Genomic DNA, 107,920 nt, shown 5'->3' with positions numbered 1-107,920 from the left:
CCAGAGCCAGGCGCGTCTGATAGAAATGCGCGATGTCTTCCGGCTTGTGCAGGGTCAATGGCGCCCGGAACGGCGACTGCCGCGACCAGAAGGCGGGCATCGTCTCGCAGCCATGGCCAACCACAGGCACGCCGCGCGTCTCCAGCACTTCCAGCGTCTTTTCGATGTCGAGGATCGCTTTGGCGCCGGCCGAGACGACGATGACCGGCGTGCGCGCCAGTTCATCGAGGTCGGCCGAGATGTCGAAACTCTTTTCCGCGCCCTTGTGCACGCCGCCGATGCCGCCGGTGGCGAATACTTTTATCCCGACCATGTCAGCCGCGATCATGGTCGCTGCGACCGTGGTGCCCCCGGTGCGGCCTTGCGCGACGGCGAAGCCGAGATCGGCGCGCGACAGCTTCATGGCGTCACCCGTCATCGCCAGCGATTCGCGCTCGCCGTCGGAGAGGCCGATCTTGATGCGGCCGCCAATCACGGCGATCGTCGCCGGCACCGCGCCGCCGTCACTGATGATCTTCTCGACATTGGCCGCCATGGCGCCATTGTCGGGATAGGGCATGCCATGGGTGATGATGGTGCTTTCGAGCGCCACCACCGGACGCCCGGCGGCCAGGGCTTGCGCTACCGGTGCGTGGATATCGATGAAAGGGCGGGCGGTTTCTGGCGTCATCTCTGATCTCCAATCCGGAGTGCGGCGCATCCACTGCGCTCTATGAATTTGCCGGTCTCATGCCACTTCCCTGGCATCCGGCACAAGGGCCAGCGCCTCCGCGAAACTCGCCGCGGTGAATTCGGGCACCGCATTGGCGCTTTCGATGGTCAACGTTGCCGCCGCGACGCCTTCGCGCAGGGCCTGGCGCAATGGCAGGCCGCGCAGCAGTGCCGCGACCGTCGCGCCCGCCAGTGCGTCGCCGGCGCCGGTGACATCGGCAACTTTTCTCGGAGCAGGCGGCAGGATCGAAAAGGCGCCCGTGCCGTCGAAACCCAGCACAGGGCCACTCCCTGCCGTGACCACGCCGCTGGCAAGGCCGCTGCACCGCAATCCGTCGATCATTTCCTGCTCGCCGACACTTGCATTGACGCCGGCCAGCACAGCGGCCTCCCGTCGGTTCATGAAGAGTTGGGCCAGCCCGCCGAGCACCGGTATCAGCCGCGTCACCTTGGCCGGCGAAATCGCGATGGCGAAAACCGGTTTGCCGGCGGCGAGCGACAGCAACCCCTCCAGTGCGGCCGACGGCAGGTTGGCGTCGCACAGGATGGCATCCGCGGCGGCCACTTCCTGGCGTATCTTGGAACGTCTGATCTGCTTGGGAAAAGCCAGGTCGTACAGCGCCATGTCGGCAAAGCCGACGATCAATTCGCCCTCGCGATCGATCAGCGCTGTGTAGCTCGGCGTGGCACGATCGAGGAACACCGCCGAAAGATCGGCGATGCCTGCCTCGGCGATGGCCCGTGAAACCGTGTCGGCTGACGCATCGCCACCGCGCACCGAAAGCAGCGATGCGCAGAGGCCGCGCCGCACCATGCTGCGCAACGCATTGAAGACGCCACCGCCGACATCCTCGCGCATCGTGCCGGGATTGGAGGCGGCCGGCACATAGGGGCCGGACACCTGGCCACGCCGGTCGATATGGGCACCGCCCACGGCCAGTACCTTCAAGGAATCCACCATGGCGGCGATATGACCTTTGTTGTTGGGACCGCACAAGCGCTAGAGTGCGCGACAGAGCTTCGCATGCAGGACGGCGATTCGGCCGGGCGATACGATCGAGCCGTCTGGCCCAATGCGCGGCCTGTTCCTGCCCGGGCGGAGCCTGTTCCTGCCCGGGTTTGCGAGACAAAAAAAGAACAAATCAGGATATCGCTTGTTTTTCAATTGGTTGTCACTCCTTGCCAAATGAGAACAAAAAAGGTACAAATTGACAAGGATTACGGATTGTCCGGCCTTCATTGACGACCAAAGGGTGATGTATCATGGCTCAGAATTCTTTGCGGCTGGTAGAGGATAAGGCAGTGGACAAATCAAAGGCTCTGGATGCGGCGCTGTCGCAAATCGAGCGGGCTTTCGGCAAGGGCTCGATCATGCGGCTCGGCGCCAACGAGCAGGTCGTCGAGATCGAAACGGTGCCGACCGGGTCGCTCGGCCTCGACATCGCGCTCGGCGTCGGCGGTCTGCCGCGCGGCCGTATCATCGAGATCTACGGGCCGGAAAGCTCGGGCAAGACGACGCTGGCCCTGCATACCGTGGCCGAAGCCCAGAAGAAGGGCGGCATCTGCGCCTTCGTCGATGCCGAGCACGCGCTCGATCCGGTTTACGCCCGCAAACTCGGCGTCGATCTTGAAAACCTGCTGATCTCGCAGCCCGACACCGGCGAGCAGGCGCTGGAGATTTGCGATACGCTGGTGCGTTCCGGCGCCATCGACGTGCTGGTGGTCGATTCGGTGGCGGCGCTGACGCCGCGCGCCGAAATCGAGGGCGAGATGGGCGATTCCTTGCCGGGCCTGCAAGCCCGCCTGATGAGCCAGGCGCTGCGCAAGCTGACCGCCTCGATCTCGCGCTCCAACACCATGGTCATCTTCATCAACCAGATCCGCATGAAGATCGGCGTCATGTTCGGTTCGCCCGAGACGACGACCGGCGGCAACGCGCTGAAATTCTACGCCTCGGTGCGTCTCGACATCCGCCGCATTGGCTCGGTCAAGGATCGCGACGAGGTGGTGGGCAACCAGACCCGCGTCAAGGTGGTCAAGAACAAGCTGGCGCCGCCCTTCAAGGTGGTCGAGTTCGACATCATGTATGGCGAGGGTGTCTCCAAGACCGGCGAACTGGTCGATCTTGGCGTCAAGGCCGGTGTGGTCGAGAAGTCGGGCGCCTGGTTCTCCTATAATTCGCAGCGTCTCGGCCAGGGCCGCGAGAACGCCAAACTGTTCCTGCGCGACAATCCCGACACCGCGCGCGAGATCGAACTGGCGCTTAGGCAGAATGCCGGGTTGATCGCCGAAAAGTTCCTCGAAAACGGTGGCTCAGAGGGCAATGGCGATGATGGTTTTGAGGACGAAGCCGGCGCGATGTAGGGCAACGCCAGAGTTTGGCCATAAATCCAGCCTATTATCTGATGCTTAAGTAACAGAGTTCTGTAGTACCGTGTTCCAAACCGCCGGCCTTCGCGCCGGCGGTTTTCGTTTGCGTGCCTGCGTAAGTGCCGGTGCAAAGCGCGAATTGGCCCAATTCCGTGTTTCTGGACAGGGTCAAGAGCTACGGCTAAAAGGCCAACTCCATCTTCTAGAAAACACAGAGCCATCTCCCGCCGGTCCGGCCGGCGGCTCTCTTGAAAAGGCAGTATCCATGAGTGGCGTGAACGAGATCCGGTCGACATTTCTCGACTATTTCCGCAAGGAGGGCCACGAGGTCGTGGCCTCGAGCCCGCTCGTGCCGCGCAACGATCCGACATTGATGTTCACCAATGCCGGCATGGTGCAGTTCAAGAACGTCTTCACCGGTTTGGAGAAGCGGCCCTATTCGCGTGCCACCACCGCCCAGAAAAGCGTTCGCGCCGGCGGCAAGCACAACGATCTCGACAATGTCGGCTATACCGCGCGCCACCTGACCTTTTTCGAGATGCTCGGCAATTTCTCCTTCGGCGATTATTTCAAGGAGCGCGCCATCGAGCTTGCCTGGAACCTCATCACCAGGGAGTTCGGGCTGAAGAAGGACAAGCTGCTGGTCACCGTCTACCACACGGACGACGAGGCGGCCGGCTTCTGGAAGAAGATCGCCGGTTTCTCCGACGATCGCATCATCCGCATCCCGACCTCGGACAATTTCTGGGCGATGGGCGACACCGGTCCTTGCGGACCATGCTCGGAAATCTTCATCGATCGTGGCGAGCACATCTGGGGTGGACCTCCCGGCAGTCCCGAGGAAGACGGCGATCGCTTCCTCGAATTCTGGAACCTGGTGTTCATGCAGTATGAGCAGGTGACGAAAGAGGAGCGCGTCGACCTGCCGCGCCCGTCGATCGACACCGGCATGGGCCTGGAGCGCATGGCATCCATCCTGCAGGGGGTGGAGAGCATCTTCGAGACCGACCTGTTCCGTCATTTGATCGATGCTGCGTCCTCCGCGCTTGGGCGCGCACCCGATGCGGAAACGGTTTCCTCCTACCGCGTCATTGCCGATCACCTGCGCTCGTCCTCCTTCTTGGTCGCCGACGGCGTGCTGCCGTCGAATGAAGGCCGCGGCTATGTGCTGCGTCGCATCATGCGCCGCGCCATGCGCCATGCGCAGCTGCTCGGCGCCCGCGATCCATTGATGTGGAAGCTGGTGCCGGCGCTGGTGCGCGAGATGGGCCAGGCCTATCCGGAACTGGTGCGCGGCGAAACGATGATTACCGAGACCTTGAAACTCGAGGAGACACGGTTCCGCAAGACGCTGGTGCGTGGCCTTGGGCTGCTCTCCGAGGCGACGGAGAAGCTCGGCGCCGGCGACATGCTGGATGGCGAGACGGCATTCAAGCTCTACGACACCTATGGCTTTCCGCTCGACCTGACACAGGACGCGCTGCGCCAGCGCAGCATTTCGGTCGATCTTGCCGGATTCACCAATGCGATGGAGCAGCAGAAGGCGGAGGCGCGTAAGCACTGGGCCGGGTCCGGCGAGGCCGCCACCGAAACGGTTTGGTTCTCCGTGCGCGAAAAAACCGGCGCCACCGAATTCCTCGGCTACGAAACCGAGCAGGCGGAAGGCCTCATCGAGGCGCTGGTCAAGGATGGCAAGACCGTCGACAGCGCCGGCAAGGGCGATGCGGTCGCCGTGGTCGTCAACCAGACGCCGTTCTACGGCGAGTCCGGCGGCCAGATGGGTGACACCGGCGTAATCTCGGGTGAGGGGTTCTCGATCGAGATTTCCGATACGCAGAAGAAGGCCGATGGTCTGTTTGTGCATCTCGGCAAGGTGATCGCAGGCACGGTCAAGACGGGTGCCGCGGTCGAACTGAAGGTCGATCACGCCAGGCGCTCCAGACTGCGCGCCAACCACTCCGCGACGCACCTGATCCACGAGGCGTTGCGCGAGGTGCTGGGCACCCATGTCGCTCAAAAAGGCTCGCTGGTCGCGCCCGAGCGCCTGCGTTTCGATATCTCGCACAACAAGCCGATCTCTCCGCAGGAGCTCGAAGAGGTCGAGCGCATGGCCAACGAGATCGTCGTGCAGAACGGCCCGGTGACCACGCGCCTGATGACGGTCGACGACGCCATTGCTGAGGGCGCGATGGCGCTGTTCGGCGAGAAGTATGGTGACGAGGTGCGCGTCGTCTCGATGGGCACGGGCGTTCATGGCGCTAAGGCCAACCGGCCTTATTCGGTCGAGCTTTGTGGCGGCACGCATGTCAGGGCGACCGGCGATATCGGCTTGGTGCGCATCGTTTCGGACGGCGCGGTCGCCGCAGGCGTGCGCCGCATCGAGGCGCTGACAGGCGAAGCCGCGCGAAAACATCTCGACGAGCAGGACAGGCGGCTGAAGGCGGCCGCTGCCACGCTGAAGATCTCGCCGGCGGATGTGCCAGCGCGCGTCGAAGCGCTGCTCGAAGAGCGCAAGAAGCTCGAGAAGGACCTGGCCGAAGCGCGCAAGAAGCTGGCGCTGGGCGGCGGGTCGCCTGCCGATGCCCCGGCCGCCAACGAGATCGTCGCTGGCGTCGGCTTCCTCGGCAAGGCGGTTTCCGGCGTCTCGCCGAAGGATTTGAAGCCGCTGGCCGACGCCGGCAAGACTTCGTTGGGCTCTGGCGTCGTCGTGTTCGTTGGCGCTGGCGAGGACAACAAGGCGAGCGTCGTGGTCGCCGTCACCGATGATCTCGTCAACCGCTTCAGCGCCGTCGACTTGGTGCGCGTCGCCTCCGCCGCATTGGGCGGGCAGGGCGGCGGCGGCCGTCCCGACATGGCCCAGGCCGGCGGACCGGACGCGTCGAAGGCCGATGATGCGATCGCGGCAGTGAGGGCGGCGCTCGAGGCAGCGTAAGCGTCGGATTGGACTTATTACGACGGTTGGGAGGGGCGCCGCCCCGAAGCCATCTCAATCCTTGTCAACTAACCGTGTCGGTGCGCGCAAAGCTTGCACGCACCGAGACACGCGCATGCCAGTCCCGGATACCCGCAAACCGCGCCAGCAAGTCGCGTCCTTCGGCAACCCTGACGAAATAGCCGATCATCGGCGCCGCATGCAGGTCGGCCAACGTCAGCTGGTCGCCAAGCAGCCATGGCCCTTGTGCCTTCAGCGAGGTCAGCACCCTGAGCACTGTTTCGGCTTGCCGCTGCCCGTCGGCGATCAGCGCCTCGTCGGGAGCTTCTTTTTCCAGCCGCTCGACAGCGACGTCCCAGACCATCGCCCGATAGGCATAGGCGTCGAGCATGCCGACGATCTGGCCCATCCTGGCGCGGCCGCGCGCATCGGCAGGCTGCAGCGCCGGCCCATCGAAGGCCTCGTCGACATAGCGAGCGATCGCGCTGGTCTCGAAGAGGCGGAACCCGTCGTGCTCGAGGGCCGGAATGCGGCCGAACGGATGGTGTTCGAGATACCAAGCCGGGACCCCCTCGGAGGCGAAGATGTCGAGCGGCACCAGCTCGCAGTCGATGCCTTTCTCCGCCAGCGCCATCCGCGCGATGCGCACATACACACTGTAGTCCGCGCCATAGAGGATTGGCTTGGTCACGCTGTCAGCCCTTTGCTTTCGCCGGCCCCAAAAAACCGAACGCTCCTTTCGGAGCCTTCGGCATTTGGAACTGCGGGTGCCTACGCCATCGCCTTCTGCAAATTCTCGTCGATCTTGTCGAGGAAGCCGGTGGTCGACAACCAAGGCTGGTCGGGGCCAATCAAAAGCGACAGGTCCTTGGTCATAAAACCGCTCTCGACGGTCTGGATGCAGACCTTTTCCAGGGTCTCGGAAAAACGCTTCAGTTCGGCGTTGTCGTCGAGCTTGGCGCGGTGCGCCAGGCCCCGTGTCCAGGCGAAGATCGAGGCGATCGAATTGGTCGAGGTTTCCTCGCCCTTCTGATGCTGGCGATAGTGGCGGGTGACAGTGCCGTGCGCGGCTTCGGCTTCGACGGTCTTGCCATCCGGCGTCATCAGCACCGAGGTCATCAGGCCGAGCGACCCAAAACCCTGCGCAACGGTGTCGGACTGAACGTCGCCGTCATAGTTCTTGCAGGCCCAGACATAGCCGCCCGACCATTTCAGGCTCGACGCCACCATGTCGTCGATCAGGCGGTGCTCGTACCAAAGTTTCTTTGACTTGAACTCGGCCTCGAATTCAGCCTCGTAGACCTCCTGGAATATGTCCTTGAAGCGGCCGTCATAGGCCTTGAGGATGGTGTTCTTGGTCGACAGGTAGACCGGATAGTTGCGCAGCAGGCCGTAGTTCAGCGACGCCCGGGCAAATTCGCGGATCGACTCGTCTAGATTGTACATGGCCATGGCGACACCGGCGCCGGGCGCATCGTACACGTCATGCTCGATCACCTGGCCATCCTCGCCGACGAATTTGATCGTCAGCTTGCCCTTGCCGGGGAAGCGGAAATCGGTGGCGCGATACTGGTCGCCGAAGGCGTGACGGCCGACGATGATCGGCTTGGTCCAGCCGGGCACCAGGCGCGGCACGTTCTTCATGATGATCGGCTCGCGGAAGATGGTGCCGCCCAAAATATTGCGGATGGTGCCATTGGGCGATTTCCACATCTTCTTCAGCTTGAATTCCTCGACGCGCTGCTCGTCGGGGGTAATGGTCGCGCATTTCACGCCGACGCCGTATTTCTTGATGGCGTTGGCCGAATCGATCGTCACCTGGTCGTTGGTGGCGTCGCGGTGCTCGATGCCGAGGTCGTAATATTCAAGCTTGAGGTCGAGATAAGGGTGGATCAGCTTGTCCTTGATGAACTGCCAGATGATGCGGGTCATCTCGTCGCCGTCGAGTTCGACGACCGGGTTCGCCACCTTGATCTTCGCCATGGAAAGAATGCCTCGTTGCTGGGAATGGGACGGCCTTGCCCGCGTGGCGTTGGCCGGGGATGCCGCCCGTATATCAAAGCGCTTTTGGCCACGCAAACGGCGATCGGTCACGAATGCGAGGCCGTGACCGCTGCCATTTGCGAATGCTTCATTTTCCCGGTCGAATATGGCAGGGGACGCTGAAATGCCGCAAACAGCAGTTCATTGACAATCATGCCCATTACCAAAGATTCCGCTAACCCCGCAGCCGCCTGCCCGGCGATCATTCTGGTCGAGCCGCAGCTTGGCGAGAACATCGGCATGATCGCCCGCGCCATGGCCAATTTCGGACTTTCGGAGCTGCGCCTAGTCAACCCGCGCGACGGCTGGCCGAGCGAGAAGGCGCGCGCCGCCGCCAGCCGTGCCGACCATGTCATTGATGCCGTCAAGGTTTTTGACGACCTGGCCACGGCGCTCGCCGACCTGAACTTCGTCTTCGCCACCACCGCCAGGCAGCGCGACGGCTTCAAATCCGTGCGCGGCCCGGTGGAAGCAGGCAGGATGCTGCGTGCCCGATACGAAATGGGACAACGCACCGGCATCCTGTTCGGACGCGAACGCTTCGGTCTCTACAATGACGAGGTTGGCCTCGCCGACGAGATCGTCACTTTCCCGGTCGATCCCGACTTCTCCTCGCTCAACATCGCCCAGGCGGCCTTGCTGATGTCCTATGAGTGGATGAAGTCGGGCCTGGAGGACGAGACCAGGACAAACTTTGCGGGGCCGGAGATGAAGCCTGCAAGCAAGGAAGAATTGCACGGCCTGTTCGCCTATCTGGAAGGCGCATTGGAGGCGCGCGGCTATTTCCGACCGGCGCCGAAGAAGCCGAAAATGGTCGACAATCTGCGCGCCGTGCTGACGCGCGCCGGCTTTGCCGAACCGGAGCTCAAGGTGTTGCGCGGCATCATCTCGTCACTAGACCGGTTCTCACCGGCGATGCCGCGCGGCGATGGGTCGCCGGGCGATGATCCGAGGCGTTTGCCCGCGGCCGCCGCGCGCGCCCGCAAGGCGGAGGCTGCTGGCCGGGTGGTGCCGGACGCTAATGGCGACGACGCGGACACGCCGCCGTTCGGCGGCAAGGGAACCGACAATGACTGACCAGCCGATCCTGATGTTCGATTCCGGCGTCGGCGGGCTCACCGTGGTGCGCGAGGCGCGCGTGCTGATGCCCGACCGTCGCTTCATCTATGTCGCCGACGATGCCGCCTTTCCCTTTGGCGCCTGGGAAGAGCCGGCGCTGCGGGCCCATATACTGGAGCTGTTCGCCAGACTGCTCGACCGGTTTGCGCCGGCCCTTTCGGTCATTGCCTGCAACACCGCCTCGACGCTGGTGATCGATGCGCTGCGCGATACCTTTCCCGGCCATCCCTTCGTCGGCACGGTGCCGGCGGTCAAGCCGGCGGCCGAGCGCACGCGCTCGGGCCTGGTCTCGGTGTTGGCGACCCCGGGCACGGTAAAGCGCCAGTACACGCGCGACCTGATCGCCAAATGGGCGCAGAAATGCCATGTCCGCCTGGTCGGCAGCGACCGGCTGGCGGGTCTGTCCGAAGCCTACATGCGCGAGGGCTTCGTCGACGAGGAGGCCGTGCGCGCCGAGATCGCGCCGTGCTTCATCGAGCGCGACGGCATGCGCACCGATATCGTTGTGCTGGCCTGCACGCACTATCCCTTTCTGGTCAACCGCATGCGCAAGACGGCGCCCTGGCCGGTCGACTGGATCGATCCGGCCGAGGCGATCGCACGGCGCGTCCTTTCGCTGCTGCCGCCCATCGATGGGGCGCTGCCGCAAGGCGAGCCCGATATCGCGGTCTTCACCTCGGGCAAGGCGGATTTCGCCGTCAGCCGCCTTATGCAGGGCTTTGGGCTGACCGTGCACTTAGACAGTGGCGGACCTGCCCGCCATTCAAACAGGTTCGAAGACGATGCTGCGTTGATCCGGATCGGCCAGGACCAGCCTTAGCGTCAGACCGTCGCCCTGTCTGAGGCCGGAGGCCTTTACGGTGGCGACGACAGGCATGTCGGCAAGCTGAACACGCACGCCATGGTCGACGAAGTCGGTGACGACGGCTTTGAAAATCTCCCCCTCGCGTCCCCTGAGCATTATTGCCTCGGCAAGGTCGATGGCTGCATGGTTGATCTGCGAAGCGCGGCTATCCGCACGCCCCATAGCCTTCGGCAATCTGGCGAACGCGTCGGTGACAGCCTGGGGCACGGGCTGGCCGTTGGCGATGGCTAGCGCGCAGCGCACGACATAGCGATCGGCAAGCCGTCGGAGTGGTGCCGTTGCATGGGCATAGGTCGCAGCCATGGCCTCATGCCATGGGACAACGCCGTCGTGATAGGCTTGATAAGACGCGCCGGGGCTTGCATGGCGGATTTCCAGCATCAGTGCTGCTTGTCGCGGATCGGTCGGATCGAGGGTTCGCTGATAGTCTCGCAAACCGGTGGAGGCCGGCCAGGACAGTCCGAGAGCCTGTGCCGCGTTGCGCAATCTTTGAACCTTGAAAGCATCCGGCCCCGACATCACCCGGAACAAGCCGGTGTGGTGCGCAAGCATGGCATCGGCAATCGCCATGTTGGCGGCCAGCGAAAGTGCTGCGTTGTCCTGCTCGGATTGCAGCAGCGGTCTGAACGAAAGCCGGTATGTGCCATCGGCAAGCCTTTCCACCTCCTGCTCGGGTGGGTCGACGCGGGAAGCCCCGCGACGCTGTTCGTTCTTTGCCATGCGCAACGCCATTTCGGCAAAGCCGGCCGGAACGTCGGAAGCCTTCACGCTGTCGTAGGCGAGCTTGGCGCGGCTTTGAATGATTGCCCGCTCCGCACCGTCCAACTTCGTTGCACCGTCCTGCGCAATCCGGACCGTGAAGATAACAGCTGGACGGGGTCCATCCGGCAACAGGCTTGCCGCACCCTCGGCAATCACCGGCGGGTAGAGTCCGGCCTTGCCGTCCGGCAAGTAAAGTGTCTCGCCCCGCGTCCAGGCTTCGAGATCCACCGCGTCGCCGTCCTCGACGAACCAGGCCACGTCGGCAATGGCATAATGCAGCAGAAGATCACCACCGCTCGCCTCGATCGAGAACGCCTGATCGAGATCGGTGGAGGCAGCCGGATCGAGCGTGACGAAGGGCATCGCCCTTCGATCGGCATGCTGGTCGGGCACGCGTTTGGCCGCCGCCTCCGCCGCGGCAACTACATCAGCCGGAAATCCATCCGGTACGTGTAATTCGGTGCGGATTTTCGCCAGGCCGGTGGAGAGAGCCTGTGAGGGATCGGTCAGGGATTTCATTCAGCCGTCCTACACTGGGGTTCCGGACACGGGAAGGTACCAACGAAAATCGCCAAGGCCGGCCACCGGCTGGCACCGAGCGGACCGGAATGGGCCACTGGCGCTGGAACCGCCGCCGAAGCGCGGCGTTTCTCCTGACAGCAAAGGAGAACCGCCATGCCAGCCACCTCGAAAGCCCAGCAGAAGGCCGCCGGCGCCGCACTCTCCGCCAAACGTGGCGAGACCAAGAAAAGCGAGCTCAAAGGCGCTTCCAAGGGCATGTATGAATCGATGAATGAAAAGCAGCTCGAGGAATTCGCCGAGACGAAGCGCAAGGGACTACCGGAGAAAAAATCCTAGGATTGAGCGCTTCGAGCCAGACTATCTTGGAAATGAAAACGGGCCAGCGACGTTTGCTGGCCCTTTGGGATTGTTGCTTGAACAGCCTACCAGCGGTGGCAGCGCCGTACCCTCTCGACGATCACCCTGCGATGACCATGCCGCCACACCACTCTCTTTTTGACGATGACCCGGCAGACCTGTTTGTGGCCGTGCCAATGGCGCGCCATGGCCGGTTCCGGCGCCACCGCCATCGAGCCTGCAAGCACCGCCGCGCCTGCCAGGGTAAGGAAGAACTTCTTCATGTAGTTGGGCTCCTCTAGCTCCAGTCCCTTCCTGTGCCGCTGGCGCAAAACCTCCCGCCAAATCCGGCATCGCATCTACGTCGCAAACGCTACATGGTTGTGGTTGGCCACGCTACTCACAAGCTTGACATCGGTTAAATCTCGGTTTAACCAGCCGCCAATGCCGGGCAGCGATGTCCGGTGTTTCTTTTATATACGCAAAGTCAGTCACCCTATTTGTTCTGGCCTTGTTTGAACTGACGTGTCCCGTGGGTTTTCCGCCGCGTTGCGTGGGAAAACCCTGTCAGGTCTCGAAAACAGAGGCCAGAGGAGGGCGCGTTTCCTTCACCCGGACCATGAGGTGCCGGGTGTGTTGTTTTGAAAAGGGAATGCGATGAGCAAGCGCGAATCCGCGAAATACAAGATCGACCGCCGTCTCGGCGAAAATATCTGGGGCCGCCCGAAGTCCCCGGTCAACAAGCGTGAATACGGCCCCGGCCAGCATGGCCAGCGCCGCAAGGGCAAGCTTTCCGATTTCGGCCTGCAGCTGCGCGCCAAGCAGAAGCTGAAGGGTCACTATGGCGACGTTTCGGAAAAGCAGTTCCGCAAGGTCTATGAAGAGGCCGACCGCCGCAAGGGCGACACCTCGGAGAACCTGATCGGCCTGCTCGAATCGCGTCTCGACGCGGTCGTCTACCGCTCCAAGTTCGTGCCGACCATCTTCGCCGCCCGTCAGTTCGTCAACCACGGCCACGTCAACGTCAACGGCAAGCGCGTCAACATTGGCTCGTACCGCTGCAAGCCGGGCGATGTCATCGAAGTGCGCGAAAAGTCGAAGCAGCTGGTCATCGTTCTGGAGTCGGTCGGGCTCGCCGAGCGCGACGTGCCGGACTACATCGAAGCCGATCACAACAAGATGGTCGCGACCTTCTCGCGCATCCCGGGCCTCGCCGACGTTCCATTCGCCGTGCAGATGGAACCGAACCTGGTCGTCGAATTCTACTCGCGCTAAGCGAACGCTTTTCTGCGATATCGGAAAAGGCCGCCTTCGAGGCGGCCTTTTTTTGTTTTCGGGCATCCGCTTTGCCGTTTCGATTTTCCGGCCGATGCGTTAATCCGGGCGGAAGTCACATTTCCGGGGCCGTCGCGCCATGAACATGCTGCCAGACATCGAAACGCTTGAACCGCTCGCCGACGGTGGTTTCCATCCGCTGTTCGCTGATGTGCCGTCCTCGGTCGAGTTCAACAAATTGCGCAAGCGGCTGCTGCGGCTGACCCGCCAGGCGATCGAGGATTTTTCGATGGTGAAGCCCGGCGAGCGCTGGCTGGTCGCGCTCTCGGGCGGCAAGGATTCCTACGGTCTGCTTGCCATGCTGCTTGATCTCAAATGGCGCGGGATGCTGCCGATCGAGTTGCTGGCCTGCAACCTCGACCAGGGTCAGCCGAATTTCCCCAAGCACATCCTGCCCGACTATCTCGACGCCAACGGCATAGCCCACCGGATCGAATACCGGGACACCTACTCGGTCGTCACCGACAAGCTCCCGGAGGGCAGCACCTATTGCTCGCTCTGCTCGCGGCTGCGGCGCGGCCATCTCTACAGGATCGCCCGCGAGGAGGGCTGCTCGGCCCTGGTCCTCGGCCATCATCGCGAGGATATCCTCGAAACCTTCTTCATGAACCTGTTCCATGGCGGCCGGCTTGCCGCCATGCCGCCAAAACTGCTCAACGACGACGGCGACGTCATGGTGTTGCGGCCGCTGAGCTACTGCGCCGAGGTTGACCTGGAGAAATTCGCTGCCGCGATGCGGTTCCCGATCATCCCTTGCGATCTCTGCGGCAGCCAGGAAGGGCTGCAGCGCAACGCCATGAAGGCGATGCTCGAGGACATTGAAAAGCGCATGCCTGGCCGCAAGGACACGATGATCCGCGCTCTGTCCAACACCAGGCCGTCGCATTTGCTCGACCGAAAACTGTTCGATTTCGCCGCCCTCAATGAAACCCTCGCGACCAGGCAAGACATTTCCGATGACATTTGACGATACCGCGATCGACTGGCTGGCCGGCATTCTGGCCGAGGCAGCCAAGCCGAAATCATGCCGCGCTTTCGCCGATTGGGCGATGGCGATATCCGCCAGAAGACTTCGGCAGCTGACCTGGTGACGGAGGCGGATGTCAACGCCGAGCGGCTGATCACCGCCAGGCTGCGCGAGCGCTATCCCTCGGCCATGATGGTGGGCGAGGAGGCCTGTTCCGAAAATCCGGCGCTGCTCGATGGCTTGGGTGATGCCGAACTGGCATTCACCATCGATCCGGTGGACGGCACCTTCAATTTCGCATCCGGCGTACCGCTGTTCGGCGTCATGCTGGCGGTCGTGGTCAGGGGCGAGACGGTCGCGGGCATCATCCATGATCCGGTGGGCAAGGACTGGCTCATTGCCGCCAGGGGCGCCGGCAGCCATATCAGGCATGCCCATGGCAGCCTGGAGAAAGTGCATGTGGCGGCACCCGTGCCGATCTCGCAGATGACCGGCGCGGTCTCCTGGCAATATCTCGACGAACCGGAGCGCTCACGCCTTGCACGCAACCAGACCAAGGCACTGTCGCAGTTCGCCTATCGCTGCGCTGCGCACGAATATCGCCTGCTGGCGAGCGGGCACGCGCATTTTGTCGTCTACAACAAGCTGATGCCCTGGGATCACCTGCCCGGCGTGCTGATCCATCAGGAAGCCGGCGGCCATGCCGCGCGCATCGATGGCAGCGCCTATCTGCCCTCGCATGTCGACGGCGGCCTGCTTGTCGCGCCGGACCAGGACAGCTGGCAGGAGCTGCGCCGCGAGCTGTGGGCGCAATAGGTTAAGTTCCACGCGGCGTCTGCGGCAGATCTAGTGCAGGTCGGTGACGTGCCCTGAGACGGGTGCGTTCTGCGGCTGGAACATCTTGCCGCGCTCGGCAATCAGGATCATCAGCAGTGCGGCAACCGAGACGCTGCAGAACCCGGCGGCCAGTGGCGTCACCGTGCCGTTGAAAGCCTGGCCGATCAGCGTGCCGAGAATGCCGCCGAGAAACGTCTGCATGAAACCCAGGATGGATGACGCCGTGCCGGCCAGTTGGCCAAGCGGCTCCATGGCCAACGCGTTGAAATTGGCGCCGAGGCAGCCAAACGGCAGCATGGCGCTGGCAAAGAAGGTGATGAACAGCCAGAGCGGCATCTTCGTTTCCAACGAAACCACCAGCCAGGCCAGGCTGATCACCAGAAACAGCAGCAGCGCGCTTTGCGACAGGCGGCGCATGCCGACGCGGCCGACGAGGCGCGAGTTGAGATAATTGGAGAAGGCGAGCACGCCCGCGACACCGGCGAAGATGACGGGAAACATCTCGCCGACGTTGAAGACGTTGACATAGATCTGCTGCGCCGAGGCGATGAAGCCGAACATGGCACCGAAGATGAACGTGCTGGCGAAGGCATAGCAGAGCGCGATGCGGTTGGTGAGCACGATGCGGAAGCCGCCGACAATGGAGGAGACCGTCAGTGCCCGGCGATATTCGGGATGCAGCGTCTCGGGCAGGCGCAGCAGCGACCATGCCGACACGATCAAGGCGCCGACGGCCATGGTGACGAATATCCAATGCCAGGTCGCGAACAGCATGACGAACTGCCCGATGCCCGGCGCCACGACCGGAATGGCCATGAACACCATGAAGATCAGCGACATGACTTCGGCCATACGCCGGCCATCGAATGTATCGCGCACGATCGAGACCGCGATGACGCGCGTGGCGGCCGCGCCGATGCCTTGCACGACACGACATAGCAAAAGTGTTTGAAAGCTGGGCGCGATGGCGGCCGCGGCGGCCGCGGCCACATAGATGATCAGGCCGGCGACGAGCGGCGAACGGCGTCCGAACCGGTCCGAGATCGGCCCGAAGAACAGTTGGCCACCGCCGAAACCCAGTATGTAGGCGGTGATCACATATTGCCGGTGGTTTTCATTCTCGACGCCGAGCGAGGCGCCAATCTGCTGCAGCGCGGGCAGCATGATGTCGATGGCCAGCGAATTGAGCGCCATCAGCGCCGCGCAGAGCGCGATGAACTCCCAGCGCGGAATGGGCAATTTGCTCACTCCGGGCAAGGCGCTTGCCCCCTGCGGCGCTGATTTCTGCTGGTCCACGGCAAGTCCGATCTCTCAAACGAAAACGCGCCGGCGGGCCGGCGCATTGCCTCGTCCTAGTCCCGGGAGCCGGGATGTAAAATTGCCGAGGTGGGCTGCCCCGGTGCCCAAGGCATGTCGGTGTCGACATGCCTTGGCTGAATTAGGCGGCGCCTTTGACGCTGACGCCCTTCTCGACCAGGAAGGTCTGCAACTCGCCGGCCTGGAACATTTCGCGAATGATATCGCAGCCGCCGACGAATTCGCCCTTGACATAGAGCTGCGGGATCGTCGGCCAGTTGGAATAATCCTTGATGCCCTGGCGCAGTTCGGCGGAGTCCAGGACGTTCACGCCTTTGTAGTCGGCGCCGATATAGTCGAGGATCTGGACGACCTGGCCGGAAAACCCGCATTGCGGAAAGCCGGGCGTGCCCTTCATGAAAAGGACGACGTCGTTGCCCTTCACTTCGTTGTCGATGTAGTCGTTGATACCGCTCATGGAATATCCTTTCACGCCTGTGGGAGTCAGGCTCGAAGCATGTCTTTCAAATAAACCCATAGGTTGCCCGAAACAAGACTTTAGCCATGCCATCACCCGAATGGCGCAAAGAATGGGCTGTTTTGGGCCAAGCTTGTCGGGTGGAAATGCCTCAGTCGGGAACGCTGGTCTGCAGCGCCAGCGCGTGCAGCACGCCGCCCATATTGCCCTTCAGCGCGTCATAGACCATCTGGTGCTGCTGAACGCGGCTCTTTCCCCGAAAGCTCTCGGCCACGACTTCGGCCGCGTAGTGGTCGCCATCGCCGGCGAGATCGCGGATCGTCACGCGGGCGTCCGGTATGCCGTCCTTGATCAGTTTTTCGATATCGTGGGCGTCCATTGCCATTGCAGAAATTCCTGTTCCGGGAGGGCGGCGGCGCGGCGGCCCATGCGATGAGAGTCGGGCGAGCCTAAAGCCTTTCCAATCCGGATTGAAGCGGTTCCGTCCGGAGTTCGTTCTGTTGGTGTTCAGGAGATGGTTTCACCCGGCCCCTGCGCCGGCTCGTCCTCGCGCATCGAGAAGGCGCGGCCCAGACTGAAAACCAGCACGTAGAGCGGAGTGTTGACCGCCAGGTTGGCGATCGGCAGATAGCTGGTCACCCGCCAGGCGGGCGAGAAGAACGGCTGGCCGTAGCCATCGCAGACAAGCGAAGAGCCATACTCCCACAAGGCTCCCAAAACAGCCGAGATGGCGAAAAGCTTGATGCAGGTGATGATATGCCTAGCTCGCGTTGGTTCCGGCAGGAGCCAGTTCCAAAGCACCAGACAGACAACCGGAACCGCATAGATGAGGTTCTGCAGGACCAGCATCGGAAGCGTATCGTTGGCCGCGGCGAGAAACTCGGCGCGTGTTTCCAGCCTGGGGCAAACCTCGCTCGAGGTCGTCGACAGCAGGAAGAAGACGAACGGCCCGAGGCACCAGAAAAAGAACAGCGACGGCCAGAAGACGACCGCAAGCAGCGCCCGTAGGGCCAGTTTCTTATGATTGAGCAGGATCTCTGGACAAAACGGCTTTCCGTTTGTCCGAGAAAACCGGTTTTCACTTTTCGGGATCATGCTCTCGTCAGCTGGTCTGGTCCATGAAGCGCGGGAACCAGCCTTCATGGGCGGCGGTCAGATCGCTGACCGGGATTGCCCTGGCATCGCCGAGCTTCAGCGCGTTGCCGCCCGTCGAGCCGATCCACGGCGCGAAGATGCCGAGTTCGCCCTGCTGCTTGCGAATAGCGTCCCATTCATCGCCATGGGGATCGATCGACAGCGTCAGGAGATAGCGGCCCTGGTCTTCGCCAAACCAGACCGGGATCGGATCGGTACCGACCAGTCCGGGAACGGTCGCGCCGATGCCGGACGCCATCGCCATTTCGGCCAGCGCCACCGCGATGCCGCCGTCGGAGACGTCATGCGCCGCCGTGACGACGCCGGACGCGATCAACGAGCGCACATGGTCGCCGACGCGCTTCTCGTGCTCGAGATCGACCGGCGGAGGCGGGCCATCGTTGCGGCCGTGGATATCGCGCATATACGCCGACTGGCCAAGATGCGTTCCCCAGGAAGCCGGCGCGCCCACCAGCAGGATCATCTGGCCTTCCGCGGCGAAACCGATCCGCGCCATCTTCGACCAGTCCGATATCAGGCCGACGCCGCCGATGGTCGGTGTCGGCAGGATGCCCTGGCCGTTGGTCTCGTTGTAGAGCGAGACGTTGCCCGACACGATCGGGAAACCCAGCGCCCGGCAGGCATCGCCAATGCCTTTCACCGCGCCGACCAGCTGGCCCATGATTTCTGGCCGTTCGGGATTGCCGAAATTGAGATTGTCGGTGGCGGCGAGCGGCAGCGCGCCCGTGGCGGTCAGGTTGCGCCAGCATTCGGCGACGGCCTGCTTGCCGCCCTCATAGGGATCGGCTTCGCAGTAGCGTGGCGTCACGTCGGAGGAGAAGGCCAGCGCCTTGGTCGGATGTCCCTCGACGCGCACCACGCCGGCATCGCCGCCCGGAAGCTGCAGCGAATTGCCCTGGATGAGCGTGTCGTATTGTTCCCACACCCAGCGACGCGAAGACAGGTCCGGTCCGCCAAGCAGCTTCAGCAGCGCATCGGCGAGGTCGGCTTGCGGGATATCGTTGGCGGCAAGCGGCGCAGGCTTCTTCGGCTCGACCCACGGGCGATCGTATTCCGGTGCCTTGTCGCCAAGGTCCTTGATCGGCAGGTTGGCGACCTCGTCGCCCTGGTGCCGCACGCGGAAGCGCAGATCGTCCGTGGTCTTGCCGACGATGGCAAAGTCGAGGCCCCATTTGTGGAAGATCGCCTCGGCTTCCTTTTCCTTTTCGGGGCGCAGCACCATCAGCATGCGCTCCTGGCTTTCCGACAGCATCATCTCGTAGGCGCTCATGCGCTCTTCGCGCACCGGCACCTTGTCGAGGTCGAGCTCGATCCCGAGGTCGCCCTTGGCGCCCATCTCGACCGCCGAACAGGTAAGGCCGGCCGCACCCATGTCCTGGATGGCGATGACCGCGCCCGAGGCCATCAGTTCGAGAGAGGCCTCGAGCAGGCATTTTTCGGTGAAGGGATCGCCGACCTGCACGGTCGGGCGCTTCTCGTCGATCTTGTCGTCGAACTCGGCCGAGGCCATGGTGGCGCCGCCGACACCGTCGCGGCCGGTCTTGGCACCGAGATAGACGACCGGCAGGCCGACCCCCTTTGCCTCTGACAGGAAGATGGCGTCCGTCTTGGCAAGGCCCGCGGCAAAGGCATTGACCAGGATGTTGCCGTTGTAGCGAGCGTCGAAATTGACCTCGCCGCCGACCGTCGGCACGCCGAAGGCATTGCCGTAGCCGCCGACACCGGAAACCACTCCGGCGACGAGATGCCTGGTCTTGGGATGGTCGGGAGCACCGAAGCGCAGCGCGTTCATGGCCGCGATCGGCCGCGCGCCCATGGTGAAGACGTCGCGCAAGATGCCGCCGACGCCGGTCGCCGCACCCTGATAAGGCTCGATGAAGGAGGGGTGGTTGTGGCTTTCCATCTTGAAGACGACGCAGTCGCCATCACCGATGTCGACCACGCCGGCATTCTCGCCCGGGCCCTGGATGACCTGCGGACCGGTGGTCGGCAAGGTGCGCAGCCATTTCTTCGAGGATTTGTAGGAGCAGTGCTCGTTCCACATTGCCGAGAAGATCCCGAGTTCGGTAAAGCTCGGTTCGCGTCCGACGAGGTCGAGGATGCGCTGATACTCATCGGGTTTCAGCCCATGCGCGGCGATGAGCTCTGATGTGATCGGCACGGAATTGGAAATGGTCATGGGCGGCGATTTATGTCCATGGAGCAGGGATTTTGAGTCTCCTCTTATCGCAAGCTTTGCGGTCGATACACCCGTCGGCTGAGGAAAAAGGCAGAAAGCAACAGGGTGATGACCACGATGGATCGCGGCAGGCTCTCTCGTGAGCAATGAGAGGCGCCAGGCCAGCGATTGAAGCTCCCACAAAGCCAAATGGGGAACGCCATGGTGTCCCAGCCGTTAGATTCCTATCACTCAGGAGACAGCACGATGGCTACCAAGCAAGGCAAGAACAACAATCGCCTCTCGGACAAGGAGGCTCTCCACATCGCGGAGACCACCGACGTTTCACCCCGGCAAGCCAAGGAATTGGCTGAAAAGCACGGCAAGGACAAGGCCGAGAAGGAAGCCAAGAACTTCAAGGCCGAAGGCTGATCCGATCCGGTTCTGACAAGTCTCGGTTTCGCGAAGGCGGCGTCTCGAGGCTAGCAGGGCGGGTGGCCGCGAATGGCTCAGGAAAAACTGTCGTAGCCTGCGCGGCCCTCGTCCAGCAGCCGCCTGATCACCGTGACGCCGCCGGCAATATCCTCGCGCCGCTTCGGCTGCGAGACGCCGAACCGCACCCCATGAAAAACCCGCTCCGAGCGCCCCGCCTTGAACTCATCCTCATCGTCGATCAGCACGCCATGCTCCAGGCAGGCATTCTTGAACGTGCCGGAAAGCCAGGGATCGGGCAGGGTGAGCCAGACGAACGGCACTTTGTCGTGCGATTTGAATGAGAAGCCTGTCAAGCGTTCGCGCACTATGGCCATGCGGGCGCTGATCTCCGCGATGCTGCGTCTGCGGATTTCGCTGGCCTGACCGGAAAGCACCAGCCGGGAATTCACCTCCGCCAACAGGAATGGCATGCCGCCGGTCATCATCTTGTGGGCGACCCGGATGCGGTGGCGATAGGCAGGCGGGCAGGAGAGCCAGCCGCCACGCAGGCCGGCCGCGACCGATTTCGACAGGCCACCGGCAATGATGGTGCGTTCAGGCGCAAATTCGGCAAGCAGTGGTGTCGGGTCGTCGGTCAGATGGCCGTAGAGGTCATCCTCGATCAGGATGACATTGTATTCACGGGCGACACGCGCGATCGCCTCACGGCGCGCCGACGACAAGGTCACCAAGGTCGGATTCTGCGCCGTTGGCATCAGAAATATCATCTTGGGATGCTTTTGCGCGCAGACACGTTCGAAATCCGCTGGATCAAGGCCTTCATCATCCGATGCCACCAGCGCGGTGCGCCGGCCTATCAGGCCGGCGCTGCGGGAAATCTGCGAGTAGGTGAGGTGCTCGAAGGCGACATAGTCGCCGGGCGTGGTGAGGGCCGCGATCGCGGCCATCACCGCGGCATGAGTGCCGAGAGTGGGGACGATTGTGTCGACCGCTGGCCGGAAGGCGTTCCGTGACAGCCACCGGGCGCCGGCTTCGTACCAGCGATCCGGGAAATCGCGCGTGTAGCTCGAAATCTCATGCGGATGGTCCTGCGCGGCGCGCGAGAGGACGTCGGCAACAATGGCGCCCTGGCCCATGTCAGGGGCCGCCGTGCTGTCGAAACGCAGCTTGCCCTTGGGGGCATCGGCATAACGCGTGCCTTCGACACTGGTGTCGGGCTCCTCTGGCTCTGTAACGCCAACGTTCTCTCCCAGCACATAGGTCCCCCGTCCGACCTCGCCACTGACAAGACCGCGCTCACGCAGCAATTGGTAGGCCCGGCCGACCGTGCCGACCGTGGCGCCGATGTCGTAGGCGAGGTCGCGCTGTGGTGGCAGCTTTGCCCCGGCCCCGATCACACCCCGGTCGATATCCGCTTCAATGGCGTCTGCGAGGCGCTGATACAGCGGACCTGAACCCGTGAGATCTGGAACCCAATTTGTCATGGTGACAATTTTCTATATTGCACCGTTTCGGGAGTCAATACATATCAATAGCGCGCTAAAAAGGGTGCAATTGATATTTGGCAGAAAGAAAATGGATACAATCGGAACATTCCGCCACTCCAGAACCGAATTGCTCGGCCAGCCTGCACGCCCGTCCGGGCAGCGCCGCTTCGCCGGCCGACTGGTGCAAGTGATCAGGTCGCTGGCGAAATGGATCGACCATCTGCTGGAGCGCCGGCGCGGCCGGCTGGCACTGCTGGAGATGACCGACGATCAACTCAAGGATATCGGCATCTCGCGCTGCGACGCTCACCGCGAAGGCATCAAGCCGCTCTGGGAATAGGGACCGGTCTATCGGATGCCTTTGCTCCTGAGGCGTCCGACGCCGTGATCGACGAAAATGGCGACGACGCATATCGCCACGAACAGCGCGGTGATGGCGAGCGCCGCTATAGTGACGCTCTCAACGCCATTCCTGGCGATATCGAGGAAGGGGTAGGGCACCTCGCCCGCCAGCGGCGCCCGCGCCAGTGCATAGGCCAGATAGGCGATGGGATAGACAACCCACCAGGAAATATCGCTCCATCTCGTTTTGCCGTCGGCGCCTGACGTCAGCCACCACAGCACGAACAGCACCGGCGTCACGTAGTGCAGCAGGACGTCGCAAAGCAGGAACAGGCCCTGTGGCTGCCAGAGCCGCGCCAGCAGGGTGGCATAGACAATGAAGACCAGGGTGATCGAAACCGCGACGCCCGCGCGCATCCGTGGTCCGGCAAAGGCCGGCAGCCACGCATGGCCGTTGGATGACAACAGCGAGGTGTGAACCAGCACGGCGCCAATGTTGGTCAGGATGGTGAAGAAGCTAAAATAGAACACGATCGAGCCAAACAGGCCGCGGCCCGCTTCCATCGACGCTGGAATGGTGATCGAGAACTGCAGGGCAAGCGCTATCAGGCCAACTGCCAACCCTGCGGTCTGCAGGAACCGGCCCATGGCTGTCTCAGGCGGTGGCTGCGCAGGCCGGATTGCCCGCCTGCCAGCGCGCGACATCCGAGCTGATGCGCGCGCCAAGCGGGTCGTTCATCAACGGTCCGAAGACGTCGACATGGCTTGAATTCCCCTGCGCCTGCACGACCAGCAGCGGTTTGCCGCCATAGTGCTTGGCCGGCACCAGAAGGAAGCGCGGCTGGCCGCTGAACGAGTTCAACTCATTGGCCATCTGATACTGCTTGAAAGCCGGGTCCTTGCTGGCGATCCAGCATTTGTGGGCCGATATCGCCACTTGTTCCATCGCCAGCAGCGCGGCACTTTTGCCCGACGGCAAAGGCGTGCTCTTGGGGCTCGACTGGCACGATGCCAACGCAAACCCCGCCGCGGCGACGATGGCAATCGTCCTCGTCTTGATCAAGCGGCACCCATTTCAAGTTCGGATAGAGACATCTTGAGGCCGTCGATCATCTCGCCCCACACCCTGGACAATGCGGGGTGCTGCGAGGCGATCTGCTCATAGGCATCGAATTTGGGATAGGCGTCGAGCAAGTCGTGGCGGCCTGTCATGGCGCGGAAATTGTTGAGGATGAACCGCGTCGGCGTCAGCCAGGCATCGGCGAAACTGATGTCGCTACCGAGCGCGAAGGGGCCTTGCGCCATGCGTGCCTCGATGGCCGCCAGCCCATGGTGGAGACGGGCGAATTGGGCGTCGATCTCGGCAGTGTTGCGCTTCGGCACGAAATGCAGCTCGAAAAGCTTCATCGTCGGCGTCAGCACATCGAGATCTGTGATGCGGGCGAACATGCGCACCAGCGCGCGGTCCTTCGAATCGGGCGGCAACAGCGCCGGTTCGGGAAACCGCTCCTCAAGATATTCGGCGATGACCACCGATTCGACGATCGTTTCGCCCGAGCCGGTGATCAGAACCGGAATCCGGTTCATCGGCGAGATGGCGCGAAACTCTTCGGGGATCGGAAAACCCGGGGGCGGCGCGATGATCTTGAGCGGCACGTCCTTGATATAGGCCAGTGCCCGCACAATCGAATAGTAGGGCGACAACGGCCGCGAATAGAGTTTCATGACCGTCTCTCCCTCACGCCATGATTTTGAATTACCGCAATTCTTAAGGTTGCGGTTGCAAACTTCAAGCGGCAATGCCCAGGGCGCCTTCGAACAGCGCCCTACCGTCATTGCCGCCATGCGCTGCTTCTATCAGGTTCTCGGGATGCGGCATCAGGCCAAGCACGTTGCCTTGTTCATTGACGATGCCGGCAATGTCGTTGATCGAGCCGTTCGGATTGGTGCCTTCGGCATAGCGGAACACCACCTGGCCTTCGCCTTCGAGACGGGCAAGCGTGTCGGCGTCGGCAAAGTAATTGCCGTCATGATGCGCAACCGGCGAGCGGATGATCTGGCCCGGCTGGTAGCGGCGGGTGAACATGGTGTTGGCGTTGGCGATCTCGAGCTTGACTTGCCGGCAGACGAATTTCAGCGAGGTGTTGCGCATCAGCGCACCGGGCAGCAGTCCCGCCTCGACCAGGATCTGGAAACCGTTGCAGACGCCGATGACCATGACGCCCTTGGCAGCCTTTTCGGCGACCGCCCGCATCACCGGCATGCGTGCCGCGATGGCGCCGCAGCGCAGATAGTCGCCGAAGGAGAAACCGCCCGGAATGGCGATCAGGTCGACATCGGGGATTTCTGTGTCGGTCTGCCAGACGGTTGCCGGCGCCTGTCCGGAAATCTTGGTCAGCGCCGCAATCATGTCGCGGTCGCGATTGAGGCCAGGCAGGAGGACGACAGCTGATTTCATTTTGGTTCGTAAGGCCTCTGAGCTTCGGCAAGTTCGCGCGGGTCGAGACGGCGTTCTATGCGTTCAAATCGATCATCCTGGCGGGCGAAAATGCCATAGATGTTACTTTGCGTTGCCACCACATGACCCCGCATAACACTCAATTCCCGTTTCGTCTCGGAACATCCTGACGAAGTTCACCAATTTCGTGATGCACGCATTTCAGCAGCTCGAACATCAACTCATTCACTTCCGGCATATTGCCTCCGACACAACCTCAGGTAAGCGTCACACTATAATTCTCGATCACCGTATTCGCCAGCAGCTTGTCGCACATGGCCTTGAGGTCGGCTTCGGCCTTGGCCTTGTCGCTTTCCGCCAGTTCGACGTCGAACACCTTGCCTTGCCGCACCGCGCCGACGCCATCGAAGCCCAGCCCTGACAGTGCGTGTTCGATTGCCTTGCCTTGCGGGTCCAGAACGCCGTTCTTGAGGGTGACGGTAATGCGGGCCTTGATCACGCTGGACATGCTCCTGTTCTGAATGTTGGGGCGCAAGCCGCTATCAGTGCGGCTTGCCTTTGAGGCCGTCGGTCGAGGCGACAAGCACCGGGCCGGTCGGACGCGGCGGCTCGTTCTCGTTCATGATGCCGAGGCGGCGGGCGACTTCCTGATAGGCCTCCACGAGGCCGCCCATGTCGCGGCGGAAACGGTCCTTGTCGAGCTTGTCCTGCGTTGCCACGTCCCACAGGCGGCAGGAGTCCGGCGAAATCTCGTCGGCCACGACGATGCGCATCATGTCGCCCTCGAACAGGCGGCCGCACTCGATCTTGAAGTCGACCAGCTGGATGCCGACGCCCATGAACAGGCCGGAGAGGAAATCGTTGACGCGGATGGCGAGCGCCATGACGTCGTCGATTTCCTGTGGGCTTGCCCAGCCGAACGCCGTGATGTGCTCTTCCGAAACCATCGGATCGTCGAGCGCGTCGGCCTTGTAGTAGAATTCGATGATCGAGCGCGGCAAAACGGTGCCTTCCTCGATGCCGAGGCGCTTGGACAGCGAACCGGCGGCGACATTGCGCACCACCACTTCGAGCGGGATGATCTCGACTTCCTTGATCAGCTGCTCGCGCATGTTGAGCCGGCGGATGAAGTGGGTCGGAATGCCCATGCGGTTCAAATGATTGAATATGTATTCGGAAATGCGGTTGTTGAGCACGCCCTTGCCGTCGATGACCTCGTGTTTCTTCTTGTTGAACGCGGTTGCGTCGTCCTTGAAGAACTGGATCAGCGTGCCCGGCTCGGGTCCCTCATAGAGGATCTTGGCCTTGCCTTCATAAATGCGGCGGCGATTTTTCATTTGAATTTTTCTCTGGATTTGCGGGCAGGCGGCAAGCGACCACTTCCTGTCCGTCCGCCTGAATTAATGCGGCGACGGTGACGTTCAATGCCGGGTCTATCCCAATCACACCGTTTGCTCAATCGGCAAATCCTTCCAATCAACCGCTTTCGGGACTGAAATGCCGCAGCGCAGCATATGACGAAGCATATTGACCGGCCCGCGACCTTTTGGTTTGTGCTTCGGCAACACATATTCACCTGCCAACGAATCGGATTTGACCCGGAGGGACTCCATGAGCAGCATGAAAGACCGCGAAGAGGGCTTCGAGCGCAAATTTGCATTCGACGAGGAGCTTCGGTTCAAGGCTTCGGCGCGGCGCAACAAGGCGCTTGGTCTGTGGGCCGCCGAAAAGCTCGGAAAATCCGGTGCCGACGCCGACGCCTACGCCAAGGAAGTGGTTGTTTCCGATATCGAGGAAGCCGGCGACCATGACGTATTCCGCAAGATCCGCAAGGATTTCGACGCCGCCGGCGTCGAGCAGTCCGATCACCAGATCCGCCGCACCATGGATGAACTGATGGCGCAGGCGATCGAGCAGATCAGGAACACCTGATCCGGCCTCTTACTGGACCAATCGACCGCCCGGCCGATCCGGGCGGTTTTTCTTTGCCTTTGCGGCGGTTTCCGGCTGAAACTGCCGACGCTAACAAGGAAAGAGATTAGATGTCGCTGAAGTCCCGTCTTGCCGCCGATGAAACGCTGGTCACCGCCTGGTCCGGCGTGCCGGACGCGTTGACCGTGGAGATCGTCGCCAGGCAGGACTTCGATGCCGTCACGCTCGACATGCAGCATGGCGGTCACCACGAGGACAGCGTGCTGCGCGGTCTCGCCCCGGTGCTCGCCACCGGCAAGCCGGCGCTGGTGCGCATTCCCGTCGGCCGCTTCGACATGGCAAGCCGGGCGCTTGATTTCGGCGCCGAAGCGGTCATTGCGCCGATGGTCAATTCGGTGGCCGACGCAAAAATGTTTGCCGCCGCCATGAAATACCCGCCGCTCGGCGAGCGCTCGTGGGGGCCGACCTACGCCTTTCCTCGTCACGGCAAGGGCGACCAAGCCGATTGGCTGCGCGGTGCCAACCAGCGCACCATGGCCTTCGCCATGGTCGAAACGCGTGCCGCGCTCGACGCGCTCGACGGCATTCTCGATACGCCGGGTATCGACGGCATTTTCCTCGGCCCATCGGATTTCTCGATCGCCTGGTCGAACGGCACGACCGTCAATTCGACGCTCGAAAGCATGATGGAAACCGTGGCTTCGATCGCCGAACGCACCCGCAAGGCCGGCAAACACGCCGCGATCTACGTCATCGAACCGGCCATTGCCGGCCGCGTCGTGTCGATGGGCTACCGCCTGCTGGCCACCGGATCCGAACACGCGCTGATTTCATTGGGAGCAAGGACCTTGCTCAAGGGCATCAAGGATTCGATTGACGCCTGACGGGCCCGCGACCGCGGAGGCTAAACCTTCAGATCCGTCAAGAACTTGGCAAAGGTCATCGAACCTTCTGGCCATGGGCCGAAGCCTGAATCCTCGCTGAGATGACCGGTCTCGCCGGCGTCGATGAACAGTGAGCCCCAGGCGCCGGCGATGTCCTCGGCGACATCGAAGGGACAAAAGGGATCGTTGCGGCTGGCGATCAAGATGGAGGGAAACGGCAGCGGCTCGCGCGGATAAGGGCCGAAGGTCATCAGATGCCTTGGCTTGATCTTGGGATTGGCGACGTCGGGCGGTGCCACGAAGAAGGCGCCGGCGACCGGCTTCTGAAATTGCGGAATGGCTTGTACGGCCGCGGCCACTCCCAGTGAGTGAGCGACGAGAACGACAGGTCTCTGCGCCTCGTTGACCGCTTTGGCCACGCTCGCCGTCCAGTCCTCGCGCACCGGCTTAGACCACTCCGCCTGTTCCACGCGCCGCGCCGTCGACAGCTTCGATTGCCAGCGGGTCTGCCAATGCTCGGGCCCGGAATTGGTGTATCCGGGAATGATCAGAATATCTGCGTCCTTGACTTTCATGGCGCTGAGATAGCGAGCGCGATTGTCTGATGCAACCGTTGATGGATGCGCTCACGCTCGCAATGATGAACACCATGTTCGCTTTTCGCGGTCTTGTGTGAACGATGGCGATCGACGATCTCTGTCGGGAAAGAAACAGCCGTGGAGGGACCGGGATTTTGGCGCTGACACGACGAACAATGATCGGCGGCGCCGGGGTCCTGGCTTTGGGAACTTCGCGAAACGTCGCCGCAACGGAGACAATGATGAGCGAACTGCCATTTGCCGCCACCACGCCGGTGAGCGTCGCCCGGGTCGGGCTGAAGGCGCGTGATGCCGAAAGCCTCGCGGCCTATTATCGCCGGGTTGTCGGCCTGCAGGAACTGAGCCGTGCCGATGGTGCGATCACCCTGGGCGCAGCCGACCGTCCGCTGCTGGTCCTTGAACCGGACGTGTCCGCCAAGCCGGACGATCCGCGCAGCGCCGGCCTCTTCCATACGGCATTCCTGCTGCCTAGCCGCGTCGATCTCGGCCGCTGGATCAAGCATGCCATCGCAGACAAGATCGCCATCGAGGGCGCTTCGGACCATCTGGTCAGCGAAGCGCTGTACCTGACCGATCCCGAGGGCAACGGCATCGAGATCTATGCCGACCGCCGCCCGCAGGACTGGAAATGGAACGGCGACAGGATCGCCATGGCGACCGAGCGGATGAACATTCCTTCTGTCGTTGCCGAAGTGCCGGCCGGCGATGCCGGTTGGCAGGGCGCGCCGGAAAACAGCATTGTCGGCCATGTCCACCTGCGCGTCGGCAGGCCGGAAGAGGCCGAAGCCTGGTGGAACCAGGAATTCGGTTTCGACACGGTGGCCAAATATGGCGGCCAGGCGGTGTTCCTGTCGTCAGGCCATTACCACCACCACATCGGCGCCAATGCCTGGCAGAGCGCCGGCGCCGGCCGCCGCGACCCGGCCCGTTCGGGCCTCGCCTGGGTAGAGATGCGTTCGGATAATGTGAGCAGCGAAACGACCCGCGAGGACCCCTGGGGCACGGTGATCAGGACTGTTCCCGGCAAGGCTTGATTGGCGAAAGCGTCGGCGCGAGCGTCTTCTCCCCATCTATACGGGGAGAAAGACCCGGCAGGGCAATGAGGGCAAGTCTTGAGATTGTCGAAGCCGACGAGGGTTCATCGCCGAAGTCGGTGCCGCCCCGCCTGCCGGCACCTTCTCCCGGTATGGCGAGAAAGAAGCTGTACTCACGCCTCTCCGAACACCCGCTTGAAAATCGTGTCGACGTGCTTGGTGTGGTAGCCCAGGTCGAATTTTTCGCGGATTTGCGCCTCCGGCAGCGCGGCTGTCACTTCCTTGTCGGCAAGGAGTTCCTCAAGGAAATCAGCGCCTTGTTCCCATACTTTCATGGCGTTGCGTTGCACCAGCCGGTAGGAGTCCTCGCGCGACAGGCCGGCCTGCGTCAGCGCCAGCATCACGCGCTGGGAATGCACCAGGCCGCGGAACTTGTTCATGTTGTTCAGCATGTTCTCGGGATAGACGACCAGCTTGTCGACGACGCTGGTCAGGCGTGACAGCGCGAAATCGAGCGTCACCGTGGCGTCCGGGCCGATCATGCGCTCGACCGAGGAATGCGAGATGTCGCGTTCGTGCCAGAGCGCCACGTTCTCCATCGCCGGCAACGCCATGGAACGCACCATGCGGGCAAGGCCGGTGAGGTTTTCGGTCAGCACCGGGTTGCGCTTGTGCGGCATCGCCGACGAGCCTTTTTGGCCCGGCGAAAAATACTCTTCCGCTTCCAGCACTTCGGTGCGTTGCAAATGCCGGACCTCGATCGCCAGCCGCTCGATCGACGAGGCGATGACGCCGAGCGTGGCGAAGAACATGGCGTGGCGATCGCGCGGAATCACTTGCGTCGACACCGGTTCCGGCTTCAGTCCCAGTTTTTGGGCCACATGTTCCTCGACATAGGGCTCGATGTTGGCGAAGGTGCCGACCGCCCCTGAAATTGCACAGGTGGCAATGTCTTCGCGCGCGTGCACCAGCCGCTCGCGGCAGCGCGAGAATTCGGCGTAGGCCTGCGCCAGCTTGATGCCGAAGGTGGTCGGCTCGGCATGGATGCCGTGGCTGCGTCCAATGGTGACAGTGTCCTTGTGCTCGAAGGCGCGGCGCTTGAGCGCTGCGAGCAACGTGTCGATGTCGGCGAGCAGGATGTCGCTGGCACGGGTGAGTTGCACCGCAAAGCAGGTGTCGAGCACGTCCGAGGACGTCATGCCCTGATGGACGAAGCGCGCGTCGGGCCCGACGAATTCGGCAAGATGGGTGAGGAAGGCGATGACATCATGCTTGGTGATGCGCTCGATCGCATCGATCTTGTCGACGTCGAATTCCGCCGCGCTTCCCTTTTCCCAAATGGTCTTAGCCGCTTCCTTGGGGATGACGCCCAGTTCGGCCAGCGCGTCGCAGGCATGGGCCTCGATTTCGAACCAGATGCGAAACCGGGTTTCGGGCGACCAGATGGCGACCATTTCTGGCCGGGAGTAGCGAGGGATCATATGGATCGATTTCCAGCTTCGCGTTGCGTTGGTCGCGTCCTAACAGAGGCGGGCAAAATGCTCAACGTTGCTGCTGCGCAAACCAGAGGCCGGTCAAGCGGAAATAGAGCCGGATTCCACAGGCGAGTGAAGGCGGGCGCATGGACCTTAGAGGAGATTGGACGCGGTTGATTGCCCAATCAAAACGTCGTGCGGGCCAAAGCCGATGCATCCAATCCGCTCGTCATTTGTTATTCTCGGCAATCCCAATGGCAACCACCCCAATGGAGAACCTGACATGACCGACACCAGCAAAATTCGTGAGCACATGGAAGTCGTCGGCGCCGATGGCGTGCATATCGGCACCGTCGACAAGGTCGAGGGCCAGCGCATCAAGCTGACCAGGGCCGACAGCGGCGAGGGCGCTCACAAGGGCCATCACCATTATATTTCCCTGGCCTTGGTTGCCGAGGTCGATGGCAAGAAGGTGTGGTTGTCCGCGAATTCGGATGTCGCGGTGACGTTCGAGGAAGAAAAATCCGATCCGGTTTGATCGAAGGCTTTAGCCCAGGCGTGACGACCAGACGGGAAACAGATCGTTGCCCGCTGGCGTCGCGGCAAACACACCACGGCTGATGGCCCGCGCCATGGTGGCGCCGGCCGCGGCATAGAGATCGACCGCTGCGTCGGCGGTCAGTTCGACCCCGCTCCTGCCGGTGGCCAGCGCGAACACCAGGTCGCCGTCGGCCGGCGTGTGCGTTGGCCAGATGGCGCGCACGAAGCCGTCGTGCGCCGAAATCGCCAGGCGTTTCGCGGCGGCCTTGGTGAGGACCGCGTCTGTCGCGATGATGGCGATGGTCGTGTTGCCGCCGCTTTCCATCTGCCGCCCGTGATCCTTGTCGCGGTATTTCAGCAAGATCCGCTTTGCGTCGTCGGGCATGGGCGAGGGATAACCGAGCCCGCCGAATTCATCGCCGATTTCGAAGGGCGCCGCCCAGAAATAGCGGGTGCGGCCGACGGTGACCGATCCGGTTGGGTTGACGGCCGCCAGCGCGCCGATGGTGACGCCATTGTCCAGCAACGTCGAGGCGGAACCCAGGCCACCCTTCAGCCCCGACGTCAGTGCACCGGTACCGGCGCCGGCCGTGCCAAGTTGGAAATCGACGGCGGCTGCCTGTACCGACTCGTAGCCGAGGTCGCGATAGGGCGGATAGCGGCCCCAGTCCTTGTCGCCGCCATTGCGCAGGTCGAACAGGATCGCCGCCGGAACGATCGGCACCCGGAAGCCTCCCACCTCGAAGCCGATGCCGCGTTCGCGTAGCGCGGCCTGCACGCCGGACGCAGCATCGAGGCCGAAGGCCGAACCGCCCGACAGCACAACCGCATGGATTGTCTCCACGGAATTGTGCGGTTCCAGCAGATCCGTCTCGCGGGTTCCAGGCGCGCCGCCAAGGATTTGCACACCCGCCACCGCCGGCTCGTCGCAAAGGACGGTCGTCACGCCGGAGTTAAGCCTGGCATCGGAAGCATTGCCGACGCGCAGGCCGGCAACGTCTGATATGAGATTGCGCGGACCGGTGCGGAACATCAGTTGTTTTCCAAGGGCACGAACCGGGTGCCGTCGAAGCGGAAGACACGGTAGGGGCTCTGGTTGAGGTCGCCCTTGGCGTCGAAGCGGACGGGCCCGATCGCCGTGGTGAAATCATGCCCGGTGAGCGCATCGGTCAGTGGTTTGCCGGAGCCAGCAGCGTCCGCCGTCGCCGCCTTGGCGATCTCGACCGCCGCATAGGCCGGCAAGGTGTAGCCATCCGGCACGATCTTTTGCGCGGAGAAGCTCTCCAGCACTTTAGGGTCCGCGACATCGGCCCATTCGGGCGGCGCGATCATCAGGGTGCCCGTTGCATAAGGCACGTCGCCGGGCGGCGTGCGCAGGTTTTCGCCGCCGGCGAGGACGATGCCCGTCTGGAGCTGGGCGGCATCGCGCCCCATGATGGCGATGTCGTCGCCGTCGCCGCCGGCAAAAACATGCGTGGCGCCGGCCTTTTTCAGCCGCCCCACCAGGCCGATCTGGTTGTCGAGCTGCGGCCGGAACGTGTCGACGAAGACCGGTTTCAGCGCTGCCTGCTCGGCCGCCGCGCGAAATGTCTCGGCGATCTCGCGGCCATAGATGGTGCCGTCATCGATGATGGCGAACAGTTCGTCACGCCACAGCCGGGTGAGGTTAGAGGCGACAGCGTTGCGCTCATCGTCGCCGCGTGGTCCCAAGCGATATACCGGCCAGCCGGTCTTGGCGCGGCGGTCGGTCAGGCTTTCGGTTCGCACGCCGATGGTGATGACCGGGATGTTGGCGTCCTTCAGGACAGGCATCGCCGCTTCGATAGCCTCCGTGCAGAGGAAGCCGATCACGACATTGACCTTGGCTGCCACGAACTCGCTGGCCGCCAAGGCGCCGCCGTTGCCGGTGCAGGCGTCATCCACGGTCTTGAACTGGATGCCGTTCGCCTCTGCCGCCAGCCGGGCGCCGGCCTCGATCTGCTTGCCGAGGATGGCCGATGGTCCCGACAGGGGCGCGGCGACGCCGATCGTGAGCGTCTGGGCGCCGGCGGCACCGGTCAGCAACAGCCAGGCCAGTGCGATGGATATCGTTCCCCCGGATCGCATCCTGTCGAACCGTCCCTCCAAGCCCGCGCGCGGGCGCCAATTCCCGCCAAGACCTAAAGGCTGTCCGGCCTTGGTGCAACACGCGAATTCCGGATATGGGCCAAGCACTTCGCTTGTGGCATGTGATGTCTGGCCATATATAACAGTTCAGGTTTTGGCTGTGGAAATCTCCAGTGCTGAAGATAAACGATATTGGACCGCAGGCCTATCGCGACGCGATGAGCCATTTTGCCGGTCACGTTCATGTGGTGACCACCGACGGACCCGCCGGCAAGCGTGGCGCGACGGTGATCGCGGCTTGTTCCGTGTCGGACACGCCGCCGACCATCCTGGTCTGCCTCAACCGTGAAAACCCCAAAAACGAGCCGTTCGTGAAGAACGGCAGGTTTGCTTTGAACACGCTGGCTTCGCACCAGGAGCCGCTGTCGATTGGATTCTCCGGTATGACTGGGTTGCCGGTCGAAGAGCGTTTCGCGCTTGGCGAGTGGGACGTGATTTCCACCGGCGCGCCGACGCTGAAGGGCGCGCTCGCCGTTTTCGATTGCGAGTTGATCGACACCAAGGACCTGGCCACCCATCGTGTGCTTTTTGGCAAGGTGACAGGCCTTCGCATGGGCGATAATTTGCGGCCGCTGATCTACCACGCGCGCGGCTACCACGTCCTGGAAAGTGGGGCGGCCGCACCCACGGAGAAAGAATGAGCGACTTGAAACCGCGCCCCGTGCCGCGGACGATCGATGAGACGCTCGATCTCCTGACCGGCGCGGACTATGTCGCGGACCGGTCGCTGGCAACGGTACTTTTCCTGTCGCTGCGCATGAAACGGCCGCTTTTCCTCGAGGGGGAGGCCGGCGTCGGCAAGACCGAGATCGCCAAGGTGTTGGCCGAGGCGCTTGGCCGCCGGCTGATCCGCCTGCAATGCTATGAGGGGCTCGATGTCTCCTCGGCCGTCTATGAGTGGAATTACGCCGCGCAGATGATAGAAATCCGCATGGAGGAGGCTGCCGGCAAGGTCGAGCGCTCCGCCATGGAGCGCAACGTCTTCTCGGAAAAATACCTGATCCGCCGGCCGGTGCTCGATGCGCTGACCGGCAAGACGGGCGCGGCCCCGGTCTTCCTGATCGACGAGCTCGACCGCACCGACGAAGCGTTCGAGGCCTTCCTGCTCGAGATCCTCTCCGACTTCCAGGTGACGGTGCCTGAACTCGGCACGATCAAGGCGGAAGAGCCGCCGATCGTCATCATCACCACCAACCGCACGCGTGAGATCCACGACGCGCTGAAGCGGCGCTGCCTCTATCACTGGGTCGACTATCCCAATACGGAACGCGAGCTGGAGATCGTGCGCCGCAAGGTGCCTCGGGCCAACCAGCGGCTTTCGGCCGAAGTGGTCTCCTTCATCCAGAAGCTGCGCCAGCTCGAGCTGTTCAAGGTACCTGGCGTCGCCGAAACCATAGACTGGGCCGGTGCACTGACTGAACTCGACAAGGTGGCGCTCGATCCGGAGACCGTGTCCGACACGATCGGCGTGCTGCTGAAATACCAGGACGACATTGCCCGCATCGGTGCGGGTGAGGGCCGGCGCATCCTCGACGAGGTCAAGGCCGAGCTCGCGGCGGCGGAGTAGGGGAATGAAGGCGTCGCGTCCCGACCCCAGAGAGGCGACCGAGGACGGGCGGATCGCCGACAATATCGTCTATTTCGCCCGCACCTTGCGCAAGGCCGGCATGCGGGTCGGGCCGGCCTCGGTCAAGGACGCGATCGAGGCGGTGCTCGTCGCCGGCATCGGCTCGCGCGATGATTTTTACTGGACGCTGCACGCCGTGCTGGTCTCGCGGCATGAGGATCACGCCACCTTCGACGAAGCCTTCAGGCTGTTCTGGAAATCGCGCGAACTGATCGAAAAGCTGCTGGCGATGTTTTCGCCGATGGCCCCCGACGTCAGGCAGAAGCAGAAGCCGCGCGCGGCTGAAAACCGCGTCAGCCAGGCGATGTTCGAAGGCCACCAGAAAAAGCAACCACCGCAGGAAGTCCCTGAGATCGAAGTCGACGCCCGCTTCACCTTTTCCGGCAACGAGGTGTTGCGGGGCAAGGATTTCGCGCAGATGAACGCAGCCGAGATGGCCGATGCCAGGAAAGCTATCGCCGAGCTGCGATTGCCTTTCGACATGGTGCGGACCCGCCGCTTCAAGGCCGATGCGCACGGCCGCCGCATCGATCCACGCGCCATGATGCGCTCGGCGGCGCGCACCGGCGGTGAATTGATCCTGCCGAAATTCCGCTCGGTCCGCGAAACCCACCCGCCGCTGGTGGTACTGGCCGACATTTCCGGTTCGATGAGCCAGTACACGCGCATCTTCCTGCATTTCCTGCATGCGCTGACGGAAAAGCGCCGGCGCGTGCACACTTTCGTCTTCGGCACGCGGCTGACCAATTTGACCCGGCAGATGCGCCACCGCGATCCCGATGCCGCTCTTGCCGACTGCTCGGCGGCGGTCAAGGACTGGTCGGGCGGCACGCGCATCGGCGATACGCTGGCAGAGTTCAACCTTGTATGGTCGCGGCGCGTGCTGGGACAGGGCGCGGTGGTTCTTTTGATCACCGACGGGCTGGAGCGCGACGACGTCATGGGCTTGTCGGAAGAGATGGAGCGGCTGCACAAATCCTGCCGGCGGCTGATATGGCTGAATCCGTTGTTGCGCTTCGATGGTTTTCAGGCGCGCGCCCGAGGCGTCAAGGCGATGCTGCCGCATGTCGACGAATTCCGCTCGGTGCACAATCTCGAAGCGCTCGCCGATCTCTGCGCCTCGCTCGACAAGAAATCGGCGCTTTCGGTCGATCCTCGGCGGTGGATGGGTGCTGGCGCGAGGCACGCCGCATAGCCATATGTTTCCTGGTTCCCTGGAAAAGCAGACCCTGAGAGAAGCAATGATGAGCGACAGCATTTATCTCGATGAGGCCCGCGACCCGTTGATCATCGCGGAAACCTGGATGAAGGACGGCAAGGATGTGGCTATCGCGACCGTGGTCGAGACCTGGGGTTCGGCGCCACGCCCGGTCGGCAGCCACCTTGTCATCGATGCCGATGGCAATTTCCACGGGTCCGTTTCGGGTGGGTGCGTCGAGGGCGCCGTCGTGACCGAGGCGGTCGACGTCATCGGCTCCGGCAAGGCCAAGATGCTGGAGTTCGGTGTCGCCGATGAGACGGCCTGGCAGGTGGGCCTGTCCTGTGGCGGCCGTATCAAGGTTTATGTTGAGCGATTGGGCTGACCTCAGATGGATCCCTACGCTCTGAAGACGCTCAATGCCGAACGACGCGCCCGCCGCGCGGCGATCCTCGTCACCGATCTCGGTGACGGTCGCGATCGTATCGTGCGGGAGGGCGATCAGGTCGCCGGCGATCTCGGAGCGGCGATCGCCAAGGCGTTTCGCTCCGGCGATTCCGGCTCCGTCGAGGCGGAAGGTCGGACATTTTTTCTCAATGCGCATCTGCCGCAGCCGCGCCTGGTGGTGATCGGCGCCGTCCATATCAGCCAGGCGCTCGCGCCGATGGCCCGGATCGCCGGCTATCCCCTGGAGATCATCGATCCGCGGACCGCCTTCGCCACATCGGACCGGTTTCCCGACGTCGCCTTGCATGCCGACTGGCCGCAGGATGTGCTGGAGCGCCAGCCGCTCGACAGTTACACCGCGCTCGCCGCTGTCACCCATGACCCGAAGATCGATGATTTCGCGCTGAAGGCGGCACTCGACGCCAACTGCTTCTATGTCGGGGCACTTGGCAGCCGCAAGACGCATGCCAAGCGCGTCGAGCGCCTGCTGGCGCTGGGCGCGAGTGCCGACCAGATCGCGCGTATCCACGCGCCGATCGGGCTGGACATCGGGGCGGCAAGCCCCGCCGAGATCGCCGTCGCCATTCTCGCGCAGACCATCCTTGCCTTCCGCTCGCGCGGTCTCGATGTGAAGGGCGCGGCGGCGTGAAATTTGGTCCGATACCAATCGAGGCCGCCGAGGGGGCGGTGCTGGCGCATGCCACCACGGCGGGCGAAAAGCGGTTTCGCAAGGCGCACAGGCTGAGCGCCGAAGATGTCTCCATACTCAAAGGGGCGGGTATCCTGCAGGTCGTCGCGGCCGTGCTGACCCCTGACGATCTCGGCGAGGACGCCGCGGCGCAAAGAATTGCGCAGAGCATGACCTTTGGCGGCATCGAGGCGAAGCCTGCCGCCACCGGTCGGGTCAATCTCCACGCCAAGACGGCTGGTATCTTCACGGTCAACGCCGCTGTCATCGACGCCATCAATGCCGTCGATCCCGCCATCACCATCGCCACGCTGGCCCGGCACGCGCCGGTCGAAAAGGGCCAGATGGTCGCGACGGTGAAGATCATTCCCTTCGCGGTCTCTTCCGCGTTGGTCGACGCCGTGGTGAAAATCTGCGCCGGCGTCGAAATTTTTGCCGTCAACGCCTATCAGCCCGTGCGTGTAGGTGTCATTCAGACGGTGCTGCCGGGGATCAAACCAACTGTGCTCGACAAGACGTTGCGCGTCACCGAAGCCCGGCTGGCGCGCTCGGGCGGCAGGCTGACGGCGGAGCGCCGCACGCCGCATGAGATCGGCCCTGTCGCCGAGGCCGCCATCGCGCTTGCGCGCGACAACGACATGGTGGTGATCTTCGGGGCTTCAGCCATGAGCGATTTCGCCGACGTCATTCCGGCGGCGATCGAGAGGGCGGGCGGTACCGTCATCCGCGCGGGCATGCCTGTCGATCCCGGCAATCTGCTGGTGCTCGGCACACTCGGCGGCAAGCGCGTCATCGGCGCGCCTGGCTGCGCCCGCAGCCCCAAGGAAAACGGCTTCGACTGGGTGCTCGACCGGTTGATTGCAGGCCTCGATGTCACCGCGCGCGACATCGCCGGCATGGGTGTCGGCGGCCTGCTGATGGAGATACCGACGCGGCCGCAGCCGCGCGAGCCGCTGCCGGCCAAAAACCGGCTCAAGGTCGGGATCGTGCTTCTGGCAGCGGGCCGGTCGAGCCGCATGGGCGGACCGAACAAGCTGATGGCGCTGTTCGACGGTCAACCGCTGGTGCGCCGCACCACCGAACGCGCGCTCGCCTCGAAGGCTTCAGGCACGATTGTCGTCACCGGCCATCAGCGCGAGCGGGTCCGCGCGGCATTGTCGGGCCTCGACGTCACCTTCGCCGACAATCCCGATTTTGCCGATGGCCTGTCAACCTCGCTGAAGGCCGGTACCGCCTATCTCCCCGAGGACATCGCTGGTGCGATGATCGTTCTGGGAGACATGCCGGGTGTCGCGTCCGACGACCTTGACAGGCTCATCGATGCCTTCCGCCGGGCCGGCGGCAACTCAGTGGTCCGCGCCTCGCATGAAGGCAAACGCGGCAATCCGGTGCTCCTGCCGCGTTCGCTGTTCGCGGCCCTGGCCCATCTCGAAGGCGACACCGGCGCACGCCATCTGGTCGAGGCCGAGGGGCTCGATGTCATCGATGTCGAGATCGGCGAGGGCGCATCCGTCGACGTCGACACCCGAGAGGCGCTGGAAAGCGCAGGCGGCGTGCTGCAGGATTGACAAACCCGGCCTGTATTCCGCATGCCTTTCTGTATGGCATTCCCCATCTTGCTTCGCCGCCGCTTATCTCGCGCTTTCCTGGCCTTTCTGGCTGCAATCATATTTCCGATCGCTGCTCACGCTGATGCTCTCACGCTAAAACCGTTCAAGGACGATGTCTTCGCCTATCCGGCGACGCTCTCATCCGACAGCAACGGCGCCTACACGGTCCTCGACTACCGTGAGATGCGCGACATCAACCAGCGCGACGAGGTGCCGGAAAAGCGCGTGCATGCCCAGTACACCGACACCGGCGTGCGCAAGGTACAGCAGGATCTGCTGCTGAAGACGGACGCCGGCGATGTCAGGCATGTCGCCGTCGGCAAGACGCAAAGGGCCGCCGTCATCGTGCTCTATCTGCACGGGCAGGGCGGCAGCCGTAAGCAAGGCGTCGACGACTTCACCTTCGGCGGCAATTTCAATCGCCTCAAAAACCTGATGGCCGGCAATGGCGGGCTCTACATCTCTCCGGATTTTCCTGATTTCGGCGACAAGGGCGCAGCACAGGTCGCGGCCCTGATCGATCACTATGCCGAACAGTCCCCGGGCGCGAAAATCTTCGTCGCCTGCGGCTCGATGGGTGGAGCGCTGTGCTGGAAGCTTGCCGCACGCAAGGATACTGGCGGCCGCGTGAATGGACTGCTGCTGCTCGGATCGCTGTGGGACGAGGGCTTTCTCGCAAGTCCCGCCTTTAAGCGTCGCGTGCCAGTGTTCTTCGGCCAGGGCAGCCATGACGTGGTCTTTCCCGTGGCCAGCCAGGAAGCGTTCTTCCGCTCCATCCTTGCGAAATCAAAAACCTATCCGACCCGCTTCGTCCGCTTCGAAACCGGTACCCACGGCACGCCGATCCGCATGGTCGACTGGCGCGGCACGCTCAACTGGATGCTGTCGAAGGCGCCGTAAAGGCCAATGTGTGGACCGCTCTAAGGCGCGGTGTTGTAGTCGACAATGGTCTGCGGATTCTCCTTGCCGTCATAGGACGCGTCGACGTCATACTGAACCAGCGAAAAATCGCCGTTGCGGAACAGATACGTCCCGGCATCCGAAGCATCGCCGACGCCGCGCCATTTGTTGAACGTGGTGATCGTGTGGGCGTCCTGGTCATAGTCGGAATTGACCGCCCATCCTGTGGTCTGGAAGCCGATTACCGTTACACTCAACAGCTTGCCTTCGCTGTCATTATTCTCGTAGCGTATATCGGTCTGAGGTTCGGCGAACTGCAATTGCCTGACACCGTCCACCTCGTCGGTCATGTAATAGACCGAGCTTTCATTGTAGGCGGCGGCCGAGCAGGAGAAGTGGAACAGGCGGGTTTCCTTGTCCGGGTCGCCCGGCTGAGCATTCTTGTCCTTGTATTTGATCGAAAAGACCTCCGGCTCATTGGCCAAAAGATCCTTGTCGCACTGGTCGCCATAGGTCGCGAGGAAGGCCTTCTTGGTCTGTTCCAGCGCGGTATCCTTCTTCGGCGGCGGCGGACCGTCGCCGCAGCTTGGCGGCAACGCCTCGTCGAGATCGGCGGTGGAGGGCTTCAGCGCGCCCTTGTCGATGAAGATCGGCTGGAAGGGTGGCGCCTGGATCTGGGCATTGACCTGGCGCAGCGTGTAGCAGCCGGCGAAAACCTTCGCTTCGCCCTTCTTGTCGGTTGCCTGGATGGCGACCGGGACGTTGTAATAGATGCTGCCCGCCGCGCCCTCGTCCGAAATCGGACCAGTCCTGACCTCCACCCTGTCGGTGCCGTCATAGCCCTTGACGAATGTATCGAAATCCTTCGCCGGCTTTGTATCGCCGTAGTAGCCCCAGGCGCGCGCGAATTCATGCCGGTTGATGGCGCTGTAGAGAGAGCGGACGACCGCATCCGCGCTCGACCGATCATCGACGTAGGGCGCTTCGGGTGTATCGCTGGCGGCCAATGCCGTCTGGCCTGTCGTGGCAAGGGAGAGAAGGGCAGTCGCTGCGAGAAGGGCGCGTCTCATCGGGAATCTCCGCTCGATAACGAAGATTCTACCATGGCGATTGCGGCGACGTGGTGACGCCGTGCGGCTTCCGCTTGAAGAATCGCGGTTAAGGGCGCTACGTCCTTCCGCCGGTGTTCCTGCCGGACAGGAGATCTGACGTGACGATATCGATGTATGAGGCATCCGTGCCCGTGTTTTCAGCCAGGCTGAAGGCACTTTCCAGTGTGCTGGCGGCAGCCGAACAGAATGCGCTTGATCGCAAGATCGACCCGCAGGTGTTTTTGACGGCGCGGCTTGCGCCCGACATGTTCGCGCTGACCCGGCAGGTGCAGATCGCAACCGACCATGCCAAGGGCGCGCCGTCACGGCTGGCCGGCCGCGAAGTGCCGAAATACGAGGACAATGAAGCAAGCTTTGCCGAACTCGAAGCGAGGATCGCCAAGACGGTCGCCTATCTGGCGACTTTTTCGGCCGCCGATATCGACGGGTCGGATGACAGGATGATCGAGTTGAAGCTGGCGGGCCGGGAAACGACATTGCGCGGCATGCAGTATCTGCTGCATGTGGCCATGCCCAACTTCTATTTCCACCTCACCACCGCCTACGACATCCTTCGCCACAATGGCGTGCCGCTTGGCAAGGCGACGTTCCTGGGATCGCGTTGAGGAATCGAGATGTCCTGGATCGATCCGGGGCATCTCGCACCTGCTTAGCGGATGGACATTTCGCGGGCGATGCTCGGGAAATCGGCGGGCTTGACGCCGATGTCGGCACGCTCGGCATTGCTCATCGAATGAAGCAACGCGAGCGCCGCGCGATACCTCTGATGTTCCTGCGGGCGCGGCCGGGCGAACATTTCCGTGAAGAAACCCATGATTCAGGCTCCTGATTGGTCCTCCACGCCAGACAGTATAGGTGAATCGTGAAGATTGTGCATTGCAGCATTTGCATGCCTGCCATGCCCGGATGATTTTTTACAATTTTATTTCGGCCCCGATGAGACTTCTGCGCCGCGCCAGTCGTAGGCTTCGAAGCTGGCACATGGCCAGTTTTTCCTCGCCGTCCGGCCTGCATGAAGGTGCAGTCCGGCTTTTGTTTGGGGAGCATTGATCCTCGATAGCAATCCTCGCAACGGCTAAATTCGTTAAGACCGGTGGCATGTATTTTTAACGAGCCGGTTCTATGCTCGGTAATCCAGACAGTCAGGCAAGGGGAGGCTGACATCGCTACCAGCGCCAAGCGTGATTTCGCTTCGTTGCTCGACGACCTCTTCGTTGCCTCCGAAAAAGGCGATGGCAGCGAGGGCGAGGAGACCGGCGCGCGCCCATCCATCCCGTTCGACTATCTCTCGGTCGCCGATGAACTCCATTCCGGCCGCATCAAGGTATCCGCCGCGGAATATCGCGAGGCTGGTGTCGATCTGGCCAGCGAATTTGCCGCCTTGCTTGAACAGGCCAGGCTCGCCTTGGCTGGCGAAGAGCCGAAGCCGGAAGAAAAATTACCGCCAATCGATCCTGAATCGATTGCGGTCGAACTGGGATTGGATCAGCCCAAAGGCGTTGCCGATTTCGGTCGCATGCGCCGCAGCTTTGCTTTCGCCAATCATCCCGACCGCGTTGCCCCGCATTTGCGCCAGCGCGCCATGATCCGCATGCAGATCGCCAATATGCTGATCGACGAGGCCAAGCGCCGCGCCGTGGCCGCCGCACGCCGCTAACCGCCTCTGCTCACGCAAAAGTCGGCCCGGCGAGGCTTGGAGAGCGCCTCCGCTTTTCCTATAAGATGCGAATTCCTCTCCGCGCAGCCGCGCATACATTCCCTCCGGAGCAGAATTCCATGCACAAACGCCGTCTCGGTCGGACCGATCTTCTTGTTACCCAGATTTGCCTCGGTTCGATGACCTGGGGCCAGCAAAACACCGAGGCCGAGGGCCATGCCCAGATGGACCTGGCCTTCTCGCATGGCGTCAATTTCATCGATACCGCCGAACTCTATCCGATCCCGCCCAAGGCGGAGACGCAAGGGCGGACCGAGAAGATCATTGGCAGCTGGATGAAGGCCAAGGGCAATCGCGACAAGGTGATCCTTGCCTCAAAGGTTGTCGGTCGCACGGCCAATGCCTGGTTTCGCGGCGACCGGCCCTCGCAATTGGTGCGGGCCGATATCTTTGATGCCATCGACAAGTCGCTGGCCAAGCTCGGCACGGACTATCTCGACCTTTATCAAATCCATTGGCCGGAACGAGACATCCCCTGGGGTGCCAACCCAACGCGCATCGGGGCGGTGGCGCGGCGTGCCGATTCTGTCGGCGCACCAGTCGGCGAAACGCCGATCGCGGAGACGCTCGCGGTGTTCGAGGAACTGGTGAAGGCAGGAAAAATCCGCCATTTCGGCCTTTCGAACGAGAGTTCCTGGGGCGTGATGCGCTTCCTCGCAGAGGCCGGCAAAGAGATCGGTCCGCGCGTCGCCTCGATCCAGAACGCCTACAACCTCGTCAACCGCACCTTCGAGGTGAACCTCGCCGAGATTTGCGAGCGCGAAGGGGTGTCGCTGCTTGCCTATTCGCCGCTTGCACAGGGTTATCTGACCGGCAAATACGATCACGGCGCCCGCCCGCAGGGCTCGCGCTCGCAACTGTTCAATCGCGGTCAGCGTTATGAGACGCCCAATGCCGCCGAAGCGCAACTCGAATACAATGAACTGGCGCGCTCTTTCGGCCTGGAGCCGGCGCTGTTTGCCAACGCCTATGTTTCGAGCCGGCCCTTCGTGACCTCCAACATCATCGGCGCGACAACCATTTCCCAACTGGAAATGGCGCTGTCCTCGGTGGATGTCGTCTGGACCGAAGAAATGCAGAAGGCGGTGGACACAGTTCACCAGAGGGTCGGCAATCCCTGTCCGTGACCGATCCCGGGCGCGGAATTGTCGAGTAACAGCAAAGGCATGGAGACAATGGTGGATTTCCCGATCGAGGCCGTGCGTGGAAAATTTCCCGCTCTCTCGCTGACCGACAAGGGTCGTCGCCGCATCTATCTCGACAATCCTGCCGGCACGCAGGTGCCGCAGGCTGTGGCCGACGCGGTGTCGCGCTGCCTGCTCACGACCAACGCCAATCTCGGCGGCCATTTTGAAACGACGATCGCGGCGCAGCAGGTCGTTGACGAGGCGCATCAGGCGATGGCCGATTTCCTCGGTGCGGCGAGCCCGCAGGAAATCATCATCGGCGCCAACATGACGACGCTGACCTATCATATGTCGCGAACGCTCGGCCGCACGATGAAGCCCGGTGACGAAATCATCCTCACCCGCATGGACCATGAGGGCAATGTGTCGCCCTGGCTGCAACTGGCCGAGGACCTTGGCCTCGTCGTGCACTGGCTGCCGTTCGACGAAAAGACCTGGCAGGTCGAGGAGGCGATGCTGGCAAGTCTGTTGTCCGGGAAGACTCGGCTGGTAGCGTTGAACTACGCCAGCAATCTCACAGGCTCGATCAACAGGGTCAAATCCTTGACCCAACTTGCAAAAAACGCCGGAGCGCTGGTCTATGTCGATGCCGTGCAATTCGCGCCGCATGGCCTGATCGACGTGCAGGAGCTCGGCTGCGATTTTCTGATCTGCTCGGCCTACAAATTCTTCGGTCCGCATATGGGCATATTGTGGGGCCGGCGCGACGTTATCGATGGTCTGAAAGCCTATAAATGCCGCTGTTCCTCGAACGGACTGCCAGAGCGTTTCGAACTCGGCACGCCGCAGATCGAACTGATGGCCGGGCTCACCGCCGCGGTCGACTATTTTGCCGGACTCGGCACGTCGGCCGGCGAGGACGGGTCGAGAAGGCGCAGGATTGCCAAGGCGTTCGAAGTCTCCATCGCCTATGAAAACCCGCTGGCACAAAGGCTGATCGATGGGCTGTCCGACATTTCAGGCCTGTCCGTCCACGGCATCACCGATCCGAAACGGCTCGGCGATCGCGTGCCGACCGTCTCCTTCACCGTGGACGGCATAGTGCCCGAAACGATCGTGAGGCAGATGAACGCCGAAAACATCTTCCTGTGGTCGGGCCACAACTATGCCTGGGAGATCGTCCACCAGCTCGGCATTCCTGCCGAGCAGGGCGTCGTGCGCATCGGCATCGCTCACTACAATACGGCGTCCGAAATCGACGAGACGCTTGAGAGCGTTCACCGGGTGATTGCTATGCTCAGGCAGCAACGCCCCTGACGCGAGCTTGCATTGTCACCGCGCCTTGCCGCCAAAACCGGTGAGGAAGGCGGTGAGATTGTCGCCGAGCCCGTCGCAGAGATAGCCGCCCTCCTGGACGATGACCGTCGGCAGGCCAAGCCCGGCGATCGCCTCGCCGATGCGCGAAAAGCCCGGCGTCGTCACCGAGAGCCCGCCGAACGGATCGCCTTCGAACGCGTCGAGGCCGAGCGCCACGACCAGCGCATCGGGAGAGAAGGCGCGGATACGCTGGAACGCAACGCCGAGCGCTTCCAAAAACGCCGCATCCGCGGATTTCCGCGGCAGCGGCAGGTTGAAATTGTAGCCAAGTCCCGGACCTTCACCGCGCTCGTGGGCGTGGCCCCAGAAGAACGGATAGAACCGCACCGGATCGGCATGCAGCGACACCGTCAGCACATCAGGTCGCGCATAAAAAATGCCTTGCGTCCCGTTGCCGTGATGCAGGTCGACATCAAGGATCGCCACGCGGGCCGCCTGTTTGCGCAGTATTTGTGCCGCAACGGCTGAGTTGTTGATGAAGCAGAAGCCGCCGGCGACATCGGCAAAGGCGTGGTGGCCGGGCGGGCGGCACAATGCATAGGCGCCGGAAGCGCCTGCCATCACCGTTTCCGCCGCCTCGACCGCGCTCCAGGCGCTCCACAGTGCACTTTGCCATGTCTCGCCTGAGATTGGGCAAGCGGTGTCGGCCATGTGATATCCGGCCTGGCCGACGGCGGAGGCCGGATAGGAGCCGTTGCGGGCGATCGGGTGGATGTTGGGGATGACCTCGGCCGATGCGCCAGCGATGCGCTGCCAGCGTTCGAAAATATGTTCGAGAAAGTCGAGATATTCGGGTGTGTGCACCGCCGAGACCGGGCCGAGGCCGTGATCGCGCGGCCGCTCGATCGTGCAGCCGGCGGACTTTGCGCCGGCTAACAATCTTTCGACGCGTTCCGGTTTTTCCGGGTTCGGCTGCGCCGCGCCGCTGGAAAGAAAGGCCTTGGGGTCGTGCCGCTTCTGCTCCTGCGCGTAGAAGGCTTTCATTCCTGCTCCCCATTTTCCGGCGGGTCGGCGAAGGCGAAAAAGGCCTCGCCGATAATTTTTTGCGTCTGCTCGTAACTCGACCAGGCAATGCCCAGCCTCTCGTAAAAGGCCTTGGCGCCCTCATTGTCGGTATCGACGGACAACCTGAGATAGACCCCGCCATGCTTGCGGCACTCGGCCGCCACGCGCCGCAGCAGGCGCTCGCCGATCTTGCGGCCACGGAACTGGTCCTCGACATAGAGGTCCTGCACATAGACGCCAGGCCGGCCCATCCATGTCGAGAAGATCGGGAAATGCAGGCAAAGTCCGGCGAATTCGCCATCGACTTCGGCGATCAGAGTCGAGAAGGCGGGCCTTTCGCCGAAGCCCCAGATTCTGAGATCGTCCGCCGTCGCGATGATTTCCTCCGGCGCACCGATATGGCTGCCAAGCTTCAGGATCGCCGCGTGGATGGTTTCGACATCATCGATGGTGCCGGGGCGGAGGAGGATCGCACTCATCATAGGCGCTGTCCTCGTCAAAACGCCACCCGGTCACCGCCCTTGAGCGCCAGCATGTCGCGCGCTTCCGCGGGTGTGGCAACCTCCAGCGAAAGCCCGTCAAGAATGCCACGGATGCGGCGCACCTGGTCGGCGTTGGATTTCGCCAGCTGGCGGCCATCATACAGGCTGTCTTCCAGCCCGACGCGCACATTGCCGCCCATCGCGGCGGCAATCGAGATCAGCGGCATCTGATTGCGCCCAGCGGCGAGCACCGAGAACTGGTAGCTGTCGCCGAACAATTTGTCGGCGATGCGCTTCATATGAATGAGGTTATCCGGGTCGGCGCCGATGCCGCCCAGGATCCCCAGCACGAACTGGATGAACAGCGGCCCTGACACAAGCCCCCGGTCGCGGAAATGCGCCAGCGAATAGAGGTGGCCGACATCGTAGCACTCGAACTCGAAGCGGGTGCCGCAGCCTTTGCCCAGCCGCTCGAGCACGCCCTCCATGTCGGCGAAGGTGTTCTTGAAGATGGCGTCGCGCGTGGCTTCGAGCAGCTGCGGCTCCCATTCGTGCTGCCATTCCCTTGGCTTTTCGAGCATCGGGAACAGCGCGAAATTCATCGAGCCCATGTTCAGCGAGCACATTTCAGGTTCAGCCCGCAGCGGTGCCGCGAGCCGCTGGTCGAGCGTCATCAGCGAGGAGCCGCCGGTGGTGATGTTGATCACCGCATCGGTCGCCTGCTTGATGCGCGGCAGGAACTGCATGAACACATCGGGATCGGCGGTCGGCCGCCCGTCTTTTGGGTCGCGGGCATGCAGATGCAGGATCGAGGCGCCGGCCTCGGCCGCCGCGATGGCGTCCGCGGCAATCTGGTCCGGCATCACCGGCAAATAGGGCGACATCGACGGCGTGTGCACCGAACCGGTGACGGCGCAGGTGATGATGACTTTACGCGGTGCCATTTGCTCTACCCCCGGCCTTCGACCGGCAGGTCTAGCTCGGAGGCCAGAACTTCAAGCGAGTCGCCGATGATGGAGGTGATCTCGCCGACCTGCTCGCTGGTGACGATCATCGGCGGCGCCACCATGAAATTGTCGCCGTCGACGCCGCCCTTGACCCTGCGGCCATAGATGATCAGCCCACGCTTATAGGCGAGATCGAGTAGGCGCTGCGTGGCTTTTTTGCTCTGCTCGATAGGTTTCAGCGTATCGGGATCGGCGACCATTTCGGCGCCGGTAAGCAGCCCCTTGCCACGCACATCGGCAATGAACGGAAACCGCTTCGCAAGTGCCTTCAATCCGTCCATCAGCACGTCGCCCATGGCAGCCGCATTGGCGATCAGGTCGAGCCGGTCCATTTCGCCCAGCACCGCAAGCCCGGCGGCGCAGGCCAGCGGATTGCCGGCATAGGTGTGGCCATGCTGGAAACCGCCTGACGCGAGCAGCGGCTCGACCAGTCGCATCGGCGCCGCCAGCGCGCCGAGTGGCGCATAGCCCGAACCCAGCCCCTTCGACAGCGCGACGATATCAGGCCTGCAGTTCCAGTGGTCGCCGCCGAGGAATTTCCCGGTGCGGCCGGCACCGCTCATCACCTCGTCATGGATCAGCAGGATTCCGTACCGGTCGCAGATCTCGCGGATGCGGGCGTAATAGCTGTCCGGCGCCACCAGGGCCGCGGTCGCGGCGCCGCCGATCGGCTCCATGATGAAGGCGACGACGCTTTCAGGACCTTCGGCGAGGATTTTTTCCTCCAGCATGTCGGCATAGCGGACGCCACGCTGCTCCATCGAGAGATTGTCGCGGTCGCGCCAGGCGGTCGGTGCCGGCACGGTCGGCATCACCCGCATCATCGGTGTGAAAGTCTCGGCCAGCGCGTTGTCGCCGGTGATCGAAAGCGAACCCAGCGTGCCGCCATGATAGGAAGGAAAGCGGGTGATCACCTTCCAGCGGCTCGCCTGGCCGGTCGCGACAGCCCATTGCCGCGCTAGCTTGATGCAGGATTCCGTCGCTTCGGAGCCGCCGGAGACGAAGAAGATGCGGTCCATGCCTTCCGGCAGCTTGCCGGCAAGTTCTCGCGCCAGTTCTTCCGCCGGCTCGTTTTCGAAATGCAGCCGGTAGGCGAAGGTGGCGCGGTCCATCTGCCGCTTCATCGCATCGAGCACATTGCGGTTGGAATGGCCGATATTGGCGACCATCGGGCCGCTCGATCCGTCGATGAAACGGCGGCCATCCTGCGTCCACATGTAGATACCTTCGGCACGGTCGATCAGCGGCCGGCGCAGACTGGAGAGGTAGAACAAATGCGATTGGCGCCGGGCATCAAGGTCTTGAACGGCAGGCTGGACTTTCGACATGTCAGGACTTTCCAAGATAGCGATCGAGGACATTCTGGGTAACCCGTTCGACCATCGGGTCTTGTCTTAGCAGACCGGCGACCCATTCGCAGCTTCCGGCATGGAACACCTCGCCCTTGCCGCGCGGAAAGTTGACGATCATGCCATTGCCGCGTTTGACCTTTTCGAGATTGGCGTCGCTCGCCGCGCCGAACAAAGTTTCGGCGGTGAAGCGGCCATCCTCATCGGTAAGGAACTGGTCCTCGACCGGGATGTCGGCGCTTTCCTCGACCTGGCTTGCCATGCCGACGGCCAGCACCTGCAAGCCATCGGGCGCACCGCTGGTCGGGGTCGGGTAGGGCAGGCCGCCGCGTATCTCGAAGTCGAGCCCGTCGACCTCATAGCCATAGACATGGCTGTCGGCGCCGAGCAGGTCGCCGTAATAGATGCCGGTGCCGGCGAAGGCCCAGTGCTCGGGCCGATAGACCGGAAAGCCGCGTACGCCACGTGGCGCGCAGCCACCCCAGCCGGCATAGACACCACGTGTGGCGTTGAGCCCGAAGGTCGCCGAACCCGGCCGGCCGATTTCGGGCGCTTCCCAGGAATTGGTGGCGCGTGTCACGTCGCCGCCGCGATAGGCGGGATCCTCGGCCCGGGCGCGGTATTTGTAGCAAACCTGCCGGAGGCCTTCGTCCTCCAGCCGGGTCTGCCACATGAAATTGCCGGCAAAGCGCGCCGCATGGCCGCCGCGCTCGACATAGAAGTCGACGGCATCGCGCATTTCCCAGGTCCAGTATTCGTCGTGGCCGACGAAGACCGCGCAGTCATATCCGTCGAGAATCTCGGGCGAAAAATGCAGATCGTGCTGGCTTGTCAGGTCGACATCGTAACCAGCCCGTTCGGCAAAGCGAAAAAAATGGCTGTCGTAGCTGGCCCAGCCCGACGAAGCGTATTTTTTCGAATGGCCGGTGGCGAGCGCCCATTCCATGTGCGGATAGCGCGGCGCGGTCTTCGGCGGCACCGCGACCTCCAACGGCACGCGCGGCGCATCCCCGGGCAGCACGACGAAGCCGCGGCACCAGGGGCGCTGCGTCGACACGATGGGCGAGTACAGGTTACGGTCGGGCCCGGTGATGCCCTGATAGTGGTTGGAGCCGCCCCAGGTGTTGTAGGCAAGCCAGGTGCCCGTCGCCGCCACCTGCAGAACACGGCCGGGTTTCTTGCCTGGCGGAGGGCTGACAATGAACAGATGGTGGGATCGGATCGGCTTGCCGTCGCGTCCGTCGGCGGTCAGGGTCACGCGGTAGGCGCCGGACGGCCAGTCGTTTTCCACACGGAATTCAAAGGAGGCTTCCCAGCCGCAGCCTTCTGCCGAGCATTGGTCCGGACTGTCCTGCCAGCGCGATGCGATGCCCGACTTCTCGAACGCCTTCGTCTCGGCGCCGCCGTCCCGAACGATCGTCATGCCGAAGGACGGAGCGGTGGAACTGACATGCAGCGTTACGGTTTCGCCGGCACGATACGAAAACCGGTCGCTGTAGCACCAGATCTCGCCGCGCTCGCCATCCATGCCCGGCCATTCGTAATAGTGACCGCGCACCGCGTGGCGGCGTTGCTCGGGCGTCAGCCCGAAATCGGGAAATTCGGTCGGCAGGTTGATCATGAAGCCCTGGCCCATCGGAGGCGCCATTTCGGCGATCCGCCGGCCAGGCGTCAAATAGAAACGATCATGCCAGCATTCGTTAGCCGCACCCTTGGCCGCGCTCAGCAAACGGACTATCTCAGAGGGCGGCGGCGGCTCCGCCACGGGGACAGGCATGCTCAGGGTGCAAAAGGTCAAGGTCAACGATATCTATGTGCCCACCGCGCGCAAGAAGACGCTGCACCCCGAAACCGTCCGGCATCTGGCCGAGGATATACTGGAAAACGGCATGAAGACGCCGATCCAGGTCCGCCATGACGGGAAGCGGCACATACTTGTCGAAGGACTGCATCGTCTGGAGGCCGCCAAGTGGCTCGGCGAGTCAGAGATCGACGCCTATCTGGTGCAAGCCAAGCGCCACTGACACGCAGTTTTTAGTCGACCGATAATGGCTGGCTGATCCTCGCCAGACAAAATTTCCACAGACCATGTCGGCCCGCGCCGTGTTCGCTCGTCCTTGGGCAGAACCGGAGGAGACCCGACATGTCCAGATCGACTTTTATCGCCATTCTTGCCTCGCTCGCAGCCTTGGTGGCCGCCTCGGGCCCAGCCAACACAGAGGAGTCAAAGCCTGCCATGACGACCGAAACGACAACACTGCCGAAGCCGCAAAAATCCGGCCTGCTGCCGATCAACGGCGTCAACTACTATTACGCCGTCTATGGCAAGGGTGAGCCGCTGCTTCTGCTGCATGGCGGCCTCGGCTCCTTCGATATGTTCGCGCCGATCCTGCCCAAGCTTGCCGAAAATCGCACCGTCATCGGGGTCGACCTGCAGGGGCACGGCCGCACGGCGCTTGGCGACCGGCCATTCAGCCTGGATGCGATCGGCGACGACATGGCCGGTATCGTCAAGGCACTCGGTTACGACAAGGTCGACGTCATGGGCTATTCGCTGGGCGGCGGCGTTGCCTTCCGCATGGCGGTCCAGCATCCCGAGGCTGTGCGCCGGCTGGTGCTTGTCTCGACAGGCTATGCGGCCGACGGCTTTTACGACGAGATGCGTCCGCAGCAGGCGCAGGTGAGCGCCGCCGCGGCGGCGTTCATGAAAGACACGCCGATGTACAAATCCTACGTCGCCGTCGCGCCGCATCCGGAAGACTTCCCGAAACTGCTCGACGCGCTCGGCAATTTCATGCGCCAGAACTACGACTTCTCGGCCGATGTTCCCAAGCTCAAGATGCCGGTCATGCTCGCTTACGGCGACAGCGATATGTACAAGCCCGAGCACGAGATCAAGTTCTACCAGATGCTCGGCGGCGGTCTGAAGGATGCCGGCTGGATGCGCGAGAACCTGTCGCAGAACCGTCTGGCGATCCTGCCCAACCGCACCCACTACGACGTCTTCTTCGCCCCGGAACTGACGGCCGCCGCGCTGCCGTTCCTCAACGGTGAGACCAAGGTGAAGAGCTGGGACGAGGTGGTCGGCGAAGCAGAATGACCCTCCACCGTCTCCGCCGGCCGTCTCCAGCGGGACGGCCGGCGAGTTGTTCAGGAAGCCTTGGCTCGGCGCGGCTGCCTCAGATGCTTGATGCCGCTCATCTCGACGAAGTTCGTCGCCGACTCCCAGAGATAGTCACCGTAGAGAAACGGCTCGAACGGCTCGGCGTCGTCCAACGGCAGAGGCGATATTTCCGCATCGACACGCGGCTCGTAGAAGAACGGTATAGAGAACCGCACCGTTTTCGGCGCAATGACCCGGTGCCGTGTCGCCCGCACGCGGCCGCCGGTCCAGTGTTCCAGCAACTGGCCGAAATTGACCGCCAGCGTGCCGTTGGCTGGAGGCACGTCGATCCATTCGCCGGCGAGGTTCTTCGCTTGCAAGCCCTCGACGTCGTCCTGCGCCAGCAAAGTGACGAAGCCTGAATCGGCATGTTCGCGGCCGATGATGGTGCGCGTCTCGCCCTTGTGGATCACCGAAAACTCCGGCCCGCCGGTATCGACGCCGGCATTGGCGTCACGCATGGGATAGCGGATCAGGCGCAGCGTCGAGATGCCACCGTCGAAATAGGCATCGAAGATCAGTTCAGGCAGGCCAAGCCCGCGGGCGATCGACCGCATCAGCATGATGCCGACCGTCTCCATCGCGCGATAGTAGTCGGCTGCGGCGGTACGCCAGCCTGGCAGCGCATTTTCGCCCGGCAGTGGTGTCGGCTCGCACAAGGGATCGTCGGAGGCTGACAGTCGCGCCGCGTCGGCAAGGTCCGGCCCCATGTCGATACCTTCCTTGTAGGAAACGGCATGCGGCTGCAGCGGAAACCAGCCGCGGTAGAAATTCTTCTTCGTGTGATCGAAATTCCAGCGCAGCAGTTTCTGCTTCTCGGCGTCGGGAAGCGAAAAGATGCGCAGCACTTGCGTGCGCTTGTCCGGCGTCAGCCAGTCATCGCCGGGAAAATCTCGAATCGCCATGAAACCGATGCCAGCCGCGGCGGCCATGATCCTGGCGTCGCAGCGATCGCGGGCGGGCGAGGGCGGTCCGAACACAGCCGCAATGCCGATTGTTTCGATGTCCGCTGTCATGACGGTCCTGCCACATCACGATAATCGATGAGCTTGTATCAGAGCTTTTCAATTGACCCAATCGGCCTCGCCGCTACCTTGCCGCCTGTTCACTCCACCAATGGATCCAGACGATGGCAAAATATGAGGGCGGATGCCTGTGCAGGGCGGTGCGCTACCGCACCGACGCTGACCCCATCAACGAGCGCATCTGTCATTGCCGGCTCTGCCAGAAGGCGATCGGCGCGGCCTTCAATGCGCGCGTTCTGTTCCACATCGATGATGTGACGGTCGAGGGTCCGTTGGCCACGGTCAACACCTCGCCGGATCTCAAGCGTGGTTTTTGCCCGAACTGCGGAACGACGATGTTTTCGCGGCGCGATTCCGCCGGCATCATCGGCCTTACGACCGGTTCGCTCGACGACCCGTCGCTGTTCAGGCCCCAGATGTATATCTGGACCACCTCGAAACAGCCCTGGGTGATGCTGGACGACGGCCTGCCGCGATATGAAGGCGCTCCGCCGGCCTAGGCTTCCTCCTTCCCCTCGCCAGGAGGACGTGCCCCAGGATGACCAAAAAATAATCCAAAGAGACACGCGATAGCCGGCAAAGCGTCATTGGCGGGCCATCTTTGTCACCCTATCTAAGCGTCGCGGGCCCGGCATTCGAGGAGACGACGGATGAACGACAGCATCAGCACCCTGGACGAGCTTTTGAGCGATCCGATGGTCCTGCTTGTGATGGAGCGTGACCGTGTGCGCCCGGAACAGGTGCGCATGCTGCTCGAACGGGCTCGCCGGCCATCCGCGGAGGAGCCTGTCGTGCCGCCCGCGCATGTAATTGCCAGGACCTGCCAGAAACTTTGGCTTTGCCCGTAATCGTCTTGCCAACCTCCACCATTGGAGCATCGCCGGCCCTTCGGGCCGGTTTGAACCGTGCGCGTCTGACGCGGCGGCGCCAGCTTACAAATCCGTAAATTGATTCTACGCTACATGACGATATGGCTTGCCGGGCACCGATCGCCATCGATGCCTTCGCTAGTCCGATCCCTCCCGCATGGAGCCCGACATGGCTGATATCTGCACGCAAGGCGTCGACACGGGCTTTGTCGGCCTTGGATTTGCCAAGGTCGCATTCCTCGGCCTGGTGCAAGGCATCACAGAACTGCTGCCGATTTCCTCGACCGCCCACATGCGCATCGTGCCGGCCGTGCTTGGATGGCAGGATCCGGGCTCCGCTTTCTCCGCCGCCATGCAACTGGCAGCCCTTGCCGCCGTGGTCAGCTATTTCTGGGGCGACGTAAGGGATCTTTTGTTCGGGTCACTCGCCGCCCTCGCGCGCCGCGATTTTGCCGACCGGCATTTCCGTCTGACGCTGTGGATCGTGCTGGCGACGATCCCCATCGTCATCGCCGGCGTGGCGCTCTCGGGCGTTCTCAACACCTGCAATTCGCCGTTGCGCAGCCTGACCGTGATTGGCTGGGCCTGCATCGCCATGGCGGTCCTGCTGGGGTTCGCGGAAATCTTTGCCCGCCATCGGCGCACCATGGCCGACGCGTCGCGGGCCGATGCATTGCTGGTCGGCGTAGCGCAGATCGCTGCCTTGATACCCGGCGTTTCCCGTTCCGGCTCGACCCTGACGGCGGCACTGGGGCTTGGCTTCAAGCGGGCGGAGGCGGCCCGTTTCTCGTTCCTGCTCGGGCTGCCGGCCATCGCGCTTGCCGGCCTCAAGGAATTATGGGAGCTGCACAAGGTGCATCTCGATGCCCATGGATGGTCGGTTCTCGGCCTGGGACTGCTCGTGGCTTCGATATCGGCCTTTTTCGCCATCTGGGGCCTGATGCGCGTGCTGGAACGCTTCTCCGCATGGCCCTTCGTCATCTATCGCGGCGTGCTCGGGGTCGTCCTGCTGGTGGGCGTGGCGATGGGGTGGCTTGTCTAGGCTGGACCCGCACGCTTCCGGTGTTGCACGGCTGCAACCGCCAGGAGAGCATCAACCCCTGCCCGAAGATGTGATAGGACGCCTTCATTGACTCCCGGCAATATCCGCCCTTAACGTTCTGTTAACAAAACAGATGGGCGGGGCCGGATGGCATCCTCGATGGGTTGGCGCCGGAAGGCGAAGGGGCTGGGGCTTGCGATTGGCCTGATTGCTTTCTGTTCGGCGGCGAGTTCCGCCTACGCGGCTCCCGTCTCCATGGTTATCGGCGGCTCGACCTCCCAGCCGATCGGCCACTATGATTTTTGCAAGATCCATTCCGCCGAGTGCTCGATCCGTTCGCCCGACAGCGAGCCGGCACGCTTGACCGCCAGGCTGTCGCGGGAGATCAGCGCCGTAAACCTTTCGGTCAACGCGCGCGTCAAGCCGATGAGCGACATGGACAATTACGGCAAGGAGGAATGGTGGGCCTATCCGGACAATGGCTTCGGCGATTGCGAGGATTACGCGCTGGAAAAGCGGCGTGAGCTCAACAGCCTGGGCATTGCCATAGCCAATCTTCTGATGACCGTGGTTCGCAAGCCGGACGGCGAAGGCCATGCCGTGCTGACGGTGCGTACCGACAAGGGCGACTTCATCCTCGACAACCTTGTCGACAAGGTTCGTCTCTGGAACCAGACGCCGTATCGTTATCTGAAAAGGCAGGCGAGCGACGACACCGGGCACTGGGTCTCCATTCTTGCCGGCGAAGAGAAGCTGGTCAGCGCCGTCAAATAGCCGCCGCGGGCCGTCCGGGCCGTAGTCCACGCCCCTCAAGCAAATCCTTCATCGTACCGGCAAGCGGTGCTATCCACGACAGTTCGTTGGAACCGGCAATCCGGAACGCGCATGGATTTTTTGACACTCCTGCATTCGGCACCCTTGTTGCTGGCCCTGCTCAAGGCCGCGTTGCCGCACGCGGTCGCCACGACGGTGGCATTCGGCCAGTGGTTCGCTTCGGTGCCGCCGTGCCGTGACGTCGCCTTCGAGGCGGCGAGCTTTCTCGTCTGCGAGGTCGATCCAAAGCTGTATTCGATCGAACTGTTCTGGAAAGACCCGGCGGGCAAGCCTTTTCAATCGTTGCACAATCTCGACGACGCCCAGCGCACGGCCGGACGTACCATGCTGTTTGCCATCAATGCCGGCATGTACCATCCCGACCTCAGGCCGGTCGGCCTCTATGTCGAACGCGGCCAGGAAATGGCCGCTGTGAAGACGGGATCGGGCAGCGGCAATTTTTCGCTGCAGCCGAATGGCATCTTCTACATCGGCGGCGGCAAGGCCGTGGTCCGGGCGACCAGGGACTTTGTCAGGCAGCGGCCAGCGACCGACTATGCGACCCAATCAGGGCCAATGCTGGTGATCGACGGCCAGCTTCACCCGAAATTCCGGTCTGACGGCACGTCGCGCAAAAGCCGCGACGGCGTCGGGGTGCGAAAGGATGGGATTGCCGTCTTTGCCATTTCAAACAGCACGGTGACGTTCCATGCCTTCGCCCGCCTGTTTCGTGACGCGCTCGGCTGCGACAACGCGCTCTTTCTCGACGGCACGATATCGAGCCTGCTCGCTCCGGCCATCGGCCGCAACGACGACTACTGGAACCTGGGGCCGATGATCGGCGTCTTCAGGAGGCGCTGATGCTTGGCGCCCTCGATCGCGATACGCGCTAAGCCCGTTTATCGCGCCTGCCTCGCAGCCTGATGACAATTACGGCGACGATGATCGCCGCCACCATGGCCGCGATCACCGCCAGGCCGAACAGGCTGGTCGCATCGAGTTCGGGCAGATTGTCGGCCCCTTTCGCCACCAGCCATCCAGGCGACAGCACGACCGGCGCCCAGACGATCGCCGACAGGATGTTGGCGATCTGGAAGCGGCGCCTGTTCATCCCCATCATGCCCGCTACCAGCGGCACGGTGGCACGCACCGGACCGAAGAAGCGGCCGACGAAAACCGCGGCGAAACCGTAGCGATGGAAGAACAGGCGCGCCCTGGCGATCTCGCGGCGATAGCGGTTGAGCGGCCATTTGTGGACGACGCCGCGCCCGAGCCATTTGCCGAGAAAATAGGAGATGGTGTCGCCGAGCGTCGCACCGATCATCGCGGCGAGGAGAACCGGCAGCGGTTGGACGATACCGGCGCCCACCAGACCGCCGACGATGATCAGCACCGTGGTGCCGGGCAACAGGATGCCGACCAGCACCAGCGATTCGCCGAAGGCCAGCAATCCGACCACGAGGCCCGCCCAGGCCTGATGGTTCTCGATGAAACAAACGCTCTGGTCGATGAATGACTGCACGCAAGCTCCCTTTTGAAAGTGTTCCTCAGATGCCGCTGTCGAGCAGGCCCCTGAGTTCGTCGAGCTTGTCGTTGACGAGCCAGCCGCGTGGCCCGGCGCCTTGTCAGGAATCTTGGGAACGCCGGCACAAACGCCGCATACCGTTCTCAACAGCCACATCATGGCGCTGTCAAGGCTTGGCCGGACCGCTGCCGGCGGCTGTCTGAAAGGGGCCACAACTATGGTAAAAAACTTGATTCAATCTTTATTGGTAATTTCTCGTTCATAACTCGTCTGGTTGTCCGTCGGCCGTCGCCTTCGGTCTGTTGTGTTTTGAGTACAGGTCCAGATGCGGTTACCAGGCGTCATCAGTTTCGTGATCGCATCGCTGTGCCTTGCCGGCTGTTCGTCGACATCGGGCATGGATGCGCTCGACATGCAGAAGCCATCCAGTGAAACCACCAGTTCGGTTGTCCGGCCAAGCGCGCCGATCGCATCCGTTCCGCGGGCCAAGGCAAACGCGGCGCGCAATCGGGTCGAGGTTGCGTCCGAGGACGACACCGCTCGGCCCTTTGGCCTGGCAGAGGAAGAGACGGTGGCGTTTCCCGCAGCCGAACTGCCCGACAGCGTCGAGCCGCCGATAGAGGAGGCTGCCCTGGTGTCCCCGCCGAAGCTGTTGTCGCGGGCGGCACCGCCTATGCTGGCCGGACCGGTCACGCGCTACGGCTTCCGCGATGCCAAGCCGATCAATTTCGGCCGCTCGTCGCCCCGTCACCTTGCCGTGCACGGTGTCGACGTGTCGCGCTGGCAAGGCAACGTGAACTGGGAGAAGCTGCGCGCCCAGGGTGCCAACTTCGCCTACATCAAAGCGACCGACGGCGGCGACCATCTCGACCCGATGTTCGCCAGGAACTGGCGCGGCGCCGACGCCGCCGGCCTCAAGCGCGGCGCCTATCATTTCTTCTACTGGTGCCGCACCGCCGGCGAGCAGGCCGACTGGTTCATCCGCAACGTACCCAAGGTCGAGGGCGCGCTGCCGCCGGTTATCGACGTAGAGTGGAACGGCGACTCCAGTTGCCAGCGGCGCCCGTCGCGCGAAAAGGTGCTGGAGAAGATGCAGGTGTTCATGGACAAGCTGGAACGCCACTACGGCCAGCGGCCGATCATCTACACAGCGCCGGATTTCTACCGAGACAACCTTCAGGGCGCCTTCCCGGACTACCCGTTCTGGCTGCGCGCTGTGGCCCGGCACCCGTCAAAGGTCTATCCCGATCGCAAGTGGCTGTTCTGGCAGTATTCCGGCTCCGGCCTGTCGCATGGCGTAACCGGCCGCATCGATCTCAACGTCTTCCATGGCGATGAGCGGCAATGGCGCGCCTGGGCCGGCGGCGGCGGCCGGCAGATGATGGCTGACTCGGACTAGGACGGGATACCGTCCGCCGCCCAGGCGCTCATTCCCGGCCTATCGGAACTGATTGCTCCCGCTGTGCTTGTCCTCGCTCAGCCGCAGCTTCGTCCTCAGGCTCATGATCTCGGCGATGGCGGCATCGATCATGGCGAGAAGCGTCAGCGTGTCGTGCTGGGTTGGGTCGGCCCTGACATAGGCGAGCTGGTTCACGATATCGGGTTCGTCGTCGGCTTTGTCACTCATGCGCATCGTCCCGGCTGTTGTCTTCCTGGATTTTATCCGATCGGGTCGATCGTCAAGTAGCCCTTTATCACGTCATCGTGCGGATGGCCTTGCCGGCGTTCATTTCCCAACCTTGCGAATGGACAAGACATTTCCGTTGCCGTGCTGTCTATATGCGGGCTGCTGCACTCTTGGTCTTCGGGGGGACGAGTTGGAGCTCAAATTTCTATTGGTGGGCTTTGCCTGCACGGTCGCCGGCATGCTGTCGATCGTCACCTTCCTGAAATGGCGAGAGGTCAAGGCGGCCAGCCGCTGGTTGCCGACGCCTGGAAAGATCGTCTCGTCGCGCGTCGAGGCGCGCGAGGTGACGAGCTCCGGCACTGGCTCGGAAAGCAGCACTTCGACCGAGATCCGCAATTTCCCGGCTATCACCTATGAGTACAAGGTGGGCGGCAAGACATTTCAAAGTTCGCACTACAGCGTGCAGGAGAACCTCGGAAATTTCGAAGTCGCCGAAACCCTTGCGCGGTTTCCGCGCGGCGCGGCGGTAACCGTGTTCTATGACCCGTCCAGCCCGGTCAAGGCCGTGATCGAGCGCACCATGCCGGACGGTGCCTTCAAGTTCATGATCCAGCTTTCGGCGGGGCTGGTGGTCGGTGCGCTGGTGCTGGTGTTTTCCGTCGGTGGCGTGCTGGAGGCAATCGGGCCGCATTTGCCCAAGCCGCGGAACCTTGGTGCCGCGGCATTCCTGCTGTTCATGGGTCTTTTTGTGCTGCGCATGGGCTTTGCCCAGAAATCGATGGCCGAGCAGGCGACAAAATGGCCGACCGCCGCCGGCCGTATCGATGCGTCCGGCCTGCAGGCGGTCAAGATCCGCGACCGGTTCGAAGGCGTGGGATACCGGCCTTGGCGCACTGTCTTCAAATCCCGCATCATCTACAGCTATGGTGTCGCCGGACAGCGCTACAGCGCCGATCGTGTCGCTTTCGGCGCCAGCGTGACGGCCTCGCTGCCCGGCCTCGTCGGCGGTCAGGCGAGGCGGTATATCGAGGGCGGCAAGGTCGATGTGCACTATGACCCCGCCAATCCCGCCTCGGCGGTGCTCGAATGCCGGGTGCGCGGGCTCTGGCTGCTGTGGGTCTGTTCGGCAGGCTTTCTCGGCGGCGCGGCGTTGCTGGTAGGGCTGGTCTGAGTGTCGCCGCCTTCAGCAGCGGACGAGAGGTCCGCTGTCGAATCCCCGCCAGGTCAACCGCACCGTCGCGCCATCTCTTTGGATATGGATGATGCGCGAAAATGGTTCGTAAAGCGATGGGTCCTCGCCATAACACTGGCTGGCGCGAACGAGCCAACCGGTGGCGGTTCTGCGGAAGCTCGCGTGCTCGCAGCCGAGGTTGGGAAACGACAGGGCCGACTGATCCACCGTGAAGACAGTCTGGCGCTGGACGTCTGCGGTCGCATGGCAGTTCAACCTGTCCCTGGACCACGTCCCGACATAGGGCGCGGCCGCTGCGGCCGGCACAATCGTAGTTGCGGAGATCGCTATGATCATTGCCAAACGCTGCATCTTTGTCCCCTGGGCTGCAGTGTTCGATCATACAGATTGCGGGTTTGCGTGGCGCAAGTTTTCGATCGAGGTGCGATAGACACAGCGGTTCCGGATTTCGTTTACGGTTTTGCACGGATGATGCGAGACTGTGCAGCCCGGCACGCAGCCGGCCCTGCTTCACAACGCTTTCCCCGAGATTTCGATGATCATTCGCAAACTGGCCTTTGTTGTCCTGGGTTCGCTCGGGCTCATGCAAGCGGCGAGCGCCAAGGAATGCCTCCTGAGCCATGCCACCTATCGGGAGCCACGTTCGGGCGCGGTCATGCAATTCCGGCCGCTCGACAACGAACCGGCGGCACTGACGGCGCAGGTGTTCTCGCTGATCGTGCCCCATACCGACATAAGCCTGCCGGCCGACATCACCTGGACCAACGGCAAAAATTCATTTCCGCTCGGCACCATCCGCCACGCCTGCACCGACGATAATCGCGAAGCGGGGCTGCAGGACGGCAGCGGGCTGTGCAGGATATGGGACGGGCAGGTCTACGCCCTGACCGGCGGCGGCGCCGAGCAGCTGAATTCGCGCGAAGCGACGCCAGCGCCGAAAGGGCTGTTGCTGCCGGAGTTCGGTGCGACGTTCAGCGAGTGGCCCGACTTCGCCAACGCCAACCCCGACGGCTCGGCCTGGGATGCCTTTGCCTTGACGGGATGCAGCGATGAATAGCGCGATGAGACTGATCAGCTTGACCTTCGCCCTGCTTGCGTCCGGATCGATTCCCGCTGTGGCGGGCGAATCGGCGCCGTCGCGCCCGCCCATCGACAAATGCGTTTGGGAAAGGCTGACGGACAAAAATATCGGGCTCGCCGCCTGGGTGCAGCGCTGTGATTTTGGCTTCCGCCAGATTCATTTCGAATTCGTCGGCAATGCGCTCGCCATCAAGTACAGCGATGGCGGCGCAGCCGATCCGCTTGTCGAGGTGTTCGACATCCAGTCTGGCAAAACCGCCGAAGCCGCCTTGCAGCGTCTGTTCCTTGAAAAGACCGACAAGGCCGTCAGCGCCCGCTGTGTGCTGACGCCTTACACCGAGGGCACCGTGCCCGCCGGCGTCAAGCGCTACACGTTCAGCCCGGACGCTGCCTATGCGAAAGAGTTGAAGGCGCCCGCCAATGACGAGGTTCCCGAACCGCCTTGCGGCGACTGGGGCGAAATGCCTGACGGCATCCAGTATTTCGAGGTGCCGGCAGGTGAGGAGCGCAAGCTGCTGTTTGTCCGCGTCGGTCAGGACGAGCCGTTGTTTGATGAGCAGACGTTGCGGGCGCAGTAAGCGCTACTCCGATCCTAAATGTCAGAATAGCTCGATCTGAACCGGGTTAGCCTCATCCGGCTTGGAGTTATTGTCGATGATCTTCAGGATTTCCTCCCGAGACCTAGCCAAACGGAAGAGCCGATAGTTTGCAACTTTTTGATTTCGCTCGACAAAAGTCCTCAGAATGTTGCTCGCCTTCTCAATCAGGCCAATGGCTATTGTCGTTTCTGACAACGGAATGGAAGCCCGGCGCATTAGTTCGCCAATGACGAACAGTAAATGAAAATGGCCTTCGATCAGCCACGATTCCTCAAAGGAATTTCGAGTAACCGATGCCTGCCAAGCCAGGATTTCTTTTCTACGACGCTCGATCACGGAGTAACATTCGTGTGCCGCGATAATTATTTCGGACGTTACTGCATGAGGATTGAATGCCTCCTCATATAGGTCACCAAATATATCGTTTGCTCTTCGTTGGTTCGCCGCAAAGGTACGCCAGGACGAGCTGGCCTGCCCTCGCCGCATCGATCATCCTCATTCCTGACGAGGTGCGTTCTCTCCGCGCTTCCTAACATAAAAATAGTTGTGAGGCCGAAGACACTCAACAAGTTGGCGCTGTATGTTGTCATTTGCTCTCAGGTCGCGATTCAAGATGCGGCTCTGAGTGTTGCTTGCGAGGGCAACCCGCTCGATAAATCCATATTCGAACAGCGCAATTTCGTGACGGCTCAGAGCTTCAACTAGTCGGTTGTGAGCATCTCTTTGAAGCGTGGCCTGGTTTGAAAAGAGATGAACCGAAATCTGATAACTCTCTTCCGCAAAAGTATCCCATATTTCCCTAACCTTTGCAGCTAGAGGGCCGTTACATGTTTTAAGCATAATCCTCGCGATTAAGAACGAGGTCTTCAACAAAAGAGATTATTTTATCAATTTCGTCGCCAGGGAAATTTTTCCGAGAATTTTTATATGAGACAACCGTCTTGCATGACCCGATATTTATTAGACGATTGTCGTGGTCGATATAGACAATGTCGATACCACGATCGTCAAAGCCATCAACGATATACTCGTCGACTTCTGGTTGAGGTAGCCCAAAGACAGTTTCTAACGCAAGTCTAGTGAATGCATCGCTACGCGAGACGCTGGCGCTCTCACGTTCCCATATGCCGCTTTCAACGACGCCGAAATCTAGGATTGTCGGCGTCGTTGCATTTACGACTTTTGGGCTCAATCAAATCCCCTCAGCTGCACCCGCTCGTGGCGCCGCACGTGTCGCACTTCTCGCAAGTTCCATTCCGCACCATGGTAAAGTTCTGGCACTCGGAGCAGGAATTGCCGGTGTAGCCCTGGAGCAGCGACTTGGCGCGGCGGTCGGCGGCGAGTTTCTTCGCCTCGGCCGCTTCTTGGGCCGCCGTATCGGTGAACAGTGCCGCGGTGGTATCGGTCGAGGCATCGGAGGCCGCTTCCTCGAAGGCGATGTCTTCCGCCAATTCCTTGGCCCGCTCCTCATAGTCGCGCTTGTAGGCGATCGCCTCGTCGCTCGCAGGCTTCAACGCCAGCACGTTGGAGCCGGAGAAGGCTGTCGGCGCCGAACGGGCAGGGATGCCGGAGGGGCCGGCAAAACCCTTCGGCTCGTTGCCGCTCGCCCTCGACACCAGCTTTACCGGCGAGCCGCGGGTCAGGCCCTTGGAGACGGCGTCGGTCTTGCCTTCGCTGATGCCGCGGCCAAGTGCGGTGTTGGAGAAGTCCGACTGGTCGACATGGGCGAGATCGTTGCGGCCGAGATAGGAGATGGCGAGCTCCCTGAACACGTAGTCGAGGATCGACGTCGCGCTCTTGATGGCATCGTTGCCGATGACCATGCCGGCCGGCTCGAATTTGGTGAAGGTGAAGGCGTGCACATATTCGTCGAGCGGCACGCCATATTGCAGGCCGAGCGAGATCGCGATGGCGAAGTTGTTGAGAAGGCCACGCAGCGTGGCACCCTCCTTGTTCATGTCGATGAAGATCTCGCCGAGACGGCCATCGTCATATTCGCCGGTGCGCAGGAAGATGGTGTTGCCACCGATCTTGGCCTTCTGCGTGTAACCCTTGCGGCGGCCGGGCAGCTTCTCCTGCTCGCGCGACACGCGTTCGATGATGCGTTCGACGATGCGCTCGGTGATCTGCGCCGCGCGCGCCGCAGCCGGTGCCTGGATCAGCTGCTCGATCGCATCGTCCTCATCCTCTTCGCCATCGGCGAGCAGCGAGGCACTCAGCGGCTGCGACAGCTTCGAGCCGTCGCGGTAGAGCGCGTTCGCCTTCAGCGCCAGCTTCCACGACAGCATGTAGGCGTTCTTGGCATCCTCCACCGTCGCGTCGTTCGGCATGTTGATGGTCTTGGAGATGGCGCCGGAGATGAAGGGCTGTGCCGCCGCCATCATCTGGATGTGGCTGTTGATCGAAAGCGAGCGCTTGCCAATCTTGCCGCACGGGCTGGCGCAGTCGAACACGGGGAGGTGTTCGGCCTTGAGGAAGGGCGCGCCTTCCAGCGTCATCGCACCGCAGACATGGATGTTGGCGGCCTCGATGTCCTTCCGGGAGAAACCCAGCGCCGGCAGCATTTCGAACGAGAAGTCGTTGAGCTGCTCGTCGGTGAAGCCGAAAGTTTCCTTCACCCAGTCGGCGCCGAGCGTCCACTGGTTGAAGACGAACTTGATGTCGAAGGCCGACTTCAGCGCGGCGTTGAGCGCCGCGATCTTGTCGTCGGTGAAGCCCTTGGCCTTGAGCGAGCCGGGGTTGACGGCCGGCGCCTGGTTGAGATTGCCGTGGCCGACCGCATAGGCCTCGATCTCGGCGATCTGGCTCTCGGAATAGCCCAACGTGCGCAGCGCCTCCGGCACGGCGCGGTTGATGATCTTGAAATAGCCGCCGCCGGCGAGCTTCTTGAACTTCACCAGGGCGAAGTCGGGCTCAATGCCGGTGGTGTCGCAATCCATGACCAGGCCGATCGTGCCGGTGGGCGCGATCACGGTAGCCTGCGCGTTGCGGTAGCCATGCTCCTCGCCAAGCTCGATGGCACGGTCCCATGCGGCCTTGGCATGGGTCGCCAAATCCTGCTGCTTCAGATCCGACGCCACGAGAGGCACCGGATTGACGGCGAGCTTTTCGTAACCGTCCTTGTCGCCATAGGCGGCGCGGCGATGATTGCGCATGACGCGCAGCATATTCTGGGCGTTACGGTCATAGTCGGGGAAGGCGCCGAGCTCGGAAGCCATTTCCGCCGAGGTGGAGTAGGCGACGCCGGTCATGATAGCGGTCAGCGCGGCGCAGATGGCGCGGCCCTCGTCGGAATCGTAGGGAATGCCCGAAGTCATCAGCAGGCCGCCGATATTGGCATAGCCGAGGCCCAGCGTGCGGTAGTCGTAGGAGAGCTTGGCAATCTCCTTTGACGGGAACTGCGCCATCATCACCGAGATTTCCAGCACCATGGTCCACAGCCGCACCGTGTGCTCGTAGGCTGCGATATCGATCGTGCCGTCGGCATTGCGATAGGGGAGCAGGTTGATCGAGGCGAGGTTGCAGGCCGTGTCGTCGAGGAACATGTATTCCGAGCATGGGTTGGAGGCCCGGATCGCACCGGCCGAAGCGCAGGTGTGCCAGTCGTTCATCGTCGTGTTGAAATGCAGACCGGGATCAGCCGAAGCCCAGGCGGCGTAGCCGATCTTTTCCCAGAGGTCCCGCGCCTTCAGCGTCTTCAAGACCTTGCCGTCCTTGCGGGCGGTCAGGTGCCAGTCGGCGTCGGTCTCGACGGCGCGCAGGAAGTTGTCCTTCAGCGACACCGAATTGTTGGAGTTCTGGCCCGAGACCGTCAGGTAGGCGTCAGAATCCCAGTCGGTGTCGTAGGTCTTGAACGACATCGACTTGTAGCCCTGCTTGGCGAACTGAATGACGCGGTAGATGTAGTTTTCTGGCACCGCCGATTTCTTGGCCGCCTTGATTTCGCGCTTCAGCGCCGTGTTGACGGCCGGATCGAAGCAGTCGTCGTCATGGCCTTCGCAATTGACGCAGGCCTTCATGATCGCTTCGAGGTGCTTCTTGACGATCTTGGAGCCGGTCACCAGCGAGGCGACCTTCTGCTCTTCATTGACCTTCCAGTCGATGAATTCCTCGATGTCGGGGTGGTCGGCGTCGACGATGACCATTTTCGCCGCGCGGCGCGTCGTGCCGCCCGACTTGATGGCGCCCGCGGCGCGGTCGCCGATCTTGAGGAAGCTCATCAGGCCGGACGAGCGGCCGCCGCCGGACAGCTTTTCGCCTTCGCCGCGCAGCAGCGAGAAGTTCGAGCCGGTGCCGGAGCCATATTTGAACAAGCGCGCCTCGCGCACCCACAGATCCATGATGCCGCCCTCGTTGACGAGGTCGTCCTGCACGCCCTGGATGAAGCAGGCATGCGGCTGCGGATGCTCATACGAGGATTTCGACTTCGTCAGCTTGCCGGTGAAGGGGTCGACATAGAAATGGCCCTGGCTCGGGCCGTCGATGCCGTAGGCCCAGTGCAGGCCGGTGTTGAACCATTGCGGCGAGTTCGGCGCGACGCGCTGCGTCGCCAGCATATAGGCAAGCTCGTCGCGGAAGGCGCGCGCGTCTTCCTCCGACGCCTTGAAGTAGCCGCCCTTCCAGCCCCAATAGGTCCAGGTGCCGGCCAGCCGGTCGAAGACCTGGCGGGCGTCGATCTCGGAGCCGTAGCGCTCGGCTTCCGGCAGCTTGGCGAGCTCGGCCTCATCGGCGACGGAGCGCCACAGGAAGGAGGGGACGTCGTTCTCCTCGACCTTCTTCAGGCGCGCGGGAACGCCGGCCTTGCGAAAATATTTCTGGGCCAGGATGTCGGCGGCGACCTGGGAAAACTGCGCCGGCACGTCGATGTTGTCCAAGCGGAACACCACCGAGCCATCCGGATTCTTGATCTCGGAAAGCGCCTTGCGGAATTCGATCTCCGCATAAGCGGCCCCTTCTTGGCCTGCATGTCCTGGCTTGGTGAAACGACGCTCGATGCGCATTGGTCCGGTCCCTTTTGTCTACATATAGCGCTTTCATCGGGGGATTTCTGCCCCCAAAAGACGAAACGCGCAGTCCGCCGTTTGCCGGCATCGCGAACAATGCCGGCATCTCCTCTTCGCAGGCGCGGCCACGCACACGACAAAACGCCTTGCCGGGCATTTGCCGAGGCTGCCAACCGACCCCGCGGGTCCCTCAAAACTGAATTTTTCGATTCCCTCACCCGAGGGAAGTTCACACTATCTAGCGTCGAACCTAGCTGCAAACACTAAATATAGTGTTAACAGACAATTTATTCCAGTCCGACAATTCTCCCTTTCGTCGCCCCACCACCCACGATCCCAACGCTTCCGCCGGCCTCGTAAACGGGCGGAAATGCGGGCAAAACGCACATAATCCGGGAAAAAGACCGGGCTCAGAACTTTCCGGTCGCGCTCTCAACAGGAGCGCATGGCCTATAAAAGGCGACTCGTTTCGAGCCGTCAAGGATTCGTTTGCGTAGCTTTTGTGACCCCAACATCTTGTGTGTCACACATGTGGATAACGGGGATAGAATTGACCGCTTGCAGCGGCCATTTTCCGGCGGCAGCCACACGCGATCACCCAGTCCGCGATACGCGGGCTGCGTAAAGATTGTCCCGCAGGCAGCAAAAGCCGGCAAGCTGGTGCGCAGGGCGTCAGCCGTAGTGCAGCTTCGGCTTGGGTTCGGTACCGGTGAACTGTACGCCGATCCGGTCGTTGCGGCGCCAGCGAACCTCGCAGCGATAGGCGACGCCGTCGAGCGGCACATAAAGAAGGAAATGGTCGGGAACCCGAGCTTCGAGCGGCATTTTCAGTTCGGCGCCGTCCGCATGCTGGTTGCGGACCGTGCAACCGACTTCTGAATTCTGGATTCCGGTGATGATCGTTCCACCTTTGAGCACGCGCGGCCGATGCTCGCGCTTTGGCTCGCCGGGATCTTGCTGAAGTGGGTCTGCGGGATTCGTCATCGATCAAACCAGGAGTGACCGATTCTTAGCGAAGAAAAATTAGCAAACCATTGCGGCCCAGCACAAGGTTGTGAATCCGCCGTGATACGCGCAAAAGGCGTCTATCAGGAGAACCTGCGCGGGTCGGCACAGAAATAGGCGATGATCTGACAGAGGTCGGGCTCATTGACCATGCGCACGGCTTCGCTGGAACTGACCCATTTGCGGGTGCGGGAGTGCTTTTCCTTCCAGCGTTCTGCGATCTTGTCGACGTGCAACGGAAACACCAGCACCTCGCAAGGCACTTCTTCGCCCGAAGCCAGCACCTTGGCATAGAAATAACGGCCGGCTTCGAGATGGGAGATGTTGCCGCGCAAACCGGCTTCCTCGGCGGCCTCGCGCGCGGCCGCTTCGCAGAGCGGCTCCCTGGCTTCCGGCCAGCCTTTCGGCAACACCCACCGGCCAGTGTCGCGGCTGGTGATCAGCATGACCTCGACGCCATCCCCAGTATCGCGCCAGGGCAGGGCAGCAACCTGCAGACGGCACGGCGCCGAGCCGAAGAGCCGTCGGACTCTTTCAGCAAGGTGGTTGTGCGTCGTTGGCCGTGTCAACATCGGAAAAGCTAGCCCCAGCCTCCAGAATCGTTTGCCGTCTTATGAATCTTACGGCTAATTGTGGCCAATAAAAGTAAAAACTTCGGTCACGCCAGCTAATTCCCGTCAACAAGGCGTCGATTTCACAGGATAGTTTGTCGGCGGGTCGCTCCGCGCAAGCAAATATCGTCATCGGCGCTGGCTTGATTGGCAAAAAGCGGCTTACCGCGAATCAACCAGCGTGATCGTCGGCGATCGGCTTCTGATAGGTGAAGCCCATGTCCCAGGGAAAATAGATCCAGGTGTCCTGGCTGACCTCGGTGACGAAAGTATCGACCAGCGGCCGGCCCTTGGGCTTGGCGTAGACGGTCGCGAAATGGGCCTTGGGCATCATTGCGCGCACGATGCCGGCGGTCTTGCCGGTGTCGGTCAGGTCGTCGATGATCAGCACGCCGGCGCCATCGTCGGCCAGCAAGGCCGGCGTGATCTCCTTCAGCACCTGCAATTGTCCCTGGCTGGTGTAGTCGTGATAGGAGGCGACACAGACCGTCTCGATGACGCGGATGCCGAGTTCGCGCGAGATGATAGCCGCCGGGACCAGGCCACCGCGCGTGATGCAGACGATAGCCTTCCATTGACCCTTGCTTGCGCCGGCAAGCCGCCAGGCAAGTGCGCGGGCGTCGCGATGGAACTGGTCCCAGGAGACCGGGAAAGCTTTTTCGGGAAGGGACATGTCTCGCGCACTCCGCGGCACGCGACAGCCGCGTGCAAGAAAACAGGGGAATGCGCGCGGAATTAACTGGAAACCCCACGGCTTGGCAAGGGTGGCTGGTAGCGATCGCTGTGGACTTACCGCGACAGGAAGGCTGCTACCTGTGCCGTGCGCAGCACCGTGCGCGTCACCCCGCCGAACAGAAGCTGGCGCAGCCAGGAGTGGCTGTAGGCGCCAAGCACCAGCAGATCGGCGCCGGTCTCGGCGATCCTGTTCTGGATCATGTCGTCGACCGAAGTGCCGCCCGATTTCTGCACCGAGACGCTGACGGTGGCGCCGTGGCGCGACAGCGCGGAGGCGATTTCGGCGCCCGCGGCCTCCGGGCTTTCGTCGAGCGTATCGGGCGGGTCGATGACCAGTATGTCGGTTTTCTCGGCCTCGATGATGAAGGGCAGGGCATCGAAGGCGGCGCGGGCAGCCTCCTTGCTGCCGTTCCAGGCGAGCAGAACGCGTTTGAAGGTGGTGACGAGAGGGCCGGCATGCGGCACCACCAGCACCGGCCGGCCGGCATCGTAGACCAGCGTATCAACGTCTGCGCTAGGATCGCCGTCGGTCTCGCGTTGGGCGGCGATGATGAGGTCGGCGGCGCGCACGTTTGAAATGCCGGTCAGCGCGCTGTCGCCGGAGAAGCTCTCCAGGCTGCGCCATTCGAAGGAAAGGCCGGAATCCTCGATGCGCCTCAGAAAGAAAGCCTGGAGTTTTTCGGCCCGCTCCCGGTTCATGTCGGCGGAAACCTGCAGGAACTCCGTATCGGGAAAACCCGTCGCCGAAGTGTAGGGCACCGGGAGCGCCTCGGCATGGATGCCGATCAGATGGCTTTCGAAGCGGCTGGCAAGCGGAATGGCGCAGTCGAGCACCCGCTCGGCGTCCTGCTCGTTCTGCAGAATGGCAACGATGGTCTTGAAACGCATGATGGTCCCTCAATCTTGCGAGTGATGGGTCGCGGCAGGAAAACGTTACAGCGTCGGCCTTGGTTCCGGTTTGCGCCGGATCAGCTCGCCTTGCTGGCGAAGCCGGCCACCATGGCCTCGACATCGGCGCGCGCGGCTTCAAGCGCATCCGCGCTGCGGGCACGAACCACCAGTTCGGTCCAGAACTTGCCATCGCCATATTTAGGGTAGGAGCCGATGATCGTATCCGGATTCGCTTTCTGGATCTCACCCAACGGCCCGCCGACAAGACCCTCGCCGAACGGACAGTGCACCGTGGCCGACAGCATTTTCGTGCCGGTCTTCAGCGTCGGGACGACATTGTCGAGCATGGCCTGGAAGATCGACGGCACGCCGGCCATGACATGGACGTTGCCAATGCGGAATCCGGGGGCCACGGACACCGGGTTGTCGATATGGTCGGCGCCGCGCGGCATTCGCGCCATGCGCTTGCGAGCCTCCGTGTATTCGATGCCGCGTGCGGCATAGCTCGCCTCCAGCAGGGCATAGGCCTTGGCATCGTATTCACAGGGCACGCCGAATGCCTTGGCGATCGAATCGGCCGTGATGTCGTCATGCGTCGGGCCGATGCCGCCGGTGGTGAACACATAGGTATAGCGTGTGCGCACGGCATTCACCGCCGCGACGATCTCGTCTTCCTCGTCGGGAACAATGCGCACCTCTTTCAGGTCGATGCCGACCGCCGTCATGATATCGGCAAGGTGGCCGACGTTCTTGTCCTTGGTGCGGCCGGACAGAATCTCATCGCCGATGACAAGCATGGCGGCAGTGACGATTTCAGGCATGGAAGGCTCCGGCAGACGGGCCGTCTGAATAGCGCGGCCGACGGGCGGCGGCAATGCCCGCCAGATGGCGAACGTTCCCGACTACATGGTCGCCGGCGGCGGGTGGCTGGGGCTGCGGCCGGCGCATTTCCATGCGACTTCGACCGATGTCGTCGCGGTCGAACAGGATCTCGGCGGCGTCGAGCAGCGTTACGGCGAGATTGTTATGCCGGCCGGCATCCTGTTCGGCAGCGCCGACCGCGTCATCGGCATGGCCATCCACGGCGAACCGATGCGCGACAGGATCGGCGGGCTCGATTTCGAGGCGGTCGACGGCCTTGGCCACATGCCGCAATTCGCCGCGCCTGAACAAGTCGTCGCCTTCATCGAGCGCATCGCGGCGCGCGCTTTTGTCGCCCCGGCATCACCGCCACTTCACGAGAATTTCAGGGAACCGTTCGGCTGACTGTTGTGTTTTCACCCTGTCGCACCCAAGACGACCAAAGTAGAAACGGAGTAACTAATATGTATGTAAAACTTCTAGCCGCATCCGCTCTGACGATTGGTCTCGCCACATCGGCCATGGCTCAGTCGTCAGAACCGACATATACCAACCACAGCTGGTGGCTGTTCGGCAACAATGACGAGACAACTGTCGATCCAAGCACCACAGGAAGCATCAACGCCTACGGCTCGGGGCTGAGCACGCAAGGCCATACTGGAGGTATCGGCCCATGTGCTCACAACACGCCTGGTCCCGACGCCAATTCCGGGCAGAGCGTCAACGATCGGTACTGCGGCAAGTGATTCGGCCACAGCGCGCCGGCTGGCCGCGGATGGTTCTGCTGGATCAATCCGAGATTTCAGTCTGAGGCCGGTCGCGGCCGTCGGCCAGTTCCTCGTGCCATTTGCCCTCGGCGTCCTCATACTGGATACCGTCGGTGGAACCCGCCACTTGTTGCTCGGCCGAAGCGATCTCGGCGGCGCGCAACGCATCCTGATGGGTGGGAAATGTCTCCGAGAAGGTTGAGCCGACCTTGTAGGCCCAGCCACCGTCGTGCTCGACGATCTTGTAAGTAAGCTTCGCCATCAAAACCTCCAGTTAAAGGTCCGCCTGCTCAATGCAACCGGTCGTCGGGCAGCTTATCGTCAGGCACCAGGACTTCCGATTCCCTGGCGGCCTCGATCAGTGCCCGGCGCGCTTCCGCTGTCGAACGATAACCTTCCAGCACTTTGAGGCAAGTGTCGAGAGCATCACGATGACGGGGGCCGCGATTGAGCGGCCACACAGTCATCAGGCACTCCGCCGCCTCCTGGGTCGAGCGGATATGGCGATATTTGCCGACGTGGCCAAGCTCGACCACGACAGGCGTTTCAAAAGGTTTGTTGTCCATCATGGCCGCAACGCAAAGCAGCCAATTTGGTTGCAAAAATGGCCTTTGGTCTGCGCCCAAAAGTCGCGTCGCCTCCGTAACGCGCACTGGATGATTGGCGTCTCAGTAACCGCAGTTGTTGCGCAGCCAACGTGCATTCGCCCAGCCGGTGCCGCCGCCGATTTCGACCTGGTACCAGTTGCCGCGCCGGTCGAAGATCTCGGTATGGTCGCCGTTGAACAATTGCCCGATCATCTGCGATGACGAGTTCGGCCGTGTGCGCACGGCCAGAAAGCCGCTGCCGGTCGCCAGATTGTAGCGGCCGGAGAGGCCGTGCACCGTACCCTCGCAATATTGCGCGACGGTCGGCGTCGAAGCACCGAGCCAAAACCCGACCACAGCCATAAGTGCTGCAGCCGACAAGAGTGCCCTGAACGACATGATTATCTCCCAAGCCGGCCGCGCCCGCCGCAGCCTGACCAGCGTAACAGGTTGCGGCCAGAATTGAAGCGGGTCGTCGGCGAACGGTCCGGGATCACAAGCAGGAGTGCGCCGGGATCGGGAGATGAGCGATCAGCCGGCGGCCTTCATCCAGTGTTGCATCGTCGTCACCGAGCGGGCGAGCTGCGGTGCCGGATGAATTTTTTCACTGAAGGTGGCGGCCGCACGCCATCCCCAGCGCGGATCGGCGAGGAAGGCGCGTGCCAGCGCCACCATGTCGGCGCGGCCTTCGGCTATAACAGCCTCGGCCTGTCTCGGGTCGTCGATCAGGCCTACCGCACGGGTCGGAATGCCGGCGCCCTTGCGTACGGCTTCAGCCAGATGCACCTGATAGCCCGGCCCGGTGGGCAATTTCTGCAACGGCGAATTGCCGCCGCTCGAGCAGCAGAGGTAGGCGATGCCTTCGGCCTTCAGCACTTTCGCCACCTCGATCGCGTCCTCGACGTCAAAGCCGCCATCGACCCAGTCCTTCACCGACAGCCGTGCGCCGAGCATCAGCTTTGGCGCTGCTTTCTTCACCGCCCTGGCGATCTCGACGACAAGACGCATCCGGTTTTCCAGCGAGCCGCCCCAGCGATCCGTGCGCTGGTTGGACAGCGGCGACAGGAACTGGAAGATCAGGTAGCCGTGCGCCGCGTGCAGTTCGATGAAGTCGAAGCCGGCGCGTTCGGCCCGCCTGGCGGCTTCCGCGAACCGCCCGATGAGCTGCAGGATTTCCTCGTCCTCCAGGGCGTGCGGCACGTTCCAGCCGGTGTCGTAGGCGATGGCCGAGGCCGAGACGGTCTGCCAGGGATCCTCATTTGGCTGCAATGGGCCGCCACCTTCCCAAGGCTTGCGGTTCGAGGCCTTGCGGCCGGCGTGCGCCAGCTGCGTGCCGAACTTGGTGCCGGGTGCGGCCACGCGCCGAGCCGCGTCCAGCGCGCGGCGCGCGGCGGCCTCATTGTCTTCGGAATAGAGGCCGAGGCAGCCATGGCTGATGCGTCCGCGCCGCTCGACATCGGTCATCTCCACCGTGACCATGCCGGCGCCGGACATGGCCAGATTCATCCAGTGGTAAAGATGCCAATCGCTGGCCGAGCCGTCCTCGGCGGAATACTGGCACATCGGCGCCACGGCGATGCGGTTGGGCAAGGTGAGCCCATCGAGTGTGATCGGCTGGAAAAGCGATGTCGTCATGAACAAACTCCGGGAGGGGAATGCGCTATTTAGGCAATGGCACCCTTCCATACCACACACGAGACAGTGAAGGGTGCTGGACCAATCGCTGGCCCGATTGCGCCTGTACCGGTTCGCGGCTACGCCTGCCTCCGCCAGCAAGCATCGAGGTGTCAGATGGAAGACCGCATTCGTATCCGCTCGGAAGAGATTCTTTCCAACGACTGGGCAGTCCTGAAGAAGACCGTGCTCGACTACCGCCGGCGTGACGGCCAATGGGAGACGCAGATTCGCCAGACTTATGATCGCGGCGACGGCGCGGTGATCCTGCCCTATGACCCCCGGCGTTCGACCGTGCTTCTGGTGCGTCAGTTCCGCTATCCCGCCTATGTCACCGGCCACCGCGAACCGCTGATCGAGGCCTGTGCCGGGCTGCTGGACGAAAACGATCCGGAGACCGCCATCCGCAAGGAAGCCGAGGAAGAACTGGGTTACCGGTTGAACAAGATCGAGCGGCTGTTTTCGCCTTACATGAGTCCCGGCAGCGTGACCGAGCGGCTCTGGTTCTTCATCGCGCGCTATTCGCCCGCCGACCGCATCTCGGCCGGTGGCGGCGCACCCGACGAAGGCGAGGACATCGAGGTCCTGGAAATGCCGCTCGACGAAGCGCTGGCCGGCATCGCCGATGGCCGCATCATCGATGCCAAGACCATCATCCTGATCCAGCATCTGAAGCTGAACCCGATGGCGGCTTGATCAGAGGCCGAGGGATTCCAATTCAGCCCGCATGATCCAACAGGCGGGTGGTTGCTGCGTCATGATGATGTTCGGAATTAACGCGATCGATGCCTTCGACGGTGATGGCGAACGTCCCGTTTTCTGTTCTGGCTATCCAGCCCTTCGCTTTTAGATACCAGAGGTGAAACTCGAGGTGCTCACGCGGACAGCCTGACATTCGTTCGAGCTCATCGTCGCCAATGCCAGGATTGTTGACGTCCTGTCGGCGTTTTACATAAAGCAGTGAGAGCACTTTGGCTTGAAAGGCCGAATCGCGATCGAGGTTGTTGCTGTTGCTCGCCTGATCGGTCAGCTCGGCCCGGAGGTTCAAATGGGCCTTGTACTGGATATCGTATTGCGCACGCTTGACCGGATCCTTGAGCGTGTTGTGAGCCTCCAGGATATCGCTGAAGCGTGATTCGTTGCCGGTGACCTGGTTGTCGGGGTGGTAGCGCATGGCAAAGTGACGAAAAATGCGCTCTATCGTTTCCGAATTTGCATTCGGACTGATTTCCAGCATCTCATAGAAGTCAACGAACATACCTGGTTCCCCATGCCATGCATTTTCGGCTGTCTCTGCCGCACTGTCAGTGACAACCTTGGCGATGACTATAGAGTATATATTTCACGATTTAATAATATGACGAGCGTACAAAGGACAGGCACAGGATTTAAGCGAAAAAGTCGGACCTTTGCGTCCTGAGCCGCAGACTTTAGTCTGGGAGCATTTCGCTCGTCGGAGGCGGCTTGCATGACTGATAAACCTTCTGACCCTCCGGTAGAGCGTCGAACGCACCTGCGTGAGGTGGTTTTGAAGGACGCGTTCATAATCACGCAGGACGGCGAAATAGGCTGCGCCGTCAGAAATCAGCATGAGCACGGCGCCGAGTTGCGTGTCGCCGCGGGGGCAAAAGTGCCAGATAACTTCCGGCTGCGCGTACCGTTGGACGGCGCGACCTATCGAGCGGAAGTGCGGTGGAGAAAAGGCGAGCGGCTAGGCATCCAGATCCACGGCAATTTCTCGCTGAAGATCAGATGATAAGGGGAGGCCGCCCTGATATTCAGGGGCACGCCCAGGCGCCGCGTTGGGGTGGGTTTCGTGGTCCCAGCATCCCGGCCCGCTCTCTTCGATCGTGACCTTATCGCCAATCGCTTGCCTATATATTAGAGCAAGCGCATATTCTTCGGGGAGCAATGGGCGGGGGAGCTAAGAATGTGCAGCACCTGTGATGGTACAGGGGTCGGCCGGAGGGAGTTCCTCAAAGTCGGCGCGGGACTCGTTGCGTTTGGCCTTGGTGGGGCCACGTGGTCGGCGCGCGCGGCCCAAGGCGCGGCGACCCCATTGAGCCTCGATGAAGCGCTCGCTGCGCTAAAATCCGGCAACGAAAGCTACGTCAGTCACCCGGAACTCTGCTCGATCGATCTGGCCGCGCAGCGGAACGCTGTCGCCGCACACCAGGCGCCCTGGGCCACCATCATCAGTTGCGCCGACAGTCGCGTTCCTCCGGAGCTGATCTTCGGCGGTCACGGCGTTGGAGAACTGTTCGTCGCCCGCAATGCCGGCAACCTCGTCGACACTGCGACGCTCGGTACGGTTGAATACGGGGCAGCGGTGCTCGGCTCACCCTTGATCGTCGTTCTTGCTCACACAAACTGCGGCGCCGTCAAGGCGGCGTGCGACGTGGTCACCAAGAACGCGACCTATCCTGGCGCGATCGGCCCGATGATCGAACCGATCCTGCCCGCGGCGATAGCAATGCGGAGCGAAGCGGGTGATTTCGTCGACAACACCGCCAAGGAGAGCGCGCGGAGGACCGCGAGGCGCCTAGCCGCCTCGAGCAAGGTGCTGGCCGGCCTCATCAAGGCGGGGAAGCTGAAGATAGTCGCGGCGATCTATGATCTGCAAACGGGTGCGGTGACTTACATCGAATGACACACCCGTCATCGAGATCGAAGGCTCTGGGGCCTCGATGCGTCGGCGTCTGGCTTGGCTTGCCTTCCGGGGGCGGTGACGGCCACCTATCTCGGCTACAAGGGGCGCGGCAGGCGTTAGGCAGGGCGCAAGGACGCGCCGGAATAGTGATGGCGGTCATCAACTGACGCCTTGCCATTGCCAATCGGAATGAGCGGCATGCGCGAAGCTTTCATCGCAATGGTAATCTTCCTATGCCTGACGGTAGCCGCGCTCGCCAGCACGGCGATATGGCCAAAATTGCCGGCCAAACATCGTGACGACGACACGAACACCGTGGTTCGGCACGCCGCGAACCTGTTCGGGGTCATGACCTCGCTGATGCTCGGCCTGATGATCAACTCGGCCAGGAACACCTTCGAATCGATCGACCGCAACGTGCACGCCTATGCGACCGAATTGATCCTTCTCGACAGGACCTTGCGCCAATATGGCCCGCAAACCGACACGGTACGCCAGCCGCTGGTCGTCTATGTGCAGCGGGTAGCGGGTGATTCTTCGCCCACCAGCGAGACGCTGGTCGCCGCCAACCGGCTCTCTGAGCAGTTGCTGGCGGAAATCGGCACCCGGCTGAGTGCGCTGGCGCCGACCGACGATGCGCATGGCTTCATTGTGCAGGACGCCCGCCAGCATTTGCAGAAAGTGCTGGAGTTGCGCTGGGTGCTGATCGAGCAGTCGGAGGGCACGATCCCGGTGCCTCTGATCACGCTCCTGGTCACCTGGCTGGTGCTGATCTTCGCCAGCTTCGGCTTCAGGGCGCCACGCAATACGATCACCATTTCGACCTACGCGGCATCGGCGGCTTTGGTTGCCGGGGCGATCTACCTGATCTTCGACATGGACGTGGCTTTCTCCGGCCCGATCCAGATTTCAATGGCCCCGATGGAGAGGGCGCTGTCCGAGTTACAGCAGTGATCCGCAGCCGGTGGCCACGCCGGTTATATGACGTTGCGGCGGTTCACACAGAAAAATCAACCAAACTTGAAGCCTTTTGCTGGTGCGGTCGACGGGAATCGAACCCGTACGATCAGAGATCGAGGGATTTTTTTAAGTCTCTTTGGCGCACTGGTGTGGGCGACGGGACTTGAACCCGTAAGTGTTTGAAGCACCGGCAGATTTTAAGTCTGCTGCGTATACCAGTTCCGCCACGCCCACCTCCCACATAGTGGGAAATCCCGCAGTTCTCCCACATGGTCGAGCTTAGGATTTGCCGTTGACTACCACGAGCTTAGGAGCAGCGCCACCTTGTAGGACAGCGAGGTTGTCCAGCAGATGGTTTGTTCTGCGGTGCCCGAACGCGCAATCCAGAGGAGGTCGCGTAACGATACTGGCGCGATCACGGAATTATCCGCGCCGCGGGCGAGGGTAAATATCTGGGCGGCGGACTTGATCCGCCATGGCCGGCGCCTCTCAGGCCCAACCCATCCCCCCGCCCACTTGGGAGCGCCGGCCGCCCCCACATCCGGCAAGACAGGTCTGCGCGCTGCTTGTCCAGCAACGACGCCGGTGGCCATGTTCAGAACTTGTAGCTGAGATTGATGCCGACCGTGTTCAGTTTCACGCTCTGATCGCGGTCGTTGAAGGGGGCCGGCGCCTCATGGTTCTCTGAGCCGAAATCGTAATAGCGATATTGCGCGCCGACGACGAACTTGTCGGTCAGCGCGTAGTCGACGCCCGCGCCCACGGTCCAACCGACATTTGTGCGCGTGTTGTCAAACCCTGGCCCCGAGGTCTGCGACGTCTCGATGTCGGCAAAGGCTATGCCGCCGATGCCGTAGACCAGCAGGCGGTCCATGGCGAAGCCGGCCTTGGCGTTGACCGAGCCGAACCACTTGATTTCGGCGCCGAATGTGTCTCCCAGGACCGATTGCGCCGTGCCGTCGACCGAGGAATAGTTGAGGTCCGCCTCGGCGCCCAGCACGGCCTGATCGAACTGCCAGAGGCCGGCGACATGCCCGCCGACGAATCCGCCGTCGACGTCGGGCGTGATGGAAAACGGCGCGCCTTCCGTTGTGGTGATCTCGGAGCGGCCCCAGCCATATCCCGCCTGCAGGCCGGCATAGTAGCCGGTCCAGTCGAAGCCAGGCGCGGTCATCGGCACGTCGACTGTCGCGTCGGCAGCGAAAGCCGGCACGGACAGGACTGCAAGAAGACCGGCACTTGCGACCAGGCGATGCATCGAACCCGCCGAGAAGAGTCAAATATCCTTGATCGGAACATAACCTGATCTGCGGCAAAACGGAATCGGATTTCTGCAAAGGTGGTTAGGGCGAGGTCGAGCGCATCGCCGAGCGGATTTCAGCCGGCAACGCCAAGGTCGAAGTCGACCTGAAACCCGAGTAATCCGGCAATCTCCAGGCAAATCCTTTCTTCCTCGCTGGCCAAAACGCCGTCGGCTTGGCACAGTCGGGCAAACAGGAGTCTTTGATGGCCACGAAGCCGCCCGCCCGCGCGACGAAACCCAAACCGTGGACCGAAATGGCGACCGATCTGGTCGATGTCGCGATGGGCCGCAAACCCGCCGATCTCGTCATCCGCAACGGGCGCTGGGTGAACGTCCATTCGGGCGAGATCATCGCCGGCACCGACATCGCCATCTCAGGCGGTCGCTTCGCCTATTGCGGGCCGAATGCCGGCCACACGATCGGGCAGGGCACCAAGGTGGTCGACGCGGGCGGACGCTATCTCGTGCCCGGCCTTTGCGACGCGCACATGCATGTCGAGAGCGGCATGGTGACGGTCACCGAATTCTGCCGCGCCGTCATCCCGCACGGAACCACCTCGATGTTCATCGATCCGCACGAGATCGCCAATGTGCTGGGCCTGCCGGGCGTGCGGCTGATGCATGACGAGGCCGTGGCCATGCCCATCAACGTGCATGTGCAGATGCCGTCCTGCGTGCCCTCGGCGCCTGGGCTCGAACATGCCGGCGCCGAACTGACGGTCGCCGATGTCGCGGAAGCGATGGGCTGGGAAAACATCATCGGACTTGGCGAGGTGATGAATTTCCCGGGCGTCGCCGCCAACGATCCGGTGATGTCGGGCGAGATCGCCGCGACGGTCAAAGCCGGCAAGACGGTTGGCGGGCATTATGCCTCGCGCGATCTTGGTCTGCCGTTCCACGGCTATGTCGCCGGCGGACCCGAGGATGACCACGAGGGCACGCGCGCCGAGGACGCAATCGCCCGCGTACGCCAGGGCATGAAGGCAATGCTGCGGCTGGGCTCTGCCTGGTACGACGTTGCCTCGCAGATCAAGGCGGTGACGGAAAGCGGCATCGATCCGCGCAACTTCATCCTGTGCACCGACGACAGCCATTCCGGCACGCTGGTGCATGAGGGACACATGGACCGGGTGGTGCACCACGCCATCAGCCAAGGTCTGAAGCCGGTGACCGCGATCCAGATGGCAACGCTCAACACCGCCCTTCATTTCAAGCTGGAACGTGAGATCGGTTCGATCGCGCCCGGGCGGCTGGCCGACCTGCTGATCGTCTCCGATCTCACCCAGATGAGCATCGACGAGGTCTATGCGCGTGGCGTCAGGCTGGCCAAGGGCGGCAAGCTCGACATCGATATCCCGGCCTATGATTATCCGAAGACGGCGAAGAACACCGTCAAATTGGGCAAGAAGCTGAAGGCCGGCGATTTCGATATCGCGGCACCCAAGGGCGCCAACGAAGTGCGGGTGCGGGTGATCGGTGTCATCGAGAACCAGGCACCCACGCGCGCGCTGGAGGCCGATCTGCCAGTCGAGGATGGGCTGGTCGCCATGGATCGCCGCAACGACATTTGCCAGATCGCGCTGGTCGAGCGGCACAGGGGCACGGGTGCCGTCACCAATGCCTTCGTCTCCGGTTTCGGCTACATGGCCGACTGCGCCATGGCCTCCAGCGTGGCCCATGACGCCCATCACATCATCTGCGTTGGCACCAACAAGCCGGATATGGCGCTGGCCGTGAACCGGCTGGGGGAAGTCGGCGGGGGGGTTGTGCTGTTCTCCAAGGGCAAGGAATTGGCGCTGGTCGAAATGGCGATCGCCGGGCTGATGTCGGACGAGCGCGCCGAGATCGTCGCTGCCAAGGCTGAGAAACTGACCGAGGCAATGCGCAAGATGGGCTGTTCCCTGAACAACGCCTACATGCAGCACTCGCTGCTGGCGCTGGTGGTAATTCCGGAGTTGAGAATTTCCGACGTCGGGCTGATCGACGTAACGACGTTCCAGAAAGTCGATCTATTCGTCTGAAACCAGCCGTCCGCTCTTGGTTGCTCACCCGCCGGTGGCGATGGTCAGCACCTTGAACGGCGTCGTGATGATGACTTCGGCAGCCGAGCCGACGACCTTTCCCAGGCCCTGACCGAAATCGGTGAGCTGTGCCGGGTCCTCATCCGCGGCGAGGCCCGCCGGCGTGCGCAGCCTATTGCCGAGCAATTGCACCAGGAACGGGTTGTCGGCGAATTTCGCGTGGTTGAGGCCGCCGTCGCCGCCCTTGGTCTTGGTCAGGTCGACCACCGACACGCCATAGGAGGCGAGGTCGGCGGCATTGCCATAGTCGCCGACGCGCGGTTTGTCGCCAGAGATGAACGAGGACAATTTGAGAGCCCGGTCGTCGCCTGAAAGCAGCACGGCGAACGGCTTGTCGGGCTTGCCATAACGGATCATCTGCTTCTTGAACACGTCGACGTCGATATCCGGTGAGGCAAGGATGACATAACCCAGCTTGCCGCCGAGATCGCGGTCGCCGGTGATGGCGAGTTGGCGCAGCGCCTCCATCGTCAACCATGTCCCCATCGAATGGGCGATGATGTCGATGCTCTTGACCCGCGTCTTGGCGAGCATCCTCAGCGTTGCCTCGAGATCGTCACGGGCGGCGGTGGAACTGTCCTTGTCGTAGATATAGCCCGTCGTCTTGGCGCTCGACGCCCACGAGAATAGCACAGGCGTACCCGGATAGTTCGTGTCGTGGGCGATCTGCGTCAGCCGGTAGATGCCGTCGTCGAAACCATTGTTGAAGCCATGCACGAAAACCAGCGCACGGTCGCCGCGCATGGCGATGTCGGCGCCGACCGCCTTGGCGAATTGCGGCGCGCCTTCGTAGAAGGTGACATCCCTGGCTGTGAAATCCTTGGCCGGGTTGCTGTTGGCCGAACCCTTGGCGCGTTCGATGTTGCCGACCTGATGGCTCTTCGGAACCGTGACATCGACCCGCGCAAAGCTGGTGGTCAGGGAACGGTCGCCGTCGAAGACCTGCCGTGGGTCCTTCGCCGCCTTCTGGCGGGTGGTGGCGACAAATATTTCGTGGGCGGCCGCAATATCGGATGCCGGCACGGTGACCGTCGTCTTGTTGAGCAGATCATGCGTATTTCCAGCGCAGCCAGCGACCAGCAGCGCGAACGCGACGACACCATGACTCTTCAAGCGCAAGGCCACGCGTCGGCTCCCGCATAAGGGGACGTCAAACGCATGACGTCGCTCGATACTCCGATAAGGTCAGAGACGGGCGCGGTCCAGTTCAAAGTAGGCCAATGGTTCGGCGATGGTGAACAGGCACGGCGAAAACCGCGGCGCCGCATCTACTGTCCAAGCAGGCTGATGCGGTCGGTCACGTCCCGGTCGCTGGCGAAACCATCGTCCTCGCGCAGCCGCTGGCCGATCATCTTCACCAGTGCCGGATTGTCGGCGAATTTCGTATGATTGAAGCTGTCGCTGCCTTTGACCTTGGAGAGATCCACGACCGTCACGCCGTAGGAGGCAAGGTCGGCGGCATCCTTGTAATCGCCGACGCGCGGCCGCGAGCCGGCGATCAGGCCGGACAACCTCAGCGCGCGGTCGTCGTCCGACAACAGCAGGATGAACGGCTTGTCGGGCTTGCCGTAGCGGCGCATCTGGCTCTTGAACACATCGACATCGATGTCGGGAGAGGCCAGCACCACATCGCCAAGCTTGCCGCCAAGATCGCGATCGCCGCTGATGGCCATCTGGCGCAGCGTTTCCATTGTCACCCAGGTTCCCATCGAATGGGCGACAATATCGATGCGCCGCGCACCGGACTGCTGCAGCATTCGCAAGGTCACTTCGAGCTGGTCGCGAGCGGCACTGGCGCTTTCCTTGTCATAGACATAGTCGGTGGTCTTGGCGCCCGAGGCCCAGGAAAACAGCACCGGCGTCCCGGGATAGCCGGAATCATGGACAATCTGGGTCAAGCGGTAGACAGCGTCGTCGAAGCCGGTGTTGTAGCCATGGACGAAGACCATCACGCGGCCGCCGCGCGCCGCTATGTCGGCGTTGAGCGCGCTGGAGAATTTCGGCTGGGTGTCGTAGCCGACGACCTCGGAAGCCATAAAGTACTTTGCCGGATCGTCCGACTTGCCGCGTGAACGCCGCTCGATCTGGCCGGTCGTGTGGAGCCCGGGAACGGTGACGTTGACGCGGGCGTAGTTGAGCGTCGCCGAGCGTTCGCCGTCGAAAACCTTGTTGGGGTCGTCGGAGGGCTTGCGGGTCGTGGCAATGAAGATCGAGTGGTTGCCCGCGATTTCCGTCACCGGCGCCGACATGACCGCGCTGCCGAGCAGTTCCTCGGTTTTGCGGCCGCCGCAGCCCGCCACCAGCAGCGCAAGCGCAAGAATGCAAATCGTCTTCAAATGCACGATAAAAATTCCACTCGATCCCAAACAAGGGCCGTCCACCCTCCGCGATACCTCCCCAGCAGGCCAAGTGCGGCGGAAGTAAGTCGCGTCCAGCCGAAATGCGGTCGGCGCCTCGCGACGGCCTTCGCACTGTTGCGCGAAGGCCAAAGCGGCAGCAAGGCCGTAACGCCGCAGAGGGCAGGCGCCTGCATCTCGGCCGGATGTCGAATTCAGGCGCCCACCAATGCGCGGCGAGGCTCGATGCGAGAAAACATGAACAAACGTCCCCAAGTGCCTGCTAGCATTTCGGGACGGCGCCGTTGCGGGCGCGGGCTCGACCGGGCAATGGCCTTGCCGGGCCAGATGTGTAATAGGGTTATTGTCTAACTCGCCCGCGGGCGATCCCGGGATGACCTTGTCATGACCAGCTTTTCCTCGCGCGTCGCCACCGCCGCCTCTGCGATCCGCCAGATATTCCCGGAGACACCGCTGCAGGAAAATGACTATCTGTCGAAAAAGACCGGCGCCCGGGTGCTTTTGAAGCGCGAGGATTTGAGTCCGGTCCGCTCCTACAAGATCCGCGGCGCCTTCAACTTCTTCCGCAAGGCGCTTGGCGAAGGCAACCAGGCCGAGCTGTTTGTCTGCGCGTCCGCCGGCAACCATGCGCAGGGCTTTGCCTTTGTCTGTCGCCATTTCGGCAAGAAGGGCGTGGTCTTCATGCCGGTGACGACCCCGCAGCAGAAGATCGACAAGACCAGGCTGTTTGGCGGCGACTTCGTCGAGATCAGGCTGGTCGGCGATTTCTTCGACGACTGCTATCGCGCCGCCTTCGAATTCACCGAGAGCTCCGGTGGCCATATGGTGCCGCCCTTCGACCATAAGGACATCATTGAGGGTCAGGCGACGGTCGCCCATGAGATCGCGGACCAGATGCCGGGCGCGCGCATGCCCGACATGGTCATGCTGCCGGTGGGTGGCGGCGGTCTGGCTGCCGGGGTGACACACTATTTCGCCGATCAGGGCCGTGAGGCCCAGTTCGTGTTTTGCGAGCCTGCCGGCGCGCCGAGCCTGCGCGAGAGCCTTGTGGCGGGAAAACGGCTGAAGCTCGCCAAGGTCGACAACTTCGTCGACGGCGCGGCGGTCGCCGAGATCGGCCGCGAACCTTTGCGCTATCTCAAGGAGTTTGCCGCAGACAGCGTGCGGCTGGTCCCGGAAAACCGGCTCTGCGCGACCATGATCGAGATGCTCAACGTCGAAGGCGTGGTCCTGGAACCCGCCGGCGCGCTTGCGATCGATGCGCTGAAGGATTTTTCCAGGAAGGAAATCCGGGGCAAGACCATTGTAGCGGTAGTATCAGGTGGCAATTTCGATTTCGAGCGACTGCCGGACGTCAAGGAACGGGCGCTGCGCTTCGAAGGCCTGAAGAAATATTTCATCATCCGCTTTCCGCAGCGGCCGGGCGCGTTGCGCGACTTCCTCGACATGCTGGGTCCGGACGACGACATCGCCCGCTTCGAATATCTGAAGAAGTCGGCGCGCAATTTCGGCTCGGTCCTGATCGGCATCGAAACCAAGGATCGGCGCAATTTCGACCTGCTGAAGGCGAATTTCGAGGCCGAGGGCGTCCAGTATCAGGACATCACCGACAATGAGACACTGGCGGGTTTCATAATATGAGCGGCAAGATCTTCATCGCGCTGTTTTCCGGCATCAATGTCGGCGGCAACCGCATCGTCAGGATGGCGGAGTTACGGTCGTTCTTCGAGGGCCTCGGTTGTTCCGATGTCTCCACCTACGTGCAGAGCGGCAATGCCGTATTCCGCGCTGACAAGGGCGACGCCGCCGCGCTGACCAAACAGATCGAGGCGGCTTTCGAGGAAAAATGGGGTTTCCATTCGCGCATCATGGTGCGCGATTTCGAATGGTTCGAACGGCTGGTGCGCGAAAATCCCTATCCGGAAGCGGCCGCTGATCACACGAAGCTCCACGTCTATGCGCTGGAGCGTGAGCCGACCGCCGATGAGGTGGCGCGGTTGGCGGAAAAGTGCACGGGTCCCGAGCGTTTCGAGGTCAAGGGCGATGTGCTCTATCTCAGCGCGCCGGACGGGCTCGGCAAATCGGTGTTTGCCAACCTCATTCCGCGCACGTTGAAAGTGCCGGGCACGGCCCGCAATTGGCGCTCAGTGCTGGCGCTGCTGGAAATGGCGCGCAAGTCCGGAAGCGATTGATCCACGCGTCTCGCCGGAAATGCGCGGCGACACGCATGAACGAACTACGCCGCCTCGGCGCGTTTCCAGTCGAAGGCCAGTTCTTCGCGGAACGCAAAGCGTTTGATGTGGTCGGCAACGACATTTTCGAGGCGCTCGATCGAAGCGGACTCGTCGGTCGAAACCGTGATGTGCAGCGCTGCCCCGTCGGCGTCCATGACCGTGCGGCCCAGTGAAAGGTCGATGACGCCGTGATTGGGGTCGAACTCGACGGGAAACTTGTGCGCCCAATGTTTGCACAGCTGCTGCAGATAGCGGCTTGCGTGCGCCGTGGAGACATTGGCGTGGCTGATCGGCATGAAGGGTTCTCCGAAGCTATCTCAAGACGTGGCGCTGCTCTTCAGGGCAGGCGCCATAGGCGCATAGATAGGCACAACCTGGCGAAACACCATGGAGTGGCCGCCGGCCACTTGAAAAGATGATCGATTACCAGCTTCCGGTATTCGCCATCGACGCCCACGGTTCCGCCTTGGCCTTGGCCGGACCCTTCTGCAGAAGCTCGATCGAGATGCCGTCCGGCGACCTGATAAAGGCCATGTTGCCGTCGCGCGGCGGCCGGTTGATGGTGACGCCATTGTCCATCAGTCGCTGGCAGGTGGCGTAGATGTCGTCGACCTCGTAGGCGAGGTGGCCGAAATTGCGCCCGCCCTTGTAGTCTTCCGGATCCCAATTGTAGGTCAGCTCGACCAGCGGCGCCTTGTCGGCGATGCCGCTCTGCTCGTCTTCCGGAGCGGCCAGGAAGATCAGCGTGAAGCGGCCCTGCTCGTTTTCATAGCGGCGAACTTCCTTCAGCCCGAGCTTGTTGCAATAGAAATCGAGCGAGGCATCGACATCGGCGATGCGGACCATGGTGTGCAGATAGCGCATGTGTTTTCCTCGATCTGTTGGGTTGCGGCGCAACATAGGGTCGGCCCGGTCAAAGGGCAATCGCCGGGGTCAGGCAGCGCCGGCAAAGAACAAATCCGGTATTCCCGCAATGAACCGTGAAAAAAGGCACGTCAGGTCTTGCACATACCGGAAGCCGCGGTGTTAATCTGGTGTCAAGAATCAGTTGCGGTGTTCTTGAATAAAGGGGGCATTCTTATGGGGGAAAAGGCCTCTTTGACGGGGCGGGCCAATACCCTTGGCGACGCCTTGACACGCGACGAGGGCGGCGACGCCGCCGACCTTGCCGAAATTGCCGGCGCCATCAAGTGGTTCGATGTGGCCAAGGGCTATGGTTTCATCCTTCCGGATGACGGTGTTTCGGGCGATATCCTCCTCCATGTGACTTGTCTTCGACGGGACGGCTTCCAGACAGCCTTGGAAGGCGCGCGCGTGGTCTGTCTTGTGAAGCAGGGCGAGCGCGGGCTGCAGGCCTTCCGTGTGCTTTCCATGGATGTCACCACCGCCGTCCATCCCGCGGAAACGCAGGAACAGCGCACCCATGTCTCGGTGACGCCGGAGAGCGGGCTCGAACGCGCTCTGGTCAAATGGTTCAACCGCACCAAAGGGTTTGGATTCCTGACGCGCGGCGAGGGCACCGAGGACATTTTCGTTCATATGGAGACCTTGCGCCGCTACGGCATCACCGAGCTTCGGCCGGGCCAGGTCGTACTTGTCCGTTTCGGCCGCGGTGACAAAGGCCTTATGGCTGCCGAAATTCACCCCGATATGGGCACCTTGCCGGTCTCGCACTAGGGCGATCCGGCCGAGGATTTCATATGAGACACAGGAACGGGCTGACGACGGGCGTGGTATGCGCTGTGGCCGCCGTCATAGTCGCTGCAGCCGCATTCTTCTATTTCCAGGTACCCAGCGCGGCCGATGGCCGGGCGATGATCCTTCCGGTCGATCCCGCGCCGCTGGTGGTTGTGACCAAGAATGGCAAACGCTCCTTCTCGATCGAAGTCGCCGATACAGAGGCCGAGCGGGAAGCCGGCCTGATGTTTCGCGAGGACATGGCCGCCAATCATGGCATGCTGTTCGTCTTCGACGAGACACGCGACGTCAGTTTCTGGATGAAGAATACGCCGATGCCGCTCGATCTGATCTTTGTCGGTCAGGACGGCAGGATCCGCGCGATCAAGCAAGGCGAGCCGCAGTCGGAGGCAATTGTTTCGCCGGGCGAGCCGGTTCGCTTCGTGCTCGAACTCAAGGCTGGCACTGCCGCCAGGGACGGCATCGCGGATGGCGACCTGCTGCGCCATCCGGCGATCGGCACGGCACCGGGTCCTGGCATGCCGCCCGCGGACAAGGGCGATTCTCCGAACGTCGATTCTGATTGAGCGCCGGACCGCCTTCCGATGCAGTTTTTTTCCCATGGCAGGTTCGATCTAGCCTTCCTCGACCGCCAACCGGCATCGGGCGAGGGCGATCCGGTGCTGATGATCCATGGCTTCGCCTCGAGCCACTATGTCAACTGGGTGTCGCCCGGCTGGTTCAAGACGCTCAATGATGCCGGCTATCGCGCCATCGCCTTCGACAATCGCGGCCACGGCTCGTCATCCAAGAGTTACGACGAGGCCGATTATACACCCGCGAAAATGGCTTCGGATGCCGCTGCCTTGCTCGATCACCTCGGCATCGAACGGGCCCATGTCATGGGCTATTCGATGGGCGCGCGAATTGCTGCCTTCCTGGCACTGTCCGACCCGGACAAGGTGGCGACGCTGGTCTTTGGCGGCCTCGGCATCGGCATGATTGACGGCGTCGGCGATTGGGATCCGATCGCCGCCGCTCTCCTTGCCGAGGATCCGGCCGCGACAACCCATCCGCGCGGCCGCTCTTTTCGCGCCTTCGCCGACCAGACCCGAAGCGACCGCCGGGCGCTTGCCGCCTGCATCGTCACCTCACGGGAATTGCTTGGTGAAGAGGATATCGCCCGCATAGCCCAGCCGACGCTGGTCGCGGTCGGTACCACCGACGACATTGGCGGATCGCCGGACGAGCTTGCGGCGCTGATGCCCAACGCCAGGGCCTTCCACATCGAGGGCCGCGACCATATGCTGGCTGTCGGGGACAAGACCTTCAAGCAACGGGTGCTGGAGTTCTACGCCGAAAATCCGCTCTGAGGCTTCGATTTCTTTTGGACCAAGGGTCTCGGGGCGCGAAATTGACCTAGGTCAAGGCCTCCAGGGACCGTGCGATATTTTGTCTGGCTTGTGGTTCGAAGCGCTGCCGGAACTCCTGCGTGTGAAAAATATGCGGTCGGGCAAGGAAGGTCTTCAGCACCGCACCGCGGCCGGCACGCCATATCGACTCCTCCACCCAGCCATATTCGCGGCGGACCGCGCGTTCATAGGCGTCGAACGCCTCAGGCGCGGCACCCAGGATCGAAAGATCCATGTCGAGAAACAGGCTGGCGTCGCGTATCGCCGCCGCGTCGTCGAACAGCGGCAGCTGGTGTGTGGCGGTGGCGAGGATCATAGCGCTGATGCGGCCCATGCGGCCGGCATCGATGCGGCCGGCGAGCTTTTTCTCGGCAAGGGCGGCACTTTGCGCCTCATTGTCCCTGGCCCTGCTGTCGTAGATGGCGTCGTGGAACCAGATCGCCGCTTCGACGGCTTCGGGGTCGCCGAGCTCTCCCCGATAGTCGCGAGCAAGCGCCAGCATTGCCTCGATATGCGCGAGGTTGTGATAGTGGCGTTCCCCGGCGGCGTAGAGCGCCGAAATTTCGGTTTTCAGGGCGTCGTCGATCAAGGGTTCGTTTTCCATGGCTGCTTGAATTCCCGCGAACCAAATCCATTTGACACAGCACTAAGGAAAATTGAGTTCAATCGTGCTATGATCTGGCTTATATGTGCGGCCCCGATGACAGCAGACTAGCAGGACGCAGGACGAGACGTCGATGAACAGCATCAGCATTTCCCGCCACAGCGCGTTGCAGCCGGTCGATCCGATCTGGCGTTCGATCCGCGACGAAGCGATGGAAGCGGTCAACCGCGACCCGCTTTTGGCCGCGTTCCTCTATTCGACGATCCTCAACCAGGAGAGCCTGGAAGAGGCTGTCGTCCACAGGATCGCGGAGCGGCTTGCCCATCAGGATATCGGCTCCGATCTCATCCGCCAGACCTTCAAATCGATGCTCGCCGACGATAAGGACTGGCCGACCACGGTGCGCGTCGACATCCAGGCCTATTATGACCGCGACCCGGCTTGCGACCGGTTCATCATGCCGGTGCTCTACTTCAAGGGCTTTCACGCCATCCAGACCCATCGGCTGGCGCATTGGCTGTGGAACCACGGCCGCAAGGATTTCGCTCTCTACCTGCAGAGCCGTTCGTCCGCGGTCTTCCAGACCGATATCAATCCGGCCGCGCGCATCGGCAAGGGTATCTTCATCGATCACGCCACCGGCCTCGTCGTCGGCGAGACCGCGGTGATCGAGGACGATGTGTCCATCCTGCACGGCGTGACGCTGGGCGGTACCGGCAAGGCCGGTGGCGACCGCCATCCCAAGATCCGCCATGGCGTGCTGATTGGCGCCGGCGCCAAGATTCTCGGCAACATCGAGGTCGGCCATTGCTCCAAGATTGCCGCCGGATCGGTGGTGCTGTCGCCTGTGCCGCACAACAAGACGGTTGCCGGCGTGCCGGCCCGCGTGGTCGGCGAGACCGGTTGCGACCAGCCTTCGCGCCAGATGGACCAGCTTCTGCCGTCGCAGAAGATGGACCACGTGATCAGTTTCGATATCTGATTTGCTGGCAGTTGCCCCGCATGATTGCGATTTGCCCGGTGGTGCTGCCGCTTCCGGTGCAATAAGGCCGGCTTGCCTTTACATCGCCATTGTCGACGTGCCAGAAGCGCCGTTCAAACGAGCAAGCCGATGATCGGAGAAGACTGTTGAAGCCGGACGAAATCAGAAAGCTGGACGCCTATTTCAAGCGCGTCTTCCAGAACCCCAAGCTTGAGGTCAAGGCACGGCCGCGCAAGGAAGATTCGGCCGAAGTCTATGTCGGTGACGAATTCCTCGGCATCGTCTTCAAGGACGAGGACGATGGCGACTATAATTTCTCGATGGCGATCCTGGACATCGACCTGGCCTGAGCCAGCAATGCCACGGCAGGCCGCGTCGAGCGCGGCCGGGCCGCTTTCAGCCGGTCAATGTCCGGTCTTCAGGATTCGCCCCGCCTCGGCCGCGATCGCCGCATCGAGCGTCTGCCAGTCGCCAAGGAATTCCTTCGGGAAGCGATAGGTAAGGCTGAGATCATCCCCGACATGGATGTCCCGCTCGCAAGGAGCCAGCGATTCGCCGGCGCTCGGCCCGCTGAGGCAGCGGGCCACGAAGAGGTCCTTGCCCCCACGCTTGCCGACGACCAGCACCTCGTTCAGATAGCCTGATTTCTCATTGAAGCCGTAGACCGTCGTGCCGCCAGGTCCTGGAATGCCGGGCTGGACGATCAGCGCGCTGTAGATCGGCCCGAACCGGCCGCTCATGTCGCGCGACATCATCTGCTGCTCGAAGGACAGGAAGATGATGTTCCTGTTGGTGCCGGCGTGATTGAAATCATCGCGCGACGCCTCGCTGTAGCCGTCCATCTGGGGATAGCGCAAATAGAGGTCGAGGCGCGAGGCGATGCCGTCGCGCCGGGCCTGCTCGAACCGGATGAAATTGGCTGGCACGGTGATGATGTTGTTGCCGATCACCACCTCGCGCACGGTCGCGTCGTCGCTGTAGCCGGCCATGGCAATGGAACGGCCGAACCATTTGCCGCCAAGGCTGATGACTATCGACAGCAAGGCAAGTGCGGCGAACGCGTAGAACACCCGCTTCATCAGCATGGAATCGACCACGGTGAGTTCTGGGCCGTCGGCGATCGCTGCCTGCTTCATCTCGGTCCTCGTCCCTCCGCCATCCGGGTGTCCCTCGACGGCACACATCGCACGGCACGGCTCTTGCTGCCGTCCTGAAACGACTGTGCGATTTCATGGTAAATGGAGGGTTAATATGGCCCAGATCGAGCTCTTGCTGTTCGCTTTTGTCGTCGGGCTGACGGTTTGCGGGCTGACCGGTTCGACAATGGAACTGGTATCGGGTCGCAAGGTCGCCTTCACCGAGCCCTATGTGTCGCCCTCGCATGTGCTGCGCTCGCTGGCTGCCACTGCCGGCGCCGGGCCGTTCATGCTGATCAACGATGCCCTTGATGCGCGGCGCCAGAACCGCATTTCGACAGTGGCCCTCTTGTCATGCGGTTGCACCGCTATTGCCTGGTCCCTGGCGCTGGGCATCGTCGTGCTCGCCATTGCTTCATGGGCGGTCCGTCTCCTAGGGTTTCCAGCCTGAGACGATTCGGAGACCGACAATGCCGCTTTATGCGATCGATGGAACGGAGCCGAGCTTCGCCGACGCGGACTCGAACTGGATCGCGCCCGATGCCACGCTGATTGGCGACATCAGGATCGGCCGCAATGCGGGCTTCTGGTTCGGCGCCGTTATCAGGGGCGACAACGAGCCCATCGTCATCGGCGCCGACACCAATGTGCAGGAACATACCGTCATGCACACCGATCCCGGCTTTCCGTTGACCATCGGACAGGGCTGTACGATTGGCCATCGCGCCATGCTTCATGGCTGCACGATTGGTGACAACAGCCTGATTGGCATGGGCGCCATCGTGCTGAATGGCGCCAGGATCGGCAAGAATTCACTCGTCGGCGCCGGCGCCCTGGTCACCGAAGGCAAGGAGTTTCCGGACAATTCGCTGATCGTCGGTTCGCCGGCCAAGGCGATCAGGGTGCTGGACGACGCGGCGGTCGAGCGGCTGCGAGCCTCGGCCGCGCATTATGTCGCCAACGCCAGGCGCTTCAAGACGGGGCTGAAGAAGGTCTGAACTCTCGGCCGACGCACGCCTTCGACCACCGGTTGCGCTTATGGTTCCCGGCTACCCGCTACGCGCTCGGCAATGGCTGCTCGCAGCAGCGACACGCCCAGCTCGAATCCTGCGATCTCTGCTTCTTCAAGGGCTGTCGTACAGTCGTCGATACGGGTCCTTAACGAAGGGTCCGCGCCGCCGGCAAGAAGCAGGCGGATCGCCTCCGCGTCGCGCGTGGCGACGGCGTAGTGGAGCGGCGTCCAGTCGTTGACGCCTCGCATGTCCGGATCGGCGCCGTGATCGATCAGGATGCCGATGATGTCGAGCTTGTCCGCGCGCTTGGTGGACAGCGCCGCGATAATGGAGGGAAATCCGGCATGATCCTCGTAATTCGGGCTGGACCCGGCCTCGATCAGCATTGCGACGAAGGCGAGAGGGCTCCAGTAGATCGCGTATTCCAGCGGATGGCCAAGACCGAGCTCGAACGGCATGTGCTCGTCGAACCACCCCCCCGAGCCGCCCAAGGCGGTGCCGAGGGCCCCGAAGTCGCCAGCCTTGAAGGCATCGTCGATTGCCTTGAACAGCCTGTGGCGCTCGCATCGATCTTCCGGGATTTCCAGCATCGGCAGTGATCCAGGAAACGAAACGGCCGATTGTGCATCGATCTGTTGCGCGTGGAAAGGCAGGGGCAGCGCGATGCACCACGTGTCATCGGGTCAGTTTTAGCGGCTTCCTCCAGAAATGGTGGAGCCGGCCCGGGGACGGGGCCGGCTCCTTTGACCCGGTCGTTGGGGACGGGGAGGGTGGGGACTCGACCGGGTTTCTCGTTGAGCGCGTCGTGCAACGCGCCTGACCTTGTTGGCGTCCTCAGCGGACGCTGGCGACCGCGTCGGAACGGCCGTCGTTGATCGTCACCCAAACGCCGGAATTTTCCGTCGATTGACGCTTGAGATAGGTGTAGTCGGTGTCCGTCCAGGACAGCACCTTGGTTTCCAGATTGTCGAGGATGAACTCGCCGAGGCTGGTGCGCACGGTCAGCACTGCGTGGCCGTCGCCGTTCGGCTGGCGCGCAACCGTCATCAAAAGGTCGCCGGCCGGCACGCCCACATCCATCAGCTCGCGGCGCTTTTCCAGCGCATAGTCCTCGCAATCGCCATAGCCATTGTCCGGGTAGGCCCAGTATTCCTCGACACCGTAGTTTTCCATGTCGGTGCGCGGCTTGACGCGGGTGTTGACCGAATTGTTGATGCTGACGATCGTCGCCCATAGCTTCCGGGTCAGGTCGACCGGCTCTCCCTTGGGGGTCTTCTCGTTGCATTCGCCAGGAATGCGTTGGCAGAATTCATAATGGCCAACAGGCTGCGTGGTGCGTCCGCCGGTATGCATATAGGCCGGTCCCGCGGCATATGCTGATCCCCAGGCGGAAAGCTGCATCGCCATTGCCATCAGCAACAGCTTGCCCCTCGCTTTTTTCATTATTCAGTCTCCCCGTTCGAAGGAGACATTGCCACATGTGGATTTATTCGACGCAAAAAAGAGAAGTAGGTTTTAAGTAAAACGCCAGTAGAATACGCATAAAATTTGAATCAGTTGAGTATTGATTTGTTTGGATTGCTGGGCTGGTTTTCTGCGAATTCAGCCTCGCGCGGACCATTTCTGAAACTATGGAACCTGCCATCCGAGGATATCGATCGCCGCACCCCGGAATCAAAAAGCCGGCCGCGAGGGCCGGCTTGATGGGCGTGCTTTGCGGCCTGATCAGGCGCGCGGCGTGTTGAATTCGGAATCGAGCGTTTCGGGGCGCTGGATGACGGCGAATTCGATGGCGACGCCGTCTTCGAAATGCCGGACGATCTGGCCGCGCATCGTGCCGAGCATGACCTGGACTCCGATCGCCGGTTTGACGTCGATCTCGATCGCGGCGCCGGACAGTGACAGATCGATGATCCGGCACTGATACTGACGGCCGTCGGTGAGCTGCAGCACGCTGGTCGGATTGCGTGGCGAGACGCGCTCGTGACGGCGGTCTTCCGGCAGGTCGAGCTCGTGTTTGTTGGCAAGCCATGTCAACTGCGCCGCGAGCTTGTCCTTCTTGCGGTCGGACGCAATCACCGTCATCGCGAAGCCGTCCGGCAGCGTGCGTGTCAAAACACCTTCGATGCGGCCGATATGGTCGATATAGGCGATGACTTTCTCGCCGGGCATGCCGATGCGGTCGGTACGAAGCGCGACGTTGCCGGGCGACATGTCGACGACCTGGCACGGGTGCTCGGTGCGGTCCTCCAGCATGAATCGTCCGTATATCTTGACCCGGACGCGCTGAAAGTTACGCCTTTCAGCTTGGGACGGCGCGTAGTCGACCGCCGCTGACCTCATGACTGCCTACACCCCGTTTGGCATCCCGCGCGTCGGTGCAAGGGACTTCGTCAGAGAAGTACAACAAAGCGGGTTAACAAAGGGGAAAAACGAGCCCGCGGGACTGTGTCATCATCAACTATCTTCGCGCCCGCCGTCGAAGACGACGAGATGGCGAATGCGGCGCGCCCGCCCAAGCGCCGAGATCGTGTCAGGCGCCCCGATTTCGTCGGGAACGAGCGAGGGAACGTCGATCGCCGGGCGATTGTTCAGCAGCTCTTTCTCCGGGTCGATGACGCGTATGGAATCAATCAAGGCGTCCGTGATCGGATCGGCGCCCAGCCAGAACGGCTTCTCAACGGCGCTGATCACGCCGAGGCAGCGCGGATTTTCAATGCCACCATCGAGCGGCAAGGCGAGCAATTCGAACTTGTTGGAGCGGCCGTTGCGGCTGAAGCCCTCGAAATTGATCAGCACGACGGATTTCTGGTCGAAGACCCCGTGGATCAGCCGCGAAACCAGCCGCTGATCCTTCTCGCGCCATAGCGAGGGGAAAGAGAACCCCTTGAGTTCGCGGCCGTAGCAGGCGCAGAGCCTGGTGCCGGCCAGACGAAATACCGGCTGCCCGCGCGTGTCCCTTTCCAGGATGAACGTATCGGCCAGCAGCGACTTGATATCGGCCGGCTCGACTTCCGATCGCTTCGGAGCGGGGCGTCCGTCACGCAGGCGGTTCCAATAGTGGAACAGCGTGATCGATCCGTTTTGGTTCATACTAAAAAGCTCCGCGCATTCTGTCGTCTGATGTCCCATCGGTGAACAGAAGGGCGCCCTCCGATGACCTACATGCGTTGGGGAGCAGGAAGCGTGCCAGCGTCGTTAACACTTGTTCACGGGTCGGGGCCGTTAAGGTTAACAATTGGTTTACGTTGCGCCCTGGCAAGCCGTGTGGCACACAAAAGCCACTCCAGAAGCGGTCGTTTCGCGACGATCGGCAGCACTTCAGTCAAGAGTTTTAGGGGAGCAGGGGGCTCGACCGGCCGTCCAGGGGAAACCCTGGACGGCTTCTTTTTTGATTCGCGTCCCTGATTCGGAGCGGGACGATTCGCTGTTTGCGGTTCCATCGGCGGTGATCTAGATGCTGGCCAGACCGAACCACGCCAGACCGAACCAGCCCAGGCCGAACCAGCATCGAGTGCGATTGCAGATGAGCGAACCGCAATATCCGTCCGAGCCCGAAACGGCCGAGACCATGCCGCCACCGGCGCGTGAGCCGGTGTTCAACCTGCCGCCGATCGTGATGGCGGTGATCGGCATCTGCGCGATCGTCTATCTGCTGCAGCAATATGTGCTGAACGACGCCCAGCAGATGACGCTGCTGTATGACGGGGCTTTCATTCCGGTCCTCTATACCGGTCAATACGGCTTCGACTGGTTCCTTTTCACCCGACCTTTCACTTACGCCTTCATGCATGGCGGCTTTGCCCATATCGCCATCAACATGGTCTGGCTCGCCGCATTTGGCTCACCGCTGGCCAATCGTCTCGGCGCGCTCCGGTTCGCGTTGTTCTTTGCCGTCACCGGACTGGCTTCGGTGGCGCTCTTCTGGGCGATGCATCCGTATGGAGAAGCGCCGCTGGTCGGCGCATCGGGCGCCATATCGGGCATGATGGGGGCTGCGGCGCGTTTTGGTTTCCGCACCGACCGCTCGGCCGGCAAGGCTGGTTTCGCCGGCCCGGTTCTGCCGGTCGCGATCGTGCTGCGTTCGCGCGGCGTCGTCATTTTCCTGGCCATGTGGATGATCATCAATCTCGCCACCGGCCTTCTCGGATTCGCGCCGGGCATCGACGGCCAGATCGCCTGGGAGGCGCATATTGGCGGCTTTCTCGCGGGCTTTTTCGGCCTGCGCCGGTTCGACAGGGGATGGCAAGCACCTGACTGGGAGACCTCCGACCGGACTTGAAATGCAACCGATCACGGCGCACGATGTTCACTCTTATGTGAAAGCCGGTCAGGGCAGGAACCGGTTGGCAAATAGAGGAGGACGCCATGACGGTTAAGGCCATTCTCGAGCAAAAAGGCCATGACGTATTGACGCTCGGGCCGAACGAAAAACTGAGCGAAGCCATCCGAATCCTCTCCGAGCACAGGATCGGGGCGCTGGTCATCACCAATGGCGATCGCAAGATCGTCGGCATCCTGTCGGAACGCGACATCGTGCGCGTGGTTGCCAGGGAAGGCGGCGCCGCGCTCGATATCCCCGTGCGTTCGGCCATGACGCCGAAGGTGAAGATCTGCAATGAAAACCACACCGTCAACGAGGTGATGGAGATCATGACCAGGGGTCGTTTCCGCCATCTGCCGGTGGAAAAGGACGGCTTGCTGGACGGCATCGTGTCCATCGGCGACGTGGTCAAGCGCCGCATCGAGGACGTCGAGCGCGAGGCCGCGGAAATCCGGGCCTACATCGCCACCGCCTGAGCGGTGACGGGAACCGCCGGCCGAATGCCGGCCGGCGGCACCAAGACTACCTGTTGTCGAGCTCGGAGCGGACGTGCCCGCGCCTTGTGACGCGGTAGCGTCCGACAACGAAACCGTTTTCTTGCATTTCAATTTTCGGTTTTTTGCCCTGCCTCGCTACGAGGTCAGGCCTCGCCGGGACCGAGCGTAAGTGGACATCCGCTCTCCGAGACGTCCAGAAAACTCCCGGCCGTGGCTTTGCGCTTGTCTCTTTTGGCGGTTTGCACTAGCGAATGGCTTTCACGTCAGACGTGAAAGTCACGTCCCAAATATGAAACTTCCGTCAGAGTCACCGTAATTCGCAGGCTACCATGAGCATCATCGATACCCGCATGCCCGACGCCAAACGCCTGATACCAGGCGCCACCGGCGACTGGGAAATCATCATCGGGCTTGAAGTGCATGCGCAGGTGATATCGGAGGCAAAGCTCTTCTCCGGTGCCTCGACCGCCTTCGGTGCTGCTCCCAATGCCAATGTCAGCCTGGTCGATGCGGCCATGCCCGGCATGCTGCCTGTCATCAACGAGGAATGCGTCAAGCAGGCGATCCGTACCGGCCTGGGGCTGAAGGCGGCGATCAACCACAAGTCGGTTTTCGACCGGAAGAACTATTTTTATCCGGACCTGCCGCAAGGCTACCAGATCTCGCAGTTCAAACAGCCGATCGTCGGCGAGGGCACGGTCATCGTCTCGGTCGGTCCCGATCGCCAGGGCGAGTTCGAGGACATCGAGGTCGGCATCGAGCGCCTGCACTTGGAGCAGGATGCCGGCAAGTCGATCCACGACCAGCATCCGACCATGTCCTATGTCGACCTCAACCGCTCCGGCGTGGCGTTGATGGAGATCGTATCGAAACCCGACCTGCGCTCCGGCGACGAGGCAAAGGCCTATGTAACCAAGCTGCGGACCATCATGCGCTATCTCGGCACCTGCGACGGCAACATGGACGAAGGCTCGCTGCGCGCCGACGTCAATGTCTCGGTGCGCCGGCCAGGTGGCGAATTCGGCACCCGCTGCGAAATCAAGAACATGAATTCGATCCGCTTTATTGGCCAGGCCATCGACTACGAGGCGCGCCGGCAGATCGCTATCATCGAGGACGGCGGCAAGATCGATCAGGAAACGCGGCTGTTCGATGCCGTCAAGGGTGAGACGCGCTCGATGCGCTCCAAGGAAGAGGCGCACGACTATCGCTATTTCCCCGATCCCGATCTTCTGCCGCTGGAATTCGACCAGGCCTATGTCGATGCCCTGGCCAAGGAATTGCCGGAACTGCCCGATGACAAGAAAATGCGGCTGATCTCCTCGCTCGGCCTCTCGACCTACGACGCAGCGATCCTGGTGTCGGAAAAGCCGATCGCCGATTATTTCGAGAAGGTGGCGGCCGGGCGCGACGGCAAGCTCGCCGCCAACTGGGTCATCAACGATCTGCTGGGCGCTCTCAACAAGGCCGGCAAGGACATTGAATCCGCTCCGGTTTCGCCCGACCAGCTCGGTGCGGTGATCGACCTGATCAAGGAAGGCACCATCTCCGGCAAGATCGCCAAGGACCTGTTCGAGATCGTCTGGAACGAGGGCGGCGATCCGCGCCAACTGGTCGAGACCCGCGGCATGAAGCAGGTCACCGACACCGGGGCCATCGAGAAGGCGGTCGACGAGGTGATTGCGGCCAATCCCGACAAGGTCGAACAGGCACGGGCCAAGCCGACGATGGCCGGCTGGTTCGTCGGCCAGGTGATGAAGGCGACCGGCGGCAAGGCCAATCCGCAGGCCGTCAACGATCTCGTCAAGGCCAAGCTGGGTATCGAGTAAAGGTATGTTCGTCCGCACCGCCGGAGACCGCGACCTCGCAGCCGTACGGGCGTTGCTGGTCGAGGCCTGGCATGCCACCTATGACGCGATTTACGGTGCCGGGCGGGTCGCCGAGATCACCAATGAATGGCACTCCATCGCCTCATTGAAGGCGAGGCTGGCTAAGCCGAGCAGCGAGTTCCTCGTTGCCGATGACGGCAAGCGCATTGGCGGCATGGCGTTTGCCGAAGCCGTCGGCGACGGCGGTGTGGTCATGCTCAGGCAGCTCTATGTGCTTCCCTCGCTGCAGGGCCGAGGCATTGGGGGCATGCTCCTCGACGAAATCATCGAGAGCTTTCCGGAGGCCCACCGGATTCGGCTCGAAGTGGAAGAGAAGAACACCCGCGCCGTTGCCTTCTATCAGGCCAATGGCTTCGTCCAGGCCGGGCGCACCGAGAATTGCGGCTCCGCCGGCTCGGCCATCCCGGCGCTGATCTATGAACGGGTACTTGCCGCCTGAGCACCTGATCACCTTCGCGCGAGCGCACGACCCGGGGTCTGTTTTCGTTTGACGGCCCTGACGTCCGGCACCAAAGCTGCTTAGGCCGACCCGCGCGAAGCCGGAATAAACCGGCGCGCAGGACGGCTTTGGGGGGAGCCATGCCAAGTCTGCCGGAACTGATGCCGACTGAGGTGTCGGACGAAACCTTTGGTGGCGTCACCTATCACATAGCGGGCGAACTGGTGCCTGTGCTTTCCGTCGACGTGACGCGGATGCCCGTCTATTTCGAGCACCACATCCTGCTGTGGAAAAATTCCACGATCACCATCGGCCTGAAATCGCTGAAGGGTGCGCTGAAGCGCATGATGGCCGGCATGCAGATCTTCGTGACCGAGGCCTCGGGAGCGGGCATCATCGCGTTCAGCCGTGACGGGCCGGGTCACATCGTGCCGATTCACTTGCGGCGAGGCGAGGAGATCCAGGTCCGCGAGCACCAGTTTCTGGCCGCCACCGGCAACGTCGACTACACGTTCGAGCGCGTACGCGGCCTGGCGACGATGCTGTTCGGCCAAAGCGGCTTCTTTATCGACCGGTTTCGCGGCGACACCGGGGACGGCATCGTCTGGCTGCACGGCTATGGCAACGTGTTTGAAAAGACGCTCGCTCCAGGCGAAACCATAGACATCGAACCCGGCGGCTGGCTGTTCAAGGATGCCTCGGTCAGGATGGAAACCAAGATCGATCGGCTGTCGAGCGGCTTCTTCGGTGCCAATATGAACTTCATCGTCAACCGCTTCACCGGCCCGGGCAGGGTCGGCATCCAGTCGATGTACCTGCATATGCCGACCGAGGAGTAGGCTCGGGGAACCGCAAGCGGGATGGATGAAGGCCAGGGTCAGCGCGAGCGCAGCGGTGACGACAACTCGCGTATCAGCAGTTCAAGCTCCCGCTGGTCGCCCGTTCCCGTCTTGTCGAAGATCGTCGCTTATTGCGACTTGATGGTGCCGTCGGAAACGCCGCTGGCGGCCGCGATCTCCCTCTGGCTGGTGGGCACCTCCGGCCGACCGGCAACCATTTCGCCGTTACCACCCGTGACGGCAGGGCGAGCGGGATTGCGTTCTTCGGCGGAAGCTCACATCTATCACCTGGAAACGCGGAGATCGCAGTGGGCGACCAGCACGGGCATGCGCATACAGCCGGAGCGTCGAGGCGCGGCCGCAACTGGCCCGGCCCGTGGCGCAAGACGCCCGGCCGCTTGCTCGGCACGTCGCTCGTGCGGCTTTACCAGCTGACGCTGTCCGGCTTTGTCGGCAATTCCTGCCGGCATCTGCCGACCTGTTCGGAATACGCGCATGAGGCGATCGCTCGCCATGGCCTGTGGGCCGGCGGCTGGATGGGGTTGTTCCGCGTGCTGCGCTGCGGCCCATTCGGCACGCACGGCATCGACCTCGTGCCGGAGGTGCTGGCGTCCCGCTATGTCTGGTTCTTGCCATGGCGATATTGGCGGATCGGCCGCAAGCGCGGCGAAGCCCAGAGATGAGGGCGCTGGTCGCGCCGCGCCCGTTTACGATCCGGTAGGGTTAACGCAAGCCTGCACGACAACTGCGCATTTGAGACAAAATCGAGACAAGAGACATCGCTAAGCCCGCTCGCGAACCCCTCCTGGAGCGAGCATCCCATGCGCAACGTCGACCGTCTTCCTTTCATCTTTGCCGGAGTCCTGTTCCTGCTCGCCTGGCTGCTGGGATTTCCGATGCGCGCGCAGTCAGCGCCGCTCAGGGATGTGCAGTGCACGCTGATCGCTGATGCCGCAACCGGCAAGACGCTTTACCAGGAAGGGGTGTGTGACCAGCGCTTCAGCCCGGCTTCGACGTTCAAGGTGCCGCTTTCGCTGATCGGCTACGACGCCGGCATCCTGGGCGACGAGCACACGCCAAGCTGGGACTATAAACCCGAATTCAACGCGGTGAAGCGGGATCGGAAGACCGTCGATCCGGTGATATGGGAACGCGATTCCATCATCTGGTATTCTCGGGAGATTACGCGTCGGCTCGGATCTGAGAAATTTGCCGGCTACGTATCGAAGTTCAACTACGGCAACACTGACGTTTCGGGCGATCCCGGCAAGAATGACGGGCTCACCCATTCCTGGGTCAACTCTTCGCTCGAGATCTCGCCGGTTGAACAGGTTGCCTTCCTGCGGCAACTGCTCGCCGGCACGATGCCGGTATCGGCCAAGGCGCATGACATGACACGGGCCATCATCCCGAGTTTTAAGGCCGGCGATTGGTTCGTTCAGGGCAAGACCGGCAGCACCCGGCTCGGCGAGGGCGGTAAGGACAAGCGCTCGCTCGGATGGTTTGTCGGCTGGGCGCGGAAAGACGGCCGCCAGATCGTGTTCGCCCGGCTCGTCGTCGATACGAAGCGGACCGACATGCCGAAGGGGTTGGCGACACGGGCCGCGTTCCTGAAGGAACTGCCGCAGCTGATTTAGTGAGCCGGGCTTTACGGCGGCGGCATCTGCTCATAAAAGACTGCCGCCGCCGGACGCCTCCGGCACTCTGGCAGGTCGCAGCTCCCGAACCGCTGATATCTGCATTTTTACCACCCGCGCTCGTTTGCGGGACTGGATAGGAGATACATATGCTGAATTCCGTTTCCCTGACATTTCCCGACGGCTCCGTGCGCGACTACGACGCAGCGATGACCGGTGCCGGGCTTGCCGAGTCGATCTCGAAGTCGCTGGCCAAGAAGGCCGTGGCCTATGCCATCGACGGCACCGTGCGCGACCTCAGTGATCCCCTGGGCAAATCCGGCAAGGTAGAGATCATCACCCGCGAAGACCCGCGTGCGCTGGAACTCATCCGTCATGACACCGCGCACGTGCTGGCGGAAGCCGTTCAGGAGATATGGCCGGGAACGCAGGTGACCATCGGGCCGGTGATCGAGAACGGATTCTACTACGACTTTGCCCGCAACGAGCCGTTCACCCCGGACGATTTCCCGGTGATCGAGAAGAAGATGCGCGAGATCATCGCGCGCAATAAGCCGTTCACCAAAGAGGTCTGGTCGCGCGACAGGGCAAAAAAGGTCTTCGCCGACAAGGGCGAACGCTATAAGCTCGAACTGATCGACGCTATTCCCGAGGATCAGGATCTCAAGATCTATGCGCAGGGCGACTGGTTCGATCTTTGCCGGGGTCCGCATATGGCCTCGACCGGGCAGATCGGCAACGCCTTCAAGCTGATGAAGGTGGCCGGCGCCTATTGGCGCGGCGACTCGAACAATCCGATGCTGACGCGCATCTATGGCACGGCCTGGGCCGACCAGGCGCAGCTCGAAGCCTACCAGATGATGCTGGAGGAGGCCGAGAAGCGCGACCACCGCAAGCTTGGCCGCGAAATGGACCTGTTCCATTTCCAGGAAGAGGGGCCGGGCGTCGTCTTCTGGCACGCCAAGGGCTGGAAGATGTTCCAGAACCTGGTCAACTACATGCGCCGCCGGCTCGACGAACAGGGCTATCAGGAGGTCAATGCACCCCAGGTGCTCGACAAGAGCCTGTGGGAGACATCGGGCCACTGGGGCTGGTACCGGGACGCCATGTTCAAGGTGACGGTCGCAGGCGATGAAACCGACGATGACCGCGTCTTCGCGCTGAAGCCGATGAACTGCCCCGGTCACGTGCAGATTTTCAAGCATGGACTGAAATCCTATCGCGATCTGCCCGTAAAGCTTGCGGAATTCGGCAATGTGCATCGCTATGAACCGTCGGGCGCGCTGCACGGGCTGATGCGCGTGCGCGGCTTCACGCAGGACGATGCGCATATCTTCTGTACCGAGGAACAGCTGGCTTCCGAGTGCTTGCGTATCAACGACCTGATCCTGTCGACCTATGCCGATTTCGGTTTCGACGAAATCAGCGTCAAATTGTCGACGCGGCCGGAAAAGCGTGTCGGCACCGACGAGGCCTGGGATCATGCCGAGGCGATCATGGGCAGCGTGCTGGAGACGATCAGGACGCGCTCCGGCAACCGCATCAAGACCTCGATCAACCCGGGCGAGGGCGCCTTCTACGGGCCGAAGTTCGAGTATGTGCTGAAGGATGCGATCGGCCGCGAATGGCAATGCGGCACGACGCAGGTCGACTTCAACCTGCCGGAACGTTTTGGCGCATTCTACATCGGCTCGGATTCGGAGAAGAAGCAGCCTGTCATGGTGCACCGCGCCATCTGCGGTTCGATGGAGCGTTTCCTCGGCATACTGATCGAGAACTATTCCGGCCATTTCCCGCTGTGGTTCGCGCCGCTGCAGGTGGTGGTGGCGACGATCACTTCGGACGCCGACAGTTACGCGACCGAGGTCGTCGCGATGCTGAAGGCCGCAGGGCTGTTGGCGGAAGCCGACCTGCGCAACGAGAAGATCAACTACAAGGTCCGTGAGCACAGCCTGGCCAAGGTGCCGGTCATCCTCGTCTGCGGCAAACGCGAGGCGGAGGAGCAGACGGTCAATATCCGCCGGCTCGGTTCGCGAGACCAGGAATCGCTTGGCCTTGCCGAAGCAATCGAACGGCTGACCGAAGAAGCGATCACACCTGACCGCCGACGCAAGCGCGCTGCTTGATTCGAAGTGTTCTCGATCGAATGGCGGTGGATCGCTCCACCGCCGTTTTCATATCCCTGTCACGGCAACGTTGTAACGAGCCCTTATGCTCAAGCTGAAATCGCGCGAACGACCGTTCCCCGAGCTTTCTTACGCCAATCCGCACCAGCCGGCTCTGGCGCGCTGGTTCATTCATTCGGTGGAAGGCCTTTCGGGCCGCGACCGGTTCGCCGCGCTCTATGAATTCTGGCGCCATCAGGTTGTGCCGACCGGTGAGCGTGTGTTCAGCCGCATGCTGGACCTCATCGATGTGGGCGTGCGAAGCCCCGACCAATGGCCGCCAGCGCAATTGCCCGACACGCCGCTGGTGATCGTTGCCAACCATCCCTTCGGCATCGGCGACGGCATCGCGGTGCTGTCACTGGCAGAGCAACTCGGGCGACCTTTTCGAGTGATGATCCACAAGGATCTGCTCAGGATTCGCGAGATGGAGCCTTATTCGCTGCCGATCGACTTTTCTGAGACCAAGGACGCGGTGAAGAACAACATGGCGGTGCGCCATGAAGCGGTGCGGCTGCTGAAGGAGGGCGTCACCATCGTTGTGTTTCCGGCTGGTGGCGTCGCCACCGCGCCCAAGGGTTTTGGCCGCGCGCGCGATCTGCCATGGAAGATGTTTCCGGCCCGTCTCGTCCAGGAAGCCAAGGCGTCGGTCGTTCCCATGCATTTCTCCGGCCAGAACGGCAGGCTTTTCCATCTGGTCAGTGGTCCGATGAACATGGCCGAGCGCGACGGGCGTGTGGCTAAATTCGTCGGCAAGGCCTCGCTGACCTTGCGTACCTCGCTGCTCATCCGTGAATTCGCGCGGCTGTCCGGCAAGGCGATCGAGGTGCGCGTCGGCAATGTACTCAGCTGGAGCGAACTGGAGCCGTTGCGCGATCGCAAGGCGTTGCTCGACCGGCTTTATCGCGGTGTGTTCGACTTGGCTCCGGCCCTGCCGCGCCGCCGCATCCCGTTCCTTCCGGCGCGGACCAAGCTGGCTGCCTGAAAGCTAGTCGGCGCCTTCTTCCGGATCCATGGCCGCTGCTTCGGTAGCGAGAACCTCGATCTCCTGGTTCTGCCCGCCAACGACCGTGAAATCCTTCTGGTAGATCCGGTCGCGGTTTTTGGCGATGATGGTGTAGTCGCCTTCGGCCAGCACCATCGAGGCGAAGGCGCCGACGGTTTCCTTGATCGGATCACCGGATTCGTTGAGCAGCGACCAGGAGGTGTCGGCGATCGCTTCGCCACCCGCCTCGCGCACCAGCTTCATGGTGATTTCGGCGGCGTGATGCTCGACGGTGGCTTCGGTCAGCTTGCCGGCCTCGACACGGATGTCGGATCGGATGACGGCGTTGACCGCGCCATAGGTCGAGACGACGTGGTAGATGCCCGCATTGAGCCGCACGACGCTGTTGGGTTCGACATCGGGAATGACTAGCGCGCGATCGCCATTGGCGTCGGCGGTGCCCTCATAGATCGAAAAGCGCAGTCTTTTCGGCGGAATGCGCACGCCGCCGGACAGAACCGCGTCGAGCTTCAGGCCGCCGGCATCAAGCACCAGGCTTTCTCGCTTGGCTTCCTTGCCGACGGTGATGCGCTTGGTGGCGCCGGCACGGCCATAGGAGGCGTGGACCAGATAACTGCCGGGTTCGAGCTGGAAGACGGCGCTGCCGCCATGCGCCGAGGCGACCATCGGCAATTTGCCGTTGACGGTTTCAGGCTTGAAGACACGCCAGACGAGGCCGCGGGTGATGTCGGTGCCTTTGTTGGTCAACTGGGCCGACAGGGTGATGGCCCCACCGCCGCCAAGCGCCAGCGGGGTCTCGCTCTTCGGCGTCGCATAGCTCGAAATTCCGGGAAGTTTCAGGTCGCTGACGCCGTCCTTTTCCTGCGCGACAGCCATGGAGACCGGCAGCAGGAACAGCGCGGCGCAGAGCCGGATCAGGAAAAGACGCAGTCGCCCCTCAAACATGCCTTGCGTTGAAGCCCATGGCGGTGGCAATTTCAAGGCTTAAGAGTCCGATGCGTGACTCTTCAGCCCGGCGCTAGCGCGCCTTTGCCCGAGCCGCCCGAATTCGCGATGGTGCGCTTCAGCTCAAAACAGAGTGCCAGGAGACTTGCGCCCATGGCGTCGCCGATCATCGACTTCCTGCTGACCCGAAATTCAGCGCCTATTCCCGACCTCAAGGAGCCGGCGCCCAGCGACGCCGATATCGCCACGATGATTGTCGCCGCCTCACGCGTGCCCGACCATGGACGGCTCGAACCCTGGCGCTTCATCCTCTATCGCGGCGTAGCCCGCATCGAGATCGGCAAAAAGCTGGCGGCCCTGGCCGAGCAGCGCGAAGGTCCGCTGCCCGAGGGCCGTCGCAACCAGGAACTGGCGCGGTTCTCGCGCGCGCCGCTGGTGATCGGTGTCGTGTCGATTCCCAGGGAGAACCCAAAAATCCCGCAATGGGAGATGTTCCTGTCCGGAGGCATGGCGGCGATGAACCTGATGATCGCGGCCAATGCGCTGGGCTATGGCACGAACATAATCAGCAACTGGTATTCCGACGTGCCGGAGGGCAGGGCGATTCTTGGACTGGCGCCGCAGGAGCGCGTTGTCGGTTTTATCCATATCGGTTCCTATGCCGGTCCGGCGCCGGAGCGGCCACGGCCCGATTCGGCAAAACTCTATGCCGATTACGCCGGGCCTTGGGCGGGCTGAATGTTTTACGAACCGGCGAAGGGGCATGGACTGCCGCACGATCCTTCGAAGGCCATCGTGGCGCCGCGTCCGATCGGCTGGATCTCGACGCTGAACGGGGCAGGCGAGATCAATCTCGCACCCTATTCTTTCTTCAACGCGGTCTCGACCCGGCCTTTTATCGTCTGGTTTTCCTCCGAGGGCGAGAAGGACAGTGCCTCGTTTGCCCAGGAAAGCGGCGAGTTCGTCGCCAATCTCGTCGGCCGCGACCTTGCGGAGAAGATGAATTATACGTCCGTCGACGCGCCGCGTGGCGTCAACGAATTCGTCTATGCCGATCTCGCCATGGCGCCCTCGCGTCTCGTCAGGCCGCCGCGCGTGGCGGCGGCACCCGCGGCGCTCGAATGCCGAGTGACGGAAATCTTTCGCCCGAAGGCGTTGGACGGAACGCCGACGAGCGCCGTCGTCGTCGCCGGCGAGGTCGTCGGTGTGCACATTGATGACAGCTTTCTGAAAGACGGCTTGTTCGACATCACCAAGGCCGGCAATGTGGCCCGTCTCGGCTACATGGATTATGCCAGCGTCGACCAGGTCTTTTCGATGCGCCGGCCGCGCTGGGGCAAGGAGTAGCCGTCAGGTGGATGTCCCGGCCGCCTTCGCGCGTGCCAAAAGGCGTTCGGCCAGCCGCAGGTGCGGTCGGTCGAACATCTTGCCGTCGATGCCGACGACGCCAGGATTTCCGGCTGCCTCGAACGCCGCGACGATGGCCGCCGACTGTCTCACCGCCTCGGCCGAGGGCGTAAAGGCGGCGTTGATAACGGGCACCTGATCGGGATGGATCGCCATCTTGCCGGTGAAGCCGTCACGCTCGGCCTCGGCGCATTCCGCGGCGAAGGCCGCCATGTCGCGAAAATTCGGAAACACGGTGTCGATCGCGGCGACCTCCGCAGCCCCCGCCGCGAGGATGGTCGTCAGGCGGGCGTGACGGAAGAGATCGGTGTAGGCGCCGTGATCGTCGCGGGCCGCACGCGCGCCGATCGCGGCCGACAGGTCTTCCGCGCCCCAGGTGAGACCAGCAAGCCGCGCGCTTGTCCCCGCAT

At 62.3% G+C, this 107,920-nt stretch carries 122 protein-coding genes, 1 tRNA gene and 1 pseudogene (2 of these 124 cut by a window edge); 63 read left to right on the top strand and 61 right to left on the bottom strand.

Annotated elements, in window-relative coordinates; genetic code table 11:
* Together FJ434_RS02545 and FJ434_RS02540 are read right to left on the bottom strand one after the other, a co-directional pair.
* Nucleotides 1–670, bottom strand: the 5' portion of a protein-coding gene (locus tag FJ434_RS02545; protein WP_140749624.1) for a pseudouridine-5'-phosphate glycosidase. It extends 248 nt beyond the left edge of the window; the window shows 670 of its 918 coding nt (coding positions 1–670); it begins with the start codon at nucleotides 668–670; its stop codon lies beyond the left edge, outside the window.
* Nucleotides 671–727: 57 nt separating this feature from the next.
* The gene (locus FJ434_RS02540) at nucleotides 728–1,672 is read right to left on the bottom strand and encodes a carbohydrate kinase family protein (RefSeq protein ID WP_140749627.1); all 945 of its coding nucleotides are present in this window, start codon (nucleotides 1,670–1,672) and stop codon (nucleotides 728–730) included.
* A gap of 302 nt (nucleotides 1,673–1,974) precedes the next feature.
* On the opposite strand from FJ434_RS02540, the gene recA reads away from it, so the two are divergent.
* Together recA and alaS are read left to right on the top strand one after the other, a co-directional pair.
* Nucleotides 1,975–3,075 carry a recombinase RecA gene (recA, locus tag FJ434_RS02535; RefSeq protein ID WP_013895892.1) on the top strand — a complete coding sequence of 367 codons (1,101 nt, stop codon included), beginning with the start codon at nucleotides 1,975–1,977 and terminating at the stop codon, nucleotides 3,073–3,075.
* Nucleotides 3,076–3,346: 271 nt separating this feature from the next.
* The gene (gene alaS, locus FJ434_RS02530; RefSeq protein WP_140749630.1) at nucleotides 3,347–6,013 is read left to right on the top strand and encodes an alanine--tRNA ligase; all 2,667 of its coding nucleotides are present in this window, start codon (nucleotides 3,347–3,349) and stop codon (nucleotides 6,011–6,013) included.
* Nucleotides 6,014–6,077: 64 nt separating this feature from the next.
* Here alaS and FJ434_RS02525 read toward each other — a convergent pair whose 3' ends face one another.
* Together FJ434_RS02525 and FJ434_RS02520 are read right to left on the bottom strand one after the other, a co-directional pair.
* Nucleotides 6,078–6,704, bottom strand: coding sequence for a glutathione S-transferase family protein (locus tag FJ434_RS02525; RefSeq protein ID WP_140749633.1), 627 nt, complete (start codon nucleotides 6,702–6,704; stop codon nucleotides 6,078–6,080).
* 80 nt (nucleotides 6,705–6,784) lie between these two features.
* Nucleotides 6,785–7,996, bottom strand: coding sequence for an NADP-dependent isocitrate dehydrogenase (locus FJ434_RS02520; protein WP_027143667.1), 1,212 nt, complete (start codon nucleotides 7,994–7,996; stop codon nucleotides 6,785–6,787).
* 213 nt (nucleotides 7,997–8,209) lie between these two features.
* On the opposite strand from FJ434_RS02520, the gene FJ434_RS02515 reads away from it, so the two are divergent.
* Nucleotides 8,210–9,133, top strand: a complete 924-nt coding sequence (locus FJ434_RS02515) for an RNA methyltransferase (protein WP_140749636.1) — start codon at nucleotides 8,210–8,212, stop codon at nucleotides 9,131–9,133.
* Complete coding sequence (gene murI, locus FJ434_RS02510; RefSeq protein WP_140749639.1) at nucleotides 9,126–9,995, top strand: glutamate racemase; 870 nt, start codon at nucleotides 9,126–9,128, stop codon at nucleotides 9,993–9,995. The genes FJ434_RS02515 and murI overlap by 8 nt, the downstream gene beginning before the upstream one ends.
* On the opposite strand, the gene FJ434_RS02505 is transcribed toward murI, so the two are convergent.
* The gene (locus FJ434_RS02505; RefSeq protein ID WP_140749642.1) at nucleotides 9,939–11,321 is read right to left on the bottom strand and encodes an RNB domain-containing ribonuclease; all 1,383 of its coding nucleotides are present in this window, start codon (nucleotides 11,319–11,321) and stop codon (nucleotides 9,939–9,941) included. The two genes, murI and FJ434_RS02505, sit on opposite strands and share 57 nt — an antisense overlap.
* Nucleotides 11,322–11,477: 156 nt before the next feature.
* On the opposite strand from FJ434_RS02505, the gene FJ434_RS02500 reads away from it, so the two are divergent.
* The gene (locus tag FJ434_RS02500; RefSeq protein ID WP_015318153.1) at nucleotides 11,478–11,660 is read left to right on the top strand and encodes a DUF3008 family protein; all 183 of its coding nucleotides are present in this window, start codon (nucleotides 11,478–11,480) and stop codon (nucleotides 11,658–11,660) included.
* A gap of 86 nt (nucleotides 11,661–11,746) precedes the next feature.
* On the opposite strand, the gene FJ434_RS02495 is transcribed toward FJ434_RS02500, so the two are convergent.
* On the bottom strand, nucleotides 11,747–11,944 hold the full coding sequence (locus FJ434_RS02495) for a hypothetical protein (RefSeq protein ID WP_140506376.1): 198 nt from the start codon (nucleotides 11,942–11,944) through the stop codon (nucleotides 11,747–11,749).
* A 373-nt stretch (nucleotides 11,945–12,317) separates the two neighbouring features.
* On the opposite strand from FJ434_RS02495, the gene rpsD reads away from it, so the two are divergent.
* The 3 genes and pseudogenes from rpsD (at nucleotide 12,318) to FJ434_RS02480 (ending at nucleotide 14,778) form a co-directional block, all read left to right on the top strand.
* Complete coding sequence (rpsD, locus tag FJ434_RS02490) at nucleotides 12,318–12,935, top strand: 30S ribosomal protein S4 (protein ID WP_027028657.1); 618 nt, start codon at nucleotides 12,318–12,320, stop codon at nucleotides 12,933–12,935.
* A 139-nt stretch (nucleotides 12,936–13,074) separates the two neighbouring features.
* Nucleotides 13,075–13,962, top strand: coding sequence for a tRNA 2-thiocytidine(32) synthetase TtcA (ttcA, locus tag FJ434_RS02485; RefSeq protein ID WP_140749645.1), 888 nt, complete (start codon nucleotides 13,075–13,077; stop codon nucleotides 13,960–13,962).
* Nucleotides 13,952–14,778 (top strand): annotated as a pseudogene (locus tag FJ434_RS02480) (inositol monophosphatase family protein). The gene ttcA and the pseudogene FJ434_RS02480 overlap by 11 nt, the downstream one beginning before the upstream one ends.
* Nucleotides 14,779–14,808: 30 nt before the next feature.
* On the opposite strand, the gene FJ434_RS02475 reads toward FJ434_RS02480, so the two are convergent.
* The 5 genes from FJ434_RS02475 to purL form a co-directional block, all read right to left on the bottom strand.
* A complete protein-coding gene (locus FJ434_RS02475) occupies nucleotides 14,809–16,032 on the bottom strand; it encodes a multidrug effflux MFS transporter (protein ID WP_181165986.1) in 1,224 nt (407 codons plus the stop codon).
* A gap of 205 nt (nucleotides 16,033–16,237) precedes the next feature.
* Nucleotides 16,238–16,573, bottom strand: coding sequence for a Grx4 family monothiol glutaredoxin (gene grxD, locus FJ434_RS02470; protein WP_013895877.1), 336 nt, complete (start codon nucleotides 16,571–16,573; stop codon nucleotides 16,238–16,240).
* Between the two features lie 151 nt (nucleotides 16,574–16,724).
* Entirely contained in the window at nucleotides 16,725–16,958 is a 234-nt protein-coding gene (locus FJ434_RS02465; protein ID WP_015318146.1) for a BolA family transcriptional regulator, read from the bottom strand.
* A gap of 122 nt (nucleotides 16,959–17,080) precedes the next feature.
* A complete protein-coding gene (locus FJ434_RS02460; RefSeq protein ID WP_246678314.1) occupies nucleotides 17,081–17,668 on the bottom strand; it encodes a hypothetical protein in 588 nt (195 codons plus the stop codon).
* A gap of 7 nt (nucleotides 17,669–17,675) precedes the next feature.
* A complete protein-coding gene (purL, locus tag FJ434_RS02455) occupies nucleotides 17,676–19,907 on the bottom strand; it encodes a phosphoribosylformylglycinamidine synthase subunit PurL (RefSeq protein ID WP_140749648.1) in 2,232 nt (743 codons plus the stop codon).
* 246 nt (nucleotides 19,908–20,153) lie between these two features.
* On the opposite strand from purL, the gene FJ434_RS29650 reads away from it, so the two are divergent.
* Nucleotides 20,154–20,318 carry a hypothetical protein gene (locus FJ434_RS29650; RefSeq protein ID WP_181165979.1) on the top strand — a complete coding sequence of 55 codons (165 nt, stop codon included), beginning with the start codon at nucleotides 20,154–20,156 and terminating at the stop codon, nucleotides 20,316–20,318.
* Nucleotides 20,319–20,395: 77 nt separating this feature from the next.
* Here FJ434_RS29650 and FJ434_RS02450 read toward each other — a convergent pair whose 3' ends face one another.
* Complete coding sequence (locus FJ434_RS02450; protein WP_140715081.1) at nucleotides 20,396–21,805, bottom strand: PLP-dependent aminotransferase family protein; 1,410 nt, start codon at nucleotides 21,803–21,805, stop codon at nucleotides 20,396–20,398.
* Nucleotides 21,806–21,896: 91 nt separating this feature from the next.
* On the opposite strand from FJ434_RS02450, the gene FJ434_RS02445 reads away from it, so the two are divergent.
* Complete coding sequence (locus FJ434_RS02445; RefSeq protein ID WP_140715079.1) at nucleotides 21,897–22,148, top strand: DUF1127 domain-containing protein; 252 nt, start codon at nucleotides 21,897–21,899, stop codon at nucleotides 22,146–22,148.
* Between the two features lie 8 nt (nucleotides 22,149–22,156).
* On the opposite strand, the gene FJ434_RS02440 is transcribed toward FJ434_RS02445, so the two are convergent.
* The 7 genes from FJ434_RS02440 to FJ434_RS02405 form a co-directional block, all read right to left on the bottom strand.
* Nucleotides 22,157–22,798, bottom strand: a complete 642-nt coding sequence (locus tag FJ434_RS02440) for a Pr6Pr family membrane protein (RefSeq protein WP_140749651.1) — start codon at nucleotides 22,796–22,798, stop codon at nucleotides 22,157–22,159.
* Nucleotides 22,799–22,805: 7 nt separating this feature from the next.
* Nucleotides 22,806–23,213 carry a hypothetical protein gene (locus FJ434_RS02435; protein ID WP_140715075.1) on the bottom strand — a complete coding sequence of 136 codons (408 nt, stop codon included), beginning with the start codon at nucleotides 23,211–23,213 and terminating at the stop codon, nucleotides 22,806–22,808.
* A complete protein-coding gene (locus FJ434_RS02430; RefSeq protein WP_140749654.1) occupies nucleotides 23,210–23,875 on the bottom strand; it encodes a glutathione S-transferase family protein in 666 nt (221 codons plus the stop codon). Before FJ434_RS02430 ends, FJ434_RS02435 begins: the two co-directional genes overlap by 4 nt.
* Before the next feature lie 64 nt (nucleotides 23,876–23,939).
* Nucleotides 23,940–24,608 carry a phosphoribosylformylglycinamidine synthase subunit PurQ gene (purQ, locus tag FJ434_RS02425; protein WP_015318137.1) on the bottom strand — a complete coding sequence of 223 codons (669 nt, stop codon included), beginning with the start codon at nucleotides 24,606–24,608 and terminating at the stop codon, nucleotides 23,940–23,942.
* 256 nt (nucleotides 24,609–24,864) lie between these two features.
* Nucleotides 24,865–25,107 carry a phosphoribosylformylglycinamidine synthase subunit PurS gene (gene purS, locus FJ434_RS02415; RefSeq protein ID WP_013895864.1) on the bottom strand — a complete coding sequence of 81 codons (243 nt, stop codon included), beginning with the start codon at nucleotides 25,105–25,107 and terminating at the stop codon, nucleotides 24,865–24,867.
* A 43-nt stretch (nucleotides 25,108–25,150) separates the two neighbouring features.
* Nucleotides 25,151–25,945, bottom strand: a complete 795-nt coding sequence (purC, locus tag FJ434_RS02410; RefSeq protein WP_013532127.1) for a phosphoribosylaminoimidazolesuccinocarboxamide synthase — start codon at nucleotides 25,943–25,945, stop codon at nucleotides 25,151–25,153.
* A gap of 105 nt (nucleotides 25,946–26,050) precedes the next feature.
* Nucleotides 26,051–26,230: a hypothetical protein gene (locus tag FJ434_RS02405; RefSeq protein ID WP_140506361.1), complete on the bottom strand. Its 180-nt coding sequence runs from the start codon at nucleotides 26,228–26,230 to the stop codon at nucleotides 26,051–26,053.
* On the opposite strand from FJ434_RS02405, the gene FJ434_RS02400 reads away from it, so the two are divergent.
* The gene (locus tag FJ434_RS02400; protein ID WP_140506359.1) at nucleotides 26,220–26,540 is read left to right on the top strand and encodes a DUF1476 domain-containing protein; all 321 of its coding nucleotides are present in this window, start codon (nucleotides 26,220–26,222) and stop codon (nucleotides 26,538–26,540) included. The genes FJ434_RS02405 and FJ434_RS02400 overlap by 11 nt on opposite strands.
* 110 nt (nucleotides 26,541–26,650) lie before the next feature.
* Nucleotides 26,651–27,424 carry an HpcH/HpaI aldolase/citrate lyase family protein gene (locus tag FJ434_RS02395; RefSeq protein WP_140749657.1) on the top strand — a complete coding sequence of 258 codons (774 nt, stop codon included), beginning with the start codon at nucleotides 26,651–26,653 and terminating at the stop codon, nucleotides 27,422–27,424.
* Between the two features lie 20 nt (nucleotides 27,425–27,444).
* Here the strand turns inward: FJ434_RS02395 and FJ434_RS02390 are convergent, their stop codons facing one another.
* Entirely contained in the window at nucleotides 27,445–27,999 is a 555-nt protein-coding gene (locus FJ434_RS02390; protein ID WP_140749660.1) for an alpha/beta hydrolase, read from the bottom strand.
* Nucleotides 28,000–28,244: 245 nt separating this feature from the next.
* Here FJ434_RS02390 and FJ434_RS02385 point away from each other — a divergent pair, with 245 nt between their 5' ends.
* Nucleotides 28,245–29,057 carry a VOC family protein gene (locus FJ434_RS02385; protein WP_140749663.1) on the top strand — a complete coding sequence of 271 codons (813 nt, stop codon included), beginning with the start codon at nucleotides 28,245–28,247 and terminating at the stop codon, nucleotides 29,055–29,057.
* A 173-nt stretch (nucleotides 29,058–29,230) separates the two neighbouring features.
* On the opposite strand, the gene purB is transcribed toward FJ434_RS02385, so the two are convergent.
* Nucleotides 29,231–30,538 carry an adenylosuccinate lyase gene (gene purB, locus FJ434_RS02380; protein ID WP_140749666.1) on the bottom strand — a complete coding sequence of 436 codons (1,308 nt, stop codon included), beginning with the start codon at nucleotides 30,536–30,538 and terminating at the stop codon, nucleotides 29,231–29,233.
* A gap of 277 nt (nucleotides 30,539–30,815) precedes the next feature.
* Between purB and FJ434_RS02375 the strand changes: the two genes are divergently transcribed.
* Nucleotides 30,816–31,070 (top strand): DUF2171 domain-containing protein, encoded by a 255-nt coding sequence (locus FJ434_RS02375; RefSeq protein WP_140749669.1) that lies wholly within the window; start codon nucleotides 30,816–30,818, stop codon nucleotides 31,068–31,070.
* Nucleotides 31,071–31,079: 9 nt separating this feature from the next.
* On the opposite strand, the gene FJ434_RS02370 is transcribed toward FJ434_RS02375, so the two are convergent.
* Both FJ434_RS02370 and FJ434_RS02365 read right to left on the bottom strand, forming a co-directional pair.
* Entirely contained in the window at nucleotides 31,080–32,105 is a 1,026-nt protein-coding gene (locus FJ434_RS02370) for a P1 family peptidase (RefSeq protein WP_140506347.1), read from the bottom strand.
* Entirely contained in the window at nucleotides 32,105–33,178 is a 1,074-nt protein-coding gene (locus FJ434_RS02365; protein WP_140749672.1) for a branched-chain amino acid ABC transporter substrate-binding protein, read from the bottom strand. The genes FJ434_RS02370 and FJ434_RS02365 overlap by 1 nt, the downstream gene beginning before the upstream one ends.
* A 173-nt stretch (nucleotides 33,179–33,351) precedes the next feature.
* Between FJ434_RS02365 and FJ434_RS02360 the strand changes: the two genes are divergently transcribed.
* The 7 genes from FJ434_RS02360 to FJ434_RS02330 are packed head-to-tail and all read left to right on the top strand — an operon-like array spanning nucleotide 33,352 to nucleotide 39,708.
* Nucleotides 33,352–33,879 carry a flavin reductase gene (locus tag FJ434_RS02360; RefSeq protein WP_140506344.1) on the top strand — a complete coding sequence of 176 codons (528 nt, stop codon included), beginning with the start codon at nucleotides 33,352–33,354 and terminating at the stop codon, nucleotides 33,877–33,879.
* Nucleotides 33,876–34,805 carry a MoxR family ATPase gene (locus tag FJ434_RS02355; RefSeq protein WP_140506342.1) on the top strand — a complete coding sequence of 310 codons (930 nt, stop codon included), beginning with the start codon at nucleotides 33,876–33,878 and terminating at the stop codon, nucleotides 34,803–34,805. The genes FJ434_RS02360 and FJ434_RS02355 overlap by 4 nt, the downstream gene beginning before the upstream one ends.
* Nucleotides 34,806–34,809: 4 nt before the next feature.
* Nucleotides 34,810–36,060, top strand: coding sequence for a VWA domain-containing protein (locus FJ434_RS02350; protein WP_140749675.1), 1,251 nt, complete (start codon nucleotides 34,810–34,812; stop codon nucleotides 36,058–36,060).
* 49 nt (nucleotides 36,061–36,109) lie between these two features.
* Nucleotides 36,110–36,448: an XdhC family protein gene (locus FJ434_RS02345; RefSeq protein WP_140506339.1), complete on the top strand. Its 339-nt coding sequence runs from the start codon at nucleotides 36,110–36,112 to the stop codon at nucleotides 36,446–36,448.
* A 6-nt stretch (nucleotides 36,449–36,454) separates the two neighbouring features.
* Nucleotides 36,455–37,159, top strand: a complete 705-nt coding sequence (locus tag FJ434_RS02340) for an XdhC family protein (protein WP_140715055.1) — start codon at nucleotides 36,455–36,457, stop codon at nucleotides 37,157–37,159.
* Nucleotides 37,156–38,766, top strand: coding sequence for a molybdopterin-binding/glycosyltransferase family 2 protein (locus FJ434_RS02335; RefSeq protein WP_140749678.1), 1,611 nt, complete (start codon nucleotides 37,156–37,158; stop codon nucleotides 38,764–38,766). The genes FJ434_RS02340 and FJ434_RS02335 overlap by 4 nt, the downstream gene beginning before the upstream one ends.
* A 33-nt stretch (nucleotides 38,767–38,799) precedes the next feature.
* Complete coding sequence (locus FJ434_RS02330) at nucleotides 38,800–39,708, top strand: alpha/beta fold hydrolase (RefSeq protein ID WP_181165980.1); 909 nt, start codon at nucleotides 38,800–38,802, stop codon at nucleotides 39,706–39,708.
* 20 nt (nucleotides 39,709–39,728) lie between these two features.
* On the opposite strand, the gene FJ434_RS02325 is transcribed toward FJ434_RS02330, so the two are convergent.
* On the bottom strand, nucleotides 39,729–40,778 hold the full coding sequence (locus FJ434_RS02325) for a DUF1176 domain-containing protein (protein ID WP_140749681.1): 1,050 nt from the start codon (nucleotides 40,776–40,778) through the stop codon (nucleotides 39,729–39,731).
* 140 nt (nucleotides 40,779–40,918) lie between these two features.
* Here FJ434_RS02325 and FJ434_RS02320 point away from each other — a divergent pair, with 140 nt between their 5' ends.
* Complete coding sequence (locus tag FJ434_RS02320; RefSeq protein WP_140506332.1) at nucleotides 40,919–41,425, top strand: DUF1993 family protein; 507 nt, start codon at nucleotides 40,919–40,921, stop codon at nucleotides 41,423–41,425.
* 44 nt (nucleotides 41,426–41,469) lie between these two features.
* Here FJ434_RS02320 and FJ434_RS02315 read toward each other — a convergent pair whose 3' ends face one another.
* Nucleotides 41,470–41,634, bottom strand: coding sequence for a hypothetical protein (locus FJ434_RS02315; protein ID WP_140749684.1), 165 nt, complete (start codon nucleotides 41,632–41,634; stop codon nucleotides 41,470–41,472).
* Nucleotides 41,635–42,015: 381 nt separating this feature from the next.
* On the opposite strand from FJ434_RS02315, the gene FJ434_RS02310 reads away from it, so the two are divergent.
* The 3 genes from FJ434_RS02310 (at nucleotide 42,016) to FJ434_RS02300 (ending at nucleotide 44,981) form a co-directional block, all read left to right on the top strand.
* A complete protein-coding gene (locus FJ434_RS02310; protein WP_140749757.1) occupies nucleotides 42,016–42,477 on the top strand; it encodes a hypothetical protein in 462 nt (153 codons plus the stop codon).
* A gap of 119 nt (nucleotides 42,478–42,596) precedes the next feature.
* Entirely contained in the window at nucleotides 42,597–43,664 is a 1,068-nt protein-coding gene (locus tag FJ434_RS02305) for an aldo/keto reductase (protein WP_140506327.1), read from the top strand.
* Between the two features lie 48 nt (nucleotides 43,665–43,712).
* Entirely contained in the window at nucleotides 43,713–44,981 is a 1,269-nt protein-coding gene (locus FJ434_RS02300) for a cysteine desulfurase-like protein (protein ID WP_181165981.1), read from the top strand.
* Nucleotides 44,982–44,996: 15 nt separating this feature from the next.
* Here the strand turns inward: FJ434_RS02300 and FJ434_RS02295 are convergent, their stop codons facing one another.
* Genes FJ434_RS02295 through FJ434_RS02275 form a run of 5 tightly spaced genes read right to left on the bottom strand, consistent with a single transcriptional unit; the run spans nucleotide 44,997 to nucleotide 50,505 of the window.
* Nucleotides 44,997–46,025: a histone deacetylase family protein gene (locus tag FJ434_RS02295; RefSeq protein WP_140749690.1), complete on the bottom strand. Its 1,029-nt coding sequence runs from the start codon at nucleotides 46,023–46,025 to the stop codon at nucleotides 44,997–44,999.
* Nucleotides 46,022–46,528: a GNAT family N-acetyltransferase gene (locus tag FJ434_RS02290; RefSeq protein ID WP_140506322.1), complete on the bottom strand. Its 507-nt coding sequence runs from the start codon at nucleotides 46,526–46,528 to the stop codon at nucleotides 46,022–46,024. Before FJ434_RS02290 ends, FJ434_RS02295 begins: the two co-directional genes overlap by 4 nt.
* A gap of 14 nt (nucleotides 46,529–46,542) precedes the next feature.
* A complete protein-coding gene (locus FJ434_RS02285) occupies nucleotides 46,543–47,472 on the bottom strand; it encodes a 3-keto-5-aminohexanoate cleavage protein (protein ID WP_140749693.1) in 930 nt (309 codons plus the stop codon).
* A gap of 5 nt (nucleotides 47,473–47,477) precedes the next feature.
* Complete coding sequence (locus tag FJ434_RS02280) at nucleotides 47,478–48,863, bottom strand: aspartate aminotransferase family protein (protein ID WP_140749696.1); 1,386 nt, start codon at nucleotides 48,861–48,863, stop codon at nucleotides 47,478–47,480.
* A 1-nt stretch (nucleotide 48,864) separates the two neighbouring features.
* Entirely contained in the window at nucleotides 48,865–50,505 is a 1,641-nt protein-coding gene (locus FJ434_RS02275) for a N,N-dimethylformamidase beta subunit family domain-containing protein (protein ID WP_181165988.1), read from the bottom strand.
* 154 nt (nucleotides 50,506–50,659) lie between these two features.
* Between FJ434_RS02275 and FJ434_RS02270 the strand changes: the two genes are divergently transcribed.
* Together FJ434_RS02270 and FJ434_RS02265 are read left to right on the top strand one after the other, a co-directional pair.
* A complete protein-coding gene (locus FJ434_RS02270) occupies nucleotides 50,660–50,908 on the top strand; it encodes a ParB N-terminal domain-containing protein (RefSeq protein ID WP_140506316.1) in 249 nt (82 codons plus the stop codon).
* Between the two features lie 119 nt (nucleotides 50,909–51,027).
* Nucleotides 51,028–51,984, top strand: a complete 957-nt coding sequence (locus tag FJ434_RS02265; RefSeq protein ID WP_140506314.1) for an alpha/beta hydrolase — start codon at nucleotides 51,028–51,030, stop codon at nucleotides 51,982–51,984.
* Between the two features lie 50 nt (nucleotides 51,985–52,034).
* On the opposite strand, the gene FJ434_RS02260 is transcribed toward FJ434_RS02265, so the two are convergent.
* Nucleotides 52,035–53,063 carry a 2OG-Fe(II) oxygenase family protein gene (locus tag FJ434_RS02260; RefSeq protein ID WP_140506312.1) on the bottom strand — a complete coding sequence of 343 codons (1,029 nt, stop codon included), beginning with the start codon at nucleotides 53,061–53,063 and terminating at the stop codon, nucleotides 52,035–52,037.
* A 113-nt stretch (nucleotides 53,064–53,176) separates the two neighbouring features.
* On the opposite strand from FJ434_RS02260, the gene FJ434_RS02255 reads away from it, so the two are divergent.
* The 5 genes from FJ434_RS02255 to FJ434_RS02235 all read left to right on the top strand — a co-directional run bounded on the left by FJ434_RS02255 (nucleotide 53,177) and on the right by FJ434_RS02235 (nucleotide 56,657).
* Nucleotides 53,177–53,572 (top strand): GFA family protein, encoded by a 396-nt coding sequence (locus FJ434_RS02255; protein ID WP_140506311.1) that lies wholly within the window; start codon nucleotides 53,177–53,179, stop codon nucleotides 53,570–53,572.
* Between the two features lie 150 nt (nucleotides 53,573–53,722).
* A complete protein-coding gene (locus FJ434_RS02250; RefSeq protein ID WP_140506309.1) occupies nucleotides 53,723–53,920 on the top strand; it encodes a hypothetical protein in 198 nt (65 codons plus the stop codon).
* 190 nt (nucleotides 53,921–54,110) lie between these two features.
* Complete coding sequence (locus FJ434_RS02245) at nucleotides 54,111–54,983, top strand: undecaprenyl-diphosphate phosphatase (protein ID WP_140506307.1); 873 nt, start codon at nucleotides 54,111–54,113, stop codon at nucleotides 54,981–54,983.
* Nucleotides 54,984–55,130: 147 nt separating this feature from the next.
* Nucleotides 55,131–55,757 carry a transglutaminase-like cysteine peptidase gene (locus FJ434_RS02240; protein WP_140506305.1) on the top strand — a complete coding sequence of 209 codons (627 nt, stop codon included), beginning with the start codon at nucleotides 55,131–55,133 and terminating at the stop codon, nucleotides 55,755–55,757.
* A gap of 111 nt (nucleotides 55,758–55,868) precedes the next feature.
* Nucleotides 55,869–56,657 carry a phosphodiester glycosidase family protein gene (locus FJ434_RS02235; protein WP_140749699.1) on the top strand — a complete coding sequence of 263 codons (789 nt, stop codon included), beginning with the start codon at nucleotides 55,869–55,871 and terminating at the stop codon, nucleotides 56,655–56,657.
* Nucleotides 56,658–56,685: 28 nt separating this feature from the next.
* On the opposite strand, the gene FJ434_RS02230 is transcribed toward FJ434_RS02235, so the two are convergent.
* Entirely contained in the window at nucleotides 56,686–57,318 is a 633-nt protein-coding gene (locus FJ434_RS02230; RefSeq protein ID WP_140506302.1) for a DedA family protein, read from the bottom strand.
* Between the two features lie 328 nt (nucleotides 57,319–57,646).
* Here FJ434_RS02230 and FJ434_RS02225 point away from each other — a divergent pair, with 328 nt between their 5' ends.
* Nucleotides 57,647–58,720 carry a GH25 family lysozyme gene (locus tag FJ434_RS02225; protein WP_140749702.1) on the top strand — a complete coding sequence of 358 codons (1,074 nt, stop codon included), beginning with the start codon at nucleotides 57,647–57,649 and terminating at the stop codon, nucleotides 58,718–58,720.
* A gap of 39 nt (nucleotides 58,721–58,759) precedes the next feature.
* Here the strand turns inward: FJ434_RS02225 and FJ434_RS02220 are convergent, their stop codons facing one another.
* A complete protein-coding gene (locus tag FJ434_RS02220; protein ID WP_140749705.1) occupies nucleotides 58,760–58,948 on the bottom strand; it encodes a hypothetical protein in 189 nt (62 codons plus the stop codon).
* A 190-nt stretch (nucleotides 58,949–59,138) separates the two neighbouring features.
* On the opposite strand from FJ434_RS02220, the gene FJ434_RS02215 reads away from it, so the two are divergent.
* Nucleotides 59,139–60,119 (top strand): DUF3592 domain-containing protein, encoded by a 981-nt coding sequence (locus FJ434_RS02215; protein WP_246678315.1) that lies wholly within the window; start codon nucleotides 59,139–59,141, stop codon nucleotides 60,117–60,119.
* Nucleotides 60,120–60,131: 12 nt separating this feature from the next.
* On the opposite strand, the gene FJ434_RS02210 is transcribed toward FJ434_RS02215, so the two are convergent.
* Nucleotides 60,132–60,491 (bottom strand): hypothetical protein, encoded by a 360-nt coding sequence (locus FJ434_RS02210; RefSeq protein ID WP_140749711.1) that lies wholly within the window; start codon nucleotides 60,489–60,491, stop codon nucleotides 60,132–60,134.
* 184 nt (nucleotides 60,492–60,675) lie between these two features.
* Here FJ434_RS02210 and FJ434_RS02205 point away from each other — a divergent pair, with 184 nt between their 5' ends.
* Both FJ434_RS02205 and FJ434_RS02200 read left to right on the top strand, forming a co-directional pair.
* A complete protein-coding gene (locus tag FJ434_RS02205) occupies nucleotides 60,676–61,197 on the top strand; it encodes a hypothetical protein (RefSeq protein WP_140749714.1) in 522 nt (173 codons plus the stop codon).
* Nucleotides 61,198–61,201: 4 nt separating this feature from the next.
* Nucleotides 61,202–61,798, top strand: a complete 597-nt coding sequence (locus FJ434_RS02200) for a hypothetical protein (RefSeq protein WP_140749717.1) — start codon at nucleotides 61,202–61,204, stop codon at nucleotides 61,796–61,798.
* Nucleotides 61,799–61,819: 21 nt separating this feature from the next.
* Here the strand turns inward: FJ434_RS02200 and FJ434_RS02195 are convergent, their stop codons facing one another.
* The 8 genes from FJ434_RS02195 to FJ434_RS02155 form a co-directional block, all read right to left on the bottom strand.
* Nucleotides 61,820–62,305 (bottom strand): hypothetical protein, encoded by a 486-nt coding sequence (locus FJ434_RS02195; RefSeq protein ID WP_140749720.1) that lies wholly within the window; start codon nucleotides 62,303–62,305, stop codon nucleotides 61,820–61,822.
* 346 nt (nucleotides 62,306–62,651) lie between these two features.
* On the bottom strand, nucleotides 62,652–63,011 hold the full coding sequence (locus FJ434_RS02185; protein ID WP_140749726.1) for a hypothetical protein: 360 nt from the start codon (nucleotides 63,009–63,011) through the stop codon (nucleotides 62,652–62,654).
* 10 nt (nucleotides 63,012–63,021) lie between these two features.
* A complete protein-coding gene (locus FJ434_RS02180; RefSeq protein WP_140749729.1) occupies nucleotides 63,022–66,819 on the bottom strand; it encodes a vitamin B12-dependent ribonucleotide reductase in 3,798 nt (1,265 codons plus the stop codon).
* A gap of 675 nt (nucleotides 66,820–67,494) precedes the next feature.
* The gene (locus tag FJ434_RS02175) at nucleotides 67,495–67,806 is read right to left on the bottom strand and encodes a PilZ domain-containing protein (RefSeq protein ID WP_140506283.1); all 312 of its coding nucleotides are present in this window, start codon (nucleotides 67,804–67,806) and stop codon (nucleotides 67,495–67,497) included.
* 104 nt (nucleotides 67,807–67,910) lie between these two features.
* Nucleotides 67,911–68,399, bottom strand: coding sequence for an NUDIX hydrolase (locus FJ434_RS02170; protein ID WP_140749732.1), 489 nt, complete (start codon nucleotides 68,397–68,399; stop codon nucleotides 67,911–67,913).
* Between the two features lie 211 nt (nucleotides 68,400–68,610).
* Nucleotides 68,611–69,111 carry a xanthine phosphoribosyltransferase gene (gene gpt, locus FJ434_RS02165; RefSeq protein WP_027145490.1) on the bottom strand — a complete coding sequence of 167 codons (501 nt, stop codon included), beginning with the start codon at nucleotides 69,109–69,111 and terminating at the stop codon, nucleotides 68,611–68,613.
* A 116-nt stretch (nucleotides 69,112–69,227) separates the two neighbouring features.
* Nucleotides 69,228–70,061, bottom strand: coding sequence for a universal stress protein (locus tag FJ434_RS02160; RefSeq protein ID WP_140506279.1), 834 nt, complete (start codon nucleotides 70,059–70,061; stop codon nucleotides 69,228–69,230).
* An 80-nt stretch (nucleotides 70,062–70,141) separates the two neighbouring features.
* Nucleotides 70,142–70,885: a competence/damage-inducible protein A gene (locus FJ434_RS02155; RefSeq protein ID WP_140749735.1), complete on the bottom strand. Its 744-nt coding sequence runs from the start codon at nucleotides 70,883–70,885 to the stop codon at nucleotides 70,142–70,144.
* 64 nt (nucleotides 70,886–70,949) lie between these two features.
* Here FJ434_RS02155 and FJ434_RS02150 point away from each other — a divergent pair, with 64 nt between their 5' ends.
* On the top strand, nucleotides 70,950–71,330 hold the full coding sequence (locus FJ434_RS02150; RefSeq protein ID WP_246678316.1) for a hypothetical protein: 381 nt from the start codon (nucleotides 70,950–70,952) through the stop codon (nucleotides 71,328–71,330).
* Nucleotides 71,331–71,389: 59 nt separating this feature from the next.
* The gene (locus tag FJ434_RS02145) at nucleotides 71,390–71,671 is read left to right on the top strand and encodes a hypothetical protein (protein WP_140749738.1); all 282 of its coding nucleotides are present in this window, start codon (nucleotides 71,390–71,392) and stop codon (nucleotides 71,669–71,671) included.
* A gap of 43 nt (nucleotides 71,672–71,714) precedes the next feature.
* Here FJ434_RS02145 and FJ434_RS02140 read toward each other — a convergent pair whose 3' ends face one another.
* The 4 genes from FJ434_RS02140 to FJ434_RS02125 all read right to left on the bottom strand — a co-directional run bounded on the left by FJ434_RS02140 (nucleotide 71,715) and on the right by FJ434_RS02125 (nucleotide 73,914).
* A complete protein-coding gene (locus FJ434_RS02140; protein WP_027145493.1) occupies nucleotides 71,715–71,954 on the bottom strand; it encodes a DUF2188 domain-containing protein in 240 nt (79 codons plus the stop codon).
* Nucleotides 71,955–71,982: 28 nt separating this feature from the next.
* Nucleotides 71,983–72,261: a DUF982 domain-containing protein gene (locus FJ434_RS02135; protein ID WP_032935880.1), complete on the bottom strand. Its 279-nt coding sequence runs from the start codon at nucleotides 72,259–72,261 to the stop codon at nucleotides 71,983–71,985.
* Nucleotides 72,262–72,360: 99 nt separating this feature from the next.
* Complete coding sequence (locus FJ434_RS02130; protein WP_140715005.1) at nucleotides 72,361–72,678, bottom strand: SH3 domain-containing protein; 318 nt, start codon at nucleotides 72,676–72,678, stop codon at nucleotides 72,361–72,363.
* A gap of 132 nt (nucleotides 72,679–72,810) precedes the next feature.
* Nucleotides 72,811–73,914: an NADH:flavin oxidoreductase/NADH oxidase gene (locus FJ434_RS02125; RefSeq protein ID WP_140715003.1), complete on the bottom strand. Its 1,104-nt coding sequence runs from the start codon at nucleotides 73,912–73,914 to the stop codon at nucleotides 72,811–72,813.
* Between the two features lie 156 nt (nucleotides 73,915–74,070).
* Here FJ434_RS02125 and FJ434_RS02120 point away from each other — a divergent pair, with 156 nt between their 5' ends.
* On the top strand, nucleotides 74,071–74,649 hold the full coding sequence (locus tag FJ434_RS02120) for an NUDIX domain-containing protein (protein WP_027145497.1): 579 nt from the start codon (nucleotides 74,071–74,073) through the stop codon (nucleotides 74,647–74,649).
* Nucleotides 74,650–74,671: 22 nt separating this feature from the next.
* On the opposite strand, the gene FJ434_RS02115 is transcribed toward FJ434_RS02120, so the two are convergent.
* Nucleotides 74,672–75,211, bottom strand: coding sequence for a J domain-containing protein (locus FJ434_RS02115; RefSeq protein ID WP_140749741.1), 540 nt, complete (start codon nucleotides 75,209–75,211; stop codon nucleotides 74,672–74,674).
* 210 nt (nucleotides 75,212–75,421) lie between these two features.
* On the opposite strand from FJ434_RS02115, the gene FJ434_RS02110 reads away from it, so the two are divergent.
* The 3 genes from FJ434_RS02110 to FJ434_RS02100 all read left to right on the top strand — a co-directional run bounded on the left by FJ434_RS02110 (nucleotide 75,422) and on the right by FJ434_RS02100 (nucleotide 77,557).
* Nucleotides 75,422–75,709 (top strand): PilZ domain-containing protein, encoded by a 288-nt coding sequence (locus FJ434_RS02110; RefSeq protein ID WP_027145499.1) that lies wholly within the window; start codon nucleotides 75,422–75,424, stop codon nucleotides 75,707–75,709.
* Nucleotides 75,710–75,883: 174 nt separating this feature from the next.
* A complete protein-coding gene (locus FJ434_RS02105; protein WP_140506267.1) occupies nucleotides 75,884–76,603 on the top strand; it encodes a carbonic anhydrase in 720 nt (239 codons plus the stop codon).
* Between the two features lie 198 nt (nucleotides 76,604–76,801).
* Nucleotides 76,802–77,557, top strand: a complete 756-nt coding sequence (locus FJ434_RS02100) for a DUF4239 domain-containing protein (protein ID WP_140714997.1) — start codon at nucleotides 76,802–76,804, stop codon at nucleotides 77,555–77,557.
* A gap of 151 nt (nucleotides 77,558–77,708) precedes the next feature.
* On the opposite strand, the gene FJ434_RS02095 is transcribed toward FJ434_RS02100, so the two are convergent.
* A tRNA-Leu gene (locus tag FJ434_RS02095) sits at nucleotides 77,709–77,797 on the bottom strand.
* A 361-nt stretch (nucleotides 77,798–78,158) separates the two neighbouring features.
* Nucleotides 78,159–78,821 (bottom strand): outer membrane protein, encoded by a 663-nt coding sequence (locus FJ434_RS02090; RefSeq protein WP_140503478.1) that lies wholly within the window; start codon nucleotides 78,819–78,821, stop codon nucleotides 78,159–78,161.
* 248 nt (nucleotides 78,822–79,069) lie between these two features.
* Here FJ434_RS02090 and ade point away from each other — a divergent pair, with 248 nt between their 5' ends.
* Nucleotides 79,070–80,887, top strand: a complete 1,818-nt coding sequence (gene ade / locus FJ434_RS02085; RefSeq protein WP_140752375.1) for an adenine deaminase — start codon at nucleotides 79,070–79,072, stop codon at nucleotides 80,885–80,887.
* Nucleotides 80,888–80,911: 24 nt separating this feature from the next.
* On the opposite strand, the gene FJ434_RS02080 is transcribed toward ade, so the two are convergent.
* Both FJ434_RS02080 and FJ434_RS02075 read right to left on the bottom strand, forming a co-directional pair.
* Complete coding sequence (locus FJ434_RS02080) at nucleotides 80,912–82,072, bottom strand: alpha/beta hydrolase (protein ID WP_140752377.1); 1,161 nt, start codon at nucleotides 82,070–82,072, stop codon at nucleotides 80,912–80,914.
* A 143-nt stretch (nucleotides 82,073–82,215) separates the two neighbouring features.
* Complete coding sequence (locus FJ434_RS02075; protein WP_181166122.1) at nucleotides 82,216–83,313, bottom strand: alpha/beta hydrolase; 1,098 nt, start codon at nucleotides 83,311–83,313, stop codon at nucleotides 82,216–82,218.
* A 375-nt stretch (nucleotides 83,314–83,688) separates the two neighbouring features.
* Here FJ434_RS02075 and ilvA point away from each other — a divergent pair, with 375 nt between their 5' ends.
* Together ilvA and FJ434_RS02065 are read left to right on the top strand one after the other, a co-directional pair.
* Entirely contained in the window at nucleotides 83,689–84,945 is a 1,257-nt protein-coding gene (ilvA, locus tag FJ434_RS02070) for a threonine ammonia-lyase IlvA (RefSeq protein ID WP_140752379.1), read from the top strand.
* Nucleotides 84,942–85,496, top strand: a complete 555-nt coding sequence (locus FJ434_RS02065) for a DUF1697 domain-containing protein (protein ID WP_140752381.1) — start codon at nucleotides 84,942–84,944, stop codon at nucleotides 85,494–85,496. Before ilvA ends, FJ434_RS02065 begins: the two co-directional genes overlap by 4 nt.
* Before the next feature lie 44 nt (nucleotides 85,497–85,540).
* Here the strand turns inward: FJ434_RS02065 and FJ434_RS02060 are convergent, their stop codons facing one another.
* Nucleotides 85,541–85,834, bottom strand: a complete 294-nt coding sequence (locus tag FJ434_RS02060) for a DUF2218 domain-containing protein (protein WP_140718195.1) — start codon at nucleotides 85,832–85,834, stop codon at nucleotides 85,541–85,543.
* Between the two features lie 127 nt (nucleotides 85,835–85,961).
* The gene (locus FJ434_RS02055) at nucleotides 85,962–86,402 is read right to left on the bottom strand and encodes a VOC family protein (RefSeq protein ID WP_140503492.1); all 441 of its coding nucleotides are present in this window, start codon (nucleotides 86,400–86,402) and stop codon (nucleotides 85,962–85,964) included.
* 216 nt (nucleotides 86,403–86,618) lie between these two features.
* Between FJ434_RS02055 and FJ434_RS02050 the strand changes: the two genes are divergently transcribed.
* Genes FJ434_RS02050 through FJ434_RS02040 form a run of 3 tightly spaced genes read left to right on the top strand, consistent with a single transcriptional unit; the run spans nucleotide 86,619 to nucleotide 88,588 of the window.
* Nucleotides 86,619–87,215 (top strand): cold-shock protein, encoded by a 597-nt coding sequence (locus tag FJ434_RS02050; protein ID WP_140752383.1) that lies wholly within the window; start codon nucleotides 86,619–86,621, stop codon nucleotides 87,213–87,215.
* A 23-nt stretch (nucleotides 87,216–87,238) separates the two neighbouring features.
* Entirely contained in the window at nucleotides 87,239–87,802 is a 564-nt protein-coding gene (locus FJ434_RS02045) for a DUF192 domain-containing protein (RefSeq protein ID WP_140503494.1), read from the top strand.
* An 18-nt stretch (nucleotides 87,803–87,820) separates the two neighbouring features.
* Nucleotides 87,821–88,588, top strand: coding sequence for an alpha/beta hydrolase (locus FJ434_RS02040; protein WP_140752385.1), 768 nt, complete (start codon nucleotides 87,821–87,823; stop codon nucleotides 88,586–88,588).
* Nucleotides 88,589–88,634: 46 nt separating this feature from the next.
* Here the strand turns inward: FJ434_RS02040 and FJ434_RS02035 are convergent, their stop codons facing one another.
* Nucleotides 88,635–89,231, bottom strand: coding sequence for a hypothetical protein (locus FJ434_RS02035; RefSeq protein WP_140752387.1), 597 nt, complete (start codon nucleotides 89,229–89,231; stop codon nucleotides 88,635–88,637).
* 133 nt (nucleotides 89,232–89,364) lie between these two features.
* On the opposite strand from FJ434_RS02035, the gene cysE reads away from it, so the two are divergent.
* Together cysE and FJ434_RS02025 are read left to right on the top strand one after the other, a co-directional pair.
* Nucleotides 89,365–90,213 carry a serine O-acetyltransferase gene (gene cysE, locus FJ434_RS02030; protein ID WP_140503499.1) on the top strand — a complete coding sequence of 283 codons (849 nt, stop codon included), beginning with the start codon at nucleotides 89,365–89,367 and terminating at the stop codon, nucleotides 90,211–90,213.
* Nucleotides 90,214–90,359: 146 nt separating this feature from the next.
* Nucleotides 90,360–90,563 carry a DUF3126 family protein gene (locus FJ434_RS02025; protein WP_006200852.1) on the top strand — a complete coding sequence of 68 codons (204 nt, stop codon included), beginning with the start codon at nucleotides 90,360–90,362 and terminating at the stop codon, nucleotides 90,561–90,563.
* A 54-nt stretch (nucleotides 90,564–90,617) separates the two neighbouring features.
* Here FJ434_RS02025 and FJ434_RS02020 read toward each other — a convergent pair whose 3' ends face one another.
* On the bottom strand, nucleotides 90,618–91,349 hold the full coding sequence (locus tag FJ434_RS02020; RefSeq protein WP_140752389.1) for a hypothetical protein: 732 nt from the start codon (nucleotides 91,347–91,349) through the stop codon (nucleotides 90,618–90,620).
* A 115-nt stretch (nucleotides 91,350–91,464) separates the two neighbouring features.
* Between FJ434_RS02020 and FJ434_RS02015 the strand changes: the two genes are divergently transcribed.
* Nucleotides 91,465–91,800, top strand: coding sequence for a hypothetical protein (locus FJ434_RS02015; protein ID WP_140718200.1), 336 nt, complete (start codon nucleotides 91,465–91,467; stop codon nucleotides 91,798–91,800).
* Nucleotides 91,801–91,819: 19 nt separating this feature from the next.
* Nucleotides 91,820–92,347 (top strand): gamma carbonic anhydrase family protein, encoded by a 528-nt coding sequence (locus tag FJ434_RS02010; protein ID WP_140718202.1) that lies wholly within the window; start codon nucleotides 91,820–91,822, stop codon nucleotides 92,345–92,347.
* Between the two features lie 38 nt (nucleotides 92,348–92,385).
* Here FJ434_RS02010 and FJ434_RS02005 read toward each other — a convergent pair whose 3' ends face one another.
* The 4 genes from FJ434_RS02005 to FJ434_RS01990 form a co-directional block, all read right to left on the bottom strand.
* Complete coding sequence (locus tag FJ434_RS02005) at nucleotides 92,386–92,952, bottom strand: ankyrin repeat domain-containing protein (protein WP_140752391.1); 567 nt, start codon at nucleotides 92,950–92,952, stop codon at nucleotides 92,386–92,388.
* 244 nt (nucleotides 92,953–93,196) lie between these two features.
* On the bottom strand, nucleotides 93,197–93,805 hold the full coding sequence (locus FJ434_RS02000; protein WP_140503508.1) for a transglutaminase-like cysteine peptidase: 609 nt from the start codon (nucleotides 93,803–93,805) through the stop codon (nucleotides 93,197–93,199).
* 282 nt (nucleotides 93,806–94,087) lie between these two features.
* Nucleotides 94,088–94,705 carry a PilZ domain-containing protein gene (locus FJ434_RS01995; protein ID WP_015318053.1) on the bottom strand — a complete coding sequence of 206 codons (618 nt, stop codon included), beginning with the start codon at nucleotides 94,703–94,705 and terminating at the stop codon, nucleotides 94,088–94,090.
* Nucleotides 94,706–94,819: 114 nt separating this feature from the next.
* Nucleotides 94,820–95,455 carry a PAS domain-containing protein gene (locus FJ434_RS01990; protein WP_027145032.1) on the bottom strand — a complete coding sequence of 212 codons (636 nt, stop codon included), beginning with the start codon at nucleotides 95,453–95,455 and terminating at the stop codon, nucleotides 94,820–94,822.
* Nucleotides 95,456–95,888: 433 nt separating this feature from the next.
* On the opposite strand from FJ434_RS01990, the gene FJ434_RS01985 reads away from it, so the two are divergent.
* The 9 genes from FJ434_RS01985 (at nucleotide 95,889) to FJ434_RS01945 (ending at nucleotide 105,137) form a co-directional block, all read left to right on the top strand.
* Entirely contained in the window at nucleotides 95,889–96,644 is a 756-nt protein-coding gene (locus FJ434_RS01985; RefSeq protein WP_140503511.1) for a rhomboid family intramembrane serine protease, read from the top strand.
* Nucleotides 96,645–96,730: 86 nt separating this feature from the next.
* Nucleotides 96,731–97,162 carry a CBS domain-containing protein gene (locus FJ434_RS01980; protein ID WP_027145030.1) on the top strand — a complete coding sequence of 144 codons (432 nt, stop codon included), beginning with the start codon at nucleotides 96,731–96,733 and terminating at the stop codon, nucleotides 97,160–97,162.
* A gap of 350 nt (nucleotides 97,163–97,512) precedes the next feature.
* Complete coding sequence (gatB, locus tag FJ434_RS01975) at nucleotides 97,513–99,012, top strand: Asp-tRNA(Asn)/Glu-tRNA(Gln) amidotransferase subunit GatB (protein ID WP_140503512.1); 1,500 nt, start codon at nucleotides 97,513–97,515, stop codon at nucleotides 99,010–99,012.
* A gap of 4 nt (nucleotides 99,013–99,016) precedes the next feature.
* Nucleotides 99,017–99,511 (top strand): GNAT family N-acetyltransferase, encoded by a 495-nt coding sequence (locus tag FJ434_RS01970; protein WP_140752393.1) that lies wholly within the window; start codon nucleotides 99,017–99,019, stop codon nucleotides 99,509–99,511.
* A gap of 140 nt (nucleotides 99,512–99,651) precedes the next feature.
* Nucleotides 99,652–100,350, top strand: a complete 699-nt coding sequence (locus FJ434_RS01965; RefSeq protein WP_140503516.1) for an AIM24 family protein — start codon at nucleotides 99,652–99,654, stop codon at nucleotides 100,348–100,350.
* Nucleotides 100,351–100,658: 308 nt separating this feature from the next.
* Nucleotides 100,659–101,033, top strand: a complete 375-nt coding sequence (gene yidD, locus FJ434_RS01960; RefSeq protein WP_140752395.1) for a membrane protein insertion efficiency factor YidD — start codon at nucleotides 100,659–100,661, stop codon at nucleotides 101,031–101,033.
* 138 nt (nucleotides 101,034–101,171) lie between these two features.
* Nucleotides 101,172–101,987: a class D beta-lactamase gene (gene blaOXA / locus FJ434_RS01955; protein ID WP_140752397.1), complete on the top strand. Its 816-nt coding sequence runs from the start codon at nucleotides 101,172–101,174 to the stop codon at nucleotides 101,985–101,987.
* Nucleotides 101,988–102,136: 149 nt separating this feature from the next.
* Complete coding sequence (thrS, locus tag FJ434_RS01950) at nucleotides 102,137–104,113, top strand: threonine--tRNA ligase (protein WP_140752399.1); 1,977 nt, start codon at nucleotides 102,137–102,139, stop codon at nucleotides 104,111–104,113.
* An 85-nt stretch (nucleotides 104,114–104,198) separates the two neighbouring features.
* Nucleotides 104,199–105,137: a GNAT family N-acetyltransferase gene (locus tag FJ434_RS01945; RefSeq protein ID WP_140503526.1), complete on the top strand. Its 939-nt coding sequence runs from the start codon at nucleotides 104,199–104,201 to the stop codon at nucleotides 105,135–105,137.
* A gap of 3 nt (nucleotides 105,138–105,140) precedes the next feature.
* Here FJ434_RS01945 and FJ434_RS01940 read toward each other — a convergent pair whose 3' ends face one another.
* A complete protein-coding gene (locus tag FJ434_RS01940) occupies nucleotides 105,141–106,103 on the bottom strand; it encodes a hypothetical protein (RefSeq protein WP_140752401.1) in 963 nt (320 codons plus the stop codon).
* Between the two features lie 153 nt (nucleotides 106,104–106,256).
* On the opposite strand from FJ434_RS01940, the gene FJ434_RS01935 reads away from it, so the two are divergent.
* Both FJ434_RS01935 and FJ434_RS01930 read left to right on the top strand, forming a co-directional pair.
* Nucleotides 106,257–106,841, top strand: a complete 585-nt coding sequence (locus FJ434_RS01935; protein WP_140752403.1) for a nitroreductase — start codon at nucleotides 106,257–106,259, stop codon at nucleotides 106,839–106,841.
* Nucleotides 106,842–107,450 (top strand): flavin reductase family protein, encoded by a 609-nt coding sequence (locus FJ434_RS01930; RefSeq protein WP_140752405.1) that lies wholly within the window; start codon nucleotides 106,842–106,844, stop codon nucleotides 107,448–107,450.
* Nucleotides 107,451–107,453: 3 nt separating this feature from the next.
* Here FJ434_RS01930 and FJ434_RS01925 read toward each other — a convergent pair whose 3' ends face one another.
* Nucleotides 107,454–107,920, bottom strand: the 3' portion of a protein-coding gene (locus FJ434_RS01925) for a CoA ester lyase (RefSeq protein ID WP_140752407.1). The gene runs 415 nt beyond the window's last position; 467 of the gene's 882 nt are visible here — the last part of the coding sequence; the start codon falls outside the window, past its right edge — the gene reads right to left on this strand; the stop codon is at nucleotides 107,454–107,456.

The organism is Mesorhizobium sp. B2-5-13 (assembly GCF_006440535.1).
In the GTDB taxonomy this organism is placed as follows: Bacteria; Pseudomonadota; Alphaproteobacteria; order Rhizobiales; family Rhizobiaceae; genus Mesorhizobium; species Mesorhizobium salmacidum.
This window is presented reverse-complemented; position numbering and strand designations above follow the sequence as displayed.

Bases quoted from the DNA above. Each gene is read 5' to 3' on its own strand.
- FJ434_RS02540 (WP_140749627.1), bottom strand. From the start codon at position 1,672: ATGGTGGATTCCTTGAAGGTACTGGCCGTGGGCGGTGCCCATATCGAC.
- recA (WP_013895892.1), top strand. From the start codon at position 1,975: ATGGCTCAGAATTCTTTGCGGCTGGTAGAGGATAAGGCAGTGGACAAA.
- alaS (WP_140749630.1), top strand. From the start codon at position 3,347: ATGAGTGGCGTGAACGAGATCCGGTCGACATTTCTCGACTATTTCCGC.
- FJ434_RS02520 (WP_027143667.1), bottom strand. From the start codon at position 7,996: ATGGCGAAGATCAAGGTGGCGAACCCGGTCGTCGAACTCGACGGCGAC.
- FJ434_RS02515 (WP_140749636.1), top strand. From the start codon at position 8,210: ATGCCCATTACCAAAGATTCCGCTAACCCCGCAGCCGCCTGCCCGGCG.
- murI (WP_140749639.1), top strand. From the start codon at position 9,126: ATGACTGACCAGCCGATCCTGATGTTCGATTCCGGCGTCGGCGGGCTC.
- FJ434_RS02505 (WP_140749642.1), bottom strand. From the start codon at position 11,321: ATGAAATCCCTGACCGATCCCTCACAGGCTCTCTCCACCGGCCTGGCG.
- FJ434_RS02500 (WP_015318153.1), top strand. From the start codon at position 11,478: ATGCCAGCCACCTCGAAAGCCCAGCAGAAGGCCGCCGGCGCCGCACTC.
- FJ434_RS02495 (WP_140506376.1), bottom strand. From the start codon at position 11,944: ATGAAGAAGTTCTTCCTTACCCTGGCAGGCGCGGCGGTGCTTGCAGGC.
- rpsD (WP_027028657.1), top strand. From the start codon at position 12,318: ATGAGCAAGCGCGAATCCGCGAAATACAAGATCGACCGCCGTCTCGGC.
- ttcA (WP_140749645.1), top strand. From the start codon at position 13,075: ATGAACATGCTGCCAGACATCGAAACGCTTGAACCGCTCGCCGACGGT.
- grxD (WP_013895877.1), bottom strand. From the start codon at position 16,573: ATGAGCGGTATCAACGACTACATCGACAACGAAGTGAAGGGCAACGAC.
- FJ434_RS02465 (WP_015318146.1), bottom strand. From the start codon at position 16,958: ATGGCAATGGACGCCCACGATATCGAAAAACTGATCAAGGACGGCATA.
- FJ434_RS02460 (WP_246678314.1), bottom strand. From the start codon at position 17,668: ATGATCCCGAAAAGTGAAAACCGGTTTTCTCGGACAAACGGAAAGCCG.
- purL (WP_140749648.1), bottom strand. From the start codon at position 19,907: ATGACCATTTCCAATTCCGTGCCGATCACATCAGAGCTCATCGCCGCG.
- FJ434_RS29650 (WP_181165979.1), top strand. From the start codon at position 20,154: ATGGCTACCAAGCAAGGCAAGAACAACAATCGCCTCTCGGACAAGGAG.
- FJ434_RS02450 (WP_140715081.1), bottom strand. From the start codon at position 21,805: ATGACAAATTGGGTTCCAGATCTCACGGGTTCAGGTCCGCTGTATCAG.
- FJ434_RS02445 (WP_140715079.1), top strand. From the start codon at position 21,897: ATGGATACAATCGGAACATTCCGCCACTCCAGAACCGAATTGCTCGGC.
- FJ434_RS02440 (WP_140749651.1), bottom strand. From the start codon at position 22,798: ATGGGCCGGTTCCTGCAGACCGCAGGGTTGGCAGTTGGCCTGATAGCG.
- FJ434_RS02430 (WP_140749654.1), bottom strand. From the start codon at position 23,875: ATGAAACTCTATTCGCGGCCGTTGTCGCCCTACTATTCGATTGTGCGG.
- purQ (WP_015318137.1), bottom strand. From the start codon at position 24,608: ATGAAATCAGCTGTCGTCCTCCTGCCTGGCCTCAATCGCGACCGCGAC.
- purC (WP_013532127.1), bottom strand. From the start codon at position 25,945: ATGAAAAATCGCCGCCGCATTTATGAAGGCAAGGCCAAGATCCTCTAT.
- FJ434_RS02400 (WP_140506359.1), top strand. From the start codon at position 26,220: ATGAGCAGCATGAAAGACCGCGAAGAGGGCTTCGAGCGCAAATTTGCA.
- FJ434_RS02405 (WP_140506361.1), bottom strand. From the start codon at position 26,230: ATGCTGCTCATGGAGTCCCTCCGGGTCAAATCCGATTCGTTGGCAGGT.
- FJ434_RS02395 (WP_140749657.1), top strand. From the start codon at position 26,651: ATGTCGCTGAAGTCCCGTCTTGCCGCCGATGAAACGCTGGTCACCGCC.
- FJ434_RS02390 (WP_140749660.1), bottom strand. From the start codon at position 27,999: ATGAAAGTCAAGGACGCAGATATTCTGATCATTCCCGGATACACCAAT.
- FJ434_RS02385 (WP_140749663.1), top strand. From the start codon at position 28,245: ATGAGCGAACTGCCATTTGCCGCCACCACGCCGGTGAGCGTCGCCCGG.
- purB (WP_140749666.1), bottom strand. From the start codon at position 30,538: ATGATCCCTCGCTACTCCCGGCCAGAAATGGTCGCCATCTGGTCGCCC.
- FJ434_RS02375 (WP_140749669.1), top strand. From the start codon at position 30,816: ATGACCGACACCAGCAAAATTCGTGAGCACATGGAAGTCGTCGGCGCC.
- FJ434_RS02370 (WP_140506347.1), bottom strand. From the start codon at position 32,105: ATGTTCCGCACCGGTCCGCGCAATCTCATATCAGACGTTGCCGGCCTG.
- FJ434_RS02365 (WP_140749672.1), bottom strand. From the start codon at position 33,178: ATGCGATCCGGGGGAACGATATCCATCGCACTGGCCTGGCTGTTGCTG.
- FJ434_RS02355 (WP_140506342.1), top strand. From the start codon at position 33,876: ATGAGCGACTTGAAACCGCGCCCCGTGCCGCGGACGATCGATGAGACG.
- FJ434_RS02350 (WP_140749675.1), top strand. From the start codon at position 34,810: ATGAAGGCGTCGCGTCCCGACCCCAGAGAGGCGACCGAGGACGGGCGG.
- FJ434_RS02345 (WP_140506339.1), top strand. From the start codon at position 36,110: ATGAGCGACAGCATTTATCTCGATGAGGCCCGCGACCCGTTGATCATC.
- FJ434_RS02340 (WP_140715055.1), top strand. From the start codon at position 36,455: ATGGATCCCTACGCTCTGAAGACGCTCAATGCCGAACGACGCGCCCGC.
- FJ434_RS02330 (WP_181165980.1), top strand. From the start codon at position 38,800: ATGGCATTCCCCATCTTGCTTCGCCGCCGCTTATCTCGCGCTTTCCTG.
- FJ434_RS02325 (WP_140749681.1), bottom strand. From the start codon at position 40,778: ATGAGACGCGCCCTTCTCGCAGCGACTGCCCTTCTCTCCCTTGCCACG.
- FJ434_RS02315 (WP_140749684.1), bottom strand. From the start codon at position 41,634: ATGGGTTTCTTCACGGAAATGTTCGCCCGGCCGCGCCCGCAGGAACAT.
- FJ434_RS02305 (WP_140506327.1), top strand. From the start codon at position 42,597: ATGCACAAACGCCGTCTCGGTCGGACCGATCTTCTTGTTACCCAGATT.
- FJ434_RS02300 (WP_181165981.1), top strand. From the start codon at position 43,713: ATGGTGGATTTCCCGATCGAGGCCGTGCGTGGAAAATTTCCCGCTCTC.
- FJ434_RS02295 (WP_140749690.1), bottom strand. From the start codon at position 46,025: ATGAAAGCCTTCTACGCGCAGGAGCAGAAGCGGCACGACCCCAAGGCC.
- FJ434_RS02290 (WP_140506322.1), bottom strand. From the start codon at position 46,528: ATGATGAGTGCGATCCTCCTCCGCCCCGGCACCATCGATGATGTCGAA.
- FJ434_RS02285 (WP_140749693.1), bottom strand. From the start codon at position 47,472: ATGGCACCGCGTAAAGTCATCATCACCTGCGCCGTCACCGGTTCGGTG.
- FJ434_RS02280 (WP_140749696.1), bottom strand. From the start codon at position 48,863: ATGTCGAAAGTCCAGCCTGCCGTTCAAGACCTTGATGCCCGGCGCCAA.
- FJ434_RS02275 (WP_181165988.1), bottom strand. From the start codon at position 50,505: ATGATCAACCTGCCGACCGAATTTCCCGATTTCGGGCTGACGCCCGAG.
- FJ434_RS02270 (WP_140506316.1), top strand. From the start codon at position 50,660: ATGCTCAGGGTGCAAAAGGTCAAGGTCAACGATATCTATGTGCCCACC.
- FJ434_RS02265 (WP_140506314.1), top strand. From the start codon at position 51,028: ATGTCCAGATCGACTTTTATCGCCATTCTTGCCTCGCTCGCAGCCTTG.
- FJ434_RS02260 (WP_140506312.1), bottom strand. From the start codon at position 53,063: ATGACAGCGGACATCGAAACAATCGGCATTGCGGCTGTGTTCGGACCG.
- FJ434_RS02255 (WP_140506311.1), top strand. From the start codon at position 53,177: ATGGCAAAATATGAGGGCGGATGCCTGTGCAGGGCGGTGCGCTACCGC.
- FJ434_RS02250 (WP_140506309.1), top strand. From the start codon at position 53,723: ATGAACGACAGCATCAGCACCCTGGACGAGCTTTTGAGCGATCCGATG.
- FJ434_RS02245 (WP_140506307.1), top strand. From the start codon at position 54,111: ATGGCTGATATCTGCACGCAAGGCGTCGACACGGGCTTTGTCGGCCTT.
- FJ434_RS02240 (WP_140506305.1), top strand. From the start codon at position 55,131: ATGGCATCCTCGATGGGTTGGCGCCGGAAGGCGAAGGGGCTGGGGCTT.
- FJ434_RS02235 (WP_140749699.1), top strand. From the start codon at position 55,869: ATGGATTTTTTGACACTCCTGCATTCGGCACCCTTGTTGCTGGCCCTG.
- FJ434_RS02225 (WP_140749702.1), top strand. From the start codon at position 57,647: ATGCGGTTACCAGGCGTCATCAGTTTCGTGATCGCATCGCTGTGCCTT.
- FJ434_RS02220 (WP_140749705.1), bottom strand. From the start codon at position 58,948: ATGAGTGACAAAGCCGACGACGAACCCGATATCGTGAACCAGCTCGCC.
- FJ434_RS02210 (WP_140749711.1), bottom strand. From the start codon at position 60,491: ATGCAGCGTTTGGCAATGATCATAGCGATCTCCGCAACTACGATTGTG.
- FJ434_RS02205 (WP_140749714.1), top strand. From the start codon at position 60,676: ATGATCATTCGCAAACTGGCCTTTGTTGTCCTGGGTTCGCTCGGGCTC.
- FJ434_RS02200 (WP_140749717.1), top strand. From the start codon at position 61,202: ATGAGACTGATCAGCTTGACCTTCGCCCTGCTTGCGTCCGGATCGATT.
- FJ434_RS02195 (WP_140749720.1), bottom strand. From the start codon at position 62,305: ATGCGGCGAGGGCAGGCCAGCTCGTCCTGGCGTACCTTTGCGGCGAAC.
- FJ434_RS02180 (WP_140749729.1), bottom strand. From the start codon at position 66,819: ATGCGCATCGAGCGTCGTTTCACCAAGCCAGGACATGCAGGCCAAGAA.
- FJ434_RS02175 (WP_140506283.1), bottom strand. From the start codon at position 67,806: ATGACGAATCCCGCAGACCCACTTCAGCAAGATCCCGGCGAGCCAAAG.
- FJ434_RS02170 (WP_140749732.1), bottom strand. From the start codon at position 68,399: ATGTTGACACGGCCAACGACGCACAACCACCTTGCTGAAAGAGTCCGA.
- gpt (WP_027145490.1), bottom strand. From the start codon at position 69,111: ATGTCCCTTCCCGAAAAAGCTTTCCCGGTCTCCTGGGACCAGTTCCAT.
- FJ434_RS02160 (WP_140506279.1), bottom strand. From the start codon at position 70,061: ATGCGTTTCAAGACCATCGTTGCCATTCTGCAGAACGAGCAGGACGCC.
- FJ434_RS02155 (WP_140749735.1), bottom strand. From the start codon at position 70,885: ATGCCTGAAATCGTCACTGCCGCCATGCTTGTCATCGGCGATGAGATT.
- FJ434_RS02150 (WP_246678316.1), top strand. From the start codon at position 70,950: ATGGCGAACGTTCCCGACTACATGGTCGCCGGCGGCGGGTGGCTGGGG.
- FJ434_RS02145 (WP_140749738.1), top strand. From the start codon at position 71,390: ATGTATGTAAAACTTCTAGCCGCATCCGCTCTGACGATTGGTCTCGCC.
- FJ434_RS02140 (WP_027145493.1), bottom strand. From the start codon at position 71,954: ATGGCGAAGCTTACTTACAAGATCGTCGAGCACGACGGTGGCTGGGCC.
- FJ434_RS02135 (WP_032935880.1), bottom strand. From the start codon at position 72,261: ATGATGGACAACAAACCTTTTGAAACGCCTGTCGTGGTCGAGCTTGGC.
- FJ434_RS02130 (WP_140715005.1), bottom strand. From the start codon at position 72,678: ATGTCGTTCAGGGCACTCTTGTCGGCTGCAGCACTTATGGCTGTGGTC.
- FJ434_RS02125 (WP_140715003.1), bottom strand. From the start codon at position 73,914: ATGACGACATCGCTTTTCCAGCCGATCACACTCGATGGGCTCACCTTG.
- FJ434_RS02120 (WP_027145497.1), top strand. From the start codon at position 74,071: ATGGAAGACCGCATTCGTATCCGCTCGGAAGAGATTCTTTCCAACGAC.
- FJ434_RS02115 (WP_140749741.1), bottom strand. From the start codon at position 75,211: ATGTTCGTTGACTTCTATGAGATGCTGGAAATCAGTCCGAATGCAAAT.
- FJ434_RS02110 (WP_027145499.1), top strand. From the start codon at position 75,422: ATGACTGATAAACCTTCTGACCCTCCGGTAGAGCGTCGAACGCACCTG.
- FJ434_RS02105 (WP_140506267.1), top strand. From the start codon at position 75,884: ATGTGCAGCACCTGTGATGGTACAGGGGTCGGCCGGAGGGAGTTCCTC.
- FJ434_RS02100 (WP_140714997.1), top strand. From the start codon at position 76,802: ATGCGCGAAGCTTTCATCGCAATGGTAATCTTCCTATGCCTGACGGTA.
- FJ434_RS02090 (WP_140503478.1), bottom strand. From the start codon at position 78,821: ATGCATCGCCTGGTCGCAAGTGCCGGTCTTCTTGCAGTCCTGTCCGTG.
- ade (WP_140752375.1), top strand. From the start codon at position 79,070: ATGGCCACGAAGCCGCCCGCCCGCGCGACGAAACCCAAACCGTGGACC.
- ilvA (WP_140752379.1), top strand. From the start codon at position 83,689: ATGACCAGCTTTTCCTCGCGCGTCGCCACCGCCGCCTCTGCGATCCGC.
- FJ434_RS02065 (WP_140752381.1), top strand. From the start codon at position 84,942: ATGAGCGGCAAGATCTTCATCGCGCTGTTTTCCGGCATCAATGTCGGC.
- FJ434_RS02060 (WP_140718195.1), bottom strand. From the start codon at position 85,834: ATGCCGATCAGCCACGCCAATGTCTCCACGGCGCACGCAAGCCGCTAT.
- FJ434_RS02055 (WP_140503492.1), bottom strand. From the start codon at position 86,402: ATGCGCTATCTGCACACCATGGTCCGCATCGCCGATGTCGATGCCTCG.
- FJ434_RS02050 (WP_140752383.1), top strand. From the start codon at position 86,619: ATGGGGGAAAAGGCCTCTTTGACGGGGCGGGCCAATACCCTTGGCGAC.
- FJ434_RS02045 (WP_140503494.1), top strand. From the start codon at position 87,239: ATGAGACACAGGAACGGGCTGACGACGGGCGTGGTATGCGCTGTGGCC.
- FJ434_RS02040 (WP_140752385.1), top strand. From the start codon at position 87,821: ATGCAGTTTTTTTCCCATGGCAGGTTCGATCTAGCCTTCCTCGACCGC.
- FJ434_RS02035 (WP_140752387.1), bottom strand. From the start codon at position 89,231: ATGGAAAACGAACCCTTGATCGACGACGCCCTGAAAACCGAAATTTCG.
- cysE (WP_140503499.1), top strand. From the start codon at position 89,365: ATGAACAGCATCAGCATTTCCCGCCACAGCGCGTTGCAGCCGGTCGAT.
- FJ434_RS02020 (WP_140752389.1), bottom strand. From the start codon at position 91,349: ATGAAGCAGGCAGCGATCGCCGACGGCCCAGAACTCACCGTGGTCGAT.
- FJ434_RS02015 (WP_140718200.1), top strand. From the start codon at position 91,465: ATGGCCCAGATCGAGCTCTTGCTGTTCGCTTTTGTCGTCGGGCTGACG.
- FJ434_RS02010 (WP_140718202.1), top strand. From the start codon at position 91,820: ATGCCGCTTTATGCGATCGATGGAACGGAGCCGAGCTTCGCCGACGCG.
- FJ434_RS02005 (WP_140752391.1), bottom strand. From the start codon at position 92,952: ATGCTGGAAATCCCGGAAGATCGATGCGAGCGCCACAGGCTGTTCAAG.
- FJ434_RS02000 (WP_140503508.1), bottom strand. From the start codon at position 93,805: ATGAAAAAAGCGAGGGGCAAGCTGTTGCTGATGGCAATGGCGATGCAG.
- FJ434_RS01995 (WP_015318053.1), bottom strand. From the start codon at position 94,705: ATGAGGTCAGCGGCGGTCGACTACGCGCCGTCCCAAGCTGAAAGGCGT.
- FJ434_RS01990 (WP_027145032.1), bottom strand. From the start codon at position 95,455: ATGAACCAAAACGGATCGATCACGCTGTTCCACTATTGGAACCGCCTG.
- FJ434_RS01985 (WP_140503511.1), top strand. From the start codon at position 95,889: ATGAGCGAACCGCAATATCCGTCCGAGCCCGAAACGGCCGAGACCATG.
- FJ434_RS01980 (WP_027145030.1), top strand. From the start codon at position 96,731: ATGACGGTTAAGGCCATTCTCGAGCAAAAAGGCCATGACGTATTGACG.
- gatB (WP_140503512.1), top strand. From the start codon at position 97,513: ATGAGCATCATCGATACCCGCATGCCCGACGCCAAACGCCTGATACCA.
- FJ434_RS01970 (WP_140752393.1), top strand. From the start codon at position 99,017: ATGTTCGTCCGCACCGCCGGAGACCGCGACCTCGCAGCCGTACGGGCG.
- FJ434_RS01965 (WP_140503516.1), top strand. From the start codon at position 99,652: ATGCCAAGTCTGCCGGAACTGATGCCGACTGAGGTGTCGGACGAAACC.
- blaOXA (WP_140752397.1), top strand. From the start codon at position 101,172: ATGCGCAACGTCGACCGTCTTCCTTTCATCTTTGCCGGAGTCCTGTTC.
- thrS (WP_140752399.1), top strand. From the start codon at position 102,137: ATGCTGAATTCCGTTTCCCTGACATTTCCCGACGGCTCCGTGCGCGAC.
- FJ434_RS01945 (WP_140503526.1), top strand. From the start codon at position 104,199: ATGCTCAAGCTGAAATCGCGCGAACGACCGTTCCCCGAGCTTTCTTAC.
- FJ434_RS01940 (WP_140752401.1), bottom strand. From the start codon at position 106,103: ATGTTTGAGGGGCGACTGCGTCTTTTCCTGATCCGGCTCTGCGCCGCG.
- FJ434_RS01935 (WP_140752403.1), top strand. From the start codon at position 106,257: ATGGCGTCGCCGATCATCGACTTCCTGCTGACCCGAAATTCAGCGCCT.
- FJ434_RS01930 (WP_140752405.1), top strand. From the start codon at position 106,842: ATGTTTTACGAACCGGCGAAGGGGCATGGACTGCCGCACGATCCTTCG.